The 109,139-nt window shown below is 59.6% G+C and carries 99 protein-coding genes, 2 tRNA genes, 2 rRNA genes, 1 other RNA gene, 2 pseudogenes and 1 riboswitch (2 of these 107 only partly in view); of the genes and pseudogenes, 59 read left to right on the top strand and 47 right to left on the bottom strand.

All coding sequences use genetic code 11. From position 1 onward, the window contains the following. From PPUTUW4_RS23360 to PPUTUW4_RS23340, 5 genes are all read left to right on the top strand, one after another. Nucleotides 1-2,281, top strand: a 23S ribosomal RNA gene (locus PPUTUW4_RS23360) (it extends 612 nt beyond the left edge of the window). Nucleotides 2,282-2,450: 169 nt separating this feature from the next. Next, nucleotides 2,451-2,566, top strand: a 5S ribosomal RNA gene (rrf, locus tag PPUTUW4_RS23355). Nucleotides 2,567-2,712: 146 nt separating this feature from the next. Further along, nucleotides 2,713-3,372 (top strand): paraquat-inducible protein A, encoded by a 660-nt coding sequence (locus PPUTUW4_RS23350; RefSeq protein ID WP_015096843.1) that lies wholly within the window; start codon nt 2,713-2,715, stop codon nt 3,370-3,372. After that, entirely contained in the window at nt 3,359-3,982 is a 624-nt protein-coding gene (locus PPUTUW4_RS23345) for a paraquat-inducible protein A (RefSeq protein ID WP_015096842.1), read from the top strand. Before PPUTUW4_RS23350 ends, PPUTUW4_RS23345 begins: the two co-directional genes overlap by 14 nt. Continuing rightward, nucleotides 3,975-6,278, top strand: coding sequence for an MlaD family protein (locus PPUTUW4_RS23340; protein WP_015096841.1), 2,304 nt, complete (start codon nt 3,975-3,977; stop codon nt 6,276-6,278). The genes PPUTUW4_RS23345 and PPUTUW4_RS23340 overlap by 8 nt, the downstream gene beginning before the upstream one ends. Nucleotides 6,279-6,483: 205 nt before the next feature. Here the strand turns inward: PPUTUW4_RS23340 and mksF are convergent, their stop codons facing one another. The 3 genes from mksF to mksB are packed head-to-tail and all read right to left on the bottom strand — an operon-like array spanning nt 6,484 to nt 11,295. Continuing rightward, entirely contained in the window at nt 6,484-9,324 is a 2,841-nt protein-coding gene (gene mksF, locus PPUTUW4_RS23335; RefSeq protein ID WP_015096840.1) for an Mks condensin complex protein MksF, read from the bottom strand. Continuing rightward, nucleotides 9,321-10,028, bottom strand: coding sequence for an Mks condensin complex protein MksE (mksE, locus tag PPUTUW4_RS23330; protein ID WP_015096839.1), 708 nt, complete (start codon nt 10,026-10,028; stop codon nt 9,321-9,323). The genes mksF and mksE overlap by 4 nt, the downstream gene beginning before the upstream one ends. Continuing rightward, the gene (gene mksB, locus PPUTUW4_RS23325; protein WP_162139268.1) at nt 10,018-11,295 is read right to left on the bottom strand and encodes an Mks condensin complex protein MksB; all 1,278 of its coding nucleotides are present in this window, start codon (nt 11,293-11,295) and stop codon (nt 10,018-10,020) included. Before mksB ends, mksE begins: the two co-directional genes overlap by 11 nt. 220 nt (nt 11,296-11,515) lie before the next feature. Between mksB and PPUTUW4_RS23320 the strand changes: the two genes are divergently transcribed. Further along, complete coding sequence (locus PPUTUW4_RS23320; RefSeq protein ID WP_041474952.1) at nt 11,516-12,262, top strand: hypothetical protein; 747 nt, start codon at nt 11,516-11,518, stop codon at nt 12,260-12,262. Then, nucleotides 12,255-12,707 carry a ribosomal protein S18-alanine N-acetyltransferase gene (rimI, locus tag PPUTUW4_RS23315; protein WP_007978046.1) on the top strand — a complete coding sequence of 151 codons (453 nt, stop codon included), beginning with the start codon at nt 12,255-12,257 and terminating at the stop codon, nt 12,705-12,707. The genes PPUTUW4_RS23320 and rimI overlap by 8 nt, the downstream gene beginning before the upstream one ends. Before the next feature lie 85 nt (nt 12,708-12,792). Here rimI and PPUTUW4_RS23310 read toward each other — a convergent pair whose 3' ends face one another. Beyond that, nucleotides 12,793-13,197, bottom strand: coding sequence for a hypothetical protein (locus PPUTUW4_RS23310; RefSeq protein ID WP_015096836.1), 405 nt, complete (start codon nt 13,195-13,197; stop codon nt 12,793-12,795). A gap of 168 nt (nt 13,198-13,365) precedes the next feature. Here PPUTUW4_RS23310 and can point away from each other — a divergent pair, with 168 nt between their 5' ends. Then, complete coding sequence (gene can / locus PPUTUW4_RS23305; RefSeq protein ID WP_015096835.1) at nt 13,366-14,010, top strand: carbonate dehydratase; 645 nt, start codon at nt 13,366-13,368, stop codon at nt 14,008-14,010. 6 nt (nt 14,011-14,016) lie between these two features. On the opposite strand, the gene PPUTUW4_RS23300 is transcribed toward can, so the two are convergent. The 3 genes from PPUTUW4_RS23300 to PPUTUW4_RS23290 form a co-directional block, all read right to left on the bottom strand. After that, complete coding sequence (locus tag PPUTUW4_RS23300; protein ID WP_015096834.1) at nt 14,017-14,541, bottom strand: SET domain-containing protein-lysine N-methyltransferase; 525 nt, start codon at nt 14,539-14,541, stop codon at nt 14,017-14,019. A gap of 145 nt (nt 14,542-14,686) precedes the next feature. Beyond that, nucleotides 14,687-15,859, bottom strand: coding sequence for a hypothetical protein (locus PPUTUW4_RS23295; RefSeq protein ID WP_015096833.1), 1,173 nt, complete (start codon nt 15,857-15,859; stop codon nt 14,687-14,689). A 94-nt stretch (nt 15,860-15,953) separates the two neighbouring features. Beyond that, nucleotides 15,954-17,372, bottom strand: coding sequence for a TIGR00366 family protein (locus PPUTUW4_RS23290; RefSeq protein ID WP_015096832.1), 1,419 nt, complete (start codon nt 17,370-17,372; stop codon nt 15,954-15,956). Between the two features lie 200 nt (nt 17,373-17,572). Here PPUTUW4_RS23290 and PPUTUW4_RS23285 point away from each other — a divergent pair, with 200 nt between their 5' ends. From PPUTUW4_RS23285 to ddlA, 4 genes are all read left to right on the top strand, one after another. Next, a complete protein-coding gene (locus tag PPUTUW4_RS23285; protein ID WP_015096831.1) occupies nt 17,573-18,886 on the top strand; it encodes an MFS transporter in 1,314 nt (437 codons plus the stop codon). Nucleotides 18,887-19,003: 117 nt separating this feature from the next. Continuing rightward, nucleotides 19,004-20,320, top strand: coding sequence for a PAS domain-containing methyl-accepting chemotaxis protein (locus PPUTUW4_RS30575; protein ID WP_015096830.1), 1,317 nt, complete (start codon nt 19,004-19,006; stop codon nt 20,318-20,320). A gap of 169 nt (nt 20,321-20,489) precedes the next feature. Further along, nucleotides 20,490-21,089 carry a flavin reductase family protein gene (locus PPUTUW4_RS23275; RefSeq protein ID WP_015096829.1) on the top strand — a complete coding sequence of 200 codons (600 nt, stop codon included), beginning with the start codon at nt 20,490-20,492 and terminating at the stop codon, nt 21,087-21,089. 47 nt (nt 21,090-21,136) lie between these two features. Further along, nucleotides 21,137-22,231, top strand: coding sequence for a D-alanine--D-alanine ligase (gene ddlA, locus PPUTUW4_RS23270; protein ID WP_015096828.1), 1,095 nt, complete (start codon nt 21,137-21,139; stop codon nt 22,229-22,231). 465 nt (nt 22,232-22,696) lie between these two features. Here ddlA and ggt read toward each other — a convergent pair whose 3' ends face one another. Then, a complete protein-coding gene (gene ggt / locus PPUTUW4_RS23265; protein WP_015096827.1) occupies nt 22,697-24,529 on the bottom strand; it encodes a gamma-glutamyltransferase in 1,833 nt (610 codons plus the stop codon). Between the two features lie 166 nt (nt 24,530-24,695). On the opposite strand from ggt, the gene PPUTUW4_RS23260 reads away from it, so the two are divergent. Then, complete coding sequence (locus PPUTUW4_RS23260; protein WP_015096826.1) at nt 24,696-25,799, top strand: DUF2817 domain-containing protein; 1,104 nt, start codon at nt 24,696-24,698, stop codon at nt 25,797-25,799. Between the two features lie 159 nt (nt 25,800-25,958). Here the strand turns inward: PPUTUW4_RS23260 and PPUTUW4_RS23255 are convergent. Continuing rightward, nucleotides 25,959-26,035: transfer RNA gene (locus tag PPUTUW4_RS23255), tRNA-Met, on the bottom strand. Between the two features lie 129 nt (nt 26,036-26,164). Between PPUTUW4_RS23255 and PPUTUW4_RS30640 the strand changes: the two are divergent. Then, nucleotides 26,165-26,305: pseudogene (locus PPUTUW4_RS30640) on the top strand (LysR family transcriptional regulator); the annotation flags it as partial. A 15-nt stretch (nt 26,306-26,320) separates the two neighbouring features. Here the strand turns inward: PPUTUW4_RS30640 and PPUTUW4_RS23250 are convergent. Continuing rightward, complete coding sequence (locus PPUTUW4_RS23250) at nt 26,321-28,378, bottom strand: methyl-accepting chemotaxis protein (protein ID WP_015096825.1); 2,058 nt, start codon at nt 28,376-28,378, stop codon at nt 26,321-26,323. Nucleotides 28,379-28,710: 332 nt separating this feature from the next. On the opposite strand from PPUTUW4_RS23250, the gene PPUTUW4_RS23245 reads away from it, so the two are divergent. Further along, the gene (locus PPUTUW4_RS23245) at nt 28,711-29,928 is read left to right on the top strand and encodes an MFS transporter (RefSeq protein WP_015096824.1); all 1,218 of its coding nucleotides are present in this window, start codon (nt 28,711-28,713) and stop codon (nt 29,926-29,928) included. 46 nt (nt 29,929-29,974) lie between these two features. Here the strand turns inward: PPUTUW4_RS23245 and PPUTUW4_RS23240 are convergent, their stop codons facing one another. From PPUTUW4_RS23240 to PPUTUW4_RS23200, 9 genes are all read right to left on the bottom strand, one after another. Further along, nucleotides 29,975-30,916 carry an IS110 family transposase gene (locus PPUTUW4_RS23240; RefSeq protein ID WP_015096823.1) on the bottom strand — a complete coding sequence of 314 codons (942 nt, stop codon included), beginning with the start codon at nt 30,914-30,916 and terminating at the stop codon, nt 29,975-29,977. Between the two features lie 373 nt (nt 30,917-31,289). Continuing rightward, nucleotides 31,290-32,390, bottom strand: coding sequence for a redox-regulated ATPase YchF (ychF, locus tag PPUTUW4_RS23235; protein ID WP_015096822.1), 1,101 nt, complete (start codon nt 32,388-32,390; stop codon nt 31,290-31,292). 22 nt (nt 32,391-32,412) lie between these two features. After that, nucleotides 32,413-32,997 carry an aminoacyl-tRNA hydrolase gene (gene pth / locus PPUTUW4_RS23230; RefSeq protein ID WP_007973893.1) on the bottom strand — a complete coding sequence of 195 codons (585 nt, stop codon included), beginning with the start codon at nt 32,995-32,997 and terminating at the stop codon, nt 32,413-32,415. A 169-nt stretch (nt 32,998-33,166) separates the two neighbouring features. Then, entirely contained in the window at nt 33,167-33,766 is a 600-nt protein-coding gene (locus PPUTUW4_RS23225; protein ID WP_007973891.1) for a 50S ribosomal protein L25/general stress protein Ctc, read from the bottom strand. A 142-nt stretch (nt 33,767-33,908) separates the two neighbouring features. Beyond that, nucleotides 33,909-34,850: a ribose-phosphate pyrophosphokinase gene (locus tag PPUTUW4_RS23220; RefSeq protein WP_003171603.1), complete on the bottom strand. Its 942-nt coding sequence runs from the start codon at nt 34,848-34,850 to the stop codon at nt 33,909-33,911. A gap of 46 nt (nt 34,851-34,896) precedes the next feature. Beyond that, nucleotides 34,897-34,971 (bottom strand) — tRNA-Gln (locus PPUTUW4_RS23215). Nucleotides 34,972-35,007: 36 nt separating this feature from the next. After that, nucleotides 35,008-35,859, bottom strand: coding sequence for a 4-(cytidine 5'-diphospho)-2-C-methyl-D-erythritol kinase (gene ispE, locus PPUTUW4_RS23210; RefSeq protein ID WP_015096821.1), 852 nt, complete (start codon nt 35,857-35,859; stop codon nt 35,008-35,010). Nucleotide 35,860: 1 nt separating this feature from the next. After that, on the bottom strand, nt 35,861-36,478 hold the full coding sequence (lolB, locus tag PPUTUW4_RS23205) for a lipoprotein insertase outer membrane protein LolB (protein WP_015096820.1): 618 nt from the start codon (nt 36,476-36,478) through the stop codon (nt 35,861-35,863). A gap of 4 nt (nt 36,479-36,482) precedes the next feature. Continuing rightward, complete coding sequence (locus tag PPUTUW4_RS23200) at nt 36,483-38,207, bottom strand: tetratricopeptide repeat protein (RefSeq protein ID WP_015096819.1); 1,725 nt, start codon at nt 38,205-38,207, stop codon at nt 36,483-36,485. Nucleotides 38,208-38,516: 309 nt separating this feature from the next. Between PPUTUW4_RS23200 and hemA the strand changes: the two genes are divergently transcribed. The 6 genes from hemA (at nt 38,517) to PPUTUW4_RS23170 (ending at nt 43,891) form a co-directional block, all read left to right on the top strand. Then, the gene (hemA, locus tag PPUTUW4_RS23195) at nt 38,517-39,806 is read left to right on the top strand and encodes a glutamyl-tRNA reductase (RefSeq protein ID WP_007973881.1); all 1,290 of its coding nucleotides are present in this window, start codon (nt 38,517-38,519) and stop codon (nt 39,804-39,806) included. Beyond that, complete coding sequence (gene prfA, locus PPUTUW4_RS23190; RefSeq protein WP_007973879.1) at nt 39,803-40,885, top strand: peptide chain release factor 1; 1,083 nt, start codon at nt 39,803-39,805, stop codon at nt 40,883-40,885. Before hemA ends, prfA begins: the two co-directional genes overlap by 4 nt. Next, a complete protein-coding gene (prmC, locus tag PPUTUW4_RS23185; protein ID WP_015096818.1) occupies nt 40,886-41,716 on the top strand; it encodes a peptide chain release factor N(5)-glutamine methyltransferase in 831 nt (276 codons plus the stop codon). Beyond that, nucleotides 41,710-42,465, top strand: a complete 756-nt coding sequence (locus PPUTUW4_RS23180) for a molybdopterin-synthase adenylyltransferase MoeB (protein ID WP_015096817.1) — start codon at nt 41,710-41,712, stop codon at nt 42,463-42,465. Before prmC ends, PPUTUW4_RS23180 begins: the two co-directional genes overlap by 7 nt. Then, nucleotides 42,458-43,249 (top strand): glutamate racemase, encoded by a 792-nt coding sequence (murI, locus tag PPUTUW4_RS23175; RefSeq protein WP_015096816.1) that lies wholly within the window; start codon nt 42,458-42,460, stop codon nt 43,247-43,249. The genes PPUTUW4_RS23180 and murI overlap by 8 nt, the downstream gene beginning before the upstream one ends. A 123-nt stretch (nt 43,250-43,372) precedes the next feature. Further along, nucleotides 43,373-43,891: an acyloxyacyl hydrolase gene (locus PPUTUW4_RS23170; RefSeq protein WP_015096815.1), complete on the top strand. Its 519-nt coding sequence runs from the start codon at nt 43,373-43,375 to the stop codon at nt 43,889-43,891. A 133-nt stretch (nt 43,892-44,024) separates the two neighbouring features. Here the strand turns inward: PPUTUW4_RS23170 and PPUTUW4_RS23165 are convergent, their stop codons facing one another. The 7 genes and pseudogenes from PPUTUW4_RS23165 to PPUTUW4_RS23140 form a co-directional block, all read right to left on the bottom strand. After that, nucleotides 44,025-44,330 (bottom strand): YkgJ family cysteine cluster protein, encoded by a 306-nt coding sequence (locus PPUTUW4_RS23165; RefSeq protein WP_015096814.1) that lies wholly within the window; start codon nt 44,328-44,330, stop codon nt 44,025-44,027. Between the two features lie 99 nt (nt 44,331-44,429). Beyond that, nucleotides 44,430-45,212, bottom strand: a complete 783-nt coding sequence (locus PPUTUW4_RS23160; protein WP_015096813.1) for an SDR family oxidoreductase — start codon at nt 45,210-45,212, stop codon at nt 44,430-44,432. After that, nucleotides 45,209-45,304: pseudogene (locus tag PPUTUW4_RS29995) on the bottom strand (transcriptional regulator); the annotation flags it as partial. The pseudogene PPUTUW4_RS29995 and the gene PPUTUW4_RS23160, both read right to left, overlap by 4 nt. Before the next feature lie 5 nt (nt 45,305-45,309). Beyond that, nucleotides 45,310-46,752: a deoxyribodipyrimidine photo-lyase gene (gene phrB, locus PPUTUW4_RS23155; RefSeq protein ID WP_015096812.1), complete on the bottom strand. Its 1,443-nt coding sequence runs from the start codon at nt 46,750-46,752 to the stop codon at nt 45,310-45,312. Between the two features lie 21 nt (nt 46,753-46,773). Further along, nucleotides 46,774-47,715: a MerR family transcriptional regulator gene (locus tag PPUTUW4_RS23150; protein WP_015096811.1), complete on the bottom strand. Its 942-nt coding sequence runs from the start codon at nt 47,713-47,715 to the stop codon at nt 46,774-46,776. Further along, on the bottom strand, nt 47,715-48,677 hold the full coding sequence (locus PPUTUW4_RS23145; protein WP_015096810.1) for a DUF523 and DUF1722 domain-containing protein: 963 nt from the start codon (nt 48,675-48,677) through the stop codon (nt 47,715-47,717). The genes PPUTUW4_RS23150 and PPUTUW4_RS23145 overlap by 1 nt, the downstream gene beginning before the upstream one ends. Before the next feature lie 147 nt (nt 48,678-48,824). After that, nucleotides 48,825-49,811: an NAD(P)/FAD-dependent oxidoreductase gene (locus PPUTUW4_RS23140; RefSeq protein WP_008016642.1), complete on the bottom strand. Its 987-nt coding sequence runs from the start codon at nt 49,809-49,811 to the stop codon at nt 48,825-48,827. A gap of 196 nt (nt 49,812-50,007) precedes the next feature. On the opposite strand from PPUTUW4_RS23140, the gene PPUTUW4_RS23135 reads away from it, so the two are divergent. Beyond that, the gene (locus PPUTUW4_RS23135) at nt 50,008-50,910 is read left to right on the top strand and encodes a TIGR01777 family oxidoreductase (RefSeq protein WP_015096809.1); all 903 of its coding nucleotides are present in this window, start codon (nt 50,008-50,010) and stop codon (nt 50,908-50,910) included. A gap of 13 nt (nt 50,911-50,923) precedes the next feature. Beyond that, nucleotides 50,924-51,949, top strand: coding sequence for a ferrochelatase (hemH, locus tag PPUTUW4_RS23130; protein ID WP_015096808.1), 1,026 nt, complete (start codon nt 50,924-50,926; stop codon nt 51,947-51,949). A gap of 103 nt (nt 51,950-52,052) precedes the next feature. Here the strand turns inward: hemH and PPUTUW4_RS23125 are convergent, their stop codons facing one another. Beyond that, nucleotides 52,053-53,327 (bottom strand): uracil-xanthine permease family protein, encoded by a 1,275-nt coding sequence (locus PPUTUW4_RS23125; protein ID WP_007973857.1) that lies wholly within the window; start codon nt 53,325-53,327, stop codon nt 52,053-52,055. Between the two features lie 2 nt (nt 53,328-53,329). After that, a complete protein-coding gene (upp, locus tag PPUTUW4_RS23120) occupies nt 53,330-53,968 on the bottom strand; it encodes a uracil phosphoribosyltransferase (RefSeq protein WP_007973856.1) in 639 nt (212 codons plus the stop codon). 166 nt (nt 53,969-54,134) lie between these two features. Here upp and PPUTUW4_RS23115 point away from each other — a divergent pair, with 166 nt between their 5' ends. From PPUTUW4_RS23115 to PPUTUW4_RS23100, 4 genes are all read left to right on the top strand, one after another. Next, the gene (locus PPUTUW4_RS23115) at nt 54,135-54,692 is read left to right on the top strand and encodes a hypoxanthine-guanine phosphoribosyltransferase (protein ID WP_007973854.1); all 558 of its coding nucleotides are present in this window, start codon (nt 54,135-54,137) and stop codon (nt 54,690-54,692) included. Between the two features lie 3 nt (nt 54,693-54,695). Beyond that, nucleotides 54,696-55,169 carry a WbuC family cupin fold metalloprotein gene (locus tag PPUTUW4_RS23110; RefSeq protein WP_015096807.1) on the top strand — a complete coding sequence of 158 codons (474 nt, stop codon included), beginning with the start codon at nt 54,696-54,698 and terminating at the stop codon, nt 55,167-55,169. Between the two features lie 169 nt (nt 55,170-55,338). After that, a complete protein-coding gene (locus tag PPUTUW4_RS23105) occupies nt 55,339-55,824 on the top strand; it encodes a hypothetical protein (RefSeq protein ID WP_015096806.1) in 486 nt (161 codons plus the stop codon). A gap of 63 nt (nt 55,825-55,887) precedes the next feature. Further along, nucleotides 55,888-56,175 (top strand): PA4642 family protein, encoded by a 288-nt coding sequence (locus PPUTUW4_RS23100; RefSeq protein ID WP_015096805.1) that lies wholly within the window; start codon nt 55,888-55,890, stop codon nt 56,173-56,175. Nucleotides 56,176-56,270: 95 nt separating this feature from the next. Here the strand turns inward: PPUTUW4_RS23100 and mqo are convergent, their stop codons facing one another. Beyond that, nucleotides 56,271-57,779: a malate dehydrogenase (quinone) gene (gene mqo, locus PPUTUW4_RS23095; protein ID WP_015096804.1), complete on the bottom strand. Its 1,509-nt coding sequence runs from the start codon at nt 57,777-57,779 to the stop codon at nt 56,271-56,273. 741 nt (nt 57,780-58,520) lie between these two features. Continuing rightward, the gene (locus PPUTUW4_RS23090) at nt 58,521-58,760 is read right to left on the bottom strand and encodes a hypothetical protein (RefSeq protein WP_015096803.1); all 240 of its coding nucleotides are present in this window, start codon (nt 58,758-58,760) and stop codon (nt 58,521-58,523) included. Nucleotides 58,761-58,964: 204 nt separating this feature from the next. Between PPUTUW4_RS23090 and PPUTUW4_RS23085 the strand changes: the two genes are divergently transcribed. After that, nucleotides 58,965-59,549: a YajG family lipoprotein gene (locus PPUTUW4_RS23085; RefSeq protein WP_007973847.1), complete on the top strand. Its 585-nt coding sequence runs from the start codon at nt 58,965-58,967 to the stop codon at nt 59,547-59,549. 124 nt (nt 59,550-59,673) lie between these two features. Here the strand turns inward: PPUTUW4_RS23085 and PPUTUW4_RS23080 are convergent, their stop codons facing one another. Next, the gene (locus PPUTUW4_RS23080) at nt 59,674-59,880 is read right to left on the bottom strand and encodes a hypothetical protein (RefSeq protein ID WP_015096802.1); all 207 of its coding nucleotides are present in this window, start codon (nt 59,878-59,880) and stop codon (nt 59,674-59,676) included. 190 nt (nt 59,881-60,070) lie between these two features. Here PPUTUW4_RS23080 and PPUTUW4_RS23075 point away from each other — a divergent pair, with 190 nt between their 5' ends. Next, nucleotides 60,071-60,349 carry a hypothetical protein gene (locus PPUTUW4_RS23075; protein WP_007979321.1) on the top strand — a complete coding sequence of 93 codons (279 nt, stop codon included), beginning with the start codon at nt 60,071-60,073 and terminating at the stop codon, nt 60,347-60,349. 177 nt (nt 60,350-60,526) lie between these two features. Here PPUTUW4_RS23075 and PPUTUW4_RS23070 read toward each other — a convergent pair whose 3' ends face one another. Further along, the gene (locus PPUTUW4_RS23070; RefSeq protein ID WP_015096801.1) at nt 60,527-61,693 is read right to left on the bottom strand and encodes a 1-acyl-sn-glycerol-3-phosphate acyltransferase; all 1,167 of its coding nucleotides are present in this window, start codon (nt 61,691-61,693) and stop codon (nt 60,527-60,529) included. A 138-nt stretch (nt 61,694-61,831) separates the two neighbouring features. On the opposite strand from PPUTUW4_RS23070, the gene PPUTUW4_RS23065 reads away from it, so the two are divergent. Genes PPUTUW4_RS23065 through PPUTUW4_RS23055 form a run of 3 tightly spaced genes read left to right on the top strand, consistent with a single transcriptional unit; the run spans nt 61,832 to nt 62,943 of the window. After that, nucleotides 61,832-62,014 (top strand): CPXCG motif-containing cysteine-rich protein, encoded by a 183-nt coding sequence (locus tag PPUTUW4_RS23065; protein ID WP_008045984.1) that lies wholly within the window; start codon nt 61,832-61,834, stop codon nt 62,012-62,014. A 9-nt stretch (nt 62,015-62,023) separates the two neighbouring features. Next, nucleotides 62,024-62,284: a DUF2007 domain-containing protein gene (locus tag PPUTUW4_RS23060; RefSeq protein ID WP_015096800.1), complete on the top strand. Its 261-nt coding sequence runs from the start codon at nt 62,024-62,026 to the stop codon at nt 62,282-62,284. Between the two features lie 35 nt (nt 62,285-62,319). Then, complete coding sequence (locus PPUTUW4_RS23055; RefSeq protein WP_015096799.1) at nt 62,320-62,943, top strand: SOS response-associated peptidase; 624 nt, start codon at nt 62,320-62,322, stop codon at nt 62,941-62,943. A gap of 114 nt (nt 62,944-63,057) precedes the next feature. Here the strand turns inward: PPUTUW4_RS23055 and PPUTUW4_RS23050 are convergent, their stop codons facing one another. After that, nucleotides 63,058-65,199: a methyl-accepting chemotaxis protein gene (locus PPUTUW4_RS23050; RefSeq protein WP_015096798.1), complete on the bottom strand. Its 2,142-nt coding sequence runs from the start codon at nt 65,197-65,199 to the stop codon at nt 63,058-63,060. Between the two features lie 272 nt (nt 65,200-65,471). On the opposite strand from PPUTUW4_RS23050, the gene PPUTUW4_RS23045 reads away from it, so the two are divergent. Next, complete coding sequence (locus tag PPUTUW4_RS23045) at nt 65,472-66,290, top strand: M48 family metallopeptidase (RefSeq protein WP_015096797.1); 819 nt, start codon at nt 65,472-65,474, stop codon at nt 66,288-66,290. 123 nt (nt 66,291-66,413) lie between these two features. Here the strand turns inward: PPUTUW4_RS23045 and PPUTUW4_RS23040 are convergent, their stop codons facing one another. From PPUTUW4_RS23040 to PPUTUW4_RS23030, 3 genes are all read right to left on the bottom strand, one after another. After that, nucleotides 66,414-66,998, bottom strand: coding sequence for a TMEM165/GDT1 family protein (locus PPUTUW4_RS23040; protein WP_007972537.1), 585 nt, complete (start codon nt 66,996-66,998; stop codon nt 66,414-66,416). Between the two features lie 90 nt (nt 66,999-67,088). Continuing rightward, nucleotides 67,089-67,211, bottom strand: a riboswitch (yybP-ykoY riboswitch). 52 nt (nt 67,212-67,263) lie between these two features. Then, nucleotides 67,264-68,262 (bottom strand): class I SAM-dependent methyltransferase, encoded by a 999-nt coding sequence (locus tag PPUTUW4_RS23035; protein WP_015096796.1) that lies wholly within the window; start codon nt 68,260-68,262, stop codon nt 67,264-67,266. Between the two features lie 33 nt (nt 68,263-68,295). Continuing rightward, nucleotides 68,296-69,261, bottom strand: coding sequence for a 2-hydroxyacid dehydrogenase (locus PPUTUW4_RS23030; protein WP_015096795.1), 966 nt, complete (start codon nt 69,259-69,261; stop codon nt 68,296-68,298). 92 nt (nt 69,262-69,353) lie between these two features. Between PPUTUW4_RS23030 and PPUTUW4_RS23025 the strand changes: the two genes are divergently transcribed. From PPUTUW4_RS23025 to PPUTUW4_RS22995, 7 genes are all read left to right on the top strand, one after another. Beyond that, nucleotides 69,354-69,983 (top strand): LysE family transporter, encoded by a 630-nt coding sequence (locus tag PPUTUW4_RS23025; protein WP_007972540.1) that lies wholly within the window; start codon nt 69,354-69,356, stop codon nt 69,981-69,983. A gap of 175 nt (nt 69,984-70,158) precedes the next feature. Continuing rightward, nucleotides 70,159-71,841, top strand: a complete 1,683-nt coding sequence (locus PPUTUW4_RS23020) for a fatty acid--CoA ligase (protein WP_015096794.1) — start codon at nt 70,159-70,161, stop codon at nt 71,839-71,841. Between the two features lie 339 nt (nt 71,842-72,180). Continuing rightward, nucleotides 72,181-74,085, top strand: a complete 1,905-nt coding sequence (locus tag PPUTUW4_RS23015; RefSeq protein WP_015096793.1) for a DUF1302 domain-containing protein — start codon at nt 72,181-72,183, stop codon at nt 74,083-74,085. A gap of 28 nt (nt 74,086-74,113) precedes the next feature. Continuing rightward, nucleotides 74,114-75,478 (top strand): DUF1329 domain-containing protein, encoded by a 1,365-nt coding sequence (locus tag PPUTUW4_RS23010; RefSeq protein ID WP_015096792.1) that lies wholly within the window; start codon nt 74,114-74,116, stop codon nt 75,476-75,478. A 174-nt stretch (nt 75,479-75,652) separates the two neighbouring features. Beyond that, nucleotides 75,653-78,391, top strand: a complete 2,739-nt coding sequence (locus tag PPUTUW4_RS23005) for a LuxR C-terminal-related transcriptional regulator (RefSeq protein ID WP_015096791.1) — start codon at nt 75,653-75,655, stop codon at nt 78,389-78,391. A gap of 87 nt (nt 78,392-78,478) precedes the next feature. Further along, the gene (locus tag PPUTUW4_RS23000; RefSeq protein ID WP_015096790.1) at nt 78,479-79,120 is read left to right on the top strand and encodes an MBL fold metallo-hydrolase; all 642 of its coding nucleotides are present in this window, start codon (nt 78,479-78,481) and stop codon (nt 79,118-79,120) included. Nucleotides 79,121-79,222: 102 nt separating this feature from the next. Beyond that, nucleotides 79,223-79,963: an OmpA family protein gene (locus PPUTUW4_RS22995; protein WP_015096789.1), complete on the top strand. Its 741-nt coding sequence runs from the start codon at nt 79,223-79,225 to the stop codon at nt 79,961-79,963. Between the two features lie 271 nt (nt 79,964-80,234). Here PPUTUW4_RS22995 and PPUTUW4_RS22990 read toward each other — a convergent pair whose 3' ends face one another. Then, nucleotides 80,235-80,669, bottom strand: coding sequence for a DUF1043 family protein (locus PPUTUW4_RS22990; RefSeq protein WP_007972560.1), 435 nt, complete (start codon nt 80,667-80,669; stop codon nt 80,235-80,237). A gap of 144 nt (nt 80,670-80,813) precedes the next feature. Here PPUTUW4_RS22990 and PPUTUW4_RS22985 point away from each other — a divergent pair, with 144 nt between their 5' ends. The 3 genes from PPUTUW4_RS22985 to zapE all read left to right on the top strand — a co-directional run bounded on the left by PPUTUW4_RS22985 (nt 80,814) and on the right by zapE (nt 84,008). Continuing rightward, on the top strand, nt 80,814-81,443 hold the full coding sequence (locus tag PPUTUW4_RS22985) for an alpha/beta fold hydrolase (RefSeq protein ID WP_015096788.1): 630 nt from the start codon (nt 80,814-80,816) through the stop codon (nt 81,441-81,443). Nucleotides 81,444-81,467: 24 nt separating this feature from the next. Then, the gene (locus PPUTUW4_RS22980) at nt 81,468-82,823 is read left to right on the top strand and encodes a tryptophan--tRNA ligase (RefSeq protein ID WP_015096787.1); all 1,356 of its coding nucleotides are present in this window, start codon (nt 81,468-81,470) and stop codon (nt 82,821-82,823) included. A gap of 90 nt (nt 82,824-82,913) precedes the next feature. Next, a complete protein-coding gene (zapE, locus tag PPUTUW4_RS22975; protein ID WP_007998226.1) occupies nt 82,914-84,008 on the top strand; it encodes a cell division protein ZapE in 1,095 nt (364 codons plus the stop codon). 106 nt (nt 84,009-84,114) lie between these two features. Here the strand turns inward: zapE and PPUTUW4_RS22970 are convergent, their stop codons facing one another. The 5 genes from PPUTUW4_RS22970 to PPUTUW4_RS22950 all read right to left on the bottom strand — a co-directional run bounded on the left by PPUTUW4_RS22970 (nt 84,115) and on the right by PPUTUW4_RS22950 (nt 90,615). Beyond that, on the bottom strand, nt 84,115-85,098 hold the full coding sequence (locus tag PPUTUW4_RS22970) for an asparaginase (protein WP_015096786.1): 984 nt from the start codon (nt 85,096-85,098) through the stop codon (nt 84,115-84,117). Between the two features lie 77 nt (nt 85,099-85,175). Then, a complete protein-coding gene (locus PPUTUW4_RS22965) occupies nt 85,176-86,369 on the bottom strand; it encodes an integral membrane protein (protein WP_015096785.1) in 1,194 nt (397 codons plus the stop codon). 16 nt (nt 86,370-86,385) lie between these two features. Continuing rightward, entirely contained in the window at nt 86,386-87,273 is an 888-nt protein-coding gene (locus PPUTUW4_RS22960; RefSeq protein ID WP_015096784.1) for a nitrilase family protein, read from the bottom strand. A 207-nt stretch (nt 87,274-87,480) separates the two neighbouring features. After that, complete coding sequence (locus PPUTUW4_RS22955) at nt 87,481-89,427, bottom strand: FAD-dependent oxidoreductase (RefSeq protein WP_015096783.1); 1,947 nt, start codon at nt 89,425-89,427, stop codon at nt 87,481-87,483. 267 nt (nt 89,428-89,694) lie between these two features. After that, nucleotides 89,695-90,615 (bottom strand): GlxA family transcriptional regulator, encoded by a 921-nt coding sequence (locus tag PPUTUW4_RS22950; protein ID WP_177325126.1) that lies wholly within the window; start codon nt 90,613-90,615, stop codon nt 89,695-89,697. Nucleotides 90,616-90,836: 221 nt separating this feature from the next. On the opposite strand from PPUTUW4_RS22950, the gene PPUTUW4_RS22945 reads away from it, so the two are divergent. Beyond that, a complete protein-coding gene (locus PPUTUW4_RS22945) occupies nt 90,837-91,973 on the top strand; it encodes an acyl-CoA dehydrogenase family protein (RefSeq protein WP_015096781.1) in 1,137 nt (378 codons plus the stop codon). A 103-nt stretch (nt 91,974-92,076) separates the two neighbouring features. Here the strand turns inward: PPUTUW4_RS22945 and PPUTUW4_RS22940 are convergent, their stop codons facing one another. Then, nucleotides 92,077-93,117, bottom strand: a complete 1,041-nt coding sequence (locus tag PPUTUW4_RS22940) for an NADP(H)-dependent aldo-keto reductase (RefSeq protein WP_015096780.1) — start codon at nt 93,115-93,117, stop codon at nt 92,077-92,079. Between the two features lie 246 nt (nt 93,118-93,363). On the opposite strand from PPUTUW4_RS22940, the gene rplM reads away from it, so the two are divergent. From rplM to PPUTUW4_RS22905, 7 genes are all read left to right on the top strand, one after another. Then, nucleotides 93,364-93,792, top strand: coding sequence for a 50S ribosomal protein L13 (rplM, locus tag PPUTUW4_RS22935; protein WP_007917032.1), 429 nt, complete (start codon nt 93,364-93,366; stop codon nt 93,790-93,792). Nucleotides 93,793-93,806: 14 nt separating this feature from the next. Beyond that, entirely contained in the window at nt 93,807-94,199 is a 393-nt protein-coding gene (rpsI, locus tag PPUTUW4_RS22930; RefSeq protein WP_003228056.1) for a 30S ribosomal protein S9, read from the top strand. A 268-nt stretch (nt 94,200-94,467) separates the two neighbouring features. Beyond that, a complete protein-coding gene (gene petA / locus PPUTUW4_RS22925) occupies nt 94,468-95,061 on the top strand; it encodes a ubiquinol-cytochrome c reductase iron-sulfur subunit (protein ID WP_015096779.1) in 594 nt (197 codons plus the stop codon). Beyond that, a complete protein-coding gene (locus PPUTUW4_RS22920) occupies nt 95,061-96,272 on the top strand; it encodes a cytochrome bc complex cytochrome b subunit (RefSeq protein WP_015096778.1) in 1,212 nt (403 codons plus the stop codon). Before petA ends, PPUTUW4_RS22920 begins: the two co-directional genes overlap by 1 nt. Further along, nucleotides 96,272-97,054: a cytochrome c1 gene (locus PPUTUW4_RS22915; protein WP_015096777.1), complete on the top strand. Its 783-nt coding sequence runs from the start codon at nt 96,272-96,274 to the stop codon at nt 97,052-97,054. The genes PPUTUW4_RS22920 and PPUTUW4_RS22915 overlap by 1 nt, the downstream gene beginning before the upstream one ends. A gap of 150 nt (nt 97,055-97,204) precedes the next feature. Beyond that, nucleotides 97,205-97,822: a glutathione S-transferase N-terminal domain-containing protein gene (locus PPUTUW4_RS22910; RefSeq protein ID WP_007972581.1), complete on the top strand. Its 618-nt coding sequence runs from the start codon at nt 97,205-97,207 to the stop codon at nt 97,820-97,822. A gap of 16 nt (nt 97,823-97,838) precedes the next feature. After that, nucleotides 97,839-98,252 carry a ClpXP protease specificity-enhancing factor gene (locus tag PPUTUW4_RS22905; protein WP_007972582.1) on the top strand — a complete coding sequence of 138 codons (414 nt, stop codon included), beginning with the start codon at nt 97,839-97,841 and terminating at the stop codon, nt 98,250-98,252. 165 nt (nt 98,253-98,417) lie between these two features. Here the strand turns inward: PPUTUW4_RS22905 and PPUTUW4_RS22900 are convergent, their stop codons facing one another. From PPUTUW4_RS22900 to PPUTUW4_RS22885, 4 genes are all read right to left on the bottom strand, one after another. Then, complete coding sequence (locus PPUTUW4_RS22900; RefSeq protein ID WP_015096776.1) at nt 98,418-98,996, bottom strand: BON domain-containing protein; 579 nt, start codon at nt 98,994-98,996, stop codon at nt 98,418-98,420. Then, entirely contained in the window at nt 98,993-99,586 is a 594-nt protein-coding gene (locus PPUTUW4_RS22895) for a phosphoheptose isomerase (protein WP_007972584.1), read from the bottom strand. Before PPUTUW4_RS22895 ends, PPUTUW4_RS22900 begins: the two co-directional genes overlap by 4 nt. Nucleotides 99,587-99,690: 104 nt before the next feature. Next, complete coding sequence (locus PPUTUW4_RS22890; RefSeq protein WP_015096775.1) at nt 99,691-100,053, bottom strand: YraN family protein; 363 nt, start codon at nt 100,051-100,053, stop codon at nt 99,691-99,693. After that, nucleotides 100,053-101,864: a penicillin-binding protein activator gene (locus PPUTUW4_RS22885; RefSeq protein ID WP_015096774.1), complete on the bottom strand. Its 1,812-nt coding sequence runs from the start codon at nt 101,862-101,864 to the stop codon at nt 100,053-100,055. The genes PPUTUW4_RS22890 and PPUTUW4_RS22885 overlap by 1 nt, the downstream gene beginning before the upstream one ends. 177 nt (nt 101,865-102,041) lie before the next feature. Here PPUTUW4_RS22885 and rsmI point away from each other — a divergent pair, with 177 nt between their 5' ends. From rsmI to murF, 8 genes are all read left to right on the top strand, one after another. Then, the gene (rsmI, locus tag PPUTUW4_RS22880; protein ID WP_177325104.1) at nt 102,042-102,947 is read left to right on the top strand and encodes a 16S rRNA (cytidine(1402)-2'-O)-methyltransferase; all 906 of its coding nucleotides are present in this window, start codon (nt 102,042-102,044) and stop codon (nt 102,945-102,947) included. 75 nt (nt 102,948-103,022) lie between these two features. Then, nucleotides 103,023-103,378: RNase P RNA component class A (gene rnpB / locus PPUTUW4_RS27665), an RNA gene on the top strand. 357 nt (nt 103,379-103,735) lie between these two features. Then, a complete protein-coding gene (mraZ, locus tag PPUTUW4_RS22875; RefSeq protein WP_007917012.1) occupies nt 103,736-104,191 on the top strand; it encodes a division/cell wall cluster transcriptional repressor MraZ in 456 nt (151 codons plus the stop codon). 2 nt (nt 104,192-104,193) lie between these two features. Continuing rightward, complete coding sequence (gene rsmH, locus PPUTUW4_RS22870) at nt 104,194-105,135, top strand: 16S rRNA (cytosine(1402)-N(4))-methyltransferase RsmH (protein ID WP_086780483.1); 942 nt, start codon at nt 104,194-104,196, stop codon at nt 105,133-105,135. Continuing rightward, nucleotides 105,132-105,425 carry a cell division protein FtsL gene (gene ftsL, locus PPUTUW4_RS22865; RefSeq protein WP_007998257.1) on the top strand — a complete coding sequence of 98 codons (294 nt, stop codon included), beginning with the start codon at nt 105,132-105,134 and terminating at the stop codon, nt 105,423-105,425. The genes rsmH and ftsL overlap by 4 nt, the downstream gene beginning before the upstream one ends. Beyond that, nucleotides 105,425-107,164, top strand: coding sequence for a penicillin-binding protein 2 (locus PPUTUW4_RS22860; protein WP_177325125.1), 1,740 nt, complete (start codon nt 105,425-105,427; stop codon nt 107,162-107,164). The genes ftsL and PPUTUW4_RS22860 overlap by 1 nt, the downstream gene beginning before the upstream one ends. Continuing rightward, a complete protein-coding gene (locus PPUTUW4_RS22855) occupies nt 107,164-108,627 on the top strand; it encodes a UDP-N-acetylmuramoyl-L-alanyl-D-glutamate--2,6-diaminopimelate ligase (RefSeq protein WP_015096768.1) in 1,464 nt (487 codons plus the stop codon). Before PPUTUW4_RS22860 ends, PPUTUW4_RS22855 begins: the two co-directional genes overlap by 1 nt. Continuing rightward, on the top strand, nt 108,620-109,139 hold the 5' end (the start) of the coding sequence (gene murF, locus PPUTUW4_RS22850; RefSeq protein ID WP_015096767.1) for a UDP-N-acetylmuramoyl-tripeptide--D-alanyl-D-alanine ligase. It continues 848 nt past the right edge of the window; only the first 520 of its 1,368 coding nucleotides appear in the window; the start codon lies at nt 108,620-108,622; the stop codon falls past the right edge of the window. The genes PPUTUW4_RS22855 and murF overlap by 8 nt, the downstream gene beginning before the upstream one ends.

Below are 109,139 nucleotides of genomic sequence, written 5' to 3'. Positions count from 1 at the left end.
GGCGTAGCGAAAGCGAGTCTTAATAGGGCGTCTAGTCGCTGGGAATAGACCCGAAACCGGGCGATCTATCCATGGGCAGGTTGAAGGTTAGGTAACACTGACTGGAGGACCGAACCGACTACCGTTGAAAAGTTAGCGGATGACCTGTGGATCGGAGTGAAAGGCTAATCAAGCTCGGAGATAGCTGGTTCTCCTCGAAAGCTATTTAGGTAGCGCCTCATGTATCACTGTAGGGGGTAGAGCACTGTTTCGGCTAGGGGGTCATCCCGACTTACCAAACCGATGCAAACTCCGAATACCTACAAGTGCCGAGCATGGGAGACACACGGCGGGTGCTAACGTCCGTCGTGAAAAGGGAAACAACCCAGACCGTCAGCTAAGGTCCCAAAGTTATGGTTAAGTGGGAAACGATGTGGGAAGGCTTAGACAGCTAGGAGGTTGGCTTAGAAGCAGCCACCCTTTAAAGAAAGCGTAATAGCTCACTAGTCGAGTCGGCCTGCGCGGAAGATGTAACGGGGCTCAAACCATACACCGAAGCTACGGGTATCATCTTCGGATGATGCGGTAGAGGAGCGTTCTGTAAGCCTGTGAAGGTGAGTTGAGAAGCTTGCTGGAGGTATCAGAAGTGCGAATGCTGACATGAGTAACGACAATGGGTGTGAAAAACACCCACGCCGAAAGACCAAGGTTTCCTGCGCAACGTTAATCGACGCAGGGTTAGTCGGTCCCTAAGGCGAGGCTGAAAAGCGTAGTCGATGGAAAACAGGTTAATATTCCTGTACTTCTGGTTATTGCGATGGAGGGACGGAGAAGGCTAGGCCAGCTTGGCGTTGGTTGTCCAAGTTTAAGGTGGTAGGCTGAGATCTTAGGTAAATCCGGGATCTTAAGGCCGAGAGCTGATGACGAGTTACCCTTTGGGTGACGAAGTGGTTGATGCCATGCTTCCAAGAAAAGCTTCTAAGCTTCAGATAACCAGGAACCGTACCCCAAACCGACACAGGTGGTTGGGTAGAGAATACCAAGGCGCTTGAGAGAACTCGGGTGAAGGAACTAGGCAAAATGGCACCGTAACTTCGGGAGAAGGTGCGCCGGTGAGGGTGAAGGACTTGCTCCGTAAGCCCACGCCGGTCGAAGATACCAGGCCGCTGCGACTGTTTATAAAAACACAGCACTCTGCAAACACGAAAGTGGACGTATAGGGTGTGACGCCTGCCCGGTGCCGGAAGGTTAATTGATGGGGTTAGCTAACGCGAAGCTCTTGATCGAAGCCCCGGTAAACGGCGGCCGTAACTATAACGGTCCTAAGGTAGCGAAATTCCTTGTCGGGTAAGTTCCGACCTGCACGAATGGCGTAACGATGGCGGCGCTGTCTCCACCCGAGACTCAGTGAAATTGAAATCGCTGTGAAGATGCAGTGTATCCGCGGCTAGACGGAAAGACCCCGTGAACCTTTACTATAGCTTTGCACTGGACTTTGAATTTGCTTGTGTAGGATAGGTGGGAGGCTTTGAAGCGTGGACGCCAGTTCGCGTGGAGCCATCCTTGAAATACCACCCTGGCAACTTTGAGGTTCTAACTCAGGTCCGTTATCCGGATCGAGGACAGTGTATGGTGGGTAGTTTGACTGGGGCGGTCTCCTCCTAAAGAGTAACGGAGGAGTACGAAGGTGCGCTCAGACCGGTCGGAAATCGGTCGTAGAGTATAAAGGCAAAAGCGCGCTTGACTGCGAGACAGACACGTCGAGCAGGTACGAAAGTAGGTCTTAGTGATCCGGTGGTTCTGTATGGAAGGGCCATCGCTCAACGGATAAAAGGTACTCCGGGGATAACAGGCTGATACCGCCCAAGAGTTCATATCGACGGCGGTGTTTGGCACCTCGATGTCGGCTCATCACATCCTGGGGCTGAAGCCGGTCCCAAGGGTATGGCTGTTCGCCATTTAAAGTGGTACGCGAGCTGGGTTTAGAACGTCGTGAGACAGTTCGGTCCCTATCTGCCGTGGACGTTTGAGATTTGAGAGGGGCTGCTCCTAGTACGAGAGGACCGGAGTGGACGAACCTCTGGTGTTCCGGTTGTCACGCCAGTGGCATTGCCGGGTAGCTATGTTCGGAAAAGATAACCGCTGAAAGCATCTAAGCGGGAAACTTGCCTCAAGATGAGATCTCACTGGAACCTTGAGTTCCCTGAAGGGCCGTCGAAGACTACGACGTTGATAGGTTGGGTGTGTAAGCGCTGTGAGGCGTTGAGCTAACCAATACTAATTGCCCGTGAGGCTTGACCATATAACACCCAAGCAATTTGATGCTCCTAGTTGAAAAGACGAAAGAGACCAGATTGCGGTGTGTGAAGACGAAACGAACCGAAAGTTCGAAAGACTCACAAAACACCCAGCTGTCACATACCCAATTTGCTGAAGCGAGGCCAACCGGCCACGACTCAGTACCCGAATTTCTTGACGACCATAGAGCGTTGGAACCACCTGATCCCATCCCGAACTCAGAAGTGAAACGATGCATCGCCGATGGTAGTGTGGGGTTTCCCCATGTGAGAGTAGGTCATCGTCAAGATTAAATTCCGAAACCCCAATTGCGAAAGCAGTTGGGGTTTTGTTTTTTGGCGTAGAAAAAGCATGCTCAATCGAGCACAAATTGGCGCAGTTATTTTTGTCCCGGGACACTAGAATAGGTCCAACTTTTTCAGAGTCAGAGCGCTTATGCCGGATTCGGTTGACGCCAAAGAGCTGTCAGAATTACCACTGGAAAATCTGGTTGCCTGCCATGAGTGCGACTTGCTCATGCGTAAGCCAGAACTCGCCCATGGCGAAAAAGCCCTGTGCCCGCGCTGCGGCTACGAGCTTTATGCCAATCGGTACAACGTCGTACAGCGCAGTCTCGCACTGGTCATAGCCGCCTTGTTGTTGTTTATTCCGGCGAACTTTTTACCCATCATGCAGCTCCATCTACTCGGGCAGTCTTCGCAAGACACTGTCTGGAGCGGCGTTGTCGCCCTTTTTGACACGGGCATGCAAAGCGTTTCAGTGATTGTATTCCTGTGCAGCATGGGGATCCCGCTGCTCAAGCTGCTGTGCCAACTGGCCGTATTGTTGAGTATCCGTTTTGATGTCGGGCGCAGCTACGGTTTGTTGCTCTATCGCATTTATCACCATATACGCGAATGGGGAATGCTCGAGGTTTACTTCATGGGCGTGCTGGTGGCGATCGTCAAACTGGCAGATATGGCAGCTATCACCGTAGGCCTCGGCCTGGCGTGCTTCATTGGTTTATTGCTGATTCAAGTCTGGCTGGAGGTTGTAATGTCGCCTCACCAGATCTGGCAAGCGTTATCAGGAGAGGATGCCCATGCGGGCGATTGATGCAGGCATTCTGATTTGCAAGGAATGTCATGAATTGAACAGGCAGGAAGCTGATACCGACGAGCAAGTCTGTACTCGCTGCGGAGCGTTGGTGCATGCCCGCAGCCCGAATAGCCTGGTGCGTACCTGGGCATTGCTTATTACCGCCGCCATTCTTTACATACCGGCCAATTTGTTGCCGATCATGACCGTGAACTCCCTCGGCAAAGGAGCGCCCAGCACGATCATGGCGGGTGTGATCGAGTTGGTGCACTACGGCATGTTCCCCATTGCGGCCGTGGTGTTTATCGCCAGTATCGTGGTGCCCACTTTCAAGCTGGTGGGCATTGCTCTGCTGCTGTTTTCCGTGCAGCGCCATCAGCCCCTTTCGGCTCGCCAGCGCATCTGGATGTACCGTTTCATTGAATTCATCGGCCGCTGGTCGATGCTCGATATCTTTGTGATTGCCATCCTCGTGGCGGTCGTGAATTTTGGGCGGCTTGCCAGTATCGAAGCCAATCTTGGCGCCATCGCTTTCGCCTCGGTGGTGATTCTGACGATGCTTGCCGCAGTAACTTTTGATCCCCGACTGATTTGGGATAACACGGAGTCGGACGACGACCATGACTGATTTGCCTGTAGCGAAAACCCGACCGGCTTCGAACTGGTCTGCCATTTGGGTGTTGCCCCTGATCGCCTTGATCATCGGCGGCTGGCTCGGCTGGCGTGCCTATAACGAGACCGGTATCGAGATTCAGGTACGCTTTGAAAGTGGCGAAGGCATTCAGGCCAACAAGACCGAAGTTGTCTATAAAGGCATGTCGGTCGGCAAGGTAAAAAGCCTCAAGCTCGATGACGAAGGCAGTTCCAAAGGCGTGATCGCCAGCATCGAAATGAACAAGGACGTAGAGCAATACCTGCGCACCAGCACGCGTTTCTGGCTGGTCAAGCCGAGCGTGACGTTGGCAGGGATTACCGGTCTTGAGACGCTGGTTTCGGGCAACTACGTTGCGATCAGTCCGGGCGAGGGTGAGCCGGTTCGCAAGTTCAAGGCCCTGGCCCAGGAACCGCCGCTTTCCGATGCCCAGCCCGGTCTGCACCTGACCATCAAGGCTGACCGCCTGGGCTCGCTGAACCGTGGCAGTCCGGTGTTTTACAAACAGATCAAAGTTGGCCAGATCAAAAGCTATGTGTTGTCCGAGGACCAGAACACCGTCGAGCTCAAGGTCTTCATCGAGCCGACTTACGCCAAACTGGTGCGCAAACACACACGTTTCTGGAATGCCAGCGGCATCAGCATCGACGCCAATCTGTCGGGTGTGAAGGTTCGCAGTGAATCCCTGGCCAGCATTGTCGCCGGTGGTATTGCGTTCGCTACACCCGAAAACCGCAAGGACAGCCCGCCTACCGACCCAAGCCTTCCGTTCAGACTGTATGAAGACTTCGATGCAGCGGCGGCCGGTATCCGGGTCAAGGTCAAGCTCAGCGACTTCGAAGGCTTGCAGGCCGGTCGTACGCCGGTGATGTACAAAGGCATTCAGGTCGGCAACCTCAAGGCGCTGAAGGTCGATCCTGATCTGTCCGGGGCCACCGCCGAGTTGACGATGGACCCGTTGGCCGAAGATTACCTGGTCGACGGCACGCAGTTCTGGGTGGTCAAACCGTCGATTTCTCTCGCCGGGATTACTGGTCTCGAGGCGTTGGTAAAAGGCAACTACATCGCTGTGCGTCCTGGCGACAAGGGTGCCGCGCCGCAACGCGAATTCGTGGCGCGGCCCAAGGCGCCACCCCTGGATTTGCGTGCGCCGGGCCTGCACCTGGTGTTGTTCACCGAAAACCTGGGTTCGCTGGAAGTCGGCAGCCCGGTTCTCTACAAGCAGGTCAAGGTCGGTTCGGTACAGAGCTATCAGTTCTCGCGCACCAAAAAGCGATTGATCATCGGCGTGCATATCGAGAAGGAATACGAGGATCTGGTCAACGCCTCGACACGCTTCTGGAATGCCAGCGGCATCACGCTCACGGGTGGACTGACCGGTGGGGTTCAAGTCAAGAGTGAATCGCTGCAAAGCCTGATGGCCGGCGGTATCGCGTTTGAAACCCCGGAAGCCAAGGCGCCGCTACAAAAGCGCATTCCACGTTTCCGCTTGTTCGCCAGCCATGACGACGCCACGCAAAAGGGCGAGGTGATTACCATCAAGGTAGATCGCGCCGATGGATTGCGTACGGGCACGCCGATTCGCTTCAAGGGCCTGGATGTCGGCAAGATCGAAGACGTTGACCTGAGTGACGACCTGCAATCGGTGCTGCTGACCGCGCGGATTACCGAAGTGCCGGAGCGCATCGCCCGGGTCGGCAGTCAGTTCTGGGTGGTCAAGCCTGAACTGGGGCTGATCAAGACATCGAACCTTGAAACCCTGGTGACCGGGCAATACATCGAAGTGCTGCCGGCTGCCAAGAATCTGGGGCCGCAGAAAAGCTTCATGGCCCTGGCCAGTCCGCCTGAAGCTGTAAAGCGTGAAGACGGTTTGAGTCTGGTGCTCAGCGCCGCTCGTCGCGGTTCGCTGAAGGCCGGCGTGCCGGTAACGTATCGCGAAATCACGGTGGGCAAGGTAACGGGTTATGAATTGGGACAGACCGCCGATCGTGTCCTGATCCATATCCTGATCGAACCGAAGTACGCGCCGCTGGTGCGTAGCGGCACGCGCTTTTGGAACACCAGCGGTTTCGACTTCGATGTCGGACTGTTCAGAGGTGCAACGGTGCGCACTGAATCCCTGGAGACGATGATTCAGGGGGGGGTCGCCTTCGCCACGCCGGACGGCGAGCGCATGGGCAGCCCGGCGCGACCGGAGCAGACCTTCGCGTTGTTCGACAAGTTCGAAGACGAATGGCTGACCTGGGCGCCGAAGATTTCGCTCGGCAAGTAGTTTTTTTGGTGTCAGTGATGACGCCTTCGCGGGCAAGCCCGCTCCCACAGGAAACTGCGTTGTTGCTGAAGAAATGCGATCAAATGTGGGAGCGGGCTTGCCCGCGAAGAGGCCCTGAAGTTCACAGCAAAGCTAACTGACACACCTATGAAAAAGGCCGCGATCCATTGGACCGCGGCCTTTTTCATTGCCTTCGATTCAAACCTCAGACCGCATCCAGCTCCGGTTCATCTGCTGGTTCATTGATCGTCGCCTTCACCTGGTCGTGACGACGGATGTACTTCCAGTCCGCCTCGTCGATGTAGATGCCGGCCGGGCCGCTGCCGCCTTCCAGGTCGATGGCGACACTGGCGCAGACCTGCGGCTTCACGCTCGCCAGGATCGGCACGAAGCCCAGTTGCAAGCTGGTTTCCAGCAAGGCGGCCTGGTTCTTCTCATCGATGTCCGCTGCCTCATCGAGGTAGTACGGCAGGCGCACGCGACCGGCCTGGTCACGGTCCATCAAGTGCAGCAACAAGTACATGTTGGTCAGCGCCTTGATGGTCATGGTGGTGCCGTTGGACGCGGCGCCGTCGATGTCGGTGTGAATCACCGGCTGACCGTTGACCTTGGTGATCTCGAACGCCAGCTCGAACAAGTCCTTGAGGCCGAGTTGGTTGTGGTTCGCCGCCACCAGTCGCGCCAGGTATTCCTTGGCTTCTTCATTCTTGTTGTCCTGCTCGGCACTTTGGCTGAGGTCGAAGACCGACAGGGTTTCGCCTTCCTCGTACTGACCGGCGCTGTGGATGATCTGGTCGATGTGCTTGAGCGCTTCTTTGTTCGGCGCGAGCACGATGCGGAAGCTTTGCAGGTTGGAGACCTGGCGTTTGTTGATTTCGCGGTTGAACAGCGCCAGTTGGTGTTCGAGGCTGTCGTAGTCGCTGCGGATGTTGCGCAGGGTCCGGGCGATGTCCGTCACGGCGGCACGGCGAGCCTTGCCCAGGGTCAGGGCTTCGTCGGTTCGGTGTGCATAGGCGTTGATCAACAGCTGCAGGCGACGCTCCATATCGTCTTCGCTGTCGAACTTGGCCACGCCCTTGAGGCGCACCTGAGCGTACAGCGCTTCGATCTGGCCATCGGCCCGCAGCAGGCCTTGCCAGCTGTCCTGATAGTCGTTGAGCAGCGGCAGCAGATTGTCCATGGAGTCGTCGATCGGGTCCATGAACGGCGTGCCGAACGGCAGGTCCGCCGGCAACAGCTGACGGCGGCGCAGGGCGTCGTCGAGGGTGCGTTGCTTGGCTTCCATGTCGCCGATCTGCCGGCCGACCAGTTGCAGCTTGGCCGACAGTTGCTGGACGCGTTCGGTAAAGGCATCGCTGGAACGTTTCAATTCGTCCTGTGCGGCTTCCATCTGAGCCATCTGTTCCAGCTTGTCGCCTTCTTCGGCGCTCAGGGTTTGCGCGCGACGGAAGTCTTCCAGGGCTTTCTGCGCATCCAGCACTTGCTGGTACAGCACTTCGGTCTGGGTCTTGCTCGCGGCACGGTCGGCAGCCACGGCTTGCTGGGTTTTCAGTTGCTTGAGTTCTTTTTCCAGGCGTTCTTTCTGGTCGCGCAGGGCCGCACGGTCAGCCAGGGCCTGCAAGGCCGGTGGTTCGATGTGCGAGATGTCGATGGACAGGCCCGGCACTTCGAAGCGCTCACCTTTGAAGCCGTCGAGGATCAGCTCCATGGATTTTACCCAGTCGCCGTTTTCGTCGAGGGTGATGCCATGTTCGCCCAGCGGCAGGCTGAACAGCGCGCTGTTGAACAGGCGCATCAGGCGCTCGACGTCCTGCTGCGAGAACTCTTCGCGCAATCGGGCGTAGCTGTTGTTGTCGGCGTGATCGAGCTGCTGCTTGACCGACTTCAGGCGTTTTTCCAGGTCGCGCAAACGCTCGTCGAGGTCTTCGGCGCTGAACTGACGAGACTGCGCCAAGGCGCCGGCCAGTTCGTCGTGGGCGTCCTTGGCGGCCAGCAGTTGCTGCTCCAGCACCTTGACGTCATCGACCAGGGCAAAGCGATGCTTGAGCACCGACAATTCGCCGAGCCAGCGCTGGATGCCAGTGATTTCCCGTTCCAGGCGCATCAGTTCCTGAGTGCCACCGCGCTGGTCGTTTTGCAGGGCGTCCTGCTCGTTGCGGTAGTGCTCGGCCTGAATGGTCAGCTCTTCCTTGCGCGCACTGGCGTAGTCCGACCAAGTGCCCAGCAGTGAATCGAGCAGCGGCGAGATGCGGTGCAGTTTGCCGCGCAAAATGTCGCGTTGCTTCACGCCGTTGGCCAATGCTTCGACCAATGGGCCGGCGGCGACCAGCGAGTTGTAGTCCTGCTCCATGCGTCGTACATCGCGGAAGGCTTCTTCGCACGCGGCAATGTAATCGACGCTGCCGGATCGCAGGCTGTGTTCGAAGGCATCGAGGAACAGCTGCTTGAGTTTGGCCGCGGTGATTTCGCGCATGTGCAGCAGGTTGATGAACAGTGCGCGGAAGGTCTTCAGGCTCTGCTCGCTGGTGGAGCGCAGCGGGATCAGCGTCAGGTCCAGCGGGATCGAGGTGTGGCCACCGACCAGCAAGCGGCGCAGTTCGTCCGGCTTGAGTTCGTAGGCTTTCAGGCCTTCGCGTTCAAGGTTGGTGAACAGCTCTTTCTGACGCAGGCAAGTGTCGTTTTTCTGGTAGTGGGCCAGGTCCAGCTTGCCGGCGTAGGCAAAGAACTGGTGACCGAAACCGCCACCGGGGCCGCGACCGACCACGCCGATCACGTGCGGACCGTGGGGCAGGTTGACTTCGACCAGGATGTAGCTGGTGTCCGAGGCGAAGTAGAAGCGCCGGGATTGTTCCAGGCTGTACTTGCCGAAGCTCATGTCCGACATGCGCGCCAGGATCGGGAACTGCAAGGCGTTGATCGAGGCGGATTTACCGAGGTTGTTCGCGCCGTACACCGACAGCGGCTCTTCCAGCGGGAACAGGCCGAGGCTGTAGCCGGCGGTGTTCAAAAGGGCAAAGCGGCGGATGCCGTAACGTTCCTTGCTCATGCGTCGAGCTCCTGTTCTTCGGCAATGGCCCGGGCCAGGGCATCTTCTTCGCTTTCGCTTTCACTTTCGAATTCGCTCAAGTCGAGCGGATCGTCGGTCTGCAGCAGTTTTTCGTCGCTGTCTTCGTCGATCAGCACCGGCACCGGGAGCGGCAATACGCTGTGCAGGCTGGCAGCCAGATCGCGGTCCTGTTGCACCGACAGGCACACATCGAGGAAACGGTGCATCGGCGGCAGGAAACGGTAGACGCCGTTTTCTTCACTGGCGAAACCGAGCTGGGTCATGCGGCGCATGATCTTTTCTTCCAGCTCGTCCTGGGTCTGCACTTCGGCCTGGATGAACAGGTCGCGGTACTTTTCCAGCAGCGACGGCAGCTCATCGCGGCCGAGGCTGCCACCGTCGAGCACGGAGATCGGGTCGCGGCCCTGGTCGGCCAGGTGCTCGACGAGGATGAAGGTGAACAGCGCCAGGCGCTGGGCGGTCTTGTTCACCGCCGCTGCCGCGAGGTCCGGCACGAAGTAGTAGAAGCCGCGGGTGTCGCAGACCAGTTCAAAACCCAGTGCCTTGAACAGCGTGCGGTATTGGTCCTGAAAGTTCGACAACTGTGCGTACAGCTCCGGATCGCGGCGGCTGACGTGGTAACCCTTGAACAGTTCGCGAAAGATCGGTGCCAAATGGGACAGTTCGGATAGATCAAGATGCATAAGGAATGCTCGCAGAATTCTCGGCGGCGTCATCGCTGACCGAGAGCAGGGCGAAGGAGCGCAGGCTGACCTGGTGCTCGTGAGTATGGTATTCGCGACGTTCCAGACGCTCGCGCTTGAAGCGTTTTTCCCGCGACAGGCGCGAGAACCAGTACAGCAATTCGTCGGTGGCGCCGTCCGGTTCCTGTTCCAGCAACCAGGTCATCAGGTCCGGCATCGGCAGGGCGTCTTCGCAGCGCTCGAGCATCTCCCGAACCGTGCGAGGCGCGCGGGGGGCTTCGCCTTTCTGGGTCTTGTGCGCCTTGGGGAAGCGTGCAGGTTTGGGCTCGAAGCGAGCCAGGGCGTAGACGTAGGCTTCAACCTGACTGGCGCTGCCGAGGAAAGTGCTTTGCGGCCGTGTGAACAGCGGCATCGCCGCTTGTGGTACGGCATCGATGCCCTTGCGCCGGATGGCGGCCAGGGCCAGTGCCGCGCCACGGGTCACGGCGTTGTGCCGGCGGGCCTCTTCACGCAACGGCAAGAGCAGCTCGCGGGCATGGCGCAGGGTCAGCTGGGCGCTGGTCTGCATTTCGAGGATGCGCGCGTGGGTGCGCAGCAGCATGTCGTCGTCGACCAGGTGGCCGAGGCGCTGCTGTTCGCTGAGCATCTTCAGCAGCACGGTTTCGACCTTGCGCACGCCTTGTTCGAAGGCGCCGTCGGCGTTCACCAGATCAATCATCGGCTCGACGTATTCGTCCCAGGTCGCAAGCACTTCCGCGTAACGCTGGCGCAACGGAATCTGCCGGTCGCTGGTTTTCGCCCGTTCGGCGACGGCCACCAGTGCCTGTTCGTCGTTATCGAGTTTTTTCAGCACGTCACGCACGCGCATGTCGAGCAGGCGCAACTGGCGGGCCAGGTCATTACCGTCGCGGATGTCGAACGCGTCCTGGATATAGCCGGCCAGACGCTCAAGGTGGCGCAGGTAGGCCTCGATCTCCAGGCACAGGCCCAGGCGGTGTTCACGGCGCAGATAGGCGAGGAAGTCGTGAATCTGCGCATTGAGCTCGAAACGGTTCGGGCTTTTGGCCACGGGAACCAGGATGTCGAGGCGAATCCACACGTCGAGCAGGCTGGTAATGTCCTGCGGCGTACTGTCGAGTTGCTGGGCGGCCAGTTGCGTGCGCAGTTCGTTGAGGCTCAGTGTGCCTTGGTCGAAGTGCTCGCACAGTGGCTCCAGAAGTGCCCAGTGTTCAGCGAGGGCGCGCAAGACGCGCTTGGGTTCGATCATCGGAATGGCCGGCTGGTTGGCGATTAAAAGCAGCGATTGTACTTCATCGGGGGCAATGCGATTCACTCTCGGGACGGGCTGTTGTTTTTTCTGTCCGTGAAGTCTATCGATCAACAGCGCGCGATCTTGTGCGAACGGCGGTAGAATCAGCGCACTTTAGTTATCCACAAGTGGCCGACCTTTGCTTATCGAGTCCCGTCGTCGCGCTTATTTGAACGCCATGCAGGTGGTCAACTGGCTGCCGCGCACCGAATTGCCCTTTGCTGCGCCGTCGCGGCCCGAGCTGCTGGAGATACCCGAGCCGGCCGAGGTCGCGCCTGTCGTGCCGGCTGTCGTGACTGAGACGCCCGTGACGCCTGTGGTCAAACCGGCAGAGCGGGTGAAGATCGAGGTGCCGCGACCATCGCTGGCGAGTACCCGCACCGGTGCCAAACCGGTGGAAGAGGCCGAAGAGGCACCCGTCGTGGTCAAGGCACCGGTCGTGCCGCCGCCGCGTTTCGCCCTGCAGTTGCTGCGGGCCGGGCGTTGCCTGCTGCTGGTGGAGTTACCCACAGGCGAATCCTTCCAGACCCGCGACCCTGCTTATCTGCTGCTCAAGGACATGCTGCGCGCCGCCGGTCTGCCGGACAGCCCGCAGATCGTCGGCGAGCCGGTGCGCTGGCCGCTGCTGGTGCGTGGCACGATGGATCAGGGCCCGGAAGCGGCCCGCGACTTCGTGCAGGGTTTTCTCTCGGTGCGCATGGAAGAAACGCCCTGCGCCTGCCTGTGGCTGATCGGCCTGCCCGCCGTGCGTTTTGCCGGCGAAGCGGATGCCGAGGCGTTCAATCGCGAGTTGCAGATCGAAGGCTTGGGCTCGGCCTGGGCGGTACCGGGCCTGGAATTATTAATGGAAGAGCCACAGCGTAAGGCTGATGTCTGGCAAGCCATGCGTCGGCTGATGGCGCGTTGGAAAGAATCGAATGAGTGACGCTGTATCGTTTCGCCCGATGACCGAGGCGGACCTGGAAACCGTGCTGAAAATCGAGTACGCGGCCTATAGCCATCCCTGGACCCGCGGGATTTTCCTCGACGGCCTGGGCAAGTACCAGATCTGGCTGATGTTCGAAGGCCAGCAACAGGTGGGCCACGGTGTGGTGCAGATCATCCTCGACGAGGCGCACCTGCTGAACATCACGGTCAAGCCGGAAAACCAGGGCCGCGGCCTGGGGCTGACATTGCTGGAGCATTTGATGTCGATTGCCTACAAGGCCGACGCCCGGGAGTGTTTCCTGGAAGTACGCGACAGCAATACTGCGGCGTTCAAACTGTACGAGCGTTATGGTTTCAACGAAATCGGCCGACGCCGGGATTACTACCCGGCGGTGGGCGGTCGCGAAGATGCGGTGGTCATGGCCTGCACATTGGTCGATTGAGCTCAAAAGTTCTTCGCGAGCAGGCTCGCTCCCACAGAGATTTGTGTCGTACATAAAATCTGTGGGAGCGAGCCTGCACTGAAGATCAGCGCTTGCCGTCCATCGGATCGCGCCGCGCCATTTCCGCCTCATCCAGGCCGTTGCCACCGCCAATATCGTCCTCATCGACGATGCTCAGGTCCCAATCCGCGCGTTTATCATTGCCCGCCTCATGGGCATCCCGGGCGCCGTCTTCACGGATCAGGGTTTCCGGGCTCAGGTCGTCGTCGGTAGGTTGATGGTCGCCGGTCGAGGCCCCCGTCAGGCCTGCTTCACGTCCGCGGCGGCGCGGCATCAGTTGTTCGCGCTCGTTTTCCGGCAGTTCGTCACCGATCCTGGCGCTGGGTTCTTCGGTGTCGAAATCCAGCTCACGCACCGAGCCCATGCGGTCTTCGTTATCATCGACCGGTTCCGGTTGCACCGCATCGTACGGACGTCGTGAATCATTCATGGCAATTCCTCATACTGTAGGCCTTACTACGGTTGACCCACGTGGCTACCGAGAATTCCACCGGCATGGAGCCCCCTGTACCGGATCAGGAGAGTATCCGCATTTCGCGCGTGACCCCGACGGACGGTTGTCAGTCAAAGCTGCGCATCATTCTTGAGGCTTCAGAGCATGAACGAATTACAAGATCTGATTGATAACAACGAGCGTTGGGCCGCTGCGATCAAGGAGGAAGATCCTGACTTCTTCGCCAAGCTGGCCCGTCAACAGACCCCGGAGTTCCTGTGGATCGGTTGTTCCGATGCCCGGGTGCCGGCCAATGAGATCGTTGGCATGCTGCCGGGCGATCTGTTCGTACACCGTAATGTGGCCAACGTCGTGCTGCACACCGACCTCAACTGCCTGTCGGTGATTCAGTACGCGGTCGACGTACTCAAGGTCAAGCACATCCTCGTCACCGGCCACTATGGCTGCGGCGGCGTGCGCGCCTCGATGCAGGATCGCCAGTTCGGCCTGATCGACGGCTGGCTGCGCTCGATTCGCGACCTCTATTACGAAAAGCGCGAAGAACTCGCCAAACTGGACACCGAAGAAGAACGCGTCGACCGTCTCTGCGAACTCAACGTGATCCAGCAGGTGGCCAACGTCGGGCACACCAGCATTGTGCAAAACGCTTGGCACCGTGGGCAGAGCCTGTCGATCCATGGCTGCATCTACGGTATCAAGGACGGTCGCTGGAAGAGCCTGAACGCTACCATCAGCGGCTTCGAGCAATTGCCGCCGCAGTACCGCCTGCGTCCGTTCGAACCCCTGTAAAGCCCTTCAGCGCGGACTTTGCCGACGCCACTGTTGCAAAAACAGCTGGCCGTCGGCGTTCGGCGCTTCATCGAAGCCAGTGATCCAGCCCCGGCAGTTGTACGAACCGCAGCGACAGGCGAACTGGCGCAGCAGTTTGTCTTCCGTGGCGGCGTAATCCATCGACAGCCAGTCACCTTTCTGAATGTCTTTGAGCGCCCATAACCACAGCTCACTCATGTCGAGAAATACGTTCGGGTCGCAAGAGTGGCGCAGCAGCCCGCAGAAATGCGGGTCATGGACATGAATATCCCGGGCCAGTTGTCGGGTATGCCGGCCACGACAGGGCAGCAAATGCCCCGATACCCGGCAGATCCGGCTTATGCGGGGAAACTCGCGCAACGCTGCCGCGGCCATGGGTGTGCCTTGGTCGTTCGAGAGAATCTCGAAATCGGCCAGGGATGGATATCCGAGGTACGGGGGTAACTCCACAAAAGGGTAAATACCCTGCGGCGGTGGCGCGAGAGACTTGCGCAGTGCATCGGCTTTCATAACGATCCCTGTCGGCTGGGTGCTGCGACTACCATCGGCTGACGATCCAGTCAGCGCTGCAGCACATGGGGTACGGCTCAAGCCTCTCGCAGATATCGCGGGCGGTCTACTGTCATAACTGACAGATGGACTGCCGATAGTCGGTTTACAGCGGTGGTGCGGGCAGGGCAGTGGCCGGTGCGGGTGCCTTGAGCTGTTTGAGCTGCAACTGGATCGCTGCTGTCGAGCATTTGGCCGCCGCTTGTCCCGGCGTCAGGTTGCGAATCGAGGTGTAGAACAATGCGCAGGTTTTTTCCTTCTCGGCCACTTGCCAGGTTTGTGTGCAGGTTTTCAGCTCGATATCGGCATTGCTGTCCGGTTGGCGGCCCATGACGGCCTGCCAGCAGGCGGCACTCAAATCCTGGCCCATGACTTTCAGCCCCGCCGCATCGGCCTTGGCCTTGGCATCGTTGCCGGAATAGCTTGCCGGATCGGCGGCATACCAGATGTAGCTTGGGTGGTTGGAGCCCAGCACCCGCACTTTCACCCCGTCACTCGGGCTAATCGTCGCCAGCCCCAGCACATTCACGGTCGCCCCGTATTGTTGCTTGATCCAGTTACGCACCGGTGAGCCGAAGGCGACCATCGGCAATGTTTCACCGCTGGAGTGCAGGCTGACGTTCCTGACCATGGTGGTCTGGTAGTCGTTGAAGTAGCTGTAGACGCCCTCCAGGTCCTTGCCGGCGTTGGAGGGGGCGGCTATAGGGGCGATGTCGATGATGGTCTGAAAGGCTGGCGTCTGCTCGGCCGGGATGCCATTGACGGTGAGCAGCGAGGCCCAGCGATCCGTGGTGGCGGACTTTAGGTAATCCTGGGCCTGGGTCAACGAATAGTCGGGCGGGAAGTGCAGCAACTCGACACTTCTGCGGTTCTCCAGGGCCATGCCCAGCGGCAGGAACAGGTACCAGCTGTACGCCCACTTGCCGTCGGCATTCAGTTTGCTGGCGCCGTTATAGGCCAGGTCACCGGCATCGAGCAGCGCTGCCAAAGGTTTTTCATAGCTATTGGGCACGCCGATGATTTGCGCGTAGAGCTGACCATTGTCGTTTTTGACCAGAACCTTCGCGTCGCCGTAGCCATCGCGCTGCACGCTCTGAGTCAGGTAATGCTCGACGGTTTGCTCGAGCGTCCAGTTGCGAAAGCAGATCACGTTGCAATTGTTGGGGTAGGCGAAGAGGCGGGTAACGCGTTCGGTAGTGCCCAGCTTCAAATTGACATCGGCGTGGGCGGTGGTGCTCAGGGTGAAGGCTGCGAGGGTGAGTGCCGCAAGTTTGAACATGCTCAGATCCTTTTCAGCGTATTAGACCAGCAGATACTGAAACCGACGGGCGGAACAACAAGGGGCCGATCAATACCGGCCCCTTTCTTTCAGGTTACGGCATGACTGGCGGCAAATACGCCAGCGTCGTCCCCAGTGCCCACAACAACACTAGCACCAGTGGCGTGTGTACCAGTAATTGCACGAACGAGAAGCCGATCAGGTCCCGCGCCTTCAGCCCCAGCACGCCCAGCAATGGCAGCATGTAGAAGGGGTTGATCAGGTTCGGCAAGGCTTCGGCGGCGTTGTAGATCTGTACCGCCCAACCCAGGTGATAGTTCAGGTCATTGGCCACCTGCATTACGTACGGCGCTTCGATGATCCACTTGCCGCCACCGGACGGAATGAAGAAACCGAGGATCGCCGAGTACACGCCCATCAGCACGGCATAGGTGTCGTGGGAGGCAATGCTGACGAAGAAGGTCGAGATGTGATGCGCCAGGGTCTGCGCATCGGCGCCCTTGACCGTGGTCATCAGTGCCGCAATCGAGCCATACAGCGGGAACTGGATCAACACCCCGGTGGTGGTCGGCACCGCACGGGACACGGCATCCAGAAAGCTGCGAGGGCGCCAGTGCAGCAGGGCACCGAGCATGATGAACAGGAAGTTGTAGGTGTTCAGCCCGGAAATCGCACTGATGGCCGGCTTGGTCGAAAACTCATGGAACAACCACCCGGCAGCCAGCAACACCAGCAGAATCGTCAGCAGCGGGCTGTGTTCCAGCCATTCGCCGGGGCGGGTGCGTGGTTGCAGCGGTGGCAGGTTGAAACTCGGGTCGACGCCACAGGCCTTGGCGTCACGCGCCGAAGTCGGGCCGGGGGCGGTGGCGTAGGCGATGATCAGCGAAATCACGATCAAGGCCAGCAACATCACGCCGGACTGCCAGAGAAAGATCGTCTGGGTGAATGGAATCACCCCGGTGATCGACAGAATCGAGGGCGGCAGGCTACCCGGGTTTGCCTGCAATTGAGCGGCCGATGACGACAGGCCCAGGGCCCACACGGCACCGAGCCCCAGGTAGGCGGCGGCACCGGCGGCACGGTAATCCATTTTCAGATCGGTACGGCGGGCGAGGGCGCGCACCAGTAATCCGCCGAACACCAGGGACAAGCCCCAGTTCAGCAGCGAGGCGACCATCGAGATCAGCGCGACCCAGGCCACGGCAGAGCGGCCGTTTTTCGGGATTTTCGCCAGACGGTCGATCAGTTTCACCGCCGGCGGTGAACTGGCAACCACATAGCCGCCGATCACCACGAAGGCCATTTGCATGGTGAAGGGGATCAGGCTCCAGAAGCCATCACCGAAGGCCATGGCGGCGTCGGTGGGCTTGGCGCCCATGGCCATGGTGGCCACCGCCACGATAATCACCGCCAGGGCAGCAAACACCCAGGAGTCGGGGAACCAGCGTTCGGCAAAACTTGAGCAGCGCAGGGCAAAGCGGGCGGAGCGGCTATCTTCGATATCAGCGGCCACGGGGGTACCTCGAATTTTTATGTTTGTAGTAGTCTTCGGGGCGGCAACCGCCCGTCTGGACAGACGCCAACATTAATTCAAGCCGTGGATTTTTGCGGGGCTGATTTGTGGCTATGGGACTTTGGTCTAACGGGTTGTCCGCCAGCGCGTTTGCGTAGACCATGGGCGCCTTGGTTTTTGCCTGTGCCAGAGTTCTTTACATGACTGCCAACACCGATTCGCGCCCGGCGCCGTTCAGCCGCTCGGACTACAAGACCCTGGGGCTTGCCGCCCTCGGCGGGGCGCTGGAAATCTACGACTTCATCATTTTCGTGTTTTTCGCCCTGACCCTCAGCCAGTTGTTCTTCCCGCCGGAAATGCCCGAGTGGCTGCGCCTGCTGCAAAGCTTCGGGATTTTCGTCACCGGTTACCTGGCGCGACCGTTGGGCGGCATCCTGATGGCGCACTTCGCCGATCGCCTGGGGCGCAAGAAAGTCTTCAGCCTGAGCATCCTGATGATGGCGTTGCCCTGCCTGCTGATCGGGATCATGCCGACCTACGCGCAAATCGGTTATTTCGCCCCCTTGTTGCTACTGGTCCTGCGCGTTCTCCAGGGAGCGGCGGTGGGCGGCGAAGTGCCGAGTGCCTGGGTTTTCGTCGCCGAGCATGCGCCGATCGGTCACCGGGGCTATGCCCTGGGTTTCCTGCAGGCGGGGCTGACTTTCGGCTATCTGATCGGTGCATTGACCGCGACCTTCCTGGCGCAGGCCTTCACTCCGGCGGAAATTCTCGATTACGCCTGGCGTTACCCGTTCCTGCTCGGCGGCGTGTTTGGCGTGATCGGCGTCTGGCTGCGTCGCTGGCTCAGCGAAACCCCGGTGTTCATGGCCATGCAGGCGCAGCGCGAGGCGGCCGGCGAACTGCCGCTGCGCACGGTCTTGCGCGAGCATCGGCTGGCCATTTTGCCGGCGATGATTCTCACCTGTGTGCTGACCTCGGCCGTGGTGGTTTTCGTGGTCATTACCCCGACCATGATGCAGAAAACCTTTGGCATGACCGCCAGCCATACCTTCGCCTTGAGCGCACTGGGCATCGTGTTCCTGAACATCGGCTGCGTGCTCGCCGGGCTGCTGGTCGACCGCATTGGCGCCTGGCGCACGGTGATGCTCTATAGCCTGCTGCTGCCGCTGGGCATCGGTGTGCTTTACAGCTGTCTGATCATGGGCGGCGACTGGATCGGCCTGGCTTACGCCGTGGCAGGGCTGGCCTGCGGGGTGGTCGGCGCGGTGCCATCGGTGATGGTCAGCCTGTTCCCGGCGCGGATTCGCGTCTCGGGCATCTCGTTCACCTACAACATTGCCTACGCCGCCTGGGCGAGTGTCACACCGCTGTTGTTGATCGGCCTGATGCCGTGGAGTCCGTGGATCTGCGTGATGTTCAGTGCGGTGATGGGCGCAGTGGGCGTGGGCAGTGCGGCGTACTTCGGTGTGCGGATGCCAGGAATCGCGGGCTGTTCTGCCGCTGGCGCGCATTGATCGGGCGCGTCGTCACTATTTTTGTAGGACAAACCTGAAACACGCTTAAGAAAATTTTTCCAAGGCCGATGGTTAGGCTGCATATCGCTTTCCATCCCTGTCCATCGGTGCTTTCCCATGTTCAATAAACGCTTGAAGCAGGAGCTGTCGGCTCTTCGTGAAGAACTCTCCAGCCTCCAGCAAGTGAAGGAAAGCCTGGAAAGCGAAATGCTGGTGCTGACCCTCGACAGCGATGGACGGGTTCAGTCGGTCAATCAGAACTTCCTTGGCGAAATGCATTACAAGAGCGCCGACCTGATCGGCCGACACATCGACGACCTCGTCCCGGAACACGTGAAATTCGACGAATTCCAGCAACGCTTCAAGAGCGCGTTGACCCGTGGCGAGCACTTCGCCGGCGCGGTACGCCTGTTGCGTGGCTCGGGTCAGGAAGCGTGGTTGCGTTCGATCCTGCAGCCAGTGCGCTCGGCGGACGGTCGGATCAAGTGTTTCTCGATCTTCTCCAGCGACCTGACCCGCACCATCGAGGCCTCCCGCGAACACGAGAACCTGATCGGTGCGCTGGTGCGCTCCACGGCGGTGATCGAATTCGACCTCAACGGCAACGTGCTGACCGCCAACGACCGCTTCCTCAGTGGCATGGGTTACAGCCTGGCGCAGATCAAGGGCAAGCATCACCGTACCTTTTGCCTGCCGGAGGATTACAACAGTGCCGAGTACCAGAACTTCTGGCGTCGGCTGAACGCGGGTGAATACGTGGCCGACCGTTTCAAACGTATCGACAGCCATGGTCGCCCGGTCTGGTTGGAGGCGTCCTACAACCCGGTGGTCGATGCCAACAATAAGCTCTACAAAGTGGTGAAGTTCGCCACGGTGATTACCGATCAGGTCAATCAGGAGCAAGCCGTCGCCGAGGCGGCCAACATTGCCTACAGCACCTCGCAGCAAACCGACCAAAGCGCCCAGCGCGGCAACGCCGTGGTGACCCAGGCCGTGGACGTGATGCGTGACCTGGCCAAACACATGCAAACCGCCGGCGACGGCATCGAAGCCTTGAACGAGCAGTCGCTGGTGATCGGTACCATCGTCAAAACCATCAGCGGCATTGCCGAACAGACCAACCTGCTGGCGCTCAACGCGGCCATCGAAGCGGCGCGTGCGGGCGAGCAGGGGCGTGGCTTCGCCGTGGTGGCGGATGAAGTCCGGCAACTGGCGTCGCGCACCAGCCAGGCCACCGACGAAATCGTCCTCGTGGTGCGGCAGAACCAGGACATGGCGCGCAACGCCGTGGCCTTGATGACCGATGGCAAGCTCCAGGCCGAACAGGGCTTGGCACTGGCGGCGGAAGCGGGCACGGTGATTGTCGAGATCCAGGACGGCGCACAGAAAGTGGTCAATGCGGTGGGGCAGTTTGCCAATCAACTCACAAACTGACCTGCGATCAGCTCTTGGTGGGAGTGGGCTTGCTCCGGGCGGCGTTCCGACGAAAGCGGTGTGTCATTCAACGCAACCGTGACTGAACTGACGCTTTCGCGAGCAAGCCCGCTCCCACAGGGTTACGTGGGCGCTACAATCGGCTCTTTTCCCCCAGGAGCAGACTTCCATGAGCGCTTCCCACCGCCGTCCGGTTCCCTTGTCCAAGGCTTATCGTCTGCTCAATCATGGCCCGACCGTACTGGTCAGCGCCGCCCACGATGGTCGGCGCAATATCATGGCGGCAGCCTGGGCCATGCCGTTGGATTTCGAGCCGCCGAAAATTGCCGTGGTGCTGGACAAGTCGACCTGGACTCGCCAGTTGCTGGAAGCCTCGGGCACTTTTGTGCTGAATGTTCCTTGCGCTGCCCAGGCCGACATTGTGCAGACCGTTGGTTCGACCTCCGGCCTGCAGTTGACCCAGGACCAGGGGCGCGACAAGTTCGAGACCTACGACTTGCAGACCTTCAGCGGTGAATCGGTCGAAGCGCCGATGCTCGAGGGCTGCGTGGCCTGGCTGGAATGTCGTCTGTTGCCGGAGCCGAACAATCACCAGCAATACGATCTGTTCCTGGCCGAAGTGATTGCCGCCCAGGCCGACGAGCGCGTGTTCAGCGAAGGGCGCTGGCACTTCGAAGGGCAAGACGCCTTGCGCACCTTGCACCACGTGGCGGGCGGGCACTTCCTGACCATTGGCGAGCCGGTGGACGGCAAGAGCTTGCAGCCGTAAGGTTTCGACTATTGAGGTTGTAAGCACATTCACCAGGAGGCCAGGCGATGAGAAAACTGCGTGTAGGGATAATCTTTGGCGGGCGCTCGGCAGAGCACGAAGTGTCGCTGCAGTCGGCGAAGAATATCGTCGACGCCCTCGATCGCTCACGCTTCGAGCCGGTGCTGATCGGCATCGACAAACAAGGCCACTGGCACCTCAACGACCCTTCAAATTTTTTGCTGAATCAGGAAAACCCGGCGCTGATCGCTCTCAATCAGTCCAATCGCGAGCTCGCCGTGGTGCCAGGAAAGGCCAGCCAGCAACTGGTGGAAACCAGCAGTCAGGAACTGCTCGGTCATGTCGATGTGATCTTCCCGATCGTCCACGGCACCCTGGGTGAAGACGGTTGCCTGCAAGGTTTGCTGCGCATGGCCGATCTGCCGTTTGTCGGCTCCGATGTGCTCGGCTCGGCGGTCTGCATGGACAAGGACATCAGCAAGCGTCTGCTGCGTGATGCCGGCCTGGCCGTGACGCCGTTCGTGACATTGACCCGCGCATCGGCGGCTCGCACCGGGTTTGCCGAGGTTCAATCCCGGCTCGGTTTGCCGCTGTTCGTCAAGCCGGCGAACCAGGGCTCTTCCGTGGGCGTGAGCAAGGTCACCGACGAGGCCGAATACAGCGCAGCGGTGGAGCTGGCGTTGAGTTTCGATACCAAGGTGTTGATCGAATCTGCCGTCAGCGGCCGCGAGATTGAATGCGCAGTGCTCGGCAATGAAGAGGCGATCGCCAGTGGTTGCGGCGAGATTGTGGTGCGCAGCGGGTTCTATTCCTACGACAGCAAATACATCGACGACACGGCCGCAGAAGTTGTGGTGCCGGCCAATATCAGCGTCGACGCCAGCGAGCGCATTCGCGCCCTGGCCGTCGAGGCGTTCCAGATCCTGGGCTGCTCCGGCCTGGCTCGTGTCGATGTGTTCCTGACCGACAGCGGCGAAGTGCTGATCAACGAAATCAACTCGCTGCCCGGTTTCACCCGCATCAGCATGTACCCGAAGTTGTGGCAGGCCACCGGCATGACCTATAGCGAGCTGGTGACGCGATTGATCGAACTGGCGCTGGAAAAACATCAGGTTCGGCAGGGGTTGAAGATCAGTCGTTAAGTGCGCTGCTGAAGGGCGCTGCGTTTATCCAGTTCACACGCGTTATCGTTAACCATCATCGCAGGCAAGCCAGCTCCTACAAGGGACCGTGCCCACGCTGAAAATGAAGCGACCCGGAAAGCTGTAGGAGCCAGCTTGCTGGCGATGGACTCAAGTGCGCTGCGTTTATCCGGTTTACACGCGTTATCGTTAACCACCATCGCTGGCAAGCCAGCTCCCACAGGGGACCGTGCCCACGCTGAAAATGAAGCGACCCGGAAAGCTGTAGGAGCCAGCTTGCTGGCGATGGACGTAAGTGCGCCGCGTTTAGCCGGTTTACACGCGTTACCGTTAACGACCATCGCTGGCAAGCCAGCTCCCACAGGAGACCGCGCCCGAGTCGAAAATGAAGTGAGTTCCAGGCCGGTGAAGACCCCAAAAAAGGGCCTGCTCACTGGCAGGCCTTTCATCATTCCAGCGCGTGACTCAATCCCCCAGCGCCTGCCCCTCACGCCGCGGATCAGCACCTCCCGTCAGCGATGCTTTCCCCTGGGCGTCCTTGACCCGAACAATCGCCTGGGTGCCGCTGGTCATGTCGATTTCGCTCACGCTGTGCCCTTTGTCTTTCAGCGCCTGAATCAGCGCGGGGCTGAACTGGCCCTGTTCCAGTTCGGTCGGGCCGTTGCGGCTGCCGAAGTTGGGCAGGTTGATGGCCGCTTGCGCATCGAGATTCCAGTCGAGCAGGCCGATGGTGGATTTGGCCACGTATTCGATGATTTGCGAGCCGCCGGGGGAGCCGACAGTGGCGAGGAATTCGCCGCTCTGGCGGTCGAAGATCAGGGTCGGAGCCATGGACGAGCGCGGGCGTTTGCCGGGTTCGACGCGGTTGGCGACTTTCTGCCCGTTTTCCTCGGGGATGAACGAGAAGTCGGTCATCTCGTTATTGAGCATGAAACCCTGAACCATGATGTGCGAGCCGAACGCTGACTCGATGGTGGTGGTCATCGACACGGCGCCGCCTGCGTCATCGACGGCCACCACTTGCGAGGTGGAAATCCGCAGTGGCGAACGGTCCGGCGCATAGGCCACCTGGATGCCCGGCGGCGTGCCGGGTTTGGCCGTGCCCATGCTGCGTTCGCCGATCAGGGCGGCACGGCTGGTAAGGTAGGCCGGGTCGACCAGGCCTTTGACCGGCACGGGCACGAAGTCGCTATCGGCCAGGTACTGCGCGCGGTCAGCGTAGGCCAGGCGTTCGGCTTCAGAGATAAGGTGCACGGCTTGCGGGTCGGGTTCGCTGCCGGCCGGGGCTGTGGTCTTGACCGGTTTCAGCGGTGCCAGCGCCAGGCGCTTGTCGCGAGCTTCCAGGGCTTGCAGCGTACCGAGGATCTGCGCCACGGCGATCCCGCCCGACGACGGTGGCGGCATGCCGCAGACTCGCCAGCGTTTGTAGTCGGTACACAGCGGTGCGCGTTCCTTGGCCTGATAGTTGGCGAGATCGGTCAGGGACAGGCTGCCGGGGTTGGCGTGGCCCTGGACCTTGGCGGCGATTTCCTCGGCGACCGGGCCTTTGTACAGGGCATCCGGACCTTCGTGGGCGATGCGTTTGAACACGGCGGCCAGTGCCGGGTTCTTCAGGTTGGTGCCAACGGCTTTCGGGCTGCCATCGGCATTACGGAAGTAAGCCATCATTTCCGGAGAGCGTGGCATGGACGAATCTGCGGCGATCAACTGGTGCAGGCGCGGTGAAATGGCAAAGCCTTGCTCGGCGAGCCGGATGGCCGGTTCAAACAGCTGCGCCCAGGGCAGGCGTCCGTGTTTTTGATGGGCCAGTTCGAGGGCACGCAGTACGCCGGGCGTGCCCACCGAGCGGCCGCCAATCTGCGCCTGGGTAAAGCCCATCGGTTGTCCATTGGCTTGCAGGAAAAGTTTTTCGGTGGCACCGGCCGGGGCGGTTTCACGGCCGTCGTAGGTGCGCACGGCTTTGCCATCCCAAAGTACGATCAATGCGCCGCCACCGATGCCCGAAGACTGTGGCTCGACCAGCGTCAACACCGCTTGCATCGCAATCGCGGCATCAATGGCCGAACCGCCCCGGCGCAGCATCTCCCGCCCGGCTTCGGTCGCCAGCGGGTTGGCCGCCGCTGCCATGAATTTCTCGGCGTGTTGAGTTTTCAGGTCAGTGCGGAAACCGGAAGTGCTTTCTGGGGCGAGCGGCAACATCGGCACCGAAGCGTTGTTGCACGCGGCCAGGGTCAAGGCACTGACAATCAGTGCCAGGGCAGGCAGGCGATGGCGGCGCAAAGGGAAGGTTGAGAACACGTGGGGTACTCCGTCCGTTGGATCTACGATCAGTGGACTTTATCGGCCGACCGGGAGGGACGCAAACCGGGTCCCACGGCACTGACGTTTTTGTCCTTCATCAATGGCCGGAATTTCTGTAGGGTCGTTGCCAACAGGCAGGCCAGAAAATCAACAAGAGGCAGACATGCACACCGAGTTTCCAACCCAGCCCGGCTATCGCACCCAGCGTGAACAGTTCCTGGCCGCAGCGGCTGCCGCAGGCGCAACCTTGACTGAATATCCACACCCGCTCAAAGGTCCGTTCGATGAATCGCTGAGTACCGATGTGGCGGTGTTGGGTGATCCGGGCGCCAAGCGTCTGTTGATTACGCTGAGCGGCACTCACGGGGTTGAGGGCTTCTATGGTTCGGGCTGCCAGATCAAATGGCTGCAGGAGTTGGGCAAGCGTTCACTGCCAAAGGATGTGGCCGTGGTCATGATCCATGCCATCAACCCTTGGGGCATGGCGTGGTTGCGCCGGGTCAACGAAGACAACATCGACCTGAACCGCAATCACCTGGATTTCCAGCGCCCGCTGCCGGACAACCAGGCGTATAGCGCCCTGCATGAAATCTATGCCTGCCCACAGTTGCACGGCCCCGAGCGAGAGCGTGCCGATGCCTTGCTCGACGAGCAGATTCGCCTGCATGGCTGGCCAGCGGTGATGTCGATTGTCGAGGGCGGCCAGCATGCTCACTCCGATGGCCTGTTCTATGGTGGGCTGGCGCCGAGCTGGTCAAACCGCACGCTGCACCGGATCGTGCAAAAGCACCTGGCCCATGCCGAAGTGGCCATGTGTTTCGACTTGCACACCGGCGCGGGTGAATACGGTCATCCGATGTTGCTGACCATTACCGAGTCGGCCTACCCGGCGCTGCCGGATGCGCAGGCGATCTACGGGCCTTGGCTCTACAGCCTGCAAACCGGCGCCGACACCCTGAGCGAAACCGGCGTGGCGGCGACGGCCACCGGCTACACCTCGCAGGCGTTGATCGATGCGCTGCCGCAGGTGCGCTTGATGCCTTTCGTCATCGAGTGCGGAACGTATCCGGGGCCGGACGTTCACCGCCATTTGCGCGATGACCACTGGCTGCATCTGTATGGCAATCCGGGTGACGCAACAGGGCGCGGGATCAAGTTGAATCTGCTGGAGCAGTTCTATCCGGCCGATAGCGATTGGCAGTCGATGGTCTGGTTGCGCACGTGGCAGATCTGGGAGCGGGCGCTGTCTGCATTACCGACATTGTAGGAGCGAGCTTGCTCGCGATGGACTCAAGAGCGCTGCGTTTAACCAGTAAACACGCGTTATCGTTAACAACCATCGCGAGCAAGCTCGCTCCTACATACAGGCATAAAAAACGCAGGCATAAAAAAACGGCCTACCTTTCGGTAAGCCGTTTTTAGTACTTGGTGGCTACACAGGGACTTGAACCCCGGACCCCAGCATTATGAATGCTATGCTCTAACCAACTGAGCTATGTAGCCAAGTGGCGCGCATTATTCACCGGTAACGGGGATGCGTCAAGCATAAATCTAAAATATTTCTCTGCGCTTTCAACCGTTTATCAAAATCCACCTTCCAGGCAGTGGTGAAGGGCAGCGCTGGGAACCACCAACGACCTCGACATCCACCTCAATTCGGACATGCCCTACGTCAACAACGACCACGCGCTGTCGGTGGACGTGGCGTGGTTTATCGACTGGCTCAAGACCGAGCTTGAGCAGGACTTCCCGCAAGCGGTGATCCGCGCCTGAGCAGGGCTGCCGGATTCAACTCAAGCGGAAACGCCCGGTGTTGTCGCTTAACGCTTTGCTGCCCTGGCTCAGGGTGTCCGCTGCCTGGTTCACTGCGCGGGCACCTTCGAGCAAACGTAGTGCGGCCTGATCGACCTGCTGGATATTGCCGCTGACTTCGTCGGCGGTACTGGCCTGTTCTTCCACCGCCGTGGCAATTTGCGCCAGGGTATCGGTGACACTCTGCACGGCACTGGCGATTTCCCCGAGCCGTTCGCCAAGGCCGGTGACCGCTTGTGCATCACTTTCTGCCTGAGTGCACGCGGCCTCCATCAGGTTGACGGCCTCGTTCACGGTGTGACGCAGGCTGTCGACCGTGCCGGCAATCTGTGCGGTCGACGATTGAGTACGCTGCGACAGGCTGCGTACTTCATCGGCCACTACCGCAAAGCCACGCCCTTGTTCGCCCGCCCGCGCCGCCTCAATGGCGGCGTTGAGGGCCAGCAGGTTGGTCTGCTCGGCGACGCCGCGAATGGTGTCGACCACCAGTTGAATCTGCTGTCCTTGCTCGCTGACCCGGCCCAATGCCGCAGCGGTTTCGTTCAGGCGTTGATTGAGCTGCTGGATGCTCGCGGTGGTGCGCTGGCTGTCGCGGCTGCTGTCGGCGGCAATGCGCCGGGTGTGCTGGGCGCTGCCGGACGCCTGTTCGCAACTGTGGGCGACCCCTTGTGAGGTGGCGGCCAGTTGCGTCGCCGCCGCGGCAATCTGGCTGATCTGCAACTGCTGGGCTTCGACTTCGCCCAGGGCGTCACTGGAGTGATGGTTGAGGGATTGCACCGCGTGGCTCAGTTGCAGGGTTTCGTGATCCACGCCTTGCAGGCTGGTGCGCAGTTGCACCACGGCGACGTTCAGCGCGGTGCTGATGACCGCCAGTTCGTCCCGCCCCTGAACCGGTACTTGCAGGCTCAGATTGCCATCGCGCAAGGCCTCGGCCAGTACCGTGATGCCGCTGGCGCTGCGGCGGATCGAGGCCTGCAAGCAGATGAACAGATACAGCGCGGCCAACAGCAGGCAGCCGAACACGACGGCCACCACAATGAACTGGCGGATCGCCGAGTCGTGGTAGTAATCCAGGCGTTGATCCAGCGACACCAGCGATTGCTGGCGCAACGAGGCGAGGTCAGAGAGCAGGGCGTCGAGGCTGCGTTCGAAGTCCTCTGGCTTGAGTTTGATGCTGCCGCCGAACACGCCGTCATCCAGTACCTTCAGGCCCGCATCCAGGCGCTTGAGGCTGTCGTGGTATTGCCCGGCCCAGGTTTGCAGGGCGCTGGGCAAGCGCGCTTCGAGCAGACCCGCCGTTTTCACAAGCTGCTCCCGTGCATCGCCGATGCGGCTGCGCAGGTCGCGCAGTTGCAGGCGGCTTTGCAGGGTGAACTGCCCGGACACTACCGACGCCTGGCCCACCGCCGCCAAGCGACCGACCCGTTCGATCAGGTCGGGTGCGTGTTGGGTGGAGATCTGCGTCAGCAAATAGGTTTCGAGCCAGGGTGCCAGTGTCAGGCGATTGTCCATGGCGATCTGCTCGCGCAAGGCTTGCAGGGCGCTCAGGGCGTTGGTGAAGCGATCGTAACCATCCGGCCACCAGCCGACGCTGCTCAGGCTTTTTGAGTCGAGGCCATCAAGGGCGGTTTGCAGGGCCTGATAACGGCTCAGTGTTTCGCTCTCGGCTGCTTCTTTTTGCAGGGCATTGCCCAGTTCGGCAGTGGCCTGGCTGACGGCGGGCTGGACCGCATCGAAGGCGGCCATCGCGGCGAGGGTGGCCGGTGTCGGCTGGCGATTGGTTTCCGTGGCGCGCCAGCGGGCGGCGCGATCGCGCTGGGCGGCGAGCAGGTCATCCAGTGCATCAAGGGCCAGCAATTGCCGCACCCCGGCGCGTTCGCCGGAGATCAGGCTGAGTTTGTCGCGATAGTCCTGGCCGATCATCCACAGGCTGCCGGCCAAGGGCAGGATGAACAGCAAAAACAACAGCTGAAATTTACGTGCGAAGCCGAATCGCCCCAGCAGTGCGATCCCCGGTGATAAAAAAGCCTGCATGCCCCAAAACTCCTCTGGACACCACGCACCATTGGCGTGCGTCGGAGGTTGTTGCACCGCCGACTTGTGCCCGCTAAAAAGGCCTCGAAAGTTCACCCTGTCTGCTCTGTAGGCTGACTCTGTGGCGAAACTTCCCATTGTCGGCCTCCTTTGTAAGGAAGCCGCGTTCAAGCCGACAAAGAAGGCAAGATTCAGACCATGGCGTTGCGCCATCAATGTTGTGACGATGAAAACCGAGGTCGTTAGCAGGCTAAGGGGATGGCGTTGCCGCACTGAAAAATGGCACATTGACGCACCTGCCCGTTTGTACCTCCTGTTGTCTGGAAATTCCCATGGCTATCAGCAACACCCAGACCGGCTCAGTGCCGGCGTCCGCTACGCCCCAAAGCAGCCCCTTGGTGATGCGCATCATCGGTGCGGTGGCGCTGGCGCATTTGATCAACGACCTGATCCAGTCGGTGCTGCCGTCGATTTACCCGATGCTCAAGGCCAGCTATGGCCTGACCTTCACCCAGGTCGGCCTGATCACCCTGACGTTCCAGTTGACGGCCTCGCTGTTGCAGCCGTGGGTGGGGTACTACACCGACCGCCATCCCAAGCCGTGGTTGCTGCCGGCGGGTACGGTCTGCACCCTGGTCGGCATTCTGATGATGTCGGTGGTCGGCAGCTTCCCGCTGATTTTGCTGGCGGCGGGCTTGATCGGCATCGGTTCTTCGACCTTCCACCCTGAAGCGTCCCGCGTGGCGCGACTGGCTTCGGGCGGGCGCTTCGGGCTGGCGCAATCGACCTTCCAGGTTGGCGGTAACGCGGGCTCGGCGTTTGGCCCCTTGCTGGCGGCAGCGATCATCATTCCCTACGGTCAAGGGAACGTGGCCTGGTTCGGCCTGTTCGCGGTGTTTGCGTTGTTCGTGCTGTACCGGATCAGCCGCTGGTACGCCAACCACTTGAACCTGTTCAAGCTCAAGCAAGGTCAGGCAGCGACTCACGGCTTGTCCAAGGGCCGAGTGACCAGCGCGCTGGTCGTGCTCGGGTTGCTGGTGTTCTCCAAGTATTTCTACATGGCCAGCCTTACCAGCTATTTCACCTTCTACCTGATCGAGAAGTTCGACCTGTCGGTCGCCAGTTCGCAGTTGCACCTGTTCCTTTTCCTTGGTGCGGTAGCGGCGGGGACATTCTTTGGCGGGCCGATCGGCGACAGGATCGGGCGTAAGGCAGTGATCTGGTTCTCGATCCTCGGCGTTGCACCCTTCACCTTGTTGCTGCCCCATGTCGATCTGTTCTGGACCAGCATCCTGAGCGTGGTCATCGGCTTCATCCTCGCCTCGGCATTCTCGGCCATCGTGGTGTACGCCCAGGAACTGGTGCCGGGTAATGTCGGGATGATTGCCGGGGTGTTCTTCGGTTTGATGTTCGGTTTCGGCGGGATTGGTGCGGCGTTGCTGGGCCATCTGGCGGATATTCACGGCATCGAATACGTGTATTACCTGTGTTCGTTCCTGCCGCTGCTGGGGGTGTTGGCGATCTTCCTGCCACGGACCAAAAAGGCCTGACCCAACATCAATCCCTGTGGGAGATTCTATGGTTGAGGGAAAGCCCTCAACTGGCTTTTGGCTGATATTCGCTTTGCCCTTTCAGCAAGGCGAATACCACCCGAGCAAGCTTGCGAGCCAGCATCACCAACGCCTGAGTGGTGCTGAACCCCCGAGTTCTTTGTTCTTCGTAATACCCTTTCCAGGCTTTCGTACGGCTAGCCGACATCGCTGCATTGTGCAGAAGTCGGCGGGCCTCGGGGTCACCGCGCTTGGTCAAACTGCGGCGAGCGTCCTTCTGCCCTGATTTCGCCACCCGTAAATCCATGCCCAGGAAGGCGATAAATGCATCCGCGTTTCTAAAATCCCCTCGCTGAAATGCGGTTATCAAGCGGGCCCCAGTCAAAAAACCAATACCCTCAACTTTCAGGCAGCGCTTCAATTGACCGAGCAAACCGGCTTCTTTGAGCTGATCGTTGATCGTCTTTTCGATCAGCGTCTCAAGCTGCTGCATGGACTTCACTTGCTCGGCAAAAGCCGCCTTGAGCAGCGGCTCATTCGACCAGCTCTGCACCAGGCCGACCCTGGCCTGGACCAAGGCTGCGCGACGGCGGAAAAGGCTCAGGAGCTGGCGGTACAGCGGTGAGGGCGGGGTCCAAGGACGCAACTCCTCGGATTCGTTCTTCAGGTAACGAGCCAGTAGCTTGGCATCCAGTGCGTCGGTTTTGGCGCGGATTTTCACGCCTTCGCGATAATGTTTGAGTTCATAGCCTCCCACCATGTAAATCGTGCAACCGGCCTCATAGGCCAGATCAGCGAAGTCCAGGTGGTAGATGTTGGTCGCCTCAATGGCAATAGCCACCGTCCCCGACAACGCCTTCAGCCACTGCTTGATGGATGTTTTGGTGTTGGCAATCTCTTCAAGCAAATCACCATCAGACTGATAAATCACCAGTTCATTCTTGGCGACATCCACACCCACGATCGGTTTTGATAGAGAGACCGGCATTGCCACAGGATTTCCTCCGGGATAAGGTTTGAGCACTTGAAGGGCTCACCCAGAGGCGCAGGCTTGTTCCTATCGTCGGTCTAGCCAGATGCATTCTTTATCGGCGCTTGGGTGAAAGGAGGAGGGGCGATATCTCCCACGGTCTGTACTGCGTCAACAGTCAGAATCGAGCCTTGTCCCTCCTCCTCCCTTCAAGTCCTACCATACAAGCGAGCCTGCTCGCGAAGAGGGAGTGTCGGTCGACATTGCATGTGGCTGATACACCGCCTTCGCGAGCAGGCTCGCTCCCACAATGGGGCGGAGGTGTGGCGGACGATTGTGTCGGGCACAAAAAAGCCGCGTATCAAACGCGGCTTTTTCATGGGCGTGTGGCTTACACGTTGAAGCGGAAGTGCATCACGTCGCCGTCCTTGACGATGTAGTCCTTGCCTTCCAGGCGCCATTTACCGGCTTCCTTGGTACCGGCTTCGCCCTTGTACTGGATGAAGTCGTTGTAGGCGATCACTTCGGCGCGGATGAAGCCTTTCTCGAAGTCGGTGTGGATCACACCAGCGGCTTGAGGTGCGGTGGCACCGACGCGCACGGTCCAGGCGCGGACTTCTTCGACACCGGCGGTGAAGTAGGTCTGCAGGTGCAGCATTTCGTAGCCGGCGCGGATCACGCGGTTCAGGCCAGGTTCTTCGAGGCCCAGTGCTTCGAGGAACATGTCTTTCTCTTCGCCGTCATCGAGTTCGGCGATTTCCGCTTCGATCTTGTTGCACACCGGTACAACCATGGCGCCTTCTTCTTCGGCGATGGCCTTGACCACGTCCAGGTGCGGGTTGTTTTCGAAACCGTCTTCAGCGACGTTGGCGATGTACATGACCGGCTTGGTGGTCAGCAGGTGGAAGCCCTTGATCACCGCTTTTTCGTCGGTGCTCATGGTCTTCATCAGGCTGCGTGCAGGCTTGCCAAGGGTGAAGTGAGCAATCAGTTGCTCCAGCAGGCCTTTCTGGACCACGGCGTCCTTGTCACCGCCTTTGGCGTTGCGCGCGACTTTCTGCAGTTGCTTTTCGCAGCTGTCGAGGTCGGCGAAGATCAGTTCCAGGTCGATGATTTCGATGTCGCGTTTCGGGTCGACGCTGTTGGAGACGTGAATCACGTTTTCGTCTTCGAAGCAGCGGACCACGTGGGCGATGGCATCGGTTTCACGGATGTTGGCCAAAAACTTGTTGCCCAGGCCTTCACCTTTCGACGCGCCGGCAACCAGGCCCGCGATGTCGACGAATTCCATGGTGGTCGGCAGGATGCGCTTTGGATTGACGATGGCTGCCAGGGCTTCCAGACGCGGATCCGGCATCGGCACGATACCGCTGTTCGGTTCGATGGTGCAGAAGGGGAAGTTCTCGGCCGCGATCCCGGATTTGGTCAGGGCGTTGAACAGGGTGGACTTGCCGACGTTAGGCAGACCGACGATGCCGCAATTGAATCCCATGGTGTTTTCCCCGAGGAGTGAGTCAGGCCTTCTGGCTGTGCAGGTTTTTCATCGCGCGGTTCCATTCCCCGGCGAGGATATCCGGCAGCACGCCGAGGGCAAAGTCGATGCTGGCATCGAGTTTTTCCTGTTCGGCGCGTGGCGCACGACCCAGGACGAAATTTGAAACCATACTGGCAACGCCCGGGTGGCCAATGCCAAGCCGCAAGCGGTGAAAGGTATTCTGATTGCCCAGTTGCGCAATGATGTCGCGCAACCCGTTGTGACCGCCATGGCCGCCGCCCACTTTGAGCTTGGCAACGCCTGGAGGCAGGTCGAGTTCGTCGTGCGCCACGAGGATTTCTTCAGGCTTGATGCGGAAGAAACCGGCGAGTGCCGCCACGGCTTGGCCGCTGCGGTTCATGTACGTGGTGGGAATCAACAGACGAACATCCTGACCCTGGTGCGAATAGCGCCCGGTCAGGCCGAAATATTTGCGGTCCGCCACAAGGTTCACGCCTTGTGCGTTCGCGATGCGCTCAACAAAAAGGGCCCCTGCGTTATGCCGGGTCTGTTCGTATTCAGCGCCTGGATTTCCCAGGCCAACGATCAGTTTGATGGCAGTCACGATAGGGGCCCTTCATTGGAGTGGTGGATAACATCGCCGCAATCAGGGAGAGCGGCGAAAGTGGACGAAAATTGCTCATTTACCATGATGTAAACTCCGCGTTCTCGCCCGCTTTCTCGCTATGCTCTAGTCCGCGATGTTTCCGGTCACTCCGGCGTACAGAATAAAATTACTCTGCAGCGCCTTCTGCAGCTTCTGGAGCAACACGTGGAGCGTGGACGTTGGCAACAGCCTTGTCATCGCCGTGTGCCAGGGCCACGAACTCAACGCCTTTAGGCGCCTTGAGGTCCGACAGGTGAATGATCGAACCGATTTCAGCGTTAGCCAGGTCGACTTCGATGAACTCAGGCAGATCTTTCGGCAGGCAGGAAACTTCGATCTCGGCAACAACGTGCGAGATTTCGCCGCCTTTCTTGGTCGGTGCTTCTTCGTTGATGAAGTGCACTGGAACGATCGCGGTCAGTTTCTGGCCAGCGACTACGCGTACGAAGTCAGCGTGCATCACGTGGCCTTTGGCCGGGTGACGCTGCAGGGCTTTGATCACGACGTTCTGCTTGGTGCCACCAACGTTCAGCTCGATGATGTGGCTGTAAGCCGCTTCGTTTTCGAGCAGTTTGGCAACTTCTTTGGCCAGCATGCTGATGGATTCAGGGGCTTTGTCGCCACCGTAAACTACAGCTGGAACCAGGCTTGCGAGACGACGCAGGCGGCGGCTCGCACCTTTCCCCAGGTCGGAACGCACTTCAGCATTCAGAGTAAAATCGTTCATGTTGTATCTCCAAAATAACCACACTCGCCCCAGCGTTTGCGACCAGCGCTAAAGGCGATATGGGCAAAAAAGCCCCGCCCCGACAGGAATGCCGGGGCGGGGCGCTTTTCGTCAACGAGATATTTCGAGAAGGGCAGGGCCCTTAGCGGAACATCGCGCTGATCGATTCTTCATTGCTGATGCGGCGGACCGCCTCGGCAACTACCGGTGCGATATCCAGTTGGCGGATACGCGCACAGGCTTGTGCTGCAGCGGACAGCGGAATGGTGTTGGTCACCACCAGCTCGTCCAGCACGGAATTTTCAATGTTCTCGATTGCCCGACCCGACAGCACAGGGTGCGTGCAGTAGGCGAAAACCTTGGCAGCGCCATGCTCTTTCAGGGCCTTGGCCGCGTGGCACAGGGTGCCGGCGGTATCGACCATGTCATCGACCAGAATACAGGTACGCCCTTCGACATCACCGATGATATGCATCACTTCAGAGTGATTGGCTTTCTCACGGCGTTTGTCGATGATCCCGAGATCCACGCCCAGGGATTTGGCAACGGCACGTGCACGCACGACGCCGCCAATGTCCGGGGACACGATCATCAGGTTTTCGAAGCGCTGATCTTCGATGTCATCCACCAGAACCGGGGAGCCGTAGATGTTATCTACCGGAATATCGAAGAAACCCTGGATTTGGTCAGCATGCAGATCAACCGTGAGAACACGGTCGATGCCGACTACGGTAAGCATGTCAGCCACGACTTTCGCGCTGATAGCCACACGTGCGGAACGCGGACGGCGATCCTGACGGGCATAACCAAAGTAAGGAATAACAGCAGTGATACGAGTAGCCGAGGAGCGGCGGAAGGCATCAGCCATCACTACCAGTTCCATCAGGTTATCGTTGGTCGGAGCGCAAGTCGGCTGGATAATGAAGACGTCTTTACCGCGGACGTTTTCATTGATCTCGGCGGTAATTTCGCCGTCGGAGAATTTACCGACAGAGATGTCACCGAGAGGGATATGCAGCTGACGTACGACACGCCGAGCCAGATCGGGGTTAGCGTTCCCCGTAAAGACCATCATCTTGGACACGCGCAGTACCTGAAGGCTGAGGGTAACCTGGATGAGTATAGGAAAATGGCAGGGGCGGCTGGATTCGAACCAACGCATGGCAGGATCAAAACCTGCTGCCTTACCGCTTGGCGACGCCCCTGTATCTGTTGCAACGATTACCCGGTAATCGGTTCCTTTAGAGCAGACTTTGAAGCTTGCGATGCAACATCGAAACGTTGCTTCCTTTTGCTACAAAACCTGTAAGGGTCTCTGTCAGAAGGGCCGAGACTTTATCAGCTTCAGCTTTGCTTGGGAAGCCCCCAAACACACAACTTCCAGTTCCGGTGAGTTTTGCTTCGGTAAATTTACCTAACAAATTCAAAGCGTTACGTACCTCTGGATAACGCCTTGTTACCACCCGCAAGCAGTCATTTCGACTGTTTCCCTTGGGAACGGGGCGCACTTTAATGGGAGGAGTGTTACGTGTCAACAACGGATCTGAAAAAATTTCTGCCGTACTTACAGAGACTTGCGGTACCAGCACCAGATACCACGGTTCTTCCGGGTCGACAGGGGTCAGTTTCTCCCCCACGCCCTCGGCGAAAGCCGCATGACCACGAACGAAAACCGGGACGTCGGCGCCCAGCGTCAATCCCAGGCCAGCCAGGCGATCTTCATCCCAGCCCAATTGCCACAGGTGATTGAGGCCGAGCAAAGTCGTTGCGGCATTCGAACTGCCGCCGCCAATGCCGCCGCCCATGGGCAGGATCTTTTCGATCCAGATATCGACGCCCAGCGAACAACCGGATTGCTCCTGAAGTTTTTTCGCGGCCTTGACGATCAGGTTGCTGTCGTGGGGCACGCCGGCGAATTCGGTGTGCAGTTGAATGACACCGTCATCGCGCAGGGCGTAGGTGATTTCGTCGCCGTAATCGAGAAACTGAAACATCGTTTGCAGTTCGTGGTAGCCGTCTTCGCGGCGACCCAGGATGTGCAGCATCAAATTGAGTTTGGCCGGAGACGGCAAAGTCAGGCGATTGGCTGGCATGTCATGACCCCAGTTTGCGTGGTTGCCAGGCCTTGATCACCAGGGTGACGTCAAGGTCGGTGCCATGCAGCTTGATGCGCTCGGGCAGCCAGTAACCGTTTTGCTGGGTGTAGTCGGTGTATTCGACCTGCCAGCCATCCTGCTCGAGGTTGGCCAAGCGACTGTCGGTATCCAGGGTCAGGCGACTTTTGCTGTCCGGCGCGGGGAGCCCGCGTACCCACCAGGCCAGATTGGACACCGGCAGCTTCCAGCCCAGCTGTTCTTCGAGCAGCACTTCCGGATTCGGCGCGTCGTAGCGTCCCTGATTGGCGACTTCCAGCGACACCTTGCCCGGGCGTCCGGTCAGGCGAGCCGCACCGCGGCCCAGTGGTCCGGACAGGCGAATGTCGTAGTAATCCTGGCGCTGCAACCAGAACAGCGTGCCGCTGCCCGAGTCTTTCGGCGCACGGATGCCGATCTTGCCGTCGATCTGCCAGCCATCGAGGCCGGTCAGTTGCTGTTTGTGCTCGCGCCATTGGGCGGCGTTGCCATGACCCTCGACCGATTCGCGGGGACCAAGGCCTGCACAACCAGCGAGCAGGGCGATAAAACCGAAAACGATGAAATGGCGCAAAAACATAATCTTAAAGAGTCTCTGATCCGGTCAGGCGTTTGATGGTGCCACGCAGGGTCGGGCTGTCAGGCTGTTCCTTGAGGAATTTGCCCCAGACCTGTCTGGCTTCGCGCTGTTTGCCATTGGCCCACAGGACTTCGCCCAGGTGCGCGGCGACTTCCTGGTCGGGGAAGCGTTCCAGGGCCTGGCGCAGCAGGCGCTCGGCTTCGTCGAGATTGCCCAGGCGGTAATTCACCCAGCCAAGGCTGTCGAGTACCGCAGGGTCTTCCGGACTGATCTGGTGCGCCTGCTCGATCAGGGCCTTGGCTTCGGCGTAGCGCGTGGTGCGGTCGGACAGGGTGTAGCCGAGGGCGTTCAACGCCATGGCATTGTCCGGGTCGCGCTTGATGATAGTGCGCAGGTCTTTTTCCATCTGCGCCAGGTCATTGCGTTTTTCCGCCTGCATGGCACGAGTGTAGAGCAGGTTCAAATCGTCCGGGTATTGCTGCAAGGCTTGATGCAGAACACTCCCGGCCTTGTCGCCCTGATTGTTGGCGGACAGGGTTTCGGCTTCGATCAGGTACAACTGGATCGCGTAATCCGGCTGCTCGTCGCGCTCTGCCGCCAGCTTTCTTTGGGCTTCGGCGGTCCTGCCGTTGTCTATCAGGATGTCGGCCTGACGCAATTGCGCCGGCAGGAAATCGTTGCCCGGGCCAACCTTGGCGTACTCGATCAATGCGCCTTGCGGGTCATTTTGTTCTTCGGCGATGCGGCCGAGGTTCAGGTGCGCCGAGTCGACGTGGCTGTCCCGGGCGATCAGGTCTTCAAGATAACCCTTGGCCTCGTTCCACGCCTTGGCTTCCAGGCAGACCAGTGCCAGGGAGTATCGCAGGTCGTCGTCTTCCGGGTACTGCTGAACCAGGCTCGAGAACTCGGCCTTGGCGTCGTCCATGCGGTCCTGTTCAACCAGCATCCGCGCATAAGTCAGGCGCAAGCGCTTGTCGTCCGGGTATTTCTTGATGCTTTTCTGCAGCAGCGGCAAGGCCTCGTCACCGCGATCGAGGGTTTGCAGCAGGCGTGCGCGCAGCAGAATCGGGGCAATTTCGCCGTCGTCCGGTGGATTGTCTTCCAGCAGTTTCAGTGCGCCTTTGGTGTCGCCATCCTGTTGCATCAGCAGCGCCTTGCCGAAAATCAGCTGGCTGTTGTTCGGATGGCGCTGCAGCAAGCGGTCGAAGCTTTTCATCAGGCCGTTGCGTGTGTCCTGGTCGGTGTCGGCCGCCGACAGCGCCAGGAAGTCGAAATGTGTGTCGCCCTTGCCTTGCAGGACTTTCTCCATATAGACCATGGAGTCGTCATAACGCCCGGCGCGGGCCAGTTGCACGGCAGCGGCGCGTTGCGCTTCGAGGTCGTCGGGGGCGTTTTTCGACCAGATCAGCGCGGTGTCCAGGGCAGCCTGGTCGGCGCCCAGGTATTCGGCGATACGGAATGCCCGCTCCGAGATGCCCGGATCCTGGGTGTTGATGGCCTGGGTCACATAGTTGTCCAGGGCAATGTCGAAACGATTGCGCTGGCCAGCCAGTTCGGCGCTCAACAGGCTGAAGACGGTTTCCTCGCTGAAGGAGCTGTAGACCTTCGGCTTTTCAGGGGCCGGGGTGCTGTCTTCAACCGGCGGCGTACCGTCCGACGAAACGGGTGCCAAGGCCTGGCAGCCGCTGAGGAAGACAAAAGCGAGGAGCAACGCGGAAGATCTATTCATATAGGAAGAGGACGACTAACCTGCGGTCGGATCATCATGACACAAGCTTTAGGCCAAACATAACCGGCCCGCCAATTTACCCAATCCCCGGACTTGCGCGATGCCCCTGTAGGAGCTGCCGCAGGCTGCGATCTTTTGATCTTGAAAAGCAAAGTCAAAAGATCGCAGCCTGCGGCAGCTCCTACAGGTCGTGAACGAGAATGGCTCGCAAGCCGGGGCGTCCCATCGGCGCGATAGATATCGAGTAGTTGTTCTGATTCCGTCGAAGTAGGACAATTGCCGGCTTCACGTCACCATCAGCGACTTTGAATGGCCTTCCTTGCACTCGGTATTAACCACAAGACTGCTTCAGTAGACGTCCGCGAGCGCGTGGCTTTTACCCCTGAGCAGCTGGTTGAGGCCTTGCAGCAGCTCTGCCGACTCACCGACAGCCGCGAAGCTGCGATCCTCTCCACCTGCAATCGCAGTGAACTCTATATAGAACAGGATCACCTGTCGGCGGATGTCGTGCTGCGCTGGCTGGCCGAATATCATCATTTGAGCTACGACGAGCTGCGCGAAAGCGCCTATGTGCATGAAGATGATGCGGCAGTTCGTCACATGATGCGGGTGGCCTCCGGGCTCGACTCGCTGGTGTTGGGCGAGCCGCAGATTCTCGGCCAGATGAAGTCGGCCTATGCCGTGGCTCGCGAGGCGGGCACCATCGGGCCATTGCTGGGGCGGCTGTTCCAGGCCACGTTCAACGCGGCCAAGCAGGTGCGCACCGACACGGCCATCGGCGAGAACCCGGTGTCGGTGGCATTTGCCGCGGTGAGCCTGGCCAAACAGATTTTCAGCGACCTGCAACGCAGCCAGGCCTTGTTGATCGGTGCCGGCGAGACGATCACCCTGGTCGCCCGCCATCTGCATGACCTGGGGGTAAAGCGCATCGTGGTCGCCAACCGTACCCTGGAGCGCGCAAGCATCCTGGCCGAGCAGTTCGGCGCCCATGCGGTGTTGCTGTCGGATATTCCGGCAGAGCTGGTGCGCAGCGATATCGTCATCAGTTCCACCGCCAGCCAGTTGCCGATCCTGGGCAAGGGTGCAGTGGAAAGCGCCTTGAAACTGCGCAAGCACAAACCCATTTTCATGGTGGATATCGCCGTTCCCCGCGACATCGAACCGGAAGTCGGCGAGTTGGACGACGTTTACCTCTATAGCGTCGACGATCTTCACGAAGTGGTCGCCGAGAACCTCAAGAGCCGCCAGGGCGCTGCCCAGGCCGCCGAAGAGATGGTCTCGGTCGGCGCCGAAGACTTCATGGTCCGCCTGCGTGAATTGGCGGCGGTGGACGTGCTCAAGGCCTATCGTCAACAGAGCGAACGCCTGCGCGACGAAGAGTTGCAAAAGGCCCAGCGCATGCTGGCCAACGGCAGCAGCGCCGAAGAGGTGCTGGTGCAACTGGCTCGCGGGCTGACCAACAAACTTTTGCACGCACCGAGCGTGCAGTTGAAAAAGCTCTCTGCCGAAGGTCGCCTGGATGCGCTGGCGATGGCCCAGGAACTCTTTGCCCTCGGTGAGGGCTCATCGGATAGCTTTTCGGATAAAAAACCGCAATGAAAGCGTCACTGCTCAATAAGCTGGATATTCTCCAGGACCGTTTCGAGGAATTGACCGCCCTGCTGGGCGACGGCGAGGTCATTTCCGATCAGAACAAGTTCCGTACCTATTCCAAGGAGTACGCGGAAGTTGAACCGATCGTGGGCACCTATAAAGAACTGCTGAAAGTGCAGGATGACCTCGAGGGCGCCCAGGCTCTGCTCAAGGACAGCGACCCGGACATGCGTGAAATGGCCGTGGAAGAAGTCCGCGAGGCCAAGGAACGCTTGGTCACGCTCGAAGCCGACCTGCAGCGCATGCTGCTGCCCAAGGACCCGAACGACGGGCGCAACGTGTTCCTCGAAATCCGTGCCGGCACCGGCGGCGACGAGGCGGCGATTTTCTCCGGCGATCTGTTCCGCATGTATTCGCGTTACGCCGAGCGTCGTGGCTGGCGTGTGGAGATTCTCTCGGAAAACGAGGGCGAACACGGCGGCTATAAAGAGGTGATTGCCCGGGTCGAGGGCGACAACGTCTACGGCAAGCTCAAGTTCGAGTCCGGTGCGCACCGTGTGCAGCGGGTTCCGGCGACCGAATCCCAGGGCCGCATCCACACTTCGGCCTGCACCGTGGCGGTATTGCCCGAGCCGGACGAACAGGAAGCCATCGAGATCAACCCGGCCGACCTGCGCATCGATACCTATCGCTCCTCCGGCGCCGGTGGCCAGCATGTCAACAAGACCGATTCGGCGATCCGCATCACTCACTTGCCGTCCGGCATCGTGGTCGAGTGCCAGGAAGAACGTTCGCAGCACAAGAACCGCGCCCGGGCGATGTCCTGGTTGTCGGCCAAGCTGAACGATCAGCAGACTTCCGCCGCGGCCAACGCCATCGCCAGCGAACGCAAGCTGCTGGTGGGTTCCGGTGATCGCTCCGAGCGCATCCGCACCTACAATTTTGCCCAGGGCCGGGTCACCGACCATCGGGTCAACCTGACCTTGTATTCCCTCGACGAGATCCTCGCCGGCGGCGTCGAGGCGGTGATCGAGCCGTTGCTGGCCGAGTACCAGGCCGATCAACTGGCGGCGATAGGTGAGTAAATGACGATCATCGCCAGTTTGTTGCGTGCCGCCGATCTTCCCGACTCGCCGACGGCGCGTCTGGATGCCGAATTGCTGCTGGCGGCGGCGTTGGGCAAGTCCCGCAGTTTCCTGCACACCTGGCCGGAACGCATCGTGCCGAGCGAAGCGGCGCTGACGTTCGCCGAGTATTTGCAGCGCCGCCGCAGCGGCGAGCCCGTAGCCTATATCCTCGGCCAGCAAGGTTTCTGGAAGCTGGATCTGGAAGTGGCACCACACACGCTGATCCCGCGCCCGGACACCGAACTGCTGGTGGAAGCTGCGCTGGAACTGTTGCCGGCCACACCGGCCAAAGTGCTCGACCTCGGTACCGGCAGCGGCGCGATTGCCCTGGCGTTGGCCAGCGAGCGTCCGGCCTGGAACGTCACTGCTGTGGATCGCGTGCTGGAAGCCGTCGCCCTGGCCGAGCGCAATCGCCAGCGTCTGCACCTGAACAACGCCAAGGTGTTGAGCAGCCATTGGTTCAGCGCCCTGGAAGGTCAACGTTTTCAGCTGATCATCAGCAATCCGCCCTACATTGCAGCGACCGATCCGCATCTGGTCGAGGGCGATGTGCGCTTCGAACCGGCCAGCGCCCTGGTGGCCGGTGTCGACGGGCTCGACGATCTGCGTCTGATCGTCGCCCAGGCGCCGGATCATCTCGACGCTGGCGGCTGGCTGATGCTCGAGCATGGTTACGATCAGGCCGAGGCGGTCCGCGATCTGCTGCTGACCCGCGGTTTTGAAGAAGTCCACAGCCGCACCGATCTGGGCGGTCACCAACGCATCAGTCTGGGGCGCCTGCCGTGCTGAATGATCAGGAGTTGCTGCGTTACAGTCGGCAGATTCTGCTGCAACACATCGATATCGACGGCCAGTTGCGGCTCAAGGACAGCCGCGTATTGATCGTCGGGCTCGGCGGCCTTGGCGCACCAGTGGCGCTGTACCTGGCGGCCGCCGGCATTGGCGAGATGCACCTGGCGGACTTCGACACGGTCGACCTGACCAACCTGCAACGCCAGATCATTCACGACACCGACAGCATCGGCATGGGCAAGGTCGATTCAGCGATCAAGCGCCTGACGGCGATCAATCCCGAGGTCCGGTTGATCGCCCATCGCGCGGCGCTGGACGAAGACTCCCTGGCCGCCGTGGTGGCCGGGGTGGATCTGGTCCTCGATTGCTCGGACAATTTTTCCACCCGTGAAGCGGTCAATGCCGCGTGTGTGGCAGCCGGCAAACCGCTGGTCAGCGGTGCGGCGATTCGCCTCGAAGGCCAACTGTCGGTGTTCGATCCGCGTCGCACAGAGAGTCCGTGCTACCACTGTTTGTACGGGCACGGCAGCGAAGCCGAACTGACCTGCAGCGAGGCCGGCGTGGTCGGGCCGCTGGTGGGACTGGTCGGCAGCCTGCAAGCGCTTGAAGCGCTGAAGTTGCTGGCCGTATTCGGTGAACCACTGGTGGGGCGCCTGTTGCTGATCGATGCCTTGGGCACGCGCTTTCGCGAATTGCGGGTCAAGCGTGATCCGGGCTGTAGCGTCTGTGGTTCGAAACATGCGTGAAGCGCCGATTGGCGTGTTCGACTCCGGTGTCGGTGGGCTCTCGGTGCTGGCCGAGATCCAGCGCTTGCTGCCCCACGAGACGCTGATGTACGTCGCCGATTGCGGCAATGTTCCCTATGGCGAGAAAACCCCGGCATTTATCCAACAGCGTTGCAGCGTGATGGCCGATTTCTTTCAGCAGCAGGGCGCCAAGGCCCTGGTGCTGGCCTGCAACACGGCAACGGTGGCCGGCGTCGCCGACTTGCGTCGCGACTATCCCGAATGGCCCATTGTCGGCATGGAGCCGGCCGTCAAGCCGGCGGCCGCCGCGACGCGCTCCGGCGTGGTAGGGGTGTTGGCCACCACTGGCACCTTGCAGAGCGCCAAGTTCGCCGCGTTGCTCGACCGTTTCGCCACGGATGTGAAAGTGATCACCCAGCCCTGTCCCGGGCTGGTGGAGCTGATTGAAAACGGCGACCTGCACAGCGCCGAGCTACGTCAGCTGTTGGCCGGGTATGTCGAGCCACTGCTGGCGGCTGGCGCGGACACCCTGATTCTCGGCTGTACCCATTACCCCTTTCTCAAACCGATGCTCCGGCAGATGATCCCCGCGGACATCAGCCTGATCGATACCGGAGCCGCCGTCGCGCGGCAACTCCAGCGGCTTTTGGCCGAACGCGAACTGCTTGCCGCCGGGCCTGCCCGTGAAGCGCAGTTCTGGACCAGCGCCGATCCGCTTCATTTCAGAAATATCTTGCCGATACTGTGGAATACCTCTGGCGTTGTGCGAAGCTTCAACAGGTAGAAGGCTGTCTGGGGGGAGTACGAAAAATCGGGGTGAACTTCTGATAAATCGCTGACTTCTATAGTTTTGCTGGGCCAGGCAACAAAAAAATCATACGAAATCGTTCGGAAAAGGAAGTTTCTAGTGAAGCGACTATTCTGCTTGGCCGCGATTGCGGCCACATTAATGGGGCACACCTTTACTGCGCAGGCGGCAGGTGTGGAGTTCGCGGTAGGTCAGACCAGCGATTCGACCATGACGTATCGACTGGGCATGCAATTCGACTGGGACCAGAGTTGGTGGCAGAGCGACGTGGGTCGTCTGACCGGTTACTGGGATGGCGCCTACACCTATTGGGAGGGTGACGAGAAATCCAGTAACCACAGCCTGTCGTTCTCGCCTGTGCTCGTCTATGAATTTGCCGGCCAGAACGTCAAACCCTACATCGAGTTCGGGATTGGCGTGGCGGCGTTTGCCAGCACCGAAGTCGAAAGCAGCGATCTGGGTAGCGCCTTCCAGTTTGAAGACCGCTTTGGATTCGGTTTGCGCTTTGCCGGCGGACATGAAGTCGGGGTTCGTGCGACGCACTATTCCAACGCCGGGATCACCACTCCGAACGATGGTGTAGAGAGTTACGCATTGCATTACACGATGCCGTTGTAAGACGCCACGCTGTACTAAATGTGGGAGCGAGCCTGCTCGCGAAAGCGGTTTAACATTCACCATTTATAGTGATTGTCAGACTGCATTCGCGAGCAGGCTCGCTCCCACATTTGTATTCGGGTGACTTCAAAACTCAGCGATACGCCGTCGAAATCCCCAGGCGTTCGTCGATGCATTCCGGTGCGCCCATCTCGAACTCCCGGCAGATCAGCGGACGTTTTTCGTAGATGGTGCACATCATCGTGTTGCGATCCAGTGCGGCACACCAGCCGTCGTCCAGGCGCAGCATGACTTCCCCGCCCCAGTCATCGGTATCGATGAACCGTTCAGGCACACCCGTGTCGGTGATCAGCATGACTTCGAGCTGGCAGCAGCAGGCTGCGCAGGTCGAGCACGTGACTGCGGGTTCCGCGATTTGCGTATGGGGGATGGTTTTCATGGCGCGCAGTGTAAGGCAGTCACCCGGTGCTGTGTGAAAGGTCTGACGGACGCCCAGGTATCGGTGCGTCCGGGATACCGCTGCCGATGATGGCGATTTTCAGGGTTGGTCCTTGATCGGTGGCTGACTGCGGACCATGCGTTTGCCGATCTCCAGTTTCACTTGGTCCGGCCGTTTGGAGAGCGGCCAGAGGGTGGCCATGAACGCAGCCGGGAAAGCGATTTCCAGCGGGCGGTCCTTGAGCTTTTCGAAGATGTGCCGTGCGGCTTTCTCCACCGGCCAGCTCAAGGGCATGGGAAAGCCGTTTTTCGCCGTCAGCGGCGTTTCGACAGCCCCGGGGCTGATCACTGTGAGTTCTATGCCTTCAGGGGCCAGGTCGATGCGCAGGGATTCGAACAGGTAACGCAGCCCGGCCTTCGAGGTGCCATACGCCTCTGCCTCGGGCAGTGGCAGGTAAGTTACCGTACTGGCCATGGCTACCATGTGTGGTGCGGTGCCGGCACGCAGCAAAGGCAGGGCGGCGTCGATGCAATAGCTACTGGCCAACAGGTTGGTACGCAACACGTGCTCGACAATCGACGCATCGAACTGCCTGGCATCCACGTACTCGCTGGTGCCGGCATTGAGTATCACGGTGTCCAGCGAGCCCCAGTCCTCGGCAATCTGTTCGCCGATCTCGCGCACGGTCTGGCTGTTGGTCAGGTCACCGGTCACCACCAGCACTTGCCCCGGATAGCGTTGCGACAAGACTTTCAACTGCGCTACCGAGCGCGAACTGACGGCCAGGTGCGCACCGCTTTTCAGGATTTCTTCGGCCAGGGCCGCACCAATGCCACTGCTGGCACCGGTCAGCCAGTATCGTCGTGAGAGCGTACGACTCATCCCAATCTCCTTTTCAGCCAGGCCATTGCCCGGCCCAATACGGGTAGACATTTATAAAGCAAAGCCCCGCCATCAAGGTAGTCCCGGTGGCGGTCATTCATGATCCAACGGCGGCGTATTGCCGTGACGGCAGGTTTTTGAACGCCGTCAACGCTCGCGTCCGGGATGTGCTCAAGTCGACGATCGGTGAAGGGTAATCCACCCCACCAAACAGGCCGCCGAGATTGGCAGGGTTGTGCACGTCTTTTTTATTCAGCCCTGCCAGCTCCGGCAGCCATTGCTTGATGAACACACCTTCGGGATCGAATTTTTCCGATTGGCTCAGCGGGTTGAAGATCCGGAAGTAAGGCGCCGAGTCGGTGCCGGTGGAAGAGCTCCATTGCCAGCCACCATTGTTCGCCGCCAGGTCGCCATCGATCAGGTGACGCATGAAAAAGCGTTCGCCTTCGCGCCAGTCGATCAGCAGGTTCTTGGTCAGGAACATCGCCACCACCATGCGTAGGCGGTTGTGCATCCAGCCGGTGGCCAATAGTTGGCGCATGGCGGCGTCGATGATCGGCAAACCGGTGCGCGCCTGTTGCCAGGCGGCCAGTTCATCGGGAGCGTCGCGCCAGGCCAGCGCTTCGGTTTCCGGGCGAAACGCGCGGTGCCGGGACACTCGTGGGTAGCCCACCAGGATGTGTTTGTAGAATTCGCGCCACAGCAGTTCGTTGATCCAGGTGACGGCGCCTGTGTTGCCGCTTTCGAACTCACCCTGATTGCTGTTCAACGCGGCGTGCAGGCATTGGCGTGGAGAAATCACCCCAGCGGCAAGATAGGCCGAGAGCTGACTGGTGCCGGGTTTTGCCGGGAAGTCGCGTTCGTTCTGGTAGTGCTCGATCTGCGCTTCGCTAAAGTTGTCGAGGCGACGCCGGGCTTCAGTTTCGCCGGCCGGCCACAGGCTGCGCAGGTGATCACCGGGTGTTGCGAAACCCTCGACGCTCAATGGGATCGCATCGCTGGCAATGTTCAGCGGCGCTTGTTTGTACGGCGCGCGGACCAGGCTGGGCAGCGCGTGGTGCAGTCGTTCGTAGCAGACTTTGCGGAACTGGCTGAAGACCTGAAAGTAAGTGCCGGTCCGGGTCAGCACGCTTCCGGGCTTGAACAGCAATTGATCGAGGTAGCGGTGAACTTCGATGCCTTCGGCCTGTAGCGTACGGACGACCGCTGCATCGCGACGGGACTCGTGAATGCCGTACTCATCGTTGAGGTGCAGCGCGTCGACCTGCCACTGTCGGCACAGGTTCAGCAATACGCTGGGCGCGTCATCCCAGCGGGGAGCCTGGCGGATCAACAGTGGAATGTTCAGTTGACCCAGTTCGCGGCTCAGCTCGCGCAGGTTACGCAGCCAGAAGTCTACTTTGCAGGGCGCATCGTCATGTTCCAGCCATTGCTCCGGACTCAGCAGGTACACCGCGACGCAGGGGCCACGAGCCGCGGCGGTCGAAAGGGCGGTGTTGTCATGTAGGCGCAAGTCGCTGCGCAGCCAGATCAATTGCATAGGGGGATCCACGCGATTCATTTAAATCAGCCCGCGCTGAACGAGTACCTGATGTGCCGACAATGGATCTTCGGCCAGGTACAGGTCAGCGATTTCGGTGGTACTTGCGGACAACTCGGCGTGGTGGATGCACACCGTTGGTCCGGCAATCATTTTTGGGCAACTGACACCTTTGAAAAGTTTCGGCAGTTGCGCCAGGTTCATGGCCTTGCTGGAGTACAGCAGAACCCCGCGGGGTTGCAGCAGTTCGACCGCCAATGCCAGTTCGCCGACAGGCAGCGGCCCGTCGAAGACTTCCACCGGGCAATCCGCGCTGCTGATCAGCCAGGCCGTGAGCCACAGCTGAGGTTCCATGGGCAGGTCCGAGTGGTTGATCAACAGCATTGGCGCGGTGCGCAACTGACGATTGTCATGGTAGATGCGTGCGCCGAATTTGCTGCGTAGCCAGGCACAAAAAAAACCCCGTTCCATCTGTGCACCGAATTGGCCTTGCCAGCGTTGCTCCAGAGCGGACAGCAAAGGCATGAGCAATTGCTCGCACAGGGTTCGCGGCGGATACAGCGCCATCGCCTGATTGACGTTGTCATCCAGGGCGCGTTCCTGCAATCCGCTGACCGCCTGCAGCAACGTTTGCAGCAATGTGTGCCAATCGTTGTCGACGGACTCGCTGAATATTTGCGGCGTATCGAGCAATTCCTTGACCTGGCTGACGGCGACGCCACGGTTGAGCCAAGTGAGGATAGCCTGGATGCGTTGTACATGATCGGCCGAGAACAGCCGATGCCCCTTGGGGGTGCGTTGCGGCACGATCAGACCGTAGCGCCGCTCCCAGGCGCGCAGGGTCACGGCATTGACGCCGGTCAGGCGCGCCACTTCACGGATGGGCAGCCAGCCTTCGTCCAGCGCTTTTTTAAAGTCATCGCCGAGGTCTTCGCGGGCGCTGGTGTCGAGTGTTTTTTTCATCAGATAGCGTTTCGCAGGCTGAGGTTTTCCGGGTGCGGTTGCAGATAGACCTGCTGTGCGATGTACGGATCGGGGTGTTGGCGAAAGTGATGTTTGAGCAGCGTCAGCGGCACCACCAGCGGCACGATGCCTTGGTGGTACTGGCTGATCAGCTGTTGCACTTCCTGCTTGTCTTCGCGGCTGATGGCCTGTTTCAGGTAACCGCTGATGTGTTGCAGGACGTTGGTATGGGTGCGGCGGGTGGCGCACTTTTTCAACGCCGCCATCAATTCGCTGAAATAGCGGGGGCCCAGTTCCTGCGGATCGTTTTTGCCCATGCTGCCCAGCAGGTGGCCCAGGGCTTTGTATTGCACCGGGTTGTGGGCCATCAGCAGGTATTTGTAGCGTGAGTGAAAGTCCGTGAGGCCGCGCCGGGTCAGGCCTTCCTGGCGTAGCTGCTGCCAGGCGCTGTAGGCGAATACGCGGGTGAGAAAATTTTCCCGAAGCACCGGATCGTTGAGCCGGCCGTCTTCCTCCACCGGCAAGTCCGGGTGCATCAGGCAGAAGGCCTGGGCGTAGATCCCGCGACCGCCACTGTCCGCTCGTGTGCCGTTGGCGTGGTAGACCTTGACCCGCTCCAGGCCGCAGGACGGGGAATTTTGCATGAAGATATAACCGCAAATATCCCCCGCGAGCTGCGCTGCCATGTCCCGGCCGTAGGTGGCCAGCGGTTGTGTCACGTTCAGGTTGTGATCCAGTGTTCCCACGGCTTCGGGTTGATCGGCGCCACTCACCAGCCGAATCGGTTGGCGCGGTACGCCGAGGCCGATGGCCACTTCCGGGCAGACCGGGATGAAATCGAAGTAATCAGTGAGGGTACGGCTGCACAGGCGCGACTCCTTGTGCCCGCCGTTGAAGCGCACATCGAGCCCCATCAGGCAGGCGCTGATGGCTATTTTCGGTTTGACGGGGACGTGGGACATCGGAACACCTCGAATCTGAACCTGTACAAACATTTGCGCCTGTACAAGATAACTTCATCATAGATTCGAAGTTGTACAAGTCAATTTTTTTGTATAAGTTTTCGATGCGATGCCCCTGTAGGAGCTGCCGAAGGCAGCTCCTACGGTTCATTGCAGGTGTTCATGCAAGCGGCGGGCGGCTTCCTGACCGCTTAGCCAGGCGCCTTCAACGCGTCCGGACAGGCACCAGTCGCCACAGGCGTAAAGCCCCAGGTCGGCATCGGCCAGGGTGCCCCATTCGTGACTGCTGGCGGGGCGGGCGTAGAGCCAGCGGTGGGCGAGGCTGAAGCTCGGCGCAGGCATGGAATCGTGCAGCAGTTCGGCAAACGCGCCGTGCAACTGTTCGATCACCGCTTCCTTGGGCAGGTCGATGTGTTGCCGGCTCCAGGCACTCGTGGCGTGCAGCACCCAGGTGTCGAGGGTGTTGTCGCGCCCGGGTTTGCTGCGGTTGCGGGCCAGCCAGTCGAGTGGGCTGTCCTGTACGAAGCAGCCTTCCATGGGCGTTTCCAGCGGCGTTTCGAAGGCCAGGGCAATGGCCCAGGTCGGGTCCATTTTCACCCCGGCGGCGGCCCCCGCGAGTTTTGGCGCCGATGCCAGCAGAGCCGTGGCCTGTGGCGCCGGCGTGGCGATGACGACGTGGCTGAACGGTCCGTGGGTGAAGCCCTCGGCGTCCTGCAGATGCCAGTGTTCTTCCCCGCGATAGACCTCGGTGATCCGGCAGGCGAAGTGCACTTCCAGATCACCGAGCAGGGCGCGAGTGATTGCACTCATGCGGGGCGTGCCGACCCAACGGGTCTGCTCGTCCGGCGACAGGTTGAGCTGACCGCCATGGTAGGTGTACAGCTGCGGCGTCCACTCGGCGACCCAGCCTCTGGCCTGCCAGCGCTGGACTTCCGTGACAAAGCGGCGGTCGCGGGCGGTGAAGTACTGCGCGCCCATGTCCAGAGCACCCGCATCGCTGCGCTTGCTCGACATGCGCCCGCCGCTACCGCGGCTTTTATCGAAAAGTTGAACCACGTGCCCGAGGTCCGTCAGGGCCTGGGCGGCGGAGAGTCCGGCAATGCCGGTGCCAATGATTGCGATAGGTACAGTCATAGGGGCCTCGTTTACCTTTCTGTACAGACTACGCCGGGGTTCAAACCTGTACAATATTGTTTTTTGGTATAACTTTTAGCGTTCTCGTTCTGACAGCTTGGCCTATTGTTAAACATAGAGCCTGCTCGATACCAAAGATCCCTGCTTATAAAAATAGACTAGTGGACAGGGTAAAACGCCACGCGAGGAAGAAGTCATGCACATATTGCTGACCGGCGGTACTGGTTTGATAGGACGTCAGCTCTGCCGGCACTGGTCCGGGCAGGGCCATCGCCTGACAGTCTGGAGTCGCAAGCCTGAAATAGTCGCGAAAACATGTGGTGCCCAAGTGCGTGGAATTGCCCGGTTGGAGGATCTGGGGCAGGAACCGGTGGATGCGATCGTCAATCTGGCCGGTGCGCCGATTGCCGACCGACCCTGGACGCACAAGCGTAAAGCCATGTTGTGGAGCAGTCGGATCACGCTGACTGAAACCCTGCTGGCGTGGCTTGAGAGTCGCGAGCAGAAACCCCGGGTGTTGATTTCCGGTTCGGCTGTCGGCTGGTATGGCGACGGTGGCGAACGCGAACTGACCGAGGATTCGGGGCCGGTCAGCGAAGACTTCGCCAGCCAGTTATGCATCGCCTGGGAAGAGACCGCGCAACGGGCTGAAGCGCTGGGCATCCGCGTCATCCTCATTCGAACCGGGTTGGTGCTGTCGGCCGAGGGCGGCTTTTTGTCGCGGCTGTTACTGCCCTTCAAGCTGGGGCTGGGGGGGCCGATTGGCAACGGCCGGCAATGGATGCCATGGATTCATATCGACGATCAAATCGCTCTGATTGATTTTCTTCTGCATCGCAACGAGGCCAGCGGTCCCTATAATGCGTGCGCACCCAAACCAGTGCGCAACCGCGAGTTTGCCAAGACGTTGGGCAACGTACTGCATCGCCCGGCATTCATGCCGATGCCGGCCTTCGCATTGAAGATCGCGCTGGGCGAGTTGTCCTTGCTGTTGCTGGGCGGTCAACGGGCCACGCCGGTTCGTTTGTTACAGGCGGGTTTCACTTTTCAGTTCACGGATTTGCGTGCGGCTCTGGATGATTTGTCCGCTCGCCTTTGAAATAGGATGTTGCATGACCGATCACGCGTTGCTTCTGGTCAACCTGGGTTCACCTGCCTCCACCTCGGTGGCGGATGTGCGCAGCTACCTCAATCAATTTCTGATGGACCCGTACGTGATCGACCTGCCATGGCCGGTGCGGCGCCTGCTGGTGTCGCTGATCCTGATCAAGCGTCCCGAGCAATCGGCCCATGCCTATGCTTCGATCTGGTGGGAAGAAGGCTCGCCGCTGGTGGTGCTCAGCCGTCGCCTGCAACAAGCCATGACTGCCCAATGGCAACATGGCCCGGTCGAGCTGGCGATGCGTTACGGCGAGCCATCGATCGAGTCGACGCTGGTGCGCATGGCTGCGGCGGGGCACAAGCGGATAACCCTGGCGCCGCTTTATCCACAGTTCGCCGACAGCACCACCACCACGGTGATTGAAGAAGCCAAGCGCGTGCTGCGCGAAAAAGGACTCGACCTGCAACTGTCGATTCTTCAGCCGTTTTATGATCAACCGGAGTACCTCGACGCCTTGGTCGCCAGCGCGCGGCCTCATTTGCAGCAGGATTACGATCACTTGTTGCTGAGCTTTCACGGATTGCCGGAGCGGCATCTGACCAAGCTTGATCCGACGGGCAAGCATTGCTTCAAGAATGAGGATTGCTGCAAGAACGCATCGCCAGTAGTTTTGGCCACCTGCTATCGCGCGCAATGCCTGCGTACGGCATCGGAGTTTGCCAAGCGCATGGGCTTGCCGGACGGCAAGTGGTCGGTGTCATTCCAGTCGCGCCTGGGACGCGCCAAATGGATCGAACCCTACACCGAGGCGCGCCTCGATGAGTTGGCCAAAAGCGGCGTGAAAAAGATTCTGGTGATGTGCCCGGCGTTCGTTGCCGATTGCATCGAGACCCTGGAAGAGATTGGTGATCGCGGCAAGGAGCAATTCCGCGAGGCGGGGGGAGAGGAGTTGGTGCTGGTGCCGTGCCTCAACGATGACCCGCATTGGGCGCGGGCGTTGAGTGCGTTGTGCGAGCGCGCGCCGTTGGCGCTTTAAAAGCTTCGCGAGCAGGCTCGCTCCCACAGGGGAATGCATTCCAGACTGTGGGAGCGAGCCTGCTCGCGAAAGCTATTTCATTAACAACAAAGCTCTTGAAGCATTACAGCAACGGCTCATTCGCCTTCTTGTGCTTCCAGCTGTCATTGCCCGGCAGGATCAGGTTCAAGCCAATCGCCACCACCGCGCATAGTGCGATGCCTTTGAGGCCGAAGTCGTCCGGCCCCGTGCCGGTGCCGATCAGTACACCGCCGATCCCGAACACGAGGGTCACCGACACAATCACCAGATTGCGCGCCTCGCCCAGATCGATCTTGTGGCGGATCAGTGTGTTCATCCCCACCGCGGCGATCGAACCGAACAGCAGGCACAGAATCCCGCCCATCACCGGCACCGGAATGCTTTGCAGCAGCGCACCGAACTTGCCGATGAACGCCAGGCTGATGGCGAAGATCGCCGCCCAGGTCATGATTTTCGGGTTGTAGTTTTTGGTCAGCATGACCGCGCCGGTCACTTCGGCGTAGGTGGTGTTGGGCGGGCCGCCAAACAGACCGGCCGCCGTGGTGGCAATGCCGTCGCCGAGCAGGGTGCGGTGCAGGCCGGGCTTCTTCAGGTAATCGCGACCGGTCACGCTACCCACGGCAATCACACCGCCGATGTGTTCGATGGCCGGGGCCAAAGCCACCGGAACGATGAACAGGATCGCCTGCCAGTTGAATTCCGGCGCGGTGAAGTGCGGGATGGCGAACCAGGGTGCCGCAGCGATCTTCGCGGTATCGACCACGCCGAAGTAGAACGACATGCCAAAGCCCACCAGCACGCCGGAGATGATCGGCACCAGGCGGAAGATGCCCTTGCCGAAAACCGCAACGATCAGCGTGGTCAGCAGTGCAGGCATCGAGATCATCATCGCCGTCTGGTAATGAATCAATTCACTGCCGTCACCGGCCTTGCCCATGGCCATGTTGGCGGCGATCGGTGCCATTGCCAGGCCAATCGAAATGATCACCGGCCCGATCACCACTGGCGGCAGCAGGCGGTCGATGAAACCGGTGCCTTTGATTTTCACTGCGAGGCCGAGGAAGGTATAGACGAAACCCGCCGCCATCACGCCGCCCATGGTCGCGGCCAGACCGAACTGGCCCTTGGCGAGAATGATCGGGGTAATGAAGGCAAAGCTTGATGCCAGGAACACCGGCACCTGGCGCCCGGTGACGATCTGGAACAGGATCGTCCCCAGGCCGGCCGTGAACAACGCCACGTTCGGGTCGAGACCGGTGATCAGCGGCATCAACACCAGGGCGCCGAAGGCCACGAACAGCATCTGTGCACCCGACAGCACCGTGCGCCAGAGCGGATCGTTGAACTCTTGCTGCATGGTCACGCGTCCTTCTGCTTGGTGCCGAAGATCTTGTCACCGGCATCGCCCAGCCCCGGGATGATGTAGCCGTGTTCGTTCAGTTTTTGATCAATGGACGCGGTATAGATGATCACGTCCGGGTGAGCCTTCTCGACCACGGCGATGCCTTCTGGCGCAGCGACCAGCACCATGGCACGGATGTCCTTGCAACCGGCTTTTTTCAGCAGGTCGATGGTTGCAACCATCGAGCCGCCGGTGGCGAGCATCGGGTCGATGATCATGGCCAGGCGTTCGTCGATTTCCGGCACCAGCTTCTCGAGGTAGGTGTGGGCCTCGAGGGTTTCCTCGTTGCGGGCCACACCCACGGCGCTGACTTTGGCGCCCGGGATCAGGCTGAGCACGCCTTCGAGCATGCCGATGCCGGCGCGCAGGATCGGCACCACGGTAATTTTCTTGCCGGCGATTTTCTCGACCGACACAGTGCCGCACCAGCCATCGATATCGTAGGATTCCAGCGGCAGGTCTTTGGTGGCTTCATAGGTCAACAGGGCACCGACTTCCTGAGCGAGCTCACGGAAATTCTTGGTGCTGATGTCTGCGCGGCGCATTAGGCCAAGTTTATGACGGATCAGCGGGTGGCGGATCTCATGGATGGGCATGGGGAAAGGCTCCGGCGGCGGGCAAAAAAACCGGCCTAGATTAATCTATCCGAGGGTGTTGTCCTATAGACATACAGTACGTTAGTCCACAAACGCTTGATCTGGCCTCGCTTGATGCGTACCTTTGCCCGCTTTTCCTGAATCCGCCATCCCCCTGGAGAGCACCATGTCTGCTGATCTCGAGCATATCCGTCAAATCATGCGAGAGGCTGACTGCCTGTACACCGAAGCTGAAGTCGAGGCGGCCATCGCCCGCGTCGGTGCACAAATCAACGATCAACTGGCGGATTCCAACCCGGTGGTGTTCTGCGTGATGAACGGCGGGCTGATTTTCTCCGGCAAGCTGCTGACCTATCTGCACTTCCCGCTGGAAGCGTCCTACCTGCACGCTACCCGTTATCGCAACGAAACCAGCGGCGGCGACCTGTTCTGGAAGGCCAAGCCGGAAGTTTCCTTCATCGACCGTGATGTGTTGATCATCGACGACATCCTCGACGAAGGTCACACCCTGGGCGCGATCATCGACTTCTGTAAGCACGCTGGCGCACGTAAAGTGCACACCGCCGTGCTGATCGATAAAGACCACGACCGCAAGGCCCGTCCGGACCTCAAGGCCGATTTCGTCGGTCTGCCGTGCGTTGACCGCTACATCTTCGGTTACGGTATGGACTACAAAGGCTACTGGCGTAACGCCAACGGGATTTTCGCCGTTAAAGGAATGTAAGACATGGATACGCCGCGTTTTCTGGATCAGACCTTGTTCGCCGAGCTGGCCGGGAAAGCCGCGGCCAATCCTCGCGGGCGCCAGCATCACAATTTTCATCAGATGGAAGACGCTTGCCATCGCATGGCGGTGGGGCTGCAGCCGTCCACCTATATCCCGCCTCACCGGCACTTGGGTGACAACAAGGCCGAAACCCTGTTGGTCCTCAAGGGACGGCTGGGCGTGCTGATCTTTGACGAGACCGGCATGGTGCTGAGCAAGACCGTGCTCGAGGCCGGTGGCGACTGTGTTGGCGTGGACCTGCCAACCGGTGTGTTCCACGGTCTGGTGGTGCTGGAGGCCGACAGCCTGATGTTCGAATGCAAGGCCGGTCCTTACCGTCCGGTCGGTGAAGGCGAACTGGCGCACTGGGCTCCGCGCGAAGGCGAGCCTGGTGTTGCCGAGTATCAGGCCTGGATGCACGCGCAGTTCGATTGATTTTCTTCCTGTGGGAGCGGGCTTGCTCGCGAAGAGGGAGTGTCAGTCAACATCAAGGCGACTGACACACCGCTTTCGCGAGCAAGCCCGCTCCCACAGGGTGTCGTGTTCACAGCCCCACGTCCGCTCGCCCATGCTAGAGTGCCCGGCCCCGATTCCGGAGCCTGCCATGAACCCTTTTATCCGCAGCTGCGCCGCCTTGTTGCTGACCTTCAGCCTGCCACTTGCCGCGGCCCCGGCGCCCATGCACAGTCAATTCCTGCCGCCGGACGATCTCACTCTGCGCGCTGCTGATCCCGAGCAGCAGCAACTGATGCAGGTCACCGATTATTCGGTGGTGGTCGGTGCTCAGCGTCAATCCACTCAACAGCCGATTCCGGTCACTTCGCCGTTGCTGATTCGTCTCAAGGGCAAATCCCTGAACAAGGGCGCTACCATCAGTCAGGTACTGGTCAATTTCGATGGTGAAAGCAAAAGCCTGAAGAAGCCGGTTTACGACGAGCCGAGCAAGACTCTGACCCTCTATTACCCGCTGGCGCAATACCGGGTGGTGATCGACTTGCTGCGCAACGACACGGTGTATTGCCAGTTTCTCAGCTACGCCAATGGCCATGTCTGGGCCGATCTGCATACCGGCAGCAATCGTGTGCGTTGAGCCCTGTGCCTGCGCGGGGGTAAACTGCCCGCCCCGTGAAATGTCTGCGAGCTGGAGTCGGCAATGCGTAAAGATAAAAAACAAGTGATTGGTGACGAGATCGGTGATGAGCAGATCAAGTTGTTCCTCGATTTCGAACCGGTCGACGCGACTTCTCCGTCCCTGCACAAACTGGTCAAGGCCTACCGTGGTCTGCGCATCGACGATTTCGAGCGTTTCCTGACGTTCTTCGTCGAAGCCGGTTACGACGTGAATGGCAAGGATGAGCACGGCAATGACTTTGTTGCCTTGATCAAGGATCAGCGCAATGCACCGGATTACATCGAGTTGATTGAAAAAGCTCGAGGCTGACTCTTACCTGTAGGCGCCGGCATTCCGGCTCCTACAAAAGACATAAAAAAACGCCCCGCTCTCAATGAGAACGGGGCGTTTTTCATGGGGCCCAATCAAGCGTAGCTTTCGGTCTCGCTGCTGGCTTCAACCAGTTCCAGGGCAACGTTGTTCTGCGTGCTGATCTTGCGATACAGCGCAGCGTCGGTTTCCAGAACTTTCTCCCGGGCCGGGAAGATTTCTGCCAGTTTGCCAGCCCATTCGCCCTTGGCTTTGCTCGGGAAGCATTTCTCGATCAGCTCGAGCATGATCGAAACAGTCACCGATGCACCAGGCGAAGCACCGAGCAGTGCAGCCAGGGAACCGTCCTTGGCCGCGACCAGTTCGGTACCGAATTGCAGGATGCCGCCTTTTTTCGGGTCTTTCTTGATGATCTGCACCCGTTGTCCGGCCACTTCCAGGCGCCAGTCTTCGGCTTTCGCCTCCGGGTAGAAGCGACGCAGGGACTCCAGGCGCTGCTCCATGGACTGCATCACTTCGCTGACCAGGTACTTGGTCAGGTCCATGTTGTTTTTCGCCACGGCCAGCATCGGACCGATGTTGCCGGCGCGAACCGACATCGGCAGGTCCATGAAGGAGCCGTGCTTGAGGAACTTGGTGGTGAAGCCGGCGTACGGTCCGAACAGCAGGGACTTCTTGCCATCGACCACGCGGGTGTCCAGGTGCGGCACGGACATTGGCGGTGAACCTACGGCAGCCTGGCTGTAGACCTTGGCCTGGTGGTGCTTGACCACTTCCGGGTTGTCACAGCGCAGCCACTGGCCGCTGATCGGGAAGCCGCCGAAGCCTTTGCTCTCTTCGATGCCCGAGGCTTGCAGCAGTGGCAGTGCCGCGCCGCCAGCGCCGAGGAAGACGAATTTGGCGTCGACTTCACGGGTATTGCCGCTGTTGACGTCCTTGATGCTGACGGTCCAGCCGCCGTTGCTGCGCTTGAGGCCGGTCACGCGCTTGCAGTACTTGACCTGTGCATCGGGTGCGCTGGTCAGGTGCTTGAGCAACTGATTGGTCAAGGCGCCGAAGTTGACGTCGGTACCATTGATCACGCGGGTGGCGGCAAGGGTTTCGCCGGGGTCGCGCCCAGGCATCATCAATGGCATCCACTCTGCCATTGTCGCCTTGTCTTCGGTGTACTCCATGTCGGCGAAAGCGTGGTGCTTGCTCAGCACCTTGAAACGTTCCTTGAGGAAGGAAACGCCGCTGTCGCCCTGCACGAAACTCAGGTGTGGCACCGGGCTGATAAACGATTTGCACGAGCCGAACGTGCCTTTCCTGGTCAGGTACGACCAGAATTGCTTCGACACCTCGAACTGGGTGTTGATGTGCACGGCTTTCTTGATGTCGACGGCGCCATCGGCTGCCTGCGGCGTGTAGTTGAGCTCACACAGCCCGGCGTGACCGGTACCGGCGTTGTTCCAGGGGTTGGAACTCTCCGCGGCACCGGAATCCATCAGCTCGACGACTTCCAGCTTGATCGCGGGGTCGAGCTCTTTGAGCAGCACTGCAAGGGTGGCACTCATGATGCCGGCCCCAACCAGTACTACGTCGACTGCTTCGTTATGCGCCATTTAACGCGTCTCCAAAATCTGCAGCACCAAATTGTCGGCATGGCTGCCAGGCGTTCCAGGGCGTGTCAGTGTGGCCCCAGGGTATCCATGGCAGTATCGCCATGTCCGAATCTTCGCAATTTATCGCAACTTCGACGGACGCTACCTGCCGGGTCTAATAAGAGTCATATGAACTCATTTCAACGTGCGACTGGCAATTCGACTTATGGTCGATACATCCGTTTGTGCAACCAAATCCGTAGCGGACAGGCTTCAGGCTCCGGTGTTCGAGGAATACTCGGTCCTGTGTCGTTGGGCTGTTGTAGACGCTAATGGTGCATGTTCAGACGCAAAACTATTCATTTGCTCGCCACACTCTTGTGAAGTTGTGAAAACCCGTTTTTTTCACGCTCTTTTGAAGACGTGAACCTCAAAAAGGGCTGTCCCAGCCTGGCACCGTGCCCGGATGGATTGCCGCCATGGGATACAGGGCAGGCAAAACGGGCAAACAGCTCAGTGACCGAGCGTAATGACAGCTCTGCAGATTCGCGAAAAGTGGAGGTTTTGCTCAACAAAACAGCAAGCGCGCCAGCTTCACTCGATCTGTGTGGGCGGCTCTCTGTGGGCGGTGCGGGGTGTCAACACAAGCGCATTGACGATGCTGCGAGGCCCGATCAGGAGACGTCCTTATAATCGGGGGGAGATTGTATCTAAGAAACGCAGGGAAATGGTCGTGTTTAATGACTTTTATTAGGTGTTTGGTCAGGTTGTCAGCAGTTGCTGTGCACGCGAGCGTGGCTGGTACGGTTGCGAAACGACGCGGGCGCCGGCCGGCAGCGGCTGATTCAGCCAGTTCAGGCGGATTTCCTCGATTTCAACCCAGCCATCTCCCATGGGCTGCAAGCTGCACTGCTTGAAGGCCTGGCAGTGGCCGTTGCGGTCGAGCAGGGCGAAGCAACGGTGCAACGGGCGTGGCGCGAACAGAGAGATCAGATGGCGCATGGTGAAGTACCGTGTGGGTGATTGCCAGGAAGATTGCCTGTAGGCCATTACGTGCAAGTGTAGGAGTGGTGACATCTGTGTGACATGAACTGCAATCCCCAGGGTTTGTCAGAGATTTCATCAAACACTCTGAGGCGCTGGTTCCCCGCAGTGGCGCACCGCTATACTGCCGGCCTGTTTGTGCCTGATTCTGGAGAGAAGAGCATGTTGCAACGCCTGTTGTTCGGTTTGATCACTGTGACCAGTTTGACCCTGGTTGGCTGCGCCCACAGCCCGCAACAACTGAGCCCGGAACCCAAGCTGACCGCCCAGTTGGCCCCGGTCGGCCATGGCCAGCCCGTCGTGGTGCGTGTCGTGGACGGTCGCCCGTCGCCGACGCTGGGCACCCGTGGTGGCCTGTACCCGGAAACCAGCGCGATCACCGTGCAGGGCGCGCAGATCCTGCCGAAGCTGCAGGCCCAGGCTGAAGCTGCCGTGCGTCTGCTGGGCTTTACGCCGACGAACAACGCCATGAACGCGCCGCAACTGACCGTGACCCTGGCGGAATTGAAGTACCAGTCGCCCAAGGAAGGCATGTACGTGACCGAAGCCACCATCGGCGCGACGTTCCGCTCGGATGTGCAGAACGCCAACCGTCGCTACAGCGGCCGTTATGGTTCGTCCCTGGACCAGCGCTTCGGCATGGCGCCAAACCAGGAAACCAACACCAAGCTGGTCAGTGATGTGCTGAGCGATGCGTTGACCCGCCTGTTCAAGGACCCGACCGTAGGTCAGATTCTCGGCGAGTAATGCGAGCCCCTGTAGGAGCGAGCCTGCTCGCGATGGTCGTTAACGATTACGCGGGAAATCTGATACCCCCGCGGCGTCCTCAAGTCCATCGCGAGCAAGCTCGCTCCTACAGGGGGCAAGGAAATCAGGCAGCCTGCGAGTAAAAATCCAGCACACTCACACCCGTCAGCAAGTCCGTTTCCGGCAAATCCGCATGTTGATGCCCGCCCAAGGCGCAATACACCAGCCAGTGGCGATCCTGAACGTTGAAGGCGAGGCTGCCGACGAGGGCTTGCTGTTCTTCGCTGGGGATGATGAGGTAGAGACGATCCTGGTTTTCGGCGTGAAGCATGACGTGATCCGTGTCGGTTTCGGGACGCGCATGTTCGCCGATACAGATGACGAAGCCGTGACTCAGGACAGCCATTGATCAAAAGCTTCGTTATTTGTCGGAAACCGAGGGCAGGGGCGCAGGCTTTCGGTAGAATCCGCGCCGCGGTCGCCCGTCCGGCACCTGCTACCTGTTTGACTTGAGGTTCGTGATGTCGCTGCACTTGATGACACTGTTTACCGCCCATCCCGCCAAACTGATCAATCTGCTGGCCTTGCTCTTTGCCTTCCCGGGCGGCTGGTTGCTGCACGCCACCCGTCGCCGCGAACTGCGTGCAATGGCCAGTTTGCAGGCGCAGCGCCAGAGCAGTCCGAATGTAGAACCCACGCTTGATTGGGCGACCTTGCGCATGAACCGCTTTTTCTACATCTTCGGTTTTGCCTGCATGGGGATGGCGTTGCTGGTGTCGTGGATCAGCACGCAGGTTTGAAACTGAAGTAATCCCTGTGGCGAGGGGGCTTGCCCCCGTTGGGTTGCGAAGCAGCCCTAAAACCTACAAGGCTTTCCTCCTGACACGGCGTGACTATCGCGCTGACGACGGCTTCGCCGCCGAACGGGGCGATGCGGCGTTCCGACAAGCCCCCTCGCCACAACTGGCCGAACCCGCTTACAGCGGCAACCCTGCCTTCACCCGGTACTGATTACGCACCGGCGTTGCATATTGCAGCACCAGGTATGGACGATGCTCTTGCGGGCAAGCTTCCAGGCGGCGTTGCCATTCTTCCTGGGCCTTGGCCAGTTCTTCGGCCGGGAACACCTCGGCGGCCTTTGGCACCTGCAACTGCGGATCAGCGTCTTTCCACTGCGCGTAAGCCAGGTAGTGCACCGGGAACAAGCGATAGCCGCTGAGGATTTGCTTGTCCATCTCGACCGCCAATTGCTTGGTGTCTTCGAACAGTTCGGTGATCGGCGCGGAAAAGTTCACATGCACCCGGCCCTTGTAGCCGGTGATGCCCTTGGCGATGCTCACGTCATCCTCGCCCGGCACCTTGGTGTAGCTACCGGTGGTGGCGCGGATGTAAAGCTCCCGGGCCTTGGCCTGGTCGCAGGGGTCGTATTCGTAGCTGATCGACACAGGGGTCAGGTTCAGCGACTGAATGACTTCGCCGAACGGCTCGTCCTTGCGGCTCATGTGGAACATCTTGAGGATCGCCGATTCGGTACGGTCGTCACCGTCCTTGGCGCGGCCCTCGGCCTGGGCGATCCAGATCGAGGCGCAATCGTTGCGGATCGAATGGTTGATATACGCCGACAGCAATTGATAGGCCGCCATTTTCTCCCGGCGACCGCTGATCGAGCGGTGCACGATGAAGCTCTTGTTCAGGCGCATCAGGTCGCTGACGAAAGGCTTTTGCAGCAGGTTGTCGCCAATGGCAATGCGCGGGGTCGGCAGGCCGGCGTGGTACACGGCGTAGTTGACGAAGGCCGGGTCCATCACGATATCGCGGTGGTTGGCGATAAACAGGTAGGCGCTGCCGGACTTGAATTGCTCCACCCCGGTATAAGTGACGCCGTCGGTGGCGCGCTCGATGGTGTGGTCGACGTAAACCTCGACTTTGTCCTGTAACGTGGCCACGCAGGTCACGCCGGCAAACTCACGGCGCAGCCGATGGGCTATAAGAGGTTTGAGCGCCCAGCCTAAAGCGCCGGCAAAACGCGGGAAGCGGAAGTGGGTGAGGATATCTAGAAACGCCTTGTCGCCGAGCAGCCGGTCCAGCACCGCTGGGACTTCGCTGTCGTCGTAAGGTCGGATGGCATCGAATTCGCCCATCATGCTCTCTTGTTAGAAACGGCTAGGGTAAGTAAAGGTTTTGTTCGAAAACCGGCGGGGCAAGGTCTGAAAAAGTAGCCAGACAAAATAGCCCTGCAAATAGACCGGCGATTATACGCACAAGTCACCTGGGAGACCGCGATGCTGGAAAACGCAGTGTATGAATGTCCGTATTGTGGTGAGGAGGTAGAGACTACTCTGGATTTGTCCGGTGGCGATCAGACCTACATCGAGGACTGTCAGGTGTGCTGCCGGCCGATAACCTTCGTGTTGCAGGTTCATGAAGAGGAATGGCATCTCGAGGTGTTCAGTGAGAATGAATGAGGAGCGTGTATGCAGCGCATCTACGATCCGGAAAACCTGATGGAAGGCGAGTTGCTGCAAGGCATGCTCGCCAGCGAGGGTATCGAGTCGCATCTGGTGGGCCGTGATTTGCTCGGCGGCTCCGGGGAGTTGCCGATCTATGGCCTGCTCGGGCTGTCGGTCGAGAACGACCAGGCCGAATACGCCCGCGAGCTGATCACCGCGTACAATGCAGCGCTGCCGCTGTCCGGCGATGAGCCGGACAGTTTTCCCGGCACGCTGGTCTGTTAGGCTGGCGTTCGTTTGATCAAGAGCTGTGTTGCCCCATGTGTGGACGTTATGCCCTGTTTCGCTGGAACCCTGCCTTCGCTGCGCTGCCCGGTTTTCCCGTCGACCAGAAGGCGCAGTGGAACATTTCCCCGAATGATTCGGTATTGATGCTGCGGGCCGAGCCTGACGGTCAGCGCACGCTTGCCCGCGCCCGCTGGGGGCTGACGCCATCCTGGCTGACCGATCTGTCCCGCACCCCGGCCCACGCCCGCGCCGAAACCGTTGCCGAGCAGCCAATGTTTCGCCAGGCCTTGCGCGAGCGCCGCTGCCTGTTGCCGGCCAATGGTTTCTACGAATGGCGCGGCACGACGCGCAAGCGCCCGTACTGGCTGACACCGGGGGAGGGCTCGTCATTGTTTTTTGCGGCGATCTGGGAGGCGTATCCGGTACAGGAGCAGGTGTGGCTGAGTACCGCCGTGATTACCCAGCCAGCGGCGAGTCAGCGGCGGCCGTTGATTCTTGATGAGGCGGGGCAGGCCGCGTGGCTGGATCCCGAGACGCCGTTGCATGCTTTGCAAGCCTTGCTGGCCAGTGAGCCTGCCGCGTTGCGCGAACGGGTGCTGGCCAACATGGTGAATGATCCGAAGCTCAATGGGCCGGAGTGTCTCACTCCGGGTTGAGTTTTTTTGGTGGCAGTGCTGGCCCTTTCGCGAGCAAGCCCGCTCCCACACTGGATCTGTGGCGTACACAAATCCCCTGTGGGAGCGGGCTTGCTCGCGAAGAGGGCCTGAAGGTCAAACCCTGAACTGATTGATCAACCGCCGCTGTTGCTCGGCCAGCTTGGTCAAATCCGCACTGGCCGCACTCGACTCATCCGCACCGCCGGCCACTTCATTGGCAACCTGGCCGATGTTGATCACGTTGCGGTTGATATCGTCCGCCACCGCACTTTGCTCCTCGGCCGCGCTGGCGATCTGGGTGTTCATGTCGTTGATCACCGACACGGCCTGAGTAATGGTCTCCAGTGCTTCGGCGGCCTTCGATGCGTGCAGTACGCTTTCGTCCGTGCGGTTCTGGCTGTCCTCCATGACTCGCACCACATCCCGCGTGCCTTGTTGCAGTTGCTGGATCATGGCCTGGATTTCTTCGGTGGCCTTTTGCGTCTTCTGCGCCAGGTTGCGCACCTCGTCGGCCACCACGGCAAAGCCCCGGCCCTGTTCACCGGCGCGGGCCGCTTCGATGGCTGCGTTCAGGGCCAGCAGGTTGGTCTGCTCGGCGATCCCGCGAATGGCGGTGAGGATGGCGTTGATGTTTTCGCTGTCCTTGGCCAGGGTCTGCACCACGCCGACGGCCCGGCCGATCTCCACGGCGAGGGCGCCAATCGAGTTCGAGGTGTCGCGCACGATCTGCATGCCCTGGCTGGCGGCTTGATCGGCATGGCTGGCGGCCTGTGCAGCCTGGGTCGCGTTGCGCGCCACGTCCTGGGCGGTGGCGGTCATTTCCTGCACGGCGGTGGCCACCTGATCGATCTCGGCCATTTGCTTGTGTACGCCGGTGTTGGTGCGGATGGCGATGTCGGCGGTGTGTTCCGACGAATCGCTGACGCTCTGCACCGACGTCACCACCTGGGTGATCATCGCCTGCAACTTGGCCAGGAAGGTGTTGAATCCTTTGGCGATCGAACCCAGTTCATCGGCGCGGTCGCTGGTCAGGCGCCGGGTCAGGTCGCCTTCACCCTGGGCGATATCGTCGAGCATGGTCACCATTTGCTTGAGCGGACGGGCGATGCCGTGGCCCACCAACCAGATCACCAGCAAACCGATACCGGCAATCACCAGACCGACCATCGCCATGCCGAAGGTGTCGGATTTACGTTGCGCATCCAGGTCGGCCTGGAGTTTTAGCAGGTCGGCCATGACCGCGTTCAGCGGCAATTGCAGCATCAGGGTCCAGCGCGCATCGGTCTGGCCGATGCCGAACGGCAGGTACAACTCGATCCGGCCCTGGGCCTTGTCGACGGTGTAGGTGACTTCGCCGCGCTTGAGACTGGCCATGTTGGCAATCTGCTTGCTGTCGAGGATATCGCTGACTTTTTCGCCGAATTTGCTCGGATCCTTGGTGTAGGCAACGATGCGGCCATTGCCGCCGATCAGGGCCATTTCCCCGGCGCCGCTGTAGAGTTTCTGGTTGGCGCCCAGGAGCATTTCCTGAATGAAGTTCACCGACAGGTCAGCGCCGACGATGCCCTGGAAGGTACCGTTGAGCATGATCGGCTCAATAAAGGAGGCGAGCATGACGATTTTGTCGCCCACCTTATAAGGCGCAGGATCAATCACGCAGGATTTTCCGGTTTCCTTTGAGCACAGGTAGTACTCGCTGGCGCGCACGCCGGTGGACAGGGTTTTCTGGTCATCGACGTCCACCAGTTTGTCCAGGCCCAGGGTGCCGTCGTCGTTGCGGAACCACCAGGGCAGGAAGCGCCCGTTGCTGGCGTCGATGCCGACCACCTGGGTACCGACGTAGGCCGCATCGTTGTGGTCCAGTGCGTCTTTTTCCCAGCCGATGTAGGTGCCGAGGATCTTCGGGTTCTTGACCACGTTTTCCTTGATCAGGCCGATCATTTGCTCACGGCTCAGGCTCAACGAAGGCTGGCCATCGGCACCCGGTGTGCCGATCAGGGCGTTGACCCGCACCAGGCCGCCGGCAATCAGCAGCGGTGCTTCGAGTTCACGCTGAATCTGGCTGACCTGGGTCTGCGCCAGTGACGTCAGGCGTTGTTCGATGACTTGCTCGAACTGGGCCTGGGTCCGTTCCTGGACCATGTCCTGCGTCCGGGCGCCGGAAAACAGCGCGTACACCACCAGCGCTGCCACGACACTAAGGACAATGGCGCCGGCAAGGGCCGCCACGGAAAACTGGATCGACTTGAATTTCATGGAGGCTCCGCACGCGAAAGGACGTCTGCCCGGGTGTATCGGCAGGGTGTCGGGCGGGCATGAGCGCGAGCTGTTGAAATGGCTGTTTTTTCGTGGCGGATGTCGCAAATGAATCAATGCGCGGTGTGACGGGCTGCGGCTTGCCCCGAAGTGTGAATTTTTTTCTGCATTGATGAGAGCTTTGCCTGAATTGCGCGTCTTATGTCTATTGTCTCTGGCGTCGATACCATTCCACGCCTAGGATACCCGGCATGTTTTCAGGGAGTTTTTCGATGAACAAGACATTGGCTCTATGTGCGCTGAGCGCAGGCCTGCTGCTCGCCGGCTGCCAGTCGGTCAATACCACCAGTGGTGGCGCTGTGGGCGTTGAGCGCAAGCAGTACATGTTCAGCATGTTGTCCTCGCAAGAGGTCGACCAGATGTACGCCCAGTCCTATACAAAGACTGTGAGTGAGGCAAGCAGCAAGGGCGTGCTGGACAAGACCAGCAGCGATGCCAAGCGTGTTCGGGCGATTGCCGACCGCCTGATTGCCCAGGTCCCGAACTTTCGTCCGGATGCGGCCCAGTGGAAATGGGAAGTGAACCTGATCAAGAGCGACGAGCTCAATGCCAACTGTGGTCCTGGCGGCAAGATCTTTGTCTACACCGGGCTGATCGACAGTCTTCAACTCACTGACGATGAACTTGCCGCGGTCATGGGTCATGAAATCGCCCACGCCTTGCGCGAGCACAGCCGTGAGGCGATGTCCAAGGCATACGGTATCGAAATGGCCAAACAGGGCGCCGGTGCGTTGCTCGGGTTGGGCCAGGACAGCCTGGCCCTGGCGGACGCTGTAGCCAACTATGGCATGACCTTGCCCAACAGCCGTGGCAATGAAAACGAGGCGGACCTGATCGGCCTGGAGTTGGCCGCCCGCGCTGGCTACAACCCGAACGCCGCGATCACCCTGTGGAACAAGATGAGCAAGGCCAGCGAAGGTGCTCCGCCGGAGTTCCTCAGCACGCACCCGTCTTCCAGCAGCCGGACTGCGGCGTTGCAGGCGGCGATTCCGAAGGTTATGCCGTTGTACGAGCAGGCCAAGAAATCCTGATGTTAATTCTTCGTCGATAAGGCCCTCATCGCGAGCAGGCTCGCTCCCGCAGGGGAATGCATCCCAAATGTGGGAGCGAGCCTGCTCGCGAAGAACGATAACGCGGTCTAACGACCTATTGGGTCAAACCCACCCGCTGCTCTGCATCGCCTTGTACACCGCGACAATCGCCAGGATGAAGAACGCCGACGCCGCCAATCGACGGATCAGGGTCAATGGCAGCTTGTCTGCGGCAAAGTTACCCGCCAGAACCACCGGTACGTTGGCAATCAGCATGCCGGCGGTGGTGCCGATGATCACCAGCCACAACTCCGGATATTGCGCAGCCAGCATCACGGTCGCGATCTGAGTCTTGTCGCCGATTTCCGCCAAAAAGAACGCGATCAGTGTGGTCAGGAACGGCCCGAACTTGCGGGCGGTGCTGGCCTCGTCGTCATCCATCTTGTCCGGCACAAGGGTCCACAGGGCGGTCGCGGCGAAGCTCGCGGCGAGGATCCAGTGCAGCATCGTATCCGAGAAGAAACTTCCGACCCAGGCACCGACTGCACCGGCGGCCGCGTGGTTGGCCAGGGTCGCGGCAACGATACCGGCGATGATCGGCCAGGGCTTGCGGAAGCGGGCGGCAAGAATGAGCGCGAGCAGTTGCGTCTTGTCGCCGATTTCGGCCAAGGCAACGATTGCGGTGGGTACGAGTAGTGAATCCAGCATCAGGGGTTTTCCTAAGGGGCGGGTCGACACGGCTATGACACGTACAGCCTTCCCGCCCCGGGTAAGGTGTGCGTGTCATAGGTCTTGTCAAACCCTGCGATCCATCTGATGTGGATGCTTGGGTCGCATGCGCCATGGTCTGAGGACCAAGTATGTTGACGCATGCCGGACGAGCATGGCGCTCGTGGGAGACTACTCCCCTAGGACGGGGCGGATTCTGCCTTTGCAAAACCCATTCGGCAAGCCTTCTTGTTCAAAAAAAGTTTCAGCCGCGCTTTGCCCGGTAGATTCTGAAACCCTGTCCTTCGGCCTTGATCGCACACACGCCAAGGTGCTCTTCGATCAATGGTTGATACTTCAGGAAGCTGTTCGCTACCAAGCGTAGTTCGCCGCCGTTTTTCAGATGTTTGGCCGCTTTTCGCAGCAAGTTCTCCGTTGCGAAATAGTCGGTGTGCACGCCGACATGGAACGGCGGATTGCTCAGGATCGCACTCAAACCCATAGGCGCGGCATCGATTCCGTCACCGGTAATCACCTCGGCTTCCAGACCATTGGCCGCCAAGGTCAGGCGACTGCTGGCAGCGGCAAAGGCATCCACATCCAGCATCGTGACCTGGTTGTGCGGGTAACGACGTTTCACTGCCGCGCCCAGGACTCCTGCGCCGCAACCGAAATCGAGCAAATGACCGCTGGGCAGTTTGTCCAGATGCTCCAGCAGCAGCGCGCTGCCGCGATCGAGGCGACCATGACTGAACACGCCCGGCAGGCTGATGACCTTCAACGGGCCTTCGGCCAGCGGCAGCTCGTAGGTCTGCGCCAGACTTTCCAGTGGCTTGGCTTCAGGTGCGTTGGCCACGGTGACCTGCCAGAGCTGGCAGTGGCGCGCGCTGTCGAGTTTGCGTGGCTTGCCGAAAGGGTTGAGTTGTTTGGCGGCACCTTCGATGCCGCTTTTTTTCTCGCCGACCAGATACAGCTCGCGGCCGGCCAGCCGCGAGGCGAGGGCGTTGAGAATGTAGTCGGTCAGGTCCTTGGCCTTGGGCAGAAAGACCACGGCGCTATCGAACCCGCGCTCCGGTGCGTTCACGCCAAAGTGGCTGCGCCCGTCGAATCGGGCGTCCAGCGCGGCCTGATCGCCGGCGTGCCAGCACCAGCCATGGGCATCGGGCAGGCGGCCCAGCAGGTCGTCGGCGGGCAAACCGGCCAACAACACCGAACCCTGGAATAACTCGGCCTGGCGAAGCAGTACTTCACTGCGCGGATCCATAACTGCTCCCGTGAAAAAAAGTGCCGCAGTTTATCAACTGACGACCCGCAGCGCCTTACCGCTGAAGTATCCCAGTGCGTTTTCGGTCACCTGGCCGACGATCCGCTGGCGCGCTTCACGGCTGCCCCAGGCGTTGTGCGGGGTGACGATCAGGCGCGGGATGTCGTGGGCCAGCAGTGGATTGCCGTTGACGGGAGGCTCGACGCTCAGCACGTCAGTGGCGGCGCCGCCCAGATGACCGTTGCGCAAGGCATCGGCCAGCGCCTGTTCGTCGATCAGGCCGCCGCGGGCGGTGTTGATCAGGAACGCTTCGGGTTTCATCGAGGCCAGTTCGCGGGCGCCGATGAAGTGGCGAGTGTGTTCGTTGAGCGGGCAGTGCAGGGTCAGGGCATCGACTTGCGGTAGCAGTTCATCCAGTGGCAGGCGGTCCGGCCGGGCAGGGCGTCCGGGAATCTGCCCCAACAGCACGCGCATGCCGAAGGCTTCAGCGAGCCGTGCGACTGCGCCGCCCAATTCGCCGTGACCCAGCAGGCCAAGGGTTTTGCCTTCGAGTTCGACAATCGGGTAGTCCAGCAAGCAGAACTGTTTGGCCTGTTGCCAGCGGCCTGCGCCGACGGCTTTTTGATAATCGGCCAGGCGCGTGGCCAGGTTGAGCAGCAGCATGATCGTGTGCTGCGCCACCGACGGCGTGCCGTAACCCTGGCAGTTGCACACGGTGATCCCGTGGGTGCGGGCGGCGGCGAGGTCGACGTTGTTGGTGCCGGTGGCGGTGATCAGGATCAGCTTGAGGTCAGGGCTGGCGGCCATGGCGGCGGCGTCGATCAGGATCTTGTTACTGATGGCGACCGTGGCGCCCTTGAGGTGTTCGATGACTTGATCGGGCAAGGTCTGGGCGAACAGCTGCAATTCGCTGAAACAACTGCGCAGCGGGTTGAGGTCAAGGTCGCCGAGGTCCAGGGACGGGTGGTCGAGGAAAACGGCGCGGCGAGTATTCGTCATCAACTGTACCTTTTGTGCATTGAACTGAAGGCGTAATCTGCCGAGCCTACCAGATGAAATAAATAGTTACGCTTGGCCTGAAGGAGCCCCACATGTACTGGACAGAGTTCTTGACCGTTGCCCTGATTCACTTGCTGGCCGTGGCCAGCCCCGGCCCGGACTTTGCCGTGGTGGTACGTGAAAGTGTTACCCACGGTCGCCGCGCGGGCACCTGGACCGCACTGGGTGTGGGCACGGCGATTTTCCTGCACGTGGGTTACTCGCTCTTGGGTATCGGCCTGATCGTGTCCCAGTCGATCGTGCTGTTCAACGCCTTGAAATGGGCCGCCGCCGCGTACCTGCTGTACATCGGTTACAAGGCACTGCGCGCGCAACCGGCCAAGCCTGTGGCGGACGATCTGCACAAGGAAGCGGGGGAGCGCACGGCCCGTGGTGCCTTTACCTCGGGTTTCGTCACCAACGGTCTCAACCCGAAAGCTACGCTGTTCTTTCTCTCGCTGTTCACCGTGGTGATCAACCCGCACACACCACTGGCCGTGCAGGCCGGTTACGGGGTTTACCTGGCAGCCGCGACAGCGACCTGGTTCTGCCTGGTGGCGATGTTGTTCAGCCAGCAGCGCGTACGCGCCGGTTTTGCGCGCATGGGGCACTGGTTCGACCGGACCATGGGCGCGGTGCTGATTGCGATTGGCGTGAAGCTCGCTTTTACCGAGATGCATTGATCAAAGGTGATTCCCTGTAGGCGTTGTCGCAGTGCGTAATAAATGGCAAATACTGGCGTAATGCCAGTATTTGCAGGGCTCTACAAATCATTCCTTTGGCTGATTTGGCTGACGATCAGGGGCACTACAGTGCGTACTTTCAGTCACGTCCGTGCAGTCAGAAAAAGGGATTCTTATGTTGCAGACTCGCGTTATCCCCCCGGCCGAAGGCGCTTACCAATACCCGCTGCTGATCAAACGGCTGCTGATGTCCGGCGCCCGTTATGAGAAAACCCGCGAGATCATCTACCGCGACAAATTGCGCTACAGCTACCCGACCCTGATCGAACGGGTGGCCCGCCTGGCCAACGTGCTGACAGCGGCCGGGGTCAAGCCCGGGGATGCCGTGGGTGTGATGGACTGGGACAGCCATCGTTACCTGGAATGCATGTTCGCCATTCCGATGATCGGCGCGGTGATTCACACCATCAACGTGCGCCTGTCGCCGGAACAGATCCTCTACACCATGAATCACGCCGAGGACCGCTTTGTGCTGGTCAACAGCGAGTTCGTCGGCCTCTACAAGGCCATCGAAGGGCATCTGACCACGGTCGACAAAACCCTGTTGCTGACGGACCTGCCGGAAAAAACCGCGGACCTGCCGAACCTCGTCGGCGAATACGAACAACTGCTGGCCGCGGCGAGCCCGCAGTACGATTTCCAGGATTTCGACGAAAACTCGGTCGCGACCACGTTCTATACCACCGGCACCACCGGCAATCCCAAGGGCGTGTACTTCACCCATCGGCAACTGGTGCTGCACACCATGGGCGTGTCGACCATCATGGGCGCGATCGACAGCGTGCGCCTGCTGGGTACCAGCGACGTTTACATGCCGATCACCCCGATGTTCCACGTCCACGCCTGGGGCTTGCCGTATGTGGCGACCATGCTCGGACTCAAGCAGGTGTACCCTGGCCGCTATGACCCGGAGTACCTGGTGGAGTTGTGGCGCAAGGAGAAGGTCACGTTCTCCCATTGCGTGCCGACCATCCTGCAGATGGTCCTCAATGCCAAGGCTGCGCAGAACGTCGACTTCGGCGGCTGGAAAATCGTCATCGGCGGCAGCGCCCTGAACCGCTCGTTGTACGAGGCGGCCAAGGCCAGGGGCATTCAGTTGACCGCCGCCTACGGCATGTCGGAAACCGGGCCACTGGTATCGTGCGCGCACTTGAACGATGAGTTGATGGCCGGCACCGAAGACGAACGCACCACCTACCGGATCAAGGCCGGCGTACCTGGGCCGCTGGTGGAGGCGGCGATCGTCGACACCGAGGGCAACTTCCTGCCCGCCGACGGCGAGACCCAGGGCGAACTGGTGTTGCGCGCACCCTGGCTGACCGAGGGTTATTTCAACGAGCCGCAGAAGGGCGCCGAGCTCTGGGCCGGAGGCTGGCTGCACACCGGCGACGTGGCGACCCTGGACAGCATGGGGGTGATCGACATTCGTGACCGCATCAAGGACGTGATCAAGACCGGTGGCGAGTGGATCTCCTCCCTGGACCTGGAAGACCTGATCAGTCGTCATGTGGCGGTACGTGAAGTAGCAGTGGTGGGGATCCCTGATCCGCAGTGGGGAGAGCGACCGTTTGCCCTGCTCGTAGTCCGTGAAGGTCACGTCATCGGGGCGAGGGAACTGAAGGAACACCTCAAGCCTTTTGTGGAGCTGGGGCACCTGAGCAAGTGGGCGATTCCGAGCCAGATCGCCCTTGTTACTGAAATTCCCAAGACCAGCGTGGGCAAACTCGACAAGAAGCGCATTCGTGTCGACATCAGCGAATGGCAGGCCACCAACAGCACCTTCCTTTCGACGCTTTAAGCCCCTCCCGGCGTGCCCGAAAGGGCACGCCAGCCCCACCAAGCAAGCGCTTGGCTTGTCAAATCGAAATTTTCAGCCATCCTTGCCGTGCCGACGGGTGTCGGACTGGCGAAAGGACTGTTCCAGAGTGGCTGGCAACTGCAAATCACACTTTAGAGGGATCAAGCACTACTACCTGCTGGCTATAGTCCGCTCAAGGATTTTTAAGAACGGGGCAACCGCACGAACCGGGGCGATGCAACTTTGGAATGACTTTGGGATGCCATGGCTCCCGGTTATCCACAGCGTTTTTAGAAGTGCTCAATGCCATAAAAATAAAATGCACATGGAGTAGCGTCGATGACATCAGTAAACCAGTTCTGGCGCCGGGCGAAGCTGCCCCTGGCAGTCAGTCTTGCCTCTACGCTCGCCGGGCCAGCATTCGGCGTCAGTTTCAACGTCGGTGAAATCGAAGGTCAGTTCGACTCATCCCTGTCGCTCGGTGCCAGTTGGTCTACCGAAAGTGCCAACAAGAACCTCATCGGTGTCAACAACGGCGGCAAGGGGCTGTCCCAGACTTCTGATGACGGTCACCTGAACTTCAAGAGCGGGGAGACCTTCTCGAAGATCTTCAAGGGCATCCATGACCTTGAATTGAAATACGGCGATACCGGTGTTTTCGTCCGTGGCAAATACTGGTACGACTTTGAACTGAAGGACGAAAGCCGTCCGTTCAAGGACATCAGCGACGCGGGCCGCAAGGAAGGCGCCAAGTCCGCCGGCGGTCAGATCCTCGACGCCTTCGTCTACCACAACTACTCCGTTGCCGATCAACCTGGCTCCGTACGTCTGGGCAAGCAGGTGGTGAGCTGGGGTGAAAGTACCTTCATCGGTGGCGGTATCAACTCGATCAACCCGATCGATGTGTCCGCTTTCCGTCGTCCGGGTGCCGAGATCAAGGAAGGCCTGATCCCGGTCAACATGTTCTATGTGTCCCAGAGCCTGACCGAAAACCTCTCGGCCGAAGCGTTCTATCAAATTGAATGGGACCAGACCGTCGTCGACAACTGCGGCACGTTCTTCTCCCAGCCAGACATCGTTGCCGATGGCTGCGACGACAACCTGCGTGTACTGGCCAAGCGTTCGCAGATTCCGGCCATTGCCCTGGGGCCTTTGGCCGCCAACGGCGTTGACGTCAACAATGAGGGTGTTCTGGTGCGTCGTGGCCCCGATCGTGATGCCCGCGACGGCGGTCAGTGGGGCGCGTCCCTCAAGTACATGTTCGAACCGCTGGATACCGAGTTCGGCGCCTACTTCATGAACTACCACAGCCGTGCGCCGATCTTCAGCGCAACCGGTGCGCCGCAGTCGGTCTACAACACTGCAGCATCCCTCCAGGGTACCCCGTTCGCCGCGCTGGCGCCGTTGCTGGTGGCGGGTAATTCGCAGTACTTCATCGAATATCCGGAAGACATCCGCCTCTACGGCCTGAGCTTCTCCACCACCCTGCCTACCGGTACGGCGTGGAGCGGCGAGATCAGCTACCGTCCGAACGCTCCGGTGCAGCTCAACTCCACCGACATCCTGTTCTCCGGTGTCCGTCCTATAGGCAACAACAACCCGAACAACCCGTTGACCAATGCATCGCTGCTTACCGGCGTGCCGGGTCAGGACCTGCACGGGTATCGTCGCAAGGAAATCACCCAGTTCCAGACCACCCTGACGCACTTCTTCGACCAGGTCATGGGCGCCAGCCGCCTGACCCTGGTGGGCGAGGTGGGCGTGACCCACGTCGGCGGCCTGGAAAGCACTTCCGACGTTCGTTATGGCCGCGATCCGGTCTACGGCCCGGGTGAGTTGCCACCTTCTGGCGCGCTCGATACTTGCGTGGCGCTCAACACCAGCACCATCAATGGTGCCGGCCCGGGTACGCCGACCAACAATCGCAGCCGCAACTGCAATGACGAAGGCTTCACCACCGCAACTTCGTGGGGCTACCGTGGTCGTGCCATCTGGGAATACAACGACGTGTTTGCCGGTGTGAACCTCAAGCCGAACGTTGCCTGGTCCCATGACGTGGAAGGTTACTCCCCTGGCCCTGGCGGCAACTTCGAGGAAGGCCGCAAGGCGGTCAGCCTCGGTGTCGACGCCGAGTACCAGAACACCTACACCGCGAGCCTGGCCTACACCAACTTCTTCGACGGCAAGTACACCACCGTGGATGACCGCGACTTCGTTGCGCTCAGCGTCGGCGTGAACTTCTAAGCACAGTATTTTCAGGACGAACGCAAATATGAAAATAACAAAGAGTCTGTTCCACGCCGGTGTTCTGGGGCTTTCGCTGCTGGCGACCAGCGTCATCGCAGCAGTTCCCCAGGCCGAGGCCGACAAGCTGGGCAAGAGCCTGACCCCGATGGGCGCCGAAATGGCGGGTAACGCCGACGGTTCGATCCCGGCCTGGAAGCCGATGGCGAAGAACGCCGGTACGGTCGACAGCAAAGGTTTCCTGTCCAATCCGTTCGCCAGCGAAAAACCGCTGTTCACCATCACGGCGCAGAACGTCGACCAGTACAAGGACAAGCTCGCACCGGGCCAGTACGCGATGTTCAAGCGCTACCCGGAAAGCTTCAAGATGCCGGTCTATCCATCCCATCGCGGTGCTACCGTGCCGGATGAAGTATTCGCCGCCATCAAGCGCAACGCCACCAACACCAACCTGGTGTCCGGTGGCAACGGTCTGGAAAATTTCGAAACTGCCATTCCGTTTCCGATTCCGAAAAGCGGCGTTGAAGTCATCTGGAACCATATCACCCGTTATCGCGGTGGTAGCGTGACCCGCTTGGTAACCCAGGCCACGCCACAGCCGAACGGCTCGTTCAGCCTGGTGTACTTCCAGGACCAGTTCGTGTTCCGCGACAAGATGAAGGATTACGACCCGAAAAACCCGGGCAACATCCTGTTCTACTTCAAGCAGAAAGTGACTGCGCCGGCGCGTCTGGCCGGTGGTGTACTGCTGGTTCACGAAACTCTCGACCAGGTCAAGGAGCCGCGCTCGGCGTGGGTCTACAACGCGGGCCAGCGTCGTGTGCGCCGTGCACCGCAAGTGTCCTATGACGGCCCGGGTACCGCGGCTGACGGCCTGCGTACTTCCGACAACCTGGACATGTTCAACGGTGCGCCGGATCGTTACGACTGGAAGCTCGAAGGCAAGAAAGAGATGTACATCGGCTCCGATGCCTACAAGCTCGACGATCCGAAGCTCAAGTACGCCGACATCATCAAGGCCGGTCACATCAACCAGGACCTGGCGCGTTACGAGTTGCGTCGTGTGTGGCATGTGGTTGCCACCCTGAAGGAAGGTCAGCGCCACATCTACGCCAAGCGTGACTTCTACATTGACGAGGACACCTGGCAAGCAGCGGTCATCGACCATTACGACGGTCGCGGTCAATTGTGGCGCGTCGCCGAGGCGCATGCCGAGAACTACTACGACAAGCAAGTGCCGTGGTACGCCCTCGAAGCCCTGTATGACCTGCAGTCGGGTCGTTACCTGGCGCTGGGCATGAAGAACGAAGAGAAGTCGGCTTATGACTTCGGCTTCACTGCCACCACCAGCGACTTCACCCCGGCCGCCCTGCGTCAGGACGGTGTTCGCTAAGGTGAACTGAGTAGAGGCCGCACCCTCTGAAACGCCCCGACTGGTTCGGGGCGTTTTTTTTGCTTGTAGACTTTTTGTAGCCATTTGTAGCAATTACCTTCATTCCCTATCCGTTTACGGCTAGTCTGCGGACATCTGCAACGCCGCCATCCGCAATTCAAACAAGAGCCGGCTATGACTGATTTGTCCACACCCTCAGGTTCTGCACAGGTTGCCGTCGCGACACTCGACGGGCGGTTTTTCCGTCCGCCGTTGCCCGACGGCCATGTGCTGCGTCCACGATTGTGCGAGCGTCTGAGTGCCGGACTGGCAGGCAGGTTATTGCTGGTCAGTGCCCCGGCAGGGTTCGGCAAGAGTTCGCTGGCGGTGGAGTTCTGTCAGGGGTTGCCGGCACACTGGCAAAGTCTCTGGCTGGGGTTGAGCCCGCGAGACAGTGACCCGGGACGCTTTCTCGAGCGGCTGCTGGAGGGCCTTCAGGACTATTTTCCGCACCTGGGCAGGCAATCCCTCGGGTTGTTGAAAATGCGCCAGCGCCATCAGCCATTCGCATTCGAAGAGTGGCTCGACGGCTTGCTCGACGAACTGGCCGTACACCTGTCCACGGCGAAGCCCTTGCTGCTGGTGCTGGATGATTATCACCTGGCTCAGGGGCCGGTGCTGGACCGTTGCCTGCAGTTTTTCCTCAACCATCTTCCCGATGGTTTGCTGGTGATGGTCACCAGTCGCCAACGTCCCGACTGGCATCTGGCGCGGCTGCGGCTGTCGCGACAACTGCTTGAGCTGCATGAACAGGATCTGCGCCTGACCCACGACGAGGCCTTGAGCCTGCTCGACCGGCACAGCAGCTCCTTGCGCGGTGAGGCACTGGAAAACCTGATCCAGCGCAGTGAAGGCTGGGTTGCAGGATTACGCTTCTGGCTGCTGGCGGCTTCGGAGGCGGGCACCGACGGCGCGCTGCCGCAATCGTTGCATGGCGGGGAAGGGCTGATCCGCGATTATCTGCTCGAAGAAGTCATCGATTGCCTGCCCGCCGAGGTCCAGTCGTTCCTCTATGACACGGCGCCCCAGGAGCGTTTCTGCAGCGAACTGTGCGATGCCGTTCGCGACGCCCATGACAGCGGGGAGATCTTGCGCTTCCTGCTTGCCCATCAAGTGTTCCTGGTACCGCTGGACGAGCATGGTCATTGGTATCGCTATCACCATCTGTTTTCCGATCTGTTGCGCACGCGGCCGACGTCCCAGTCGATGGTGCCGGCCGCGAGCCTGCACCTGCGCGCCTGCCGCTGGTTCAATGCCCAGGGACTGCTCGATGAGGCGGTGGAGCAAGCGTTGCGTGCCGGTCACCTGGACGTCGCGGCGAACCTGGTGCAGAACCTCTCCGAAGAGCAACTGCTGGCCGAGCAGAATGTCGGCATGTTGCTGCGCTGGAAAATGGACTTGCCGGACAGCTTGCTGATCAGCACGCCGCGACTGATTGTGCTGTATAGCTGGGCGCTGGGCCTGGCTTGCCAACTGGATGCTGCCGAAGAGCTGGCCAGCCATCTGAGCCGCTTCCTGCCTGCTCCGTCGGCCACCGCCCAGAAGTCCATGCTGGCTCAATGGCTGGCGTTGAGTGGCATCATTGCCCGTGGACGAGGCAACCGCGAGCTGACGCTGCAGTACTGCCGCGAGGCATTGGAAAGTCTTCCGGCCAAGCGTTACGGCCAGCGTCTGATGTGCCTCTCGACCTTGTCCAACCTTGCCATTGCCGATGGTGATTTGTGGCGGGCACGGGGGCTGAACCGCGAATCGCTGGAACTGGCGCAACGTGTCGGCAACCCGTTGTTCGAAGCGCTGGCGCACTACGACCGCGCACGGGTGCTGCAAGCGCGCGGAGAAATCTGTCGGGCACTGGAAGAGGTCCGTCAGGGCATGCAACGCCTGCAGAGCTTGTCTGCACAACGGCTGTATGCGGTTCGCGCCCGACTGACCTTGTACGAAGGCTTTTTGCTGGCCCTGCGAATGCAGCCGCAATTGGCGCGGGTGCGATTGCAGGCCGGTCTGAGCGAGGCGCGCGCCTGCCGTGACATCAGCGTGCTAATCGGCCACTGCGTGATTGCCAGGCTGGAAGGCAGCAGCGGCGAGTTCGCCAAAGCCTTTGCCGAACTGGCCGAAGCCGAGCGGCTCATGCACATCTGGGACGTGCCACCGATCTACTACCTGGCCATGATCACCCTGGTCAAATGCGAGCTCTGGCTGGCCCAGGGGCGTACCGATCTGGCCGAAGCCTGGCTGGCGCGCCTGGGGCAGACCTATAACGGCGAGAACGGGGCGGCACCACCGGAGTTCCATCCGCAATTGCCCTTGCATATCGAATTGCAACAAGCCTTGCTGGAAGTCATCCAGGGCCAGCCGATGCTGGCTGAAGGGCGATTGAATGCGCTGCTCGAACATGGCCAGCAAAGCGGTCGGCAGATGCTCAGTGCCATGGCGCTGACCCAGAAAGTGGCGTTGTTGCTGGGCAGCGGACGGGAGCCGGAAGCACGCAAGGCACTGGTCCAGGCGCTGGACGCCGCTGGCGGAGGCGTGCTGCAACCCTTCGAGGGCCTGCTGGCCGAGCATCCGGACTGGCTGCGTGGGCAGCTTCAACAGTGTTCACCAACCCCTGTTTCCATGAGCCTCAGTGAAAAGCTGCCGGCATTGACTGCCCGCCCTGGAGCGGAATCCGGCGCGGCTGCGGAGCAACTCAGCACGCGGGAACTGGCGGTTCTGCGATTGATCGCCCAAGGCTGTTCGAACCAGGAAATCAGCGATCAGCTGTTTATTTCCCTGCACACGGTCAAGACCCACGCCAGCCACATCAACAGCAAACTCGGGGTCGAGCGGCGTACGCAGGCCGTGGCGCGGGCGAAGGAGTTGGGGGTGCTGGGTTAAGGATTTTTCACGTTACATATCGCGGCCCTTGGCTGGATACTCAATTGTGCGAAAATCGCCCGTCCCCGTTTATCGAGCAGGCCCCCGATGTCCCAGCATCCCACCCTCATCCGCGAAACCTTCCCCGTCGGCCCGTTGCAGTGCAACTGCACGATCATCGGCGATCCGGTGACGAAAAAGGCCATCGTCGTCGATCCGGGTGGCAATCATGAGCTGATCCTGGCGCGTCTCGATGCCCTGGGGCTGAAAGTGGTCAGCATCATTCACACCCACGCCCACCTCGATCATTTCCTGGCGTCCGGTCAACTCAAGGAGAAAACCGGCGCGACCCTGCATCTGCACAAGGAAGACCAGTTTCTCTGGGACAACCTGGAAATGCAGTGCCAGATGTTCGGTGTCCCTTACACCCCGGTACCGTCCCCGGATCGCTGGCTGGCCGATGATGAAGAACTGGCCTGCGGTTGTGGCGTGGCGCTGCACACGCCTGGGCACACGCCGGGGTCGATGAGTTTCTGGTTTGCCGATGCCAAGCTGCTGATTGCCGGTGACACGTTGTTCAAGCGTGGGGTAGGGCGCACGGATTTGTGGGGTGGCGACCAGGCCACCATCGTGCGTTCGATCAAGCAGCGTTTGTACACCCTCGACGAGGAGGCGATAGTGGTGGCCGGGCATGGTCCGGACACCCGTCTGGGCGATGAAATGCGCGAAAACCCCTTTGTACGGGCCTGATTTGTAACGAGCGGAATTTTTGTTCCCGGAAGTGATCCAATACCCGCAAAGGCTGTGCCTTGGTCCGTTGCACCACAGAATGCAAAAAAGTAGGAGCTATACATGTTCACCACGCGTCGTTTGATTATTGTCGCTACGGCTGTGGCCGTTTTGTCCGGTTGTGCCTCGCCCAACCCTTACGGCGGTCAAGGCCAGGCTCAGGGGCAGACGGACAGCGGCTCCGAAGGCATGAGCAAGACCGCTAAGTATGGTGGTCTCGGCGCTCTGGCCGGTGCGCTGGCCGGTGCTGCGATCAACCACGATAACCGCGGCAAGGGCGCGCTGATCGGTGCTGCAGTGGTCGGTGCTTCCGCCGCCGGTTACGGCTACTACGCCGACCAGCAAGAGAAAAAGCTGCGCGCCAGCATGGCCAACACCGGTGTTGAAGTGCAGCGCCAGGGCGACCAGATCAAGCTGATCATGCCGGGCAACATCACCTTTGCTACCGATTCGGCAAACATTGCCCCAAGTTTCTATCAGCCGCTGAACAACCTGGCGGGCTCGCTGAAAGAGTTCAACCAGAACCAGATCGAAATCGTGGGCTATACCGACAGCACCGGCAGCCGCCAGCACAACATGGACCTGTCCCAGCGTCGTGCACAAAGCGTGGCCACCTACCTGACCTCGCAAGGGGTCAGCGGTGCCAACCTGAGCGCTCGTGGCGCGGGTCCGGATAGCCCGGTTGCCAGCAACGGCGACGCCAATGGCCGGGCGCAGAACCGCCGTGTAGAGGTTAACCTCAAGGCGATTCCGGGCCAGCAGTATGGTGGTCAGCAGCAGGGTCAGGTTCAGCAGTACCCATAAGCGTCTGACTGAACCCCAGGCGTAAAAAAGCCCGCCCTATCCTCAACAGATCGGGCGGGCTTTTTTTTGTTGCCAGATCCGGCCCCTTCGCGAGCAAGCCCGCTCCCACAGGTTATGTGTTGAATGCAGATTTTGTGTACGACATCGACCACTGTGGGAGCGGGCTTGCTCGCGAAGAGGCCAGGCCAGGCAACAGAAATCCGGAACAGACAGAAATAAAAAGCCCCCGGACAATCACTCGTCCGGGGGCTTTGTCACACCTGAAACCTGATTACTTCTTCAGGCCGTAATGCTCATCGAGCATGCCCGGTGCGTTCGGGGCTTTTGGTGCGTAGTCGCGAGGCGGCTCCTGATCGCGCGGTGGCGTCAGGCGTTCACGGGGTGCCTGCGCCGCATCGGCGTGCAGGGAGGCCAGCAGGCGTTGGCGAGTCTGTTCGTCCAGGGCCAGGCGGTTGGCACCCTCGGCAAGATGGTCCTGCACTTCCTGATAGCTCGCAGTCAGTTTCTTGACCAATGAAGCAGTGCTGTTGAAGTGGGTCACCACTTCGTTCTGATAACTGTCGAAACGTTCCTGAATATCGTCCAGCTGACGTTGCGTGCTGCTAGGCGCGGCATTCGGCGCAAGGCGAGCGATCAGGAACCCAATGGCGACACCCACAACCAGGGCAAGAGTCGGTAGCAACCAAACTAAGAGCGAGTGTTCCACGAGTCCTTCCTCTATAAACGGCTTTGCTTTACGTTAACGGCTCGAACCTGCGCTGTATACCGCGATTCACTCGCAATAGACAGCCACAGACAATTTGCTAGACGAGTCGACCCGATTCGAGGTCACGGAGTTCCTTCCTTGCTTATGCGCGAAACCCCTGTAGTGATTGATGGCCCGGTGGGTCAACTGGAAGCCCTTTACCTGGACAACGAGCAGCCTCGCGGCCTGGCGCTGATCTGCCATCCGAACCCGGTACAGGGCGGCACCATGCTCAACAAAGTGGTTTCGACCTTGCAGCGCACTGCGCGCGACGCCGGACTGGTCACCCTGCGCTTCAACTATCGTGGCGTCGGTGCCAGCGAGGGCTCCCACGACATGGGTACCGGTGAAGTTGATGATGCCCAGGCTGTCGCCGAATGGTTTCGCAACAAACACCCGGAGTTGCCGCTGACCCTGTTCGGTTTTTCCTTCGGCGGTTTTGTTGCAGCAAGTCTCGGCGGACGTCTTGAGGCCAAGGGCGAGCAGCTCAAGCATCTGTTCATGGTCGCGCCAGCGGTCATGCGCCTGGGGGACCAGGATCAACTGCCGCAGCAGGGCGAGCTGACCTTGATCCAGCCGGAAACCGACGAAGTGATCGATCCACAAGTCGTTTACCAATGGTCCGACAAGCTCGAACGTCCCCATGAGCTGCTGAAAGTGGCAGAATGCGGACACTTTTTTCATGGCAAGCTGACCGATCTCAAGGATCTGATCCTGCCGCGTCTCTCGAATTGATTGCAGTCTGACAAGCGATTACCCATGACGACTCGTACCCGTATCCTCACCGGCATTACCACCACCGGCACGCCGCACCTGGGCAACTACGCTGGCGCCATCCGCCCGGCGATCGTCGCCAGCCGTGACAGCAATGCCGATTCGTTCTACTTCCTGGCCGACTACCACGCCCTGATCAAATGCGATGACCCGCTGCGCATCCAGCGCTCGCGTCTGGAAATCGCCGCGACCTGGCTGGCCGGTGGCCTGGATGTCGAGCGCGTGACCTTCTACCGCCAGTCCGACATCCCGGAAATCCCCGAGCTGACCTGGCTGCTGACCTGCGTCGCCGCCAAGGGCCTGCTCAATCGCGCCCACGCCTACAAGGCTTCCGTGGACAAGAACGTCGAGACCGGCGAAGACCCGGACGCCGGCATCACCATGGGCCTGTACAGCTACCCCGTGCTGATGGCCGCGGACATCCTGATGTTCAACGCGCACAAGGTGCCGGTCGGTCGCGATCAGATCCAGCACGTGGAAATGGCGCGTGACATCGGCCAGCGCTTCAACCACCTGTTTGGCCAGGGCAAAGAGTTCTTCACCATGCCCGAGGCGTTGATCGAAGAGAGCGTTGCCACCTTGCCGGGCCTGGATGGCCGCAAGATGTCGAAGAGCTACGACAACACCATCCCGCTGTTCAGCAGCGCCAAAGAGATGAAGGACGCGATTTCACGGATCGTCACCGACTCCCGCGCACCCGGCGAAGCCAAGGACCCGGACAATTCGCACCTGTTCACCTTGTTCCAGGCGTTCGCCACCCCGGCGCAGGCTGACGAGTTCCGCAGTGAACTGTTGCAGGGCCTGGGTTGGGGCGAGGCGAAGAATCGTCTGTTCCAACTGCTGGACAATGAACTGGGCGAATCCCGTGAGCGCTACAACCAACTGATCGAGCGCCCGGCGGATCTGGAAGACATCCTGCAGCACGGCGCGAAAAAGGCTCGTGCGGTAGCGACACCCTTCCTCAATGAATTGCGTGAAGCGGTGGGCCTGCGCTCCTTCGTTGCCCAGACCCAGGTGGCGGCGACCGTCAAGAAAAAAGCCGCGAAAGCTGCGCGTTTTGTCAGCTTCCGTGAAGACGACGGCAGTTTCCGCTTCCGTCTGCTGGCCGCCGATGGTGAACAACTGCTGCTGTCGCGCAACTTCGCCGATGGCAAGACCGCCGGTCAGGTGACCAAGCAACTGCAATCGGGTCAGCCACTGGACGTGCGAAATGAAGAACTGAACTTCAGTGTCTGGCTGGAAGGCGAGTGCGTTGCCGACGGCCCGGCCTTTGTCGACAGTGCTGCGCGTGATGCTGCCGTCGAGGCTTTGCGCATCGCCCTGACACCTGTTCAGGAATAAACAACGGTCCGGCCCGACCAAGGGCCGATTGCCATTCCTCCGGGCCGTCGCTACAGTGTCGGCCCGTTTTTGTTGCCTTGCTAACGAATTATGACGCCCCTAGAACGATATCAAGCTGATCTGAAACGCCCGGAATTCTTCCATGATGCCGCGCAGGAAACTGCCGTGCGTCATTTGCAGCGCCTGTACGACGATTTGGTCGCGGCCGAGCAAAACAAGCCGGGCCTGCTGGGCAAGTTGTTTGGCAAGAAGGATCAGACCCCGGTCAAGGGCCTGTATTTCTGGGGCGGCGTAGGTCGCGGCAAGACTTACCTGGTGGACACCTTCTTCGAAGCGCTGCCTTTCAAGGAAAAGTCCCGTACGCACTTCCACCGCTTCATGAAGCGCGTGCACGAAGAGATGAAGACCCTGGGCGGCGAAAAAAACCCGCTGACCATCATCGCCAAGCGCTTCGCCACCGAAGCCCGGGTCATCTGCTTCGATGAATTCTTCGTTTCCGACATCACCGACGCCATGATCCTTGGCACCCTGATGGAAGAACTGTTCAAGAACGGCGTGACCCTGGTCGCGACGTCGAACATCGTGCCGGACGGCCTGTACAAGGACGGCCTGCAACGCGCGCGCTTCCTGCCGGCCATTGCGCTGATCAAGCAGAATACCGAGATCGTCAACGTCGACAGCGGCGTCGACTATCGTCTGCGTCACCTCGAACAAGCCGAGCTGTTCCACTATCCGCTCGACGAAGCCGCCAACGAAAGCCTGCGCAAGAGCTTCCGTGCGCTGACGCCGGAATGCACGGCTGCGGTCGAAAATGACGTGCTGATGATCGAAAATCGTGAAATTCGTGCCCTGCGCACCTGCGATGACGTGGCCTGGTTCAACTTCCGTGAACTGTGCGACGGCCCGCGTAGCCAGAACGACTACATCGAACTGGGCAAGATCTTCCACGCCGTGCTGCTCAGCGATGTCGAGCAGATGAGCGTCACCACCGACGACATCGCCCGCCGCTTCATCAACATGGTCGACGAGTTCTACGACCGCAACGTGAAGCTGATCATTTCTGCCGAAGTCGAACTCAAGGATCTGTACACCGGCGGGCGCTTGAACTTCGAGTTCCAGCGCACCCTGAGTCGTCTGCTGGAAATGCAATCCCACGAATTCCTGTCCCGGGCGCACAAGCCATAAGCGTTTAAATCGGTAGAGCGATTCGGAAAATGAAAGAGGCCTGCAAATGCAGGCCTTTTTTGTCAGCGCAAATCCCCCTCCCACAGGTTTGTACATTGCTTTGAAGTCAAATGCCTTCGTTGAGATACCGTGCAAGCTCGTGCTGCCGTTGGCAACCGAGCAGGAGCCAAAGCAGAATCCGGGCTTTTCGCGGACATAGAAACCCCGCCATCGATGCACCCTTGCGGATCAAGTCCATCTCACCGCCGTCAAAACCGTAAGAAGCGCGTGCGGTGGAGCCGGAACCGGTTCGGGTCGCAATGATCACGGGGATTCGTTCGGTAATATGCCCAATTCTTGTCGCCCAGCGCTGCGAGATGTGGCCGGCGCCAAAACCGCTGATCACCAGCCCGTCGTAACCGAGTGCGAAAATATTCTCCAGTAGCAGGGTGTCGGCCGAAAGTGAGGCCTCAAGCAGCGCAACTTTCTGCGTGGTCTGTTGCGGCAAAGGCAACACCGTGCGTGGCCCTGGCGGGCGCAGGTAGCGAACACGGTCTTCCAGCAGCAGGCCTGCGGGCCCCACAACTGGCGAGGAAAACGCCTGCAATGCCAGCGAATCGGTTTTGCGTACGCTGCACGCTTGATGAATCTGTCCGTTCATCACGACCTGGACGCCGCGCTGCCGGCTGTTCTGCGCCAGGGCAACGCGACATGCATCCAGCAGATTGGCCGGTCCATCGGCACCTGGCTGCGCTGCGGAACGCATGGCACCGGTCAGCACCAAGGGGGTGTCGTAGGGCCAAAGGTAATCCAAAAACACTGCGGCCTCTTCGAGGGTGTCGGTGCCTTGGGTTATCACGATCCCAGTGGCGCCCTGTTTGACCTGAAACTCAGCCCAGGACAATACGTCCAGCAAAAACTCGAAATCCAGGGATGCACTGGGCAGCAGGCCGAGGGTCTCAACGGTGACTCCGGCCAGCGTCGTCAGTTCCGGTATGGAGGTCAGCAGGGCTTCGCCGCTGACGGTCGGGATGACGCCTTCACCGGCATTGCTCGCTTGCATGCTTACCGTGCCGCCAAGTGCCGCGATGGACAGTTTGGGCAGGTCCATGGGATACCTCGCTTGTTTGTAATGAAAAGTGGCTGTATTCGCTTTTGAGACCGCGATATAGCCGAATGGCTGGCACGTTAATCAGCGATCAGAAAGCCGATTAGCGGCACGATCAGCAGTGTGCTGATGGCCATCGACAGTACATTGGCGATGTAGGCGTGCATGTCGGCCGGTAATTTTTTGGCAATCACACAGGCCAGCGGTGGTGCGAGCAATGCCCCCAGCAGTGCACTTGAGACGATAATCTGCCAGCTGCCGCCATAGGCCAGAATCGCCGCGGGCACCACTGAAACCAGCGGGATGTAAGTGGGATACCAGCCGCGCAACATCCATTGTCGACGCCAGATCAGCACGCCGATGGCCGAGGCCAATGCCTGCGCACCGATGATGTGCAGTAACAGGCCCGATCCGTACGCGGGGCTTGAAGGGTTCAAGCTGTACGCCAGCAATGCACCCAGTATCAGGCCAAGGCTGGCCAGTTCATTGCCGAAGAACGGTGCTTCGGAAAAGTCCGCCAGAATCCGGCGCAGGCTCCAGAAGACGCCATAGTCGGGCGCCTTGGCGGTGGCGATCAAGGTGGGGGGCGTTTGCGAAGGCCTGGATTTCACCAGGTTCGGCCAATAGCGGCAGAACAGAAACGCCAGGACGCTGGCAACCGCCATGCCCAATACATTGCCAATTACCGCAGGCAGGGCCAGCGGTTGGCACACGTAATTGACGATCAGCAGGCACATCGGTGTGACGAGTACGGCGCCCATGAGTGCGCCGTTGATCGTGACCTTCCAGCCTCCGCCAAACATCAACACCATCGCTGCTGGCAGCGAGACGAATGCTACGAATGTGGGTTGCCAGGTTGTGGCTGTCACCGTCCAGCCCCATAGCAGATTGCTCAGCAGCAGCCCGAGCAACGAGCTGGTGACCAGCCAGGGCCAAAGCCCCGTTCCATAAGAGATGGCAAATCCTTGCCAGGATTTCCCCGTTCGATTCGCCCAGTAAGCCAGATATGCGCCCGCCAGCAGACCGATCGAGGCGAACTCGTGCTTGTAGAAAGCCACCTCGCTGATGTCACCTAACACCCAGCGCAACCAGGCACTCGGTTCGGGTAGCAGCGATACCATGTTGCCGTAGCCGGGCCAATGCGCTCCCCAGAAAGTACGGTTGCTGAAAGAAAGCCAGACGATCAGCAGTGTCGCGCCGATTATTAGCAGGACGACGGCTGTATCAATTGGTGATTTGCGCGATGGTTGGTTTTTGTCGGTTGTAACTTCCATGCGATAGGCCTCCTGATCAACGTGGGAGGCAAGGGTGTTGGGTGTAGCCGAGCATCTGATCGTAAAGATCGGATCGGCGATCACGATGCAGATCGTTCAGGTTGTTCCAGATGGGCGCACTGCGGGAGCTGGTCAGGTCGACATCGGCAAACAGGATTTCCTGCTTGTCTGCCGAAGCCACTGTGCCAATCGGCCAGCCGTTGGTTCCGGCAATCAACGAGCAACCCAGGTAGCGCGCGCCGCGCTCCTCGCCGATTCGGCTGGCAGCAGCGATAAACACATTGTTGACGTGAGCGGCGGTCATCGTCAGATAAGACGCCATGCACTTACCGGCATCGTCGAACAGCGGCGGCGGTGTCCAGACCCAGTTGTTCAGGCTGCAAATGATATCCGCGCCTTGCTGGGCGAGGATCCGTGGCACTTCCGGGAACCAGATGTCCCAGCAGATCAACAGCCCGATGCGGCCGATCGGTGTGTCGAAAACCGGGAAACCCAGGTCGCCGGGGGTGAACCAGAGCTTCTCCAGATTCCACAAATGGGCTTTGCGGTACTTACCGATAAAACCGTCTGGTCCCACCAGAACGCCGGTGTTGAAGAGTCGCATGCCGTCGCGTTCAGCCAGACCGGCCACGAGGTAAACGTTGTGTTCTCGGGCGAAGTCGATCCAGCACCGCACGCTTGGTCCGTCGGGAACCGCTTCGGCATGGGCGAAGGCATCCTGTCGATTGCTGAAGAAATAGCCGGTATTGGAAAGCTCGGGCAGAACGATGAGATTCGCACCGCCGTTTACCGCTTCAAGCGCCAATTCCAGGCTGCGACGCAGATTACCTACACATTTCTCGATGCCGACTTGTGGATCGAATTGCACGACTGCTACACGAGCAGGGCTTGTTGGCTCAGACATTCCGTCGTTCCTCTTTTTATTGTTTTTCAAGCTGTTAAATGGCGTGTGTATAAGAGGGGAATCAGGAATGGGGTGTAAGTCAGCTACTTCCGTTTAGGTCGTAGTCCTTGTCCTAAAGTGGATTAGCGTGATGTTTGATGGCAGTGGGTGGCTGGCGCGAGAGGTAGAGCCATGTATTGCGTGCATGGCTCTGGAGCGGGGATGTGATCAGGTTTTGAGTTGGTAGTGCGGGTAGTCGCTCAAGGAAAATCCGCCATTGAAGGTCGCGGCGGTTTTGTTGCAGATATGAATCACTGCATCGACAGCACCGCGAAAACATGGCTCCGTCCAACCGGCATCGACGGAAAATGATTCACCAGACAAATACAAGCCTGATACATGAGCGAGGTCCCGGTTGTACTTCATCAGGCCGACGGCATCGTAGTAGGTGCCCGGTCGGTAAAGCTTGGCACAGCCCAGAGCATTTTTATCAGTGACCCAACGCTGAACCACAGCCTGATCAATGCCGATGTAGGGAGAAATTTTCTCCTGGATGTTGGCAGAGTTCATGAGAATGCGATCCAACTCTTCAGCGCATTTTGATACCAATTCCTTATCGCTGAATGAGGCGAGCTTGGTTGCGTCATCTTCCCAGGTATAACTCAGCAGGATGCAGTCATAGCTGTAGTTGTCGTTGTAGCGGTAGGTATAGACATCGTGGATAAAACTGTCGGTTACGATGGCTTGCGGGATGTTTTTGTTTTTCGAGAGAAATGATTTCTTCAGCGGTGCAAACACTTTGCAGCTAGTTTCCCAGTGTGCGGTTTTGTAGGCGTTAATCGTCTCGAAAGGCAGCATTTCCCGGGTGAAATTTTTGAGCTTGATACGAGTTTCAATCAGCCAGGAGGGTAGTGTCATGATGACCGAGTCAAAGTCATCAAATTGCTCCTGGATTTGCTCGGGTTGACTGTGTTTCCAGTTGTAATAGACGCGTATTTTTTGATTGGTCAGCTTTTCCAGTTTTGTGACGGATGAGTCGGTGAGAAGCCCATTGCTTCTTTCGAGGCAATGTTCGTAGACGGACTTTCCGGTTTCGTCGGCTTTCATAAACAGCAGGCATTCATCCAAAGCGGCGAGGCCGATGTAGCGGGGCTTGTCGAAACTCTGCCCCATTGAGTCAAAAACGGCTTTGCTATTCAGGTAGGGCGAATCCAGTGGATCGCCGTTTGAGTCCACTCGACCATGGATCAGTTGCAATTGGCTGCTGAAACCGAAAATCGCGGTACGCAGGGGGTAGAGGCAGCACACGTCGTAAAAAGCTCCCCAGCTACCGTCACCTATACCTATCGCGTAAAAAATTGCGGACTCTTGCGCAGTCATTCCCATTCCGCCGAAATCTCCGGGTGAGCGGCCATCCCAAGCTTCCAGTGCTGGCATGCTGACCAGGTCGCGGAACGAGATACTCTCGTATTTTTCGACGATAGAAGCCCATGTGGTTTCCCATTCCTGGCTCGCATAAAGCTCCGCAACGTGGCGGGTCATGCGATCAGCAAAGGCTTTCCACTTGGAATAAACCTTTTGCAATTCCTCGCCGGGAGGCGGTGTTTCGCCGTCTTCGTTTTTCCATATCAACATTTGCGGCGCTGATCCGCCGCCCATGCTGCCCTCCCGGAGATAGATGCCTGTCGAGCTAACCCATTGGCTACCGGGGTTGGCGAAGTTTGAAATCGCCAATTCAAATTGATTGGCGTAGTAAGCCATCAGCGACCGACCTTCTGTCGGCGGCTCATCCGCCTGGTTGAAGAAGGGCATGCGCATGGCACCCATTTCAAACGGTGTATGGCTTGTTGCTGAGTTTCGGCTACCGGGAACGGTCAGATGTCTGCCGCCGATGCGTCTGGATTGTTCGATGAGAGTGATATGGGTAAAGCCGCAGCGATAGAGTTCTCTGGCGGCGGTCAGACCTGTGACGCCGGCGCCGATGATGCAGATTTTATGTTGCGGGTCAGTTGCCCTGGCGATGCCGTTTTCCTGTTCTACCAGTGCACGATAGTCAAAGCACAAATCCGGCGGATTGGGAAAGCGAGCTGCCCATTTGTTTTTAGCCGAACGCTTTGTTCGGGCGGCCTCCTTGGCGATGTATGAAGGGTAGTTGTAGCTTGATCCGATAGTCACCTTTGATCTTCCCTGATGGTGTTTGAAGGGGAAGATGTTGAAGCTCTGGATGGCCGGCGTACATTAGTCGGACGAGATGCGTTGATGCTCTATATTCGTTTTTTATCGTAAGAAAAGACGCTGTATGGAGGTCACTGGCGTTTCCGCGCCCAGCGTGGGAATGCACTCCATGACCTTTTTTATCGCATGTCAAAGCGGAACGCAGAGCGTCTCTGGCTGCATTCCCACGTGAACGTGGAAATGCATCCAGAGTAGGTTTGCGGGATTTTATGCAGCCTGCTGAAACTGCTGCCGATACTGGTTCGGCGACAGCTCCGTGTGCTGGCGGAACAGTCGCGCGAAGAAGCTCGCATCGTCATAGCCCACCTCATAGCTGATGGTCTTGATGCTCTTGCGGCTGCCGGACAACAAGCCCTTGGCGGTTTCGATGCGCAGGCGTTGCAGGTAATGCAGTGGCTTGTCGCCGGTGGCGGTCTGGAAGCGGCGCATGAAGTTGCGGATGCTCATGCCGTGTTCGCGGGCGACGTCTTCGAAGCGGAACTTGTCGGCGAAGTGTTCTTCGAGCCAGTGCTGGATCTGCAGGATGATCACGTCCTGGTGCAGCTTCTGGCCGCCAAAACCGATGCGTCCCGGCGAGTAGCTGCGCTGTACCTCGTACAGGATGTCCCGCGCTACGGCCTGGGACACATTGGCGCCGCAGAAACGCTCGATCAGGTAAATGTAAAGGTCGCACGCCGAGGTGGTGCCGCCGGCGCAGTACAGGTTGTCGGCGTCTGTCAGGTGTTTGTCTTGATTGAGCTGGACCTGTGGGAAGCGTTCGGCGAAGGCATTGAAGAAGCGCCAGTAGGTGGTCGCTTCCTTGCCATTGAGCAACCCGGCTTCGGCCAGCCAGAACACACCGGTGGCCTCGCCGCACAGCACGGCGCCGCGCGCATGCTGTTGGCGCAACCATGGCAGAACTTGCGGGTAACGTTTGCAGAGACTTTCGAAATCGTCCCAGAACGCGGGAAGAACAATGATGTCGGCGTTTTCCAGCCCGCCGTCCACCGGAATCATCACATCGCTGAAGGTGTTGACCGGTTTGCCGTCGGGGCTGACCAGGCGGGTTTCGAACGCCGGTGTCAGGCCCTGGCCCAGCTGTTTGCCGTAGCGCAGGCTGGCGAGGTGGAAGAAATCCTTGGCTTGCATGAGGGTGGAAGCGAAAACCCGGTCGATGGCCAGGATGCTGACGCGCCGCAGGGGCGTGGATGCTTGGTTAGACATAATTCAACTTTATTTTTATAGGGGGAAGTGGTCACCAGACGGCTGGATCGTCTTATTTTTTGTCGGATGTGTCCAGTGTCCTGTATCGGAAGCGAGGCATAGTCTCTGAAGGTCAACTCCTTCTAAAAACAAAGAAAAGGTGCCGCATGATCCCCAGAACCTTGTTCAGTTCCGAGCACGAGCTTTTCCGCGACAGCGTGCGGACGTTTCTCGAAAAGGAGGCAGTGCCCTTCCATGGGCAATGGGAAAAACAAGGCTATATCGACCGCAAGCTGTGGAACAAGGCAGGGGAGGCGGGGATGCTCTGCTCACACTTGCCGGAAGAGTACGGCGGACTGGGGGCGGACTTTCTCTACAGCGCGGTGGTGATCGAAGAAGTGGGGCGACTTGGCCTGACCGGCATCGGTTTTTCCCTGCACTCGGACATCGTGGCACCGTACATCCTGCATTACGGCAGTGAGGCGCTGAAGCAGAAGTACCTGCCGAAACTGGTGTCCGGCGAAATGGTGACCGCGATCGCCATGACCGAACCGGGCGCCGGTTCCGATCTGCAGGGAGTGAAAACCACGGCCGTGCTCGATGGCGACGAATACGTGATCAACGGCTCCAAGACTTTCATCACCAACGGCTACCTGGCCGATCTGGTGATCGTCGTCGCCAAGACCGATCCGAAGGCCGGCGCGAAGGGCACCAGTCTGTTTCTGGTGGAAGCCGATACGCCGGGCTTCGACAAGGGCAAGCGCCTGGAGAAGGTCGGGATGAAAGCCCAGGACACCTCGGAGCTGTTCTTCCAGGACGTGCGTGTGCCCAAGGAAAACCTGCTGGGCCAGGCCGGGATGGGCTTTGCCTACCTGATGCAGGAATTGCCTCAGGAGCGCCTCACAGTGGCCGTTGGCGGGCTTGCATCGGCCGAAGCGGCGCTGCAATGGACGCTGGACTACACCCGCGAGCGCAAGGCGTTCGGCAAGTCGATCGCGGATTTCCAGAACACCCGGTTCAAACTGGCGGAGATGGCCACGGAAATCCAGATCGGCCGTGTCTTCGTCGACCGCTGCCTGGAACTGCACCTGCAAGGCAAGCTCGACGTGCCGACGGCGGCGATGGCCAAGTACTGGGGGACCGACCTGCAGTGCAAGGTGCTCGACGAGTGTGTGCAGTTGCACGGTGGCTACGGGTTCATGTGGGAGTACCCGATCGCACGGGCATGGGCGGATGCGCGCGTGCAGCGGATCTATGCCGGGACGAACGAGATCATGAAGGAGATCATTGCCAGATCATTGTAGGAGCGAGCCTGCTCGCGATGGTCGTCAACGATAACGTTGAAAACCTGACACCCAACGGTGTGCTCAGGTTTTTCGCGAGCAAGCTCGCTCCTACAAGTAGGGGTTATGGCGCCGGATTCGGATGATCCTTGTGAATCGCCTCGATCCCTTCCAGCACTTCCTCAGACAGCTTCAAGTCGAAACTGGCGATGTTGCTCTCCAGTTGCTCCATGGTGGTCGCGCCAATGATGTTGCTGGTCACGAACGGCTGCTGCGTCACGAAGGCCAGGGCCATTTGCGCCGGGTCCAGACCGTGTTCGCGAGCCAGGGCCACGTACCGGCTGCAGGCTGCTTCCGACTGTGGGTTGAAATAGCGGCTGAAGCGGCTGTAGAGGCTCAGGCGACCTTTTGGCGGGCGGGCGCCACCTTCGTACTTGCCTGACAGGAAACCGAACGCCAGCGGTGAATAGGCGAGCAGGCCGCACTGCTCGCGGATGGCGATTTCCGCCAGGCCGACTTCGAAGCTGCGATTGAGCAGGTTGTACGGGTTCTGGATCGATACGGCGCGCGGCCAGCCACGGGCTTCGGCCAGGGCCAGGAAGCGCATGGTGCCCCACGGTGTCTCGTTGGACAGGCCGATGTGGCGGATCTTGCCGGCCTTCACCTGTTCGTCGAGCGCTTCGAGGGTGTCTTCCAGCGGGGTCAGGTTGGCTTCGATCTTGTGCTTGTAACCCAGTTGCCCAAAGAAGTTGGTGCTGCGTTCCGGCCAGTGCAACTGGTACAGGTCGATGTAATCGGTCTGCAGGCGCTTGAGGCTGGCGTCCACGGCTTCGGTGATGTGCTGCCGATTGTGCCGAAGGTTCTTGTCGCGGATGTAGTCGATGGTATTGCCGGGGCCGGCGATCTTGCTGGCCAGGATCCAGTCGCCGCGGTCGCCGCGGCTTTTGAAGTAATTGCCGATGTAGCGTTCGGTGGTGGCGTAGGTTTCGGCCTTGGGCGGCACCGGGTACATTTCGGCGGTGTCGATGAAGTTGATCCCGGCGCTCTTGGCTCGTTCAATCTGGGCGAAGGCGTCTGCCTCGCTGTTTTGCTCGCCCCAGGTCATGGTTCCGAGGCAGAGGGCACTCACGTTCAGATTGGTTCGGCCTAGCTGGCGATAGTCCATCGTGCTGCTCCTTGGGCAAAACAATCATAAAAGCAGGTTGAATTATTTTTCGCAATCTGCATAATTGCGCACCTCTTTCTGCAGTGGAAGTGATGCGCCGCCGCCGAAGAATCTTGCCGTTGAACGGACGCGCCGACCCGAGCCCCCGAAAGCGTCTGTATCCGGCTGCCTTTGACTTGTCAAAGTACGCACTATTCAGTAAGATCCGCCGTCTAATTTACAGGGCGGCCCCTGAGGCTATAAAGAATGAAAACTTTTACTGCTAAACCGGAAACAGTAAAGCGCGACTGGTTTGTCGTCGACGCTGCTGGTCAGACCCTGGGTCGTCTGGCCACCGAAATCGCGAGCCGTCTGCGTGGCAAGCACAAGCCTGAGTACACTCCTCACGTTGACACCGGCGACTACATCGTCGTAATCAACGCTGAGCAGATCCGTGTTACCGGTGCTAAAACCACTGACAAAATGTACTACTCCCACTCCGGTTTCCCGGGCGGCATCAAGTCGATCAACTTTGAAAAGCTGATCGCCAAGGCCCCTGAGCGCGTGATCGAGACCGCGGTCAAAGGCATGCTGCCTAAGAACCCGCTGGGTCGCGACATGTACCGTAAGCTGAAAGTCTATGCGGGCGCTGCACACCCACATACTGCTCAGCAGCCCCAAGAACTGAAGTTTTAACGGAATAGTACATTATGTCGGCGACTCAAAATTACGGCACTGGCCGTCGCAAGACCGCAACCGCACGCGTTTTCCTGCGTCCGGGTACTGGTAACATCTCCATCAACAACCGTTCGCTGGATAATTTCTTCGGTCGCGAAACTGCCCGCATGGTAGTTCGTCAGCCGCTGGAATTGACTGAGACTGTCGAGAAGTTCGACATCTACGTCACCGTGATCGGCGGTGGTGTGAGTGGTCAAGCTGGCGCAATCCGCCACGGCATCACCCGCGCTCTGATGGACTACGACGAGACTCTGCGCAGCGCCCTGCGTAAAGCCGGCTTCGTAACCCGCGATGCTCGTGAAGTTGAACGTAAGAAAGTCGGTCTGCGTAAAGCGCGTAAGCGTCCGCAGTACTCGAAGCGTTAATTCGCTTTCACGTTCAAAAAAGAACGCCCAGTTTCCTCACGGAGCTGGGCGTTTTTTTATGCCTGTGATTTATCAAAGAATTGCGCTGTGACAACTTGCCACATCCGTAGACGCCCTATACTCCAAGGCTTGAGGGTGGTGGGCTCCGGTAATTACCTTGTCAGAATTGGGGCTTTTCATTACCATTCGGCAAAATTTTTATAAGTACATAGTTTTACTTAGTAGATGCCTGATTTAACAGGCCACAAAGCTGATGGGAGAGGACTGAATGAGCAATGACGGCGTGAATACAGGCCGGCGTCGCTTCTTGGTAGCAGCCACATCCGTGGTGGGTGCTGCAGGAGCGGTGGGGGCTGCGGTCCCGTTCGTGGGGTCATGGTTTCCCAGTGCCAAGGCGAAAGCCGCTGGTGCACCGGTGAAAGTGAATGTCAGCAAAATCGAACCAGGCCAGCAGATGATTGCTGAGTGGCGCGGTCAGCCGGTGTTCATCGTCCGCCGTACACCGGAAATCCTGGGGAACCTGAAGAAAATCGAGGGCCAGCTCGCTGACCCGACCTCCAAGAGCTCGACACAACCGACTTACGTTGATCCGGAAACCCGTTCGATCAAGCCTGAGGTTCTGCTGCTGATCGGTATCTGCACGCACCTGGGTTGCTCGCCGACCTTCCGTCCTGAAGTGGCACCTGCGGATCTGGGTAAAGACTGGGTAGGCGGTTATTTCTGTCCCTGCCACGGTTCACACTACGATCTGGCTGGCCGCGTCTACAAGTCGCAACCTGCGCCTTTGAACCTGCCAGTTCCCCCGCATTCCTATGAGACCGATGAGATCATTGTCATTGGCGTCGATACGGAGAAAGCGTGATGAGCAAGTTCATGGATTGGGTTGATGCGCGCTTTCCCGCGACCAAGATGTGGGAAGACCATCTCAGCAAGTATTACGCTCCGAAAAACTTCAACTTCTTCTACTTCTTTGGTTCCCTGGCATTGCTCGTTCTGGTCAACCAGATCGTTACCGGTGTCTGGCTGACCATGAGCTACACCCCGTCGGCGGAAGAAGCGTTCGCTTCCGTTGAATACATCATGCGCGACGTCGAGTACGGCTCGATCCTGCGTCTGCTGCACTCCACCGGCGCTTCGGCGTTCTTCATCGTGGTCTATCTGCACATGTTCCGTGGCCTGCTCTACGGTTCGTACCAGAAGCCGCGCGAGCTGGTGTGGGTCTTCGGCATGCTGATCTACCTGGCGCTGATGGCCGAAGCCTTCATGGGTTACCTGCTGCCGTGGGGCCAGATGTCCTACTGGGGTGCCCAGGTGATCATCTCGCTGTTCGGTGCGATCCCGGTCATCGGCAACGATCTGACCCAGTGGATTCGTGGTGACTACCTGATTTCCGGCATTACCCTGAACCGCTTCTTCGCCTTGCACGTGGTTGCCTTGCCGATCGTCATCCTCGGTCTGGTGGTGCTGCACATCCTGGCGTTGCACGAAGTCGGTTCGAACAACCCGGACGGCGTGGACATCAAGAAGCACAAGGACGAAAACGGCATACCGCTGGACGGCATCGCCTTCCACCCGTACTACACCGTGAAAGATATCGTCGGCGTGGTGGTGTTCCTGTTCATCTTCTGCTCGGTCGTGTTCTTCTTCCCGGAAATGGGTGGCTACTTCCTCGAGAAGCCGAACTTCGAACAGGCCAACCCGTTCAAGACGCCTGAGCATATTGCGCCGGTCTGGTACTTCACTCCTTACTACGCGATCTTGCGTGCGGTTCCGGACAAGCTCCTGGGTGTTATCGCCATGGGTGCGGCCATCGCTGTGCTGTTCGTGCTGCCGTGGCTCGACCGTAGTCCGGTCAAGTCCATGCGCTACAAGGGCTGGCTGAGCAAGATCTGGCTTGTCGTGTTCTGCATCTCGTTCGTGATCCTCGGTGTTCTGGGCGTGCTGGCTCCGACGCCAGGTCGTACGTTGCTGTCGCAGGTATGTACCTTCCTGTACTTCGCCTACTTCATTCTGATGCCGTTCTACACCAGGCTCGAGAAGACCAAACCGGTTCCGGAAAGGGTGACTGGCTGATGAAAAAACTATTTGCTGTATTGATGCTTGCTGCGCTGCCAGTGTTCGCTTTCGCAGCACCACACGGTGGTCCTGAGCTGGAAAAAGTCGACATTGACGTTTCCGATAAGGCCGCCATGCAGGACGGCGCACGCACGTTCGCCAACTATTGCATGGGGTGCCACAGCGCCAAGTTCCAGCGCTATGAGCGTGTTGCCGACGACCTGGGTATTCCCCATGAGTTGATGCTGGAGAAGCTGGTGTTCACTGGTGCCAAGATCGGCGACCACATGAACATCGGCATGCAGCCAGCGGACGCCAAGGCCTGGTTTGGTGCTGCACCGCCAGACCTGACCCTGGTTGCTCGTGTTCGCGGCACCGACTGGCTCTACGGTTACCTGAAGTCGTTCTACGAAGATCCTTCGCGCCCATGGGGCGTGAACAACAAGGTCTTCCCGAACGTGGGCATGCCTAACGTCCTGGCCGGCCTGCAAGGTCGCCAGGTGGTGGGATGCAAACAGGTTCAGATCGTCGAAGACGGCAAGAAGCAATTTGATCCACTGACCGGCACGCCGTTGACTCATGAAGCATGCGATCAGCTGACGATTGTGCCGAAAAGCGGCGCTCTGACTGAAGAGCAGTTCGATGAGAAGGTCAAGAATCTGGTAACCTTCCTGGCTTACTCGGCTAACCCGGTTAAGCTGCAACATCAGCGCATCGGTACGTACGTATTGTTGTACCTGGCGTTCTTCTTCGTATTCGCTTACCTGCTCAAGCGCGAATACTGGAAAGACGTGCACTGATAAAGCTTCAAGCTATTGCTGTTAATCGCGCGCGCCCAAGGGCGTCTCTGAATAGGTAGCGAAACTGGTGATCCAGTCGTTACGGGAGGCGCCCTCTGGGCGCGCTCGTTTTTCCGCTTTCGATAATTTCTACAAGCGAGGAGGATCGCCATGGGCGTGACCAATCGGTTGGCCTGTTACTCCGACCCCGCCGACCACTATTCCCACCGAGTGCGCATCGTACTGGCAGAGAAGGGTGTCAGCGCCGAGATCATTTACGTGGAAGCTGGACGCCAGCCACCTAAACTGATTGAGGTGAACCCTTACGGCAGCTTGCCCACCCTGGTCGACCGCGACCTGGCGTTGTGGGAGTCGACCGTGGTGATGGAATATCTGGATGAGCGTTACCCGCACCCGCCGCTACTGCCGGTTTATCCCGTGGCGCGTGCCAACAGTCGCCTGCTGATACACCGCATTCAGCGAGACTGGTGTGGTCTGGTGGATCTGATTCTGGATTCGCGGACCAAGGAAGCAGCCCGTGCCGTGGCTCGCAAAGAGTTGCGCGAAAGTCTGACGGGTGTGTCGCCACTGTTTGCCGACAAGCCGTTTTTCCTCAGTGAGGAACAAAGCCTGGTGGACTGCTGCCTATTGCCAATACTCTGGCGATTGCCGATTCTGGGTATAGAACTGCCGCGGCCAGCCAAGCCGCTGCTTGATTATATGGAGCGCCAGTTTGCGCGTGAGGCTTTCCAGGCGAGTCTGTCTGGTGTCGAACGCGACATGCGCTAAGGCTTAAGGAGCCGCTATGAACTCCAGTCGACCTTATCTGGTCCGCGCGCTCTATGAGTGGATTGTGGACAACGATTGCACCCCGCATATGCTGGTCAATTCCGAGTATCCGTCGGTGCAGGTGCCTCAAGGCTTTGCCAGTGACGGCCAGATCGTCCTGAACGTATCGCCACAAGCCGTGCGCCACTTGCACATGGATAACGAGGCGGTCAGTTTCGAGGGGCGCTTTGGTGGTGTGCCGCACACCTTGTACGTGCCTATCGCATCGATCCTGGGTATCTACGCCCGGGAAAACGGCCAGGGCATGGTGTTCGATCTGGAATCGCCGATGGGCGAGGACGACGACATCGAACCGGATGACGACCTTCCGCCACCGGACAGCGAGCCACCGCGTCCAAGCGGTCGCCCCAGTTTGAAGGTGGTGAAGTAATAAAAAAGGCGATCCGGATGGATCGCCTTTTTTATTACTTCACCACCTTCAAACGATGTAGGAGCGAGCCTGCTCGCGATGGGCGTGAACGATGACGCGGGCTGCCTGAATGAGCGCATTCACCGGACGCTTTTCACCAGCAAGCTCGCTCCTACAAGATGTGGATCAGTCGATGTACTCGAACAGCTTCACAATCTTCTGCACGCCGGAGACGCCTTGCACCAGGTTGGTCGCCTGCGCAGCTTCCTGTTTGGTCAGCAGACCCAGCAAGTAGACGATGCCGTTTTCAGTGACGACCTTGATGCGCGAGCCAGGGATGTTCGCGTCAGCGAGCATCTGGGTCTTGATCTTGGTGGTCAGCCAGGTGTCATTCTGGCGCGCCAGCAGCGAGGAGGGGGGCATGATTTGCAGCTCGTTGTGCACCTGCTTCACGCGCTGGACTGCGGCGGCAGCCTGTTCAGCCTTGGCCTTGAGGTCTGCGCGTGGCGTTTGCCCGGCGAGCAGCACGACACCGTTGTAGCTGGTGATGACGATGTGCGAGTCCTTGTCCAGGGCCGGGTCGGCCTTGGCGATGTTCACGCCAACTTTGGTGTCGATCAGGGAGTCGTCGATCTTGCTGCCCAGTGTGCGAGTGCCGCGGTCATCTTCAATGGGTGCTTCACGGCTGGCAGTCACCACCGAGGTGCAACCGCTGATGCCGAGGCACAGAGTCAAGGCCAGTAGGCCAAGGCGATTAGGGGTCATTCTTCACTCCCGAACAATTGGCTGTCGATCAAGTCGCAAAGGCAATGGATCGCCAGCAGGTGGACTTCTTGAATACGAGCGGTGACGTTGGCCGGTACGCGAATCTCCACGTCCTCGGGCAACAGCAGCGACGCCATGCCGCCGCCATCACGTCCCGTCAATGCTACGACAATCATTTCGCGATCATGTGCGGCCTGGATCGCTTGAATTATGTTGGCCGAGTTGCCGCTGGTGGAGATAGCCAGCAACACATCGCCCGGTTGGCCCAGTGCGCGGATCTGTTTGGAGAAGATTTCGTTATAGCTGTAGTCGTTGGCGATCGAGGTGATCGTCGAGCTGTCGGTCGTCAAGGCGATGGCCGGCAGGCTCGGGCGCTCGCGCTCAAAGCGATTGAGCAGCTCGGACGAAAAGTGCTGGGCGTCGCCGGCTGAGCCACCGTTGCCACAGGAAAGCATTTTGCCTTCGTTGAGCAGGGCGTTGACCATGACCTGGCTGGCTTGCTCGATGTGCGGTGCAAGAACTTCCATCGCCTGTTGCTTGGTGTCGATACTGGCCTGAAAAAGCTGGCGAATTCGGGATTGCATGTCCATCTGTGTGACCTTAATTAGCGCGGCTGTTCGGCACGTGAATGTGCAGCCCGCAAAGCAAAGAGCAAAAGTGTTGGGTGATAGTGTCCGGTTCGTGATGCCGGTGATCAGCAATCGAAGGCATTCTGTAGCCAGTTCAGCTGATCGAGGTGGCTGTCGATGGCAATCACGTCGAAGCGGCAAGGGGAATTGGCCCAGCGCGACTCGCGCTGAAGAAAATATTGCGCGGCGAAAATCAGCTTTTGCCGTTTGCGCTCATCGATGCTATCGAGCGCGCCACCCCATTGAGTGTCTTTTCGGTAGCGGACTTCAACGAATACTACTGTATCGCCATCTAGCATGACCAGATCAAGCTCGCCGCGTTTGCACAACCAGTTCTGCGCCAGCAGGCGCAGACCCTGTTGTTGAAGATGCTCGAGCGCGTGGCGCTCGGCATCCATACCGCTTTGCTGGCGTGACCTGTCAGGCATCAGCGGGCGGTGTCCGGCAGGCGCTGGATCTGGCCATTGGCGAACTGGGCCCATGGCAACTGGCGCACGACCCGCTGGCTCTGAGTCATGCCGAGGCTGCCCGACTCACCGTCGATGCGGCTGTCCGGCAGAGACTTGAGCTGGCCCAGGCGCGGCGCCAGCCGATAGGCGTCCACGCCCATGGCGTACAGACGTCCCAGGCTACCGGCGGCTTGTGGCCACTGGGCGGTGACCTGGCGGCGCAGTGGATCATTGGTGTCCAGCAGCCAGGGTGTTTCGCAGAAGCGAATGCCGTTCATGTCGTTGTACTGGTTGACGTCGCCGCTGGCGCTGAACACGTGAGAGGTGGCGTAGACCGGTACATCGCCCGCGTACTGGAAGTTCAGGGTCGGCTTGATCTGTTGGGCCTGTTGCGGCGTTGCGGCGAGGAAGATGAATTCGATGTCCTGGCGGCGCGATGGCTGGGCTGCCACTTGCGAGCCAACAGTGCTTTGCAGGCTCTTGGCGCGACCTTCGCTCTGGCGCAGCTGGAACATGTCGGCAATCTGCTGGGCCAACTGGACCGGTTGGTCGACGCGTTCGGTGGCAACGATGGTACCGCCATTGGCTTGCCAATCCTGGCTGAACGCCTTGAGTACGCGGTCGCCCCATTCGCCTTTCGGCACCATGATGGCTGCGCGATGCAGGCCGTCGGCGCGAGCGCGGCGCGACACTTCACGGGCTTCGTCTTCAGCGGCAAGACCGAACTGGAACAACTGCGCCGGGCCTTGATCGCCTTCGCTGTAGTTCAGCGCCAAGGTGGTGATCGGGAGTTGCGGGCGAGTGCTCAGCTGTTTGACCAGCGGCTTCTCCAGCGGGCCGACGACCAGTTGCACGCCATCGGCCTGGGCCTTGCGGTAGAACTCGTCCATGGATGTCAGGCGCGAGCTGTCATAAAACTCGATGGCAGGTGGTTTCTGCCCGGCCTGTTGTGCCTGGTAGTGGGCAGCCATGAAGCCGTCGCGCAATGCTTTGCCAACCGAGGCCAGCTGGCCATCCTGAGGCAGCAGCAGGGCAATCTTGCTCAGGGGCTGGCTGGCCAGTTCCTTGAGTTGGGTCAGTGGCTGCGGCAATTGAAGGGCGGCCGGGTGTTTCGGATTCTGTGCGCGCCAGTTGTCGATCGCGGCCTGTTGCTGCTCCAGAGTGCCGGCGGATTTCACGGCCAGGGCCAGGGCCATCCAGCCGCCGAGATCGTCGGTGGAGCTCGGCTGCAACTGCTCGGTCGGCAGCGAAGCGATCAGGGTCCAGATCGCTTCGTGGTTTTTGCTCGCGGCTTCGCCTTTGAGCATCGGGGCAATGAAAATGCGCTCGCGAGCGGCGGCGAGGGTCTGGCCATCGGCCTCCAGGGCGCGGGCGTGAACAGTGCCGGTGCGGACCTGTTGTTCCTCGGGCAGTTCGCTCAAGTATTGCATGCTTGGGTGGCTCAAGGCGGCCAGTGCGGCCTTGGGCTGATTGCGGGTCATGGCCAGTTCAGCCGCCAGGGTATTGGCGAAAATCTGTTGCCCCGGCTTGAGCTGCTCGACCGGGACCTGTTGCAGGATTTGCGCGGACTGGCCGGCATTGCCCTGGCGATAGGCCAGGTCGGCAGCGCTCAAGCGCAGAAGGGCGGCATCTTCCGCAGATTTGCTTTGGGCGGCCTTCTCAAGCAGTTGCTCGATACTGGCGTCCGGTGTCCGTGGTAGTTCGCCAAGGCTGGACGAGGGCGAGCTGGCGCAAGCCGCCAGCAAGGCAGCGAGGCAGAGGGCAGATAACAGCCGCAGGCAAGCGATCATGTAAGCGTTCCTGATACTCGATCAAATTAGCGTGGAATTGTACCCAAGCACTGGCCGGGGCGCGATGTTACTGGCGTGAATCGATCAATTTAGCTGGTGTAAATGTTGCACCGGCGCACAAACGCTCGCCGATGGCGCGATTGCATGCGCGTAGCATGAGCCTCGCTACGCGCTACAATGGCGACTTTTACCGATCATGAGGTGTGCGCTTTGACTGCTCCAGGTGCTTTGAATTCTGCTGCTGGCTCGCTTTATGTGGTGGCGACGCCCATCGGCAACCTGGATGACATCAGTGCGCGGGCGCTGAAGATTCTGCGTGAAGTGGCCTTGATCGCCGCGGAAGACACCCGTCATTCGCAGCGCTTGATGCAACACTTCGGCATTTCGACGCCATTGGCCGCCTGTCATGAACACAACGAGCGGGATGAAGGTAGTCGCTTTATCACGCGTCTGCTTGCCGGTGACAACGTGGCATTGATCTCTGACGCCGGAACGCCGCTGATTTCCGATCCGGGTTATCACCTGGTGCGACAGGCTCGCGCGGCAGGCATCAGCGTGGTGCCGGTTCCGGGTGCCTGCGCCTTGATTGCGGCGTTATCGGCGGCGGGGCTGCCATCCGATCGTTTCATTTTCGAGGGATTTCTGCCGGCCAAGGCTGTGGGGCGGCGAGCGCGCCTCGAACAGGTAAAGGAAGAGCCTCGCACATTGATCTTCTATGAGGCCCCGCATCGCATACTCGAATGCCTGCAAGACATGGAGCTGGTGTTCGGTCCCGAGCGCCCGGCACTGCTTGCCCGTGAGCTGACCAAGACGTTTGAGACCCTCAAGGGGCTGCCTTTGGCCGAGCTGCGCGAGTTTGTCGAGTCGGACAGCAATCAGCAGCGCGGCGAGTGCGTAGTGTTGGTGGCGGGCTGGTCTGCCCCCGAGGAGGAGGGCGCTGTCAGCAGCGAGTCGATGCGCATCCTCAATCTGTTGCTCGAAGAAATGCCGCTCAAGCGTGCGGCGGCTTTGGCGGCGCAAATCACCGGCGAACGAAAGAATGTGCTGTATCAGATCGCACTGGATAGGCAGAAGGGCGAGTAAAACCCGACGCGCAGGCGTGCGAACCGGCGCTTAACGCTTGTTCTTCGGGCGCTCTGCCGGTAACCTTCGCGGCGGAGAGTCGATCGGACAGTCGCTGCCCTCTATGAAAATTAGGGGGGGGAGGAAAGTCCGGGCTCCATAGGGCGAAGTGCCAGGTAATGCCTGGGAGGCGTGAGCCTACGGAAAGTGCCACAGAAAAATAACCGCCTAAGCGCTTCGGCGCCGGTAAGGGTGAAAAGGTGCGGTAAGAGCGCACCGCACGTCTGGCAACAGTTCGTGGCTAGGTAAACCCCCACTTGGAGCAAGACCAAATAGGGTCCCAAGGCGTGGCCCGCGCTGGGACCGGGTAGGTTGCTAAAGATGTCCAGTGATGGCCATCGTAGACGAATGACTGTTCAAGACAGAACCCGGCTTACAGATCGACTCTCCACCTTTTTTCCCCTCTGCTTAAATCAATGGGCAAAGGGAATGGTGATAGCAATTTCCCTCCTTACACATTCATCCGCAGAACCTCTTTTTGTAATACCAAAAAAAATCTTACTCTTAATAAATTACTTTAACTTTCGAACGCAGCCTCCTGCGCTGATTCAAGTTATCGGGCAGTTTCATGTGCCGGATTCTCGTTACCCCTCCGCTAATGATCCTAAATCTCAGTTCTGTAAGGGTTTTCCTTTAATCCGCGCCTTGACGGTGTGGTGGGCGCATTCCTATAGTGTGCGTAAGTGGCGGAAAGTGGCATGAAGTGGGTTTTTTGAACTCAAAACGCTAGAATTTGGAGAAACGCTGACGTGTTTCGCGGAGCCAACGCTATCAGTCTCGATGCAAAGGGCCGTCTCGCAATGCCGAGCCGGTACCGTGACGAGCTCGATTCGCGTAGTTCCGGTCAATTGATCGTGACAATTGATGCCGTTGATCCTTGTTTGTGTGTTTACCCCCTCGATGAGTGGGAAATTATTGAAACCAAACTGCGCGCACTGCCTTCGCTTCGCGAAGAGAACCGCCGCCTGCAACGTTTACTGATTGGTAATGCCGTCGATCTCGAGCTCGATGGCAGTGGTCGTTTTCTGGTTCCGCCGCGTCTTCGTGAATATGCCAAGTTGGATAAGCGCGCGATGTTGGTAGGCCAACTGAACAAGTTCCAATTGTGGGACGAGGATGCCTGGAACGCGGTTTCTGCCGCTGACCTGGCTGCTATTCAACAACCGGGCGCGATGCCTGATGAACTGCGTGATTTGATCCTGTGACTATTGATAGCGGCTTTAACCACATCACCGTACTGCTTGACGAAGCCGTCGAGGCTCTCGCCGTACGTCCTGATGGCTGCTATCTGGACGGTACGTTCGGGCGCGGCGGGCACAGCCGGTTGATCCTCAGCCAGCTCGGTCCCGATGGTCGCTTGCTCGGATTCGACAAAGATCCACAAGCGATTGCCACCGGGCAGACGCTAGCGGCCGAAGACGGCCGCTTTGTCGTTGTGCAGCGCAGCTTTGCCGAGCTCGGTTCGGAAGTCACCGAACGCGGTCTGGCCGGCAGGGTCAGCGGCGTTCTGCTGGATCTGGGCGTGTCTTCGCCACAGCTCGACGACCCTGAGCGCGGTTTCAGCTTCCTCAACGACGGCCCGCTGGACATGCGCATGGATCCGTCCCGTGGCATCAGCGCCGCCGAATTCGTCAACACCGCGCCCGTGGAAGAAATCGCCCGGGTGTTCAAGGAATACGGCGAAGAGCGTTTCTCCGGTCGCATGGCTCGTGCCGTGGTTGAGCGCCGCGACATCAAGCCATTCGAGCGCACCGGTGACCTGGCAGAAGTCCTGAAGGTCGCCAACCCGGCGTGGGAAAAAGGCAAGAACCCCGCAACCCGCGCATTTCAGGGCCTGCGCATTCACGTCAACAACGAACTGGGTGATCTGGAAGCCGGCCTCGAAGCCGCGCTGGAGTGCCTGGAAGTGGGCGGTCGCCTGGTGGTGATCAGCTTCCACTCGCTGGAAGACCGTATCGTCAAACTGTTCATGCGCAAGCTGGTGAAAGGCGAAGCCGATAACCTGCCGCGCAACCTGCCGGTTCGGCATGTCGCCTTCGAACCGAAAATCAAAGTCCATGGCAAAGCGCAGACGGCCTCCGACGCCGAACTCAAAGCCAACCCACGTTCGCGAAGCGCTGTCATGCGTGTGGCGGAGAAGCTGCGGTGAGCAAGCTTTTCGCCAAGCCATTGCCCGGCGGAAGCTTCTTCATGCTGCTGCTGTTTGTCGGCGTGCTCGTTTCGGCCATCGGCGTGTCCTACAGCGCGCACTGGAACCGTCAGCTATTGAATTCGCTGTACAACGAATTGAGCGTGCGCGACAAGGCGCAGGCGGAGTGGGGGCGGCTGATTCTGGAGCAAAGCACCTGGACCGCCCACAGCCGTATCGAAGTGCTGGCCACCGAACAATTGAAAATGCACATCCCCGGTGCCGCTGACGTGAAGATGGTGGCGCCATGATGAAACTCGAAGGTGCACTCTTTCCTTGGCGGTTCCGCGTGGTGCTGGGTTTGCTCGGCATCATGGTGGCTGCGATTGCCTGGCGCATCATCGATTTGCAAGTGGTCGACCGTGCCTTCCTTAAGGGGCAGGGCGATGCGCGCAGTGTTCGTCATATTCCGATTCCGGCTCACCGTGGCCTGATCACCGACCGTAACGGCGAGCCTTTGGCCGTGAGTACTCCGGTCACCACCCTTTGGGCCAATGCCAAGGAAATGCAAACGGCCAAAGAGAAGTGGCCGGCACTGGCGGCTGCCCTGGGGCAGGACCCGAAAGCCCTGGCCGAGCGACTCGAAGCCCAGGCCAACAAAGAATTCATTTATCTGGTGCGCGGGTTGACCCCGGAGCAGGGCCAGGCTGTGCTCGATCTGAAAGTGCCGGGTGTTTATGGCATCGAAGAGTTCCGGCGCTTTTATCCTGCCGGCGAAGTCACCGCCCATATGGTCGGGTTTACCGACATCGACGATCACGGTCGTGAAGGCGTCGAACTGGCCTACGACGAATGGCTGGCTGGGGTCCCCGGCAAGCGTCAGGTGATCAAGGACCGGCGCGGCCGGCTGATCAAGGATGTCCAGGTCACCAAAAACGCCAAGGCCGGCAAGCCCTTGGCGTTGTCCATTGACCTGCGCCTGCAATACCTGGCCAACCGCGAGTTGCGTAACGCGATCATCGAGAACGGCGCCAAGGCCGGCAGCCTGGTGATCATGGACGTGAAGACCGGTGAGATTCTCGCGATGGTCAACCAGCCGACCTACAACCCGAACAACCGTCGCAACCTGCAACCGGCGATGATGCGTAACCGCGCGATGATCGACGTGTTCGAGCCGGGTTCGACCATGAAAGCGATCTCGATGAGCGCCGCCATCGAAACCGGTCGCTGGAAACCGAGCGACACCGTCGAGGTGTATCCGGGCTCCTTGCAGATTGGCAAGTACACCATCAAGGACGTTTCCAAGACCGAAGGCCCGGTGCTCGACCTGACCGGCATCCTGATCAACTCCAGTAACGTCGGGATGAGCAAGGTCGCGTTCGATATCGGCGGCGAAACCATTTTCCGTCTGGCGCAGAAACTCGGCCTCGGCCAGGACACCGGCCTGGGCTTCCCGGGCGAGCGCGTTGGCAACCTGCCGAATTATCGCGAATGGCGTAAGGCGGAAACCGCCACGCTGTCCTATGGCTACGGTATTTCCGTGACCGCGATCCAGTTGGTCCACGCCTTCTCGGCCCTGGCGAACAACGGCCGCCTCGCGCCGCTGACCCTGATCAAGACCGACAAGGCACCGCAAACCACAGAGGTATTGCCAGAAGCTGTCGCGAAAACCATGCAAACCATGCTGCAACAAGTGATCGAAGCCCCGCGCGGTGTGTTCCGTGCGCAGGTGCCGGCGTATCACGTGGGTGGCAAGTCGGGTACTGCGCGTAAAACCTCGGTTGGCACCAAGGGTTACGCCGAGAACTCCTACCGTTCGCTGTTCGCCGGTTTCGGCCCGATGAGCGATCCACGCTACGCCATCGTGGTCGTAATCGATGAACCGACCAAAGCCGGCTACTTCGGTGGCCTGGTCTCCGCGCCGGTGTTCAGCCGCGTGATGTCGGGCACCCTGCGCCTGATGAACATCACCCCGGACAACCTGCCACCTACTCAACAAGCGAACGCAACACCGGTCGTTCCGCTGAAAGCCAATGGAGGGCGTGGCTGATGTCTCTGAGCCTGAACAAGATTTTCCCTCACGCCGGCCACGATCTACTGATTCGCGAGCTCGCCCTGGACAGCCGCAACGTGCGAGCGGGCGATCTGTTCCTCGCCGTGCCGGGCGGGAAATTCGATGGGCGTGCGCACATTGCCGACGCCTTGCAACGCGGCGCGGCTGCGGTGGCCTATGAGGTGGAGGGTGCCACTGTGCTGCCAATCACCGAGGTTCCCTTGATTCCGGTCAAAGGGCTGGCTGCTCAGTTGTCGGACATCGCCGGACGTTTTTATGGCGAGCCAAGCCATCATCTGAACCTGATCGGCGTGACCGGCACCAACGGCAAAACCAGTGTCACTCAACTGGTTGCCCAGGCGCTGGATCTGCTTGGTCAGCATTGCGGCATCGTCGGCACCCTCGGTTGCGGTTTCTACGGTGCATTGGAAAGCGGCCTGCACACCACGCCGAACCCGATTGCCATGCAGGCGACGCTGGGCGACCTGAAAAAAGCCGGTGCCAAAGCCGTGGCGATGGAAGTTTCTTCCCATGGTCTGGACCAGGGCCGCGTGACGGCACTGGCCTTCGACGTGGCGGTGATGACCAACCTGTCTCGCGATCATCTGGATTACCACGGCACCATGCAGGCCTACGGTGAAGCCAAGGCCATGCTGTTCGCCTGGGACGATCTGAAATGCCGGGTGGTTAACCTCGACGACGACTTCGGGCGGCAACTTGCTGCTGAAAAACGTGAATCGCGGTTGATCACCTACAGCCTGCTCGACAGCAGTGCCTACCTCTATTGCCGTGAAGCGCAGTTCGACGACGAAGGCGTGCGCGCCACGCTGGTCACGCCGCAGGGTGAACACCATCTACGCAGTACCTTGCTCGGCCGTTTCAACCTGAGCAACGTGCTTGCAGCGGTTGGCGCCTTGCTTGGCCTGGATTACGCACTGGACGAAATTCTCAAGGTGCTGCCGAAGCTCGAAGGCCCGGCCGGTCGCATGCAGCGCCTCGGCGGCGGCACTCAACCACTGGTGGTAGTCGATTACGCCCACACCCCGGATGCCCTGGAAAAAGTCCTGACGGCCCTGCGTCCACACGCCAAGGGCCGATTGCTCTGCCTGTTCGGCTGTGGCGGTGACCGCGATCGCGGCAAGCGTCCGTTGATGGCCGAAGTTGTCGAGCGCCTGGCCGATGGCGTGCTGGTGACCGATGACAACCCGCGCACTGAAGATCCATCGGTGATTTTCGATGACATCCGCGCCGGTTTCACGGCTGTGGATAAAGTGGAGTTCGTTGCCGGTCGTGGTCAGGCGATTGCCCGGCTGATCGCCAGTGCCTCGGTGGACGACGTGATTGTCCTGGCCGGCAAAGGTCACGAGGACTATCAGGAAATCAACGGCGAGCGTCATGCCTTTTCCGATCTGGTCGAGGCCGATCATGCCTTGACCGCATGGGAGGTGGCCCATGCTTAAGGCCTTGCAACTGAGCGAGCTGACCGGCGCGCTGAATGCTCGCCTGGTGTCGACCGATGCCAGTTTCGACGGTGTCAGCATCGATAGCCGTGCGATCAAGCCGGGTCAGCTGTTTATTGCCCTGAGCGGTCCGCGCTTCGATGGTCATGATTATCTGAATGAAGTCGCTGCCAAGGGCGCCGTGGCCGCGCTGGTCGAGCGCGAAGTCGCCGACAGCACACTGCCGCAGTTACTGGTCAGCGATACTCGTCAGGCCCTCGGGCAGCTGGGTGCGCTCAATCGCGCCGCCTACACCCATCCGGTCGCGGCTGTCACCGGCTCGAGCGGCAAGACCACGGTCAAGGAAATGCTGGCGAGCATCCTGCGCACCCGTGGCCCGGTACTGGCGACCCGTGGCAACCTGAACAACGATCTCGGTGTGCCGCTGACCCTGCTCGAGCTGGCACCGGAGCATGCAGCGGCAGTGATCGAACTCGGTGCTTCGCGCCTCGGCGAAATTGCCTACACCGTTG

This window comes from Pseudomonas sp. UW4 (genome assembly GCF_000316175.1).
GTDB classification, from domain to species: domain Bacteria; phylum Pseudomonadota; class Gammaproteobacteria; order Pseudomonadales; family Pseudomonadaceae; genus Aquipseudomonas; species Aquipseudomonas laurylsulfatiphila.
This window is presented reverse-complemented; position numbering and strand designations above follow the sequence as displayed.

Excerpts from the sequence above, each read along its gene's own strand:
- PPUTUW4_RS23350 (WP_015096843.1), top strand. The coding sequence starts at position 2,713 with ATGCCGGATTCGGTTGACGCCAAAGAGCTGTCAGAATTACCACTGGAA.
- PPUTUW4_RS23345 (WP_015096842.1), top strand. The coding sequence starts at position 3,359 with ATGCGGGCGATTGATGCAGGCATTCTGATTTGCAAGGAATGTCATGAA.
- PPUTUW4_RS23340 (WP_015096841.1), top strand. The coding sequence starts at position 3,975 with ATGACTGATTTGCCTGTAGCGAAAACCCGACCGGCTTCGAACTGGTCT.
- mksF (WP_015096840.1), bottom strand. The coding sequence starts at position 9,324 with ATGAGCAAGGAACGTTACGGCATCCGCCGCTTTGCCCTTTTGAACACC.
- mksE (WP_015096839.1), bottom strand. The coding sequence starts at position 10,028 with ATGCATCTTGATCTATCCGAACTGTCCCATTTGGCACCGATCTTTCGC.
- mksB (WP_162139268.1), bottom strand. The coding sequence starts at position 11,295 with ATGATCGAACCCAAGCGCGTCTTGCGCGCCCTCGCTGAACACTGGGCA.
- PPUTUW4_RS23320 (WP_041474952.1), top strand. The coding sequence starts at position 11,516 with ATGCAGGTGGTCAACTGGCTGCCGCGCACCGAATTGCCCTTTGCTGCG.
- rimI (WP_007978046.1), top strand. The coding sequence starts at position 12,255 with ATGAGTGACGCTGTATCGTTTCGCCCGATGACCGAGGCGGACCTGGAA.
- PPUTUW4_RS23310 (WP_015096836.1), bottom strand. The coding sequence starts at position 13,197 with ATGAATGATTCACGACGTCCGTACGATGCGGTGCAACCGGAACCGGTC.
- can (WP_015096835.1), top strand. The coding sequence starts at position 13,366 with ATGAACGAATTACAAGATCTGATTGATAACAACGAGCGTTGGGCCGCT.
- PPUTUW4_RS23300 (WP_015096834.1), bottom strand. The coding sequence starts at position 14,541 with ATGAAAGCCGATGCACTGCGCAAGTCTCTCGCGCCACCGCCGCAGGGT.
- PPUTUW4_RS23295 (WP_015096833.1), bottom strand. The coding sequence starts at position 15,859 with ATGTTCAAACTTGCGGCACTCACCCTCGCAGCCTTCACCCTGAGCACC.
- PPUTUW4_RS23285 (WP_015096831.1), top strand. The coding sequence starts at position 17,573 with ATGACTGCCAACACCGATTCGCGCCCGGCGCCGTTCAGCCGCTCGGAC.
- PPUTUW4_RS30575 (WP_015096830.1), top strand. The coding sequence starts at position 19,004 with ATGTTCAATAAACGCTTGAAGCAGGAGCTGTCGGCTCTTCGTGAAGAA.
- PPUTUW4_RS23275 (WP_015096829.1), top strand. The coding sequence starts at position 20,490 with ATGAGCGCTTCCCACCGCCGTCCGGTTCCCTTGTCCAAGGCTTATCGT.
- ddlA (WP_015096828.1), top strand. The coding sequence starts at position 21,137 with ATGAGAAAACTGCGTGTAGGGATAATCTTTGGCGGGCGCTCGGCAGAG.
- PPUTUW4_RS23260 (WP_015096826.1), top strand. The coding sequence starts at position 24,696 with ATGCACACCGAGTTTCCAACCCAGCCCGGCTATCGCACCCAGCGTGAA.
- PPUTUW4_RS23250 (WP_015096825.1), bottom strand. The coding sequence starts at position 28,378 with ATGCAGGCTTTTTTATCACCGGGGATCGCACTGCTGGGGCGATTCGGC.
- PPUTUW4_RS23245 (WP_015096824.1), top strand. The coding sequence starts at position 28,711 with ATGGCTATCAGCAACACCCAGACCGGCTCAGTGCCGGCGTCCGCTACG.
- PPUTUW4_RS23240 (WP_015096823.1), bottom strand. The coding sequence starts at position 30,916 with ATGCCGGTCTCTCTATCAAAACCGATCGTGGGTGTGGATGTCGCCAAG.
- ychF (WP_015096822.1), bottom strand. The coding sequence starts at position 32,390 with ATGGGATTCAATTGCGGCATCGTCGGTCTGCCTAACGTCGGCAAGTCC.
- PPUTUW4_RS23225 (WP_007973891.1), bottom strand. The coding sequence starts at position 33,766 with ATGAACGATTTTACTCTGAATGCTGAAGTGCGTTCCGACCTGGGGAAA.
- ispE (WP_015096821.1), bottom strand. The coding sequence starts at position 35,859 with ATGCCAGCCAATCGCCTGACTTTGCCGTCTCCGGCCAAACTCAATTTG.
- lolB (WP_015096820.1), bottom strand. The coding sequence starts at position 36,478 with ATGTTTTTGCGCCATTTCATCGTTTTCGGTTTTATCGCCCTGCTCGCT.
- PPUTUW4_RS23200 (WP_015096819.1), bottom strand. The coding sequence starts at position 38,207 with ATGAATAGATCTTCCGCGTTGCTCCTCGCTTTTGTCTTCCTCAGCGGC.
- hemA (WP_007973881.1), top strand. The coding sequence starts at position 38,517 with ATGGCCTTCCTTGCACTCGGTATTAACCACAAGACTGCTTCAGTAGAC.
- prfA (WP_007973879.1), top strand. The coding sequence starts at position 39,803 with ATGAAAGCGTCACTGCTCAATAAGCTGGATATTCTCCAGGACCGTTTC.
- prmC (WP_015096818.1), top strand. The coding sequence starts at position 40,886 with ATGACGATCATCGCCAGTTTGTTGCGTGCCGCCGATCTTCCCGACTCG.
- murI (WP_015096816.1), top strand. The coding sequence starts at position 42,458 with ATGCGTGAAGCGCCGATTGGCGTGTTCGACTCCGGTGTCGGTGGGCTC.
- PPUTUW4_RS23165 (WP_015096814.1), bottom strand. The coding sequence starts at position 44,330 with ATGAAAACCATCCCCCATACGCAAATCGCGGAACCCGCAGTCACGTGC.
- PPUTUW4_RS23160 (WP_015096813.1), bottom strand. The coding sequence starts at position 45,212 with ATGAGTCGTACGCTCTCACGACGATACTGGCTGACCGGTGCCAGCAGT.
- phrB (WP_015096812.1), bottom strand. The coding sequence starts at position 46,752 with ATGCAATTGATCTGGCTGCGCAGCGACTTGCGCCTACATGACAACACC.
- PPUTUW4_RS23150 (WP_015096811.1), bottom strand. The coding sequence starts at position 47,715 with ATGAAAAAAACACTCGACACCAGCGCCCGCGAAGACCTCGGCGATGAC.
- PPUTUW4_RS23145 (WP_015096810.1), bottom strand. The coding sequence starts at position 48,677 with ATGTCCCACGTCCCCGTCAAACCGAAAATAGCCATCAGCGCCTGCCTG.
- PPUTUW4_RS23140 (WP_008016642.1), bottom strand. The coding sequence starts at position 49,811 with ATGACTGTACCTATCGCAATCATTGGCACCGGCATTGCCGGACTCTCC.
- PPUTUW4_RS23135 (WP_015096809.1), top strand. The coding sequence starts at position 50,008 with ATGCACATATTGCTGACCGGCGGTACTGGTTTGATAGGACGTCAGCTC.
- hemH (WP_015096808.1), top strand. The coding sequence starts at position 50,924 with ATGACCGATCACGCGTTGCTTCTGGTCAACCTGGGTTCACCTGCCTCC.
- PPUTUW4_RS23125 (WP_007973857.1), bottom strand. The coding sequence starts at position 53,327 with ATGCAGCAAGAGTTCAACGATCCGCTCTGGCGCACGGTGCTGTCGGGT.
- upp (WP_007973856.1), bottom strand. The coding sequence starts at position 53,968 with ATGCCCATCCATGAGATCCGCCACCCGCTGATCCGTCATAAACTTGGC.
- PPUTUW4_RS23115 (WP_007973854.1), top strand. The coding sequence starts at position 54,135 with ATGTCTGCTGATCTCGAGCATATCCGTCAAATCATGCGAGAGGCTGAC.
- PPUTUW4_RS23110 (WP_015096807.1), top strand. The coding sequence starts at position 54,696 with ATGGATACGCCGCGTTTTCTGGATCAGACCTTGTTCGCCGAGCTGGCC.
- PPUTUW4_RS23105 (WP_015096806.1), top strand. The coding sequence starts at position 55,339 with ATGAACCCTTTTATCCGCAGCTGCGCCGCCTTGTTGCTGACCTTCAGC.
- PPUTUW4_RS23100 (WP_015096805.1), top strand. The coding sequence starts at position 55,888 with ATGCGTAAAGATAAAAAACAAGTGATTGGTGACGAGATCGGTGATGAG.
- mqo (WP_015096804.1), bottom strand. The coding sequence starts at position 57,779 with ATGGCGCATAACGAAGCAGTCGACGTAGTACTGGTTGGGGCCGGCATC.
- PPUTUW4_RS23090 (WP_015096803.1), bottom strand. The coding sequence starts at position 58,760 with ATGCGCCATCTGATCTCTCTGTTCGCGCCACGCCCGTTGCACCGTTGC.
- PPUTUW4_RS23085 (WP_007973847.1), top strand. The coding sequence starts at position 58,965 with ATGTTGCAACGCCTGTTGTTCGGTTTGATCACTGTGACCAGTTTGACC.
- PPUTUW4_RS23080 (WP_015096802.1), bottom strand. The coding sequence starts at position 59,880 with ATGCTTCACGCCGAAAACCAGGATCGTCTCTACCTCATCATCCCCAGC.
- PPUTUW4_RS23075 (WP_007979321.1), top strand. The coding sequence starts at position 60,071 with ATGTCGCTGCACTTGATGACACTGTTTACCGCCCATCCCGCCAAACTG.
- PPUTUW4_RS23070 (WP_015096801.1), bottom strand. The coding sequence starts at position 61,693 with ATGATGGGCGAATTCGATGCCATCCGACCTTACGACGACAGCGAAGTC.
- PPUTUW4_RS23065 (WP_008045984.1), top strand. The coding sequence starts at position 61,832 with ATGCTGGAAAACGCAGTGTATGAATGTCCGTATTGTGGTGAGGAGGTA.
- PPUTUW4_RS23060 (WP_015096800.1), top strand. The coding sequence starts at position 62,024 with ATGCAGCGCATCTACGATCCGGAAAACCTGATGGAAGGCGAGTTGCTG.
- PPUTUW4_RS23055 (WP_015096799.1), top strand. The coding sequence starts at position 62,320 with ATGTGTGGACGTTATGCCCTGTTTCGCTGGAACCCTGCCTTCGCTGCG.
- PPUTUW4_RS23050 (WP_015096798.1), bottom strand. The coding sequence starts at position 65,199 with ATGAAATTCAAGTCGATCCAGTTTTCCGTGGCGGCCCTTGCCGGCGCC.
- PPUTUW4_RS23045 (WP_015096797.1), top strand. The coding sequence starts at position 65,472 with ATGAACAAGACATTGGCTCTATGTGCGCTGAGCGCAGGCCTGCTGCTC.
- PPUTUW4_RS23040 (WP_007972537.1), bottom strand. The coding sequence starts at position 66,998 with ATGCTGGATTCACTACTCGTACCCACCGCAATCGTTGCCTTGGCCGAA.
- PPUTUW4_RS23035 (WP_015096796.1), bottom strand. The coding sequence starts at position 68,262 with ATGGATCCGCGCAGTGAAGTACTGCTTCGCCAGGCCGAGTTATTCCAG.
- PPUTUW4_RS23030 (WP_015096795.1), bottom strand. The coding sequence starts at position 69,261 with ATGACGAATACTCGCCGCGCCGTTTTCCTCGACCACCCGTCCCTGGAC.
- PPUTUW4_RS23025 (WP_007972540.1), top strand. The coding sequence starts at position 69,354 with ATGTACTGGACAGAGTTCTTGACCGTTGCCCTGATTCACTTGCTGGCC.
- PPUTUW4_RS23020 (WP_015096794.1), top strand. The coding sequence starts at position 70,159 with ATGTTGCAGACTCGCGTTATCCCCCCGGCCGAAGGCGCTTACCAATAC.
- PPUTUW4_RS23015 (WP_015096793.1), top strand. The coding sequence starts at position 72,181 with ATGACATCAGTAAACCAGTTCTGGCGCCGGGCGAAGCTGCCCCTGGCA.
- PPUTUW4_RS23010 (WP_015096792.1), top strand. The coding sequence starts at position 74,114 with ATGAAAATAACAAAGAGTCTGTTCCACGCCGGTGTTCTGGGGCTTTCG.
- PPUTUW4_RS23005 (WP_015096791.1), top strand. The coding sequence starts at position 75,653 with ATGACTGATTTGTCCACACCCTCAGGTTCTGCACAGGTTGCCGTCGCG.
- PPUTUW4_RS23000 (WP_015096790.1), top strand. The coding sequence starts at position 78,479 with ATGTCCCAGCATCCCACCCTCATCCGCGAAACCTTCCCCGTCGGCCCG.
- PPUTUW4_RS22995 (WP_015096789.1), top strand. The coding sequence starts at position 79,223 with ATGTTCACCACGCGTCGTTTGATTATTGTCGCTACGGCTGTGGCCGTT.
- PPUTUW4_RS22985 (WP_015096788.1), top strand. The coding sequence starts at position 80,814 with ATGCGCGAAACCCCTGTAGTGATTGATGGCCCGGTGGGTCAACTGGAA.
- PPUTUW4_RS22980 (WP_015096787.1), top strand. The coding sequence starts at position 81,468 with ATGACGACTCGTACCCGTATCCTCACCGGCATTACCACCACCGGCACG.
- zapE (WP_007998226.1), top strand. The coding sequence starts at position 82,914 with ATGACGCCCCTAGAACGATATCAAGCTGATCTGAAACGCCCGGAATTC.
- PPUTUW4_RS22970 (WP_015096786.1), bottom strand. The coding sequence starts at position 85,098 with ATGGACCTGCCCAAACTGTCCATCGCGGCACTTGGCGGCACGGTAAGC.
- PPUTUW4_RS22965 (WP_015096785.1), bottom strand. The coding sequence starts at position 86,369 with ATGGAAGTTACAACCGACAAAAACCAACCATCGCGCAAATCACCAATT.
- PPUTUW4_RS22960 (WP_015096784.1), bottom strand. The coding sequence starts at position 87,273 with ATGTCTGAGCCAACAAGCCCTGCTCGTGTAGCAGTCGTGCAATTCGAT.
- PPUTUW4_RS22950 (WP_177325126.1), bottom strand. The coding sequence starts at position 90,615 with ATGCAAGCCAAGGATTTCTTCCACCTCGCCAGCCTGCGCTACGGCAAA.
- PPUTUW4_RS22945 (WP_015096781.1), top strand. The coding sequence starts at position 90,837 with ATGATCCCCAGAACCTTGTTCAGTTCCGAGCACGAGCTTTTCCGCGAC.
- PPUTUW4_RS22940 (WP_015096780.1), bottom strand. The coding sequence starts at position 93,117 with ATGGACTATCGCCAGCTAGGCCGAACCAATCTGAACGTGAGTGCCCTC.
- rplM (WP_007917032.1), top strand. The coding sequence starts at position 93,364 with ATGAAAACTTTTACTGCTAAACCGGAAACAGTAAAGCGCGACTGGTTT.
- rpsI (WP_003228056.1), top strand. The coding sequence starts at position 93,807 with ATGTCGGCGACTCAAAATTACGGCACTGGCCGTCGCAAGACCGCAACC.
- petA (WP_015096779.1), top strand. The coding sequence starts at position 94,468 with ATGAGCAATGACGGCGTGAATACAGGCCGGCGTCGCTTCTTGGTAGCA.
- PPUTUW4_RS22920 (WP_015096778.1), top strand. The coding sequence starts at position 95,061 with ATGAGCAAGTTCATGGATTGGGTTGATGCGCGCTTTCCCGCGACCAAG.
- PPUTUW4_RS22915 (WP_015096777.1), top strand. The coding sequence starts at position 96,272 with ATGAAAAAACTATTTGCTGTATTGATGCTTGCTGCGCTGCCAGTGTTC.
- PPUTUW4_RS22910 (WP_007972581.1), top strand. The coding sequence starts at position 97,205 with ATGGGCGTGACCAATCGGTTGGCCTGTTACTCCGACCCCGCCGACCAC.
- PPUTUW4_RS22905 (WP_007972582.1), top strand. The coding sequence starts at position 97,839 with ATGAACTCCAGTCGACCTTATCTGGTCCGCGCGCTCTATGAGTGGATT.
- PPUTUW4_RS22900 (WP_015096776.1), bottom strand. The coding sequence starts at position 98,996 with ATGACCCCTAATCGCCTTGGCCTACTGGCCTTGACTCTGTGCCTCGGC.
- PPUTUW4_RS22895 (WP_007972584.1), bottom strand. The coding sequence starts at position 99,586 with ATGGACATGCAATCCCGAATTCGCCAGCTTTTTCAGGCCAGTATCGAC.
- PPUTUW4_RS22890 (WP_015096775.1), bottom strand. The coding sequence starts at position 100,053 with ATGCCTGACAGGTCACGCCAGCAAAGCGGTATGGATGCCGAGCGCCAC.
- PPUTUW4_RS22885 (WP_015096774.1), bottom strand. The coding sequence starts at position 101,864 with ATGATCGCTTGCCTGCGGCTGTTATCTGCCCTCTGCCTCGCTGCCTTG.
- rsmI (WP_177325104.1), top strand. The coding sequence starts at position 102,042 with ATGGCGACTTTTACCGATCATGAGGTGTGCGCTTTGACTGCTCCAGGT.
- PPUTUW4_RS22860 (WP_177325125.1), top strand. The coding sequence starts at position 105,425 with ATGAAACTCGAAGGTGCACTCTTTCCTTGGCGGTTCCGCGTGGTGCTG.
- PPUTUW4_RS22855 (WP_015096768.1), top strand. The coding sequence starts at position 107,164 with ATGTCTCTGAGCCTGAACAAGATTTTCCCTCACGCCGGCCACGATCTA.